The sequence below is a fragment of the Streptomyces sp. NPDC107528 genome, from assembly GCF_055639295.1.
This window is the reverse complement of the sequence record NZ_JBVKAV010000006.1, coordinates 111941-226418: the sequence shown is the minus strand read 5'-3', so window position 1 is coordinate 226418 and position 114478 is coordinate 111941. Positions and strand designations below refer to the sequence as shown.

At 70.8% G+C, this 114478-nt stretch carries 96 protein-coding genes (1 of these 96 only partly in view); 48 read left to right on the top strand and 48 right to left on the bottom strand.

Annotation, left to right across the window (positions count from 1 at the left end):
- Both ACZ7L5_RS20825 and ACZ7L5_RS20820 read right to left on the bottom strand, forming a co-directional pair.
- Positions 1-54, bottom strand: the 5' portion of a protein-coding gene (locus ACZ7L5_RS20825; RefSeq protein WP_471518278.1) for a DNA-3-methyladenine glycosylase I. Its footprint begins 534 nt before the window's first position; only the first 54 of its 588 coding nucleotides appear in the window; its start codon is at positions 52-54; its stop codon lies beyond the left edge, outside the window.
- Positions 51-401: a DivIVA domain-containing protein gene (locus ACZ7L5_RS20820; protein WP_471518473.1), complete on the bottom strand. Its 351-nt coding sequence runs from the start codon at positions 399-401 to the stop codon at positions 51-53. The genes ACZ7L5_RS20825 and ACZ7L5_RS20820 overlap by 4 nt, the downstream gene beginning before the upstream one ends.
- 146 nt (positions 402-547) lie before the next feature.
- Here ACZ7L5_RS20820 and folP point away from each other — a divergent pair, with 146 nt between their 5' ends.
- The gene (gene folP / locus ACZ7L5_RS20815; protein WP_471518277.1) at positions 548-1408 is read left to right on the top strand and encodes a dihydropteroate synthase; all 861 of its coding nucleotides are present in this window, start codon (positions 548-550) and stop codon (positions 1406-1408) included.
- 274 nt (positions 1409-1682) lie between these two features.
- Here folP and ACZ7L5_RS20810 read toward each other — a convergent pair whose 3' ends face one another.
- On the bottom strand, positions 1683-2441 hold the full coding sequence (locus ACZ7L5_RS20810) for an LOG family protein (protein WP_362380688.1): 759 nt from the start codon (positions 2439-2441) through the stop codon (positions 1683-1685).
- Between the two features lie 173 nt (positions 2442-2614).
- Positions 2615-3694, bottom strand: coding sequence for a succinyl-diaminopimelate desuccinylase (gene dapE, locus ACZ7L5_RS20805; protein WP_467479170.1), 1080 nt, complete (start codon positions 3692-3694; stop codon positions 2615-2617).
- Between the two features lie 92 nt (positions 3695-3786).
- Here dapE and ACZ7L5_RS20800 point away from each other — a divergent pair, with 92 nt between their 5' ends.
- Both ACZ7L5_RS20800 and ACZ7L5_RS20795 read left to right on the top strand, forming a co-directional pair.
- Entirely contained in the window at positions 3787-4764 is a 978-nt protein-coding gene (locus ACZ7L5_RS20800; protein ID WP_471518276.1) for a VldE C-terminal domain-containing protein, read from the top strand.
- A 374-nt stretch (positions 4765-5138) separates the two neighbouring features.
- The gene (locus ACZ7L5_RS20795; protein ID WP_328879493.1) at positions 5139-5603 is read left to right on the top strand and encodes an ATP-binding protein; all 465 of its coding nucleotides are present in this window, start codon (positions 5139-5141) and stop codon (positions 5601-5603) included.
- Positions 5604-5712: 109 nt separating this feature from the next.
- Here ACZ7L5_RS20795 and ACZ7L5_RS20790 read toward each other — a convergent pair whose 3' ends face one another.
- Entirely contained in the window at positions 5713-6807 is a 1095-nt protein-coding gene (locus ACZ7L5_RS20790) for a bifunctional succinyldiaminopimelate transaminase/glutamate-prephenate aminotransferase (RefSeq protein WP_471518275.1), read from the bottom strand.
- 118 nt (positions 6808-6925) lie between these two features.
- Complete coding sequence (gene fdxA, locus ACZ7L5_RS20785) at positions 6926-7246, bottom strand: ferredoxin (RefSeq protein ID WP_007495984.1); 321 nt, start codon at positions 7244-7246, stop codon at positions 6926-6928.
- 140 nt (positions 7247-7386) lie between these two features.
- Here fdxA and ACZ7L5_RS20780 point away from each other — a divergent pair, with 140 nt between their 5' ends.
- Positions 7387-8379 carry a GNAT family N-acetyltransferase gene (locus tag ACZ7L5_RS20780; protein ID WP_471518274.1) on the top strand — a complete coding sequence of 331 codons (993 nt, stop codon included), beginning with the start codon at positions 7387-7389 and terminating at the stop codon, positions 8377-8379.
- A gap of 39 nt (positions 8380-8418) precedes the next feature.
- Positions 8419-9270: a transglutaminase family protein gene (locus ACZ7L5_RS20775; RefSeq protein ID WP_471518273.1), complete on the top strand. Its 852-nt coding sequence runs from the start codon at positions 8419-8421 to the stop codon at positions 9268-9270.
- Positions 9271-9393: 123 nt separating this feature from the next.
- Here the strand turns inward: ACZ7L5_RS20775 and ACZ7L5_RS20770 are convergent, their stop codons facing one another.
- The 8 genes from ACZ7L5_RS20770 to ACZ7L5_RS20735 form a co-directional block, all read right to left on the bottom strand.
- Entirely contained in the window at positions 9394-10008 is a 615-nt protein-coding gene (locus ACZ7L5_RS20770; protein WP_471518272.1) for a response regulator, read from the bottom strand.
- On the bottom strand, positions 10005-11174 hold the full coding sequence (locus ACZ7L5_RS20765; protein ID WP_363034879.1) for a sensor histidine kinase: 1170 nt from the start codon (positions 11172-11174) through the stop codon (positions 10005-10007). Before ACZ7L5_RS20765 ends, ACZ7L5_RS20770 begins: the two co-directional genes overlap by 4 nt.
- A complete protein-coding gene (locus ACZ7L5_RS20760; RefSeq protein ID WP_471518271.1) occupies positions 11171-11911 on the bottom strand; it encodes an ABC transporter permease in 741 nt (246 codons plus the stop codon). The genes ACZ7L5_RS20765 and ACZ7L5_RS20760 overlap by 4 nt, the downstream gene beginning before the upstream one ends.
- Complete coding sequence (locus ACZ7L5_RS20755; protein WP_471518270.1) at positions 11908-12861, bottom strand: ABC transporter ATP-binding protein; 954 nt, start codon at positions 12859-12861, stop codon at positions 11908-11910. Before ACZ7L5_RS20755 ends, ACZ7L5_RS20760 begins: the two co-directional genes overlap by 4 nt.
- Positions 12862-12992: 131 nt before the next feature.
- The gene (locus ACZ7L5_RS20750) at positions 12993-15467 is read right to left on the bottom strand and encodes a hypothetical protein (protein ID WP_471518269.1); all 2475 of its coding nucleotides are present in this window, start codon (positions 15465-15467) and stop codon (positions 12993-12995) included.
- Positions 15468-15626: 159 nt separating this feature from the next.
- Entirely contained in the window at positions 15627-16028 is a 402-nt protein-coding gene (locus ACZ7L5_RS20745; RefSeq protein ID WP_471518268.1) for a DUF6113 family protein, read from the bottom strand.
- Entirely contained in the window at positions 16025-16888 is an 864-nt protein-coding gene (gene mshB / locus ACZ7L5_RS20740) for an N-acetyl-1-D-myo-inositol-2-amino-2-deoxy-alpha-D-glucopyranoside deacetylase (RefSeq protein WP_471518267.1), read from the bottom strand. Before mshB ends, ACZ7L5_RS20745 begins: the two co-directional genes overlap by 4 nt.
- 45 nt (positions 16889-16933) lie before the next feature.
- Positions 16934-17128 carry a hypothetical protein gene (locus ACZ7L5_RS20735; protein ID WP_328423806.1) on the bottom strand — a complete coding sequence of 65 codons (195 nt, stop codon included), beginning with the start codon at positions 17126-17128 and terminating at the stop codon, positions 16934-16936.
- A 175-nt stretch (positions 17129-17303) separates the two neighbouring features.
- On the opposite strand from ACZ7L5_RS20735, the gene ACZ7L5_RS20730 reads away from it, so the two are divergent.
- Positions 17304-19418 carry a prolyl oligopeptidase family serine peptidase gene (locus tag ACZ7L5_RS20730; protein WP_471518266.1) on the top strand — a complete coding sequence of 705 codons (2115 nt, stop codon included), beginning with the start codon at positions 17304-17306 and terminating at the stop codon, positions 19416-19418.
- 128 nt (positions 19419-19546) lie between these two features.
- Here ACZ7L5_RS20730 and ACZ7L5_RS20725 read toward each other — a convergent pair whose 3' ends face one another.
- The 5 genes from ACZ7L5_RS20725 to ACZ7L5_RS20705 form a co-directional block, all read right to left on the bottom strand.
- Positions 19547-20587 carry an ABC transporter ATP-binding protein gene (locus tag ACZ7L5_RS20725; RefSeq protein WP_471518265.1) on the bottom strand — a complete coding sequence of 347 codons (1041 nt, stop codon included), beginning with the start codon at positions 20585-20587 and terminating at the stop codon, positions 19547-19549.
- Entirely contained in the window at positions 20580-21554 is a 975-nt protein-coding gene (locus tag ACZ7L5_RS20720; RefSeq protein ID WP_471518264.1) for an ABC transporter ATP-binding protein, read from the bottom strand. Before ACZ7L5_RS20720 ends, ACZ7L5_RS20725 begins: the two co-directional genes overlap by 8 nt.
- Positions 21555-21906: 352 nt before the next feature.
- Positions 21907-22947 (bottom strand): ABC transporter permease, encoded by a 1041-nt coding sequence (locus ACZ7L5_RS20715; protein ID WP_471518263.1) that lies wholly within the window; start codon positions 22945-22947, stop codon positions 21907-21909.
- Complete coding sequence (locus ACZ7L5_RS20710) at positions 22940-23863, bottom strand: ABC transporter permease (RefSeq protein WP_471518262.1); 924 nt, start codon at positions 23861-23863, stop codon at positions 22940-22942. The genes ACZ7L5_RS20715 and ACZ7L5_RS20710 overlap by 8 nt, the downstream gene beginning before the upstream one ends.
- A gap of 7 nt (positions 23864-23870) precedes the next feature.
- Positions 23871-25493, bottom strand: a complete 1623-nt coding sequence (locus ACZ7L5_RS20705; RefSeq protein ID WP_471518261.1) for a peptide ABC transporter substrate-binding protein — start codon at positions 25491-25493, stop codon at positions 23871-23873.
- Between the two features lie 527 nt (positions 25494-26020).
- Here ACZ7L5_RS20705 and ACZ7L5_RS20700 point away from each other — a divergent pair.
- The 7 genes from ACZ7L5_RS20700 (at position 26021) to ACZ7L5_RS20670 (ending at position 34161) form a co-directional block, all read left to right on the top strand.
- Entirely contained in the window at positions 26021-27049 is a 1029-nt protein-coding gene (locus ACZ7L5_RS20700) for an ABC transporter permease (RefSeq protein WP_363034857.1), read from the top strand.
- A 78-nt stretch (positions 27050-27127) separates the two neighbouring features.
- Positions 27128-28885: an ABC transporter substrate-binding protein gene (locus ACZ7L5_RS20695; RefSeq protein ID WP_471518260.1), complete on the top strand. Its 1758-nt coding sequence runs from the start codon at positions 27128-27130 to the stop codon at positions 28883-28885.
- 105 nt (positions 28886-28990) lie between these two features.
- Positions 28991-29971, top strand: a complete 981-nt coding sequence (locus ACZ7L5_RS20690) for an ABC transporter permease (RefSeq protein ID WP_363034853.1) — start codon at positions 28991-28993, stop codon at positions 29969-29971.
- A 52-nt stretch (positions 29972-30023) separates the two neighbouring features.
- Positions 30024-31058 carry an ABC transporter ATP-binding protein gene (locus tag ACZ7L5_RS20685; RefSeq protein WP_363034851.1) on the top strand — a complete coding sequence of 345 codons (1035 nt, stop codon included), beginning with the start codon at positions 30024-30026 and terminating at the stop codon, positions 31056-31058.
- A 30-nt stretch (positions 31059-31088) separates the two neighbouring features.
- On the top strand, positions 31089-32132 hold the full coding sequence (locus tag ACZ7L5_RS20680; protein ID WP_471518259.1) for an ABC transporter ATP-binding protein: 1044 nt from the start codon (positions 31089-31091) through the stop codon (positions 32130-32132).
- A 160-nt stretch (positions 32133-32292) separates the two neighbouring features.
- Positions 32293-33048, top strand: a complete 756-nt coding sequence (locus ACZ7L5_RS20675; protein ID WP_471518258.1) for a metallophosphoesterase family protein — start codon at positions 32293-32295, stop codon at positions 33046-33048.
- Positions 33049-33120: 72 nt separating this feature from the next.
- Positions 33121-34161, top strand: coding sequence for an amidohydrolase family protein (locus tag ACZ7L5_RS20670; protein WP_471518257.1), 1041 nt, complete (start codon positions 33121-33123; stop codon positions 34159-34161).
- Positions 34162-34198: 37 nt separating this feature from the next.
- Here ACZ7L5_RS20670 and ACZ7L5_RS20665 read toward each other — a convergent pair whose 3' ends face one another.
- Positions 34199-34588: a VOC family protein gene (locus ACZ7L5_RS20665; RefSeq protein WP_471518472.1), complete on the bottom strand. Its 390-nt coding sequence runs from the start codon at positions 34586-34588 to the stop codon at positions 34199-34201.
- A gap of 50 nt (positions 34589-34638) precedes the next feature.
- Between ACZ7L5_RS20665 and ACZ7L5_RS20660 the strand changes: the two genes are divergently transcribed.
- Both ACZ7L5_RS20660 and ACZ7L5_RS20655 read left to right on the top strand, forming a co-directional pair.
- Positions 34639-35175, top strand: coding sequence for a class I SAM-dependent methyltransferase (locus ACZ7L5_RS20660; RefSeq protein WP_471518256.1), 537 nt, complete (start codon positions 34639-34641; stop codon positions 35173-35175).
- Positions 35172-35378, top strand: coding sequence for a hypothetical protein (locus ACZ7L5_RS20655; protein ID WP_471518255.1), 207 nt, complete (start codon positions 35172-35174; stop codon positions 35376-35378). The genes ACZ7L5_RS20660 and ACZ7L5_RS20655 overlap by 4 nt, the downstream gene beginning before the upstream one ends.
- 178 nt (positions 35379-35556) lie before the next feature.
- On the opposite strand, the gene ACZ7L5_RS20650 is transcribed toward ACZ7L5_RS20655, so the two are convergent.
- The 7 genes from ACZ7L5_RS20650 to ACZ7L5_RS20620 all read right to left on the bottom strand — a co-directional run bounded on the left by ACZ7L5_RS20650 (position 35557) and on the right by ACZ7L5_RS20620 (position 46650).
- Positions 35557-36675 (bottom strand): ABC transporter ATP-binding protein, encoded by a 1119-nt coding sequence (locus ACZ7L5_RS20650; protein ID WP_471518254.1) that lies wholly within the window; start codon positions 36673-36675, stop codon positions 35557-35559.
- Between the two features lie 36 nt (positions 36676-36711).
- Entirely contained in the window at positions 36712-37773 is a 1062-nt protein-coding gene (locus ACZ7L5_RS20645; RefSeq protein ID WP_365060925.1) for an ABC transporter ATP-binding protein, read from the bottom strand.
- A gap of 14 nt (positions 37774-37787) precedes the next feature.
- The gene (locus ACZ7L5_RS20640; RefSeq protein ID WP_471518253.1) at positions 37788-38768 is read right to left on the bottom strand and encodes an ABC transporter permease; all 981 of its coding nucleotides are present in this window, start codon (positions 38766-38768) and stop codon (positions 37788-37790) included.
- Between the two features lie 98 nt (positions 38769-38866).
- A complete protein-coding gene (locus ACZ7L5_RS20635) occupies positions 38867-40675 on the bottom strand; it encodes an ABC transporter substrate-binding protein (RefSeq protein ID WP_471518252.1) in 1809 nt (602 codons plus the stop codon).
- Positions 40676-40739: 64 nt separating this feature from the next.
- On the bottom strand, positions 40740-41774 hold the full coding sequence (locus ACZ7L5_RS20630; RefSeq protein WP_365060931.1) for an ABC transporter permease: 1035 nt from the start codon (positions 41772-41774) through the stop codon (positions 40740-40742).
- A 436-nt stretch (positions 41775-42210) separates the two neighbouring features.
- On the bottom strand, positions 42211-44118 hold the full coding sequence (typA, locus tag ACZ7L5_RS20625; RefSeq protein ID WP_362380722.1) for a translational GTPase TypA: 1908 nt from the start codon (positions 44116-44118) through the stop codon (positions 42211-42213).
- 225 nt (positions 44119-44343) lie between these two features.
- Positions 44344-46650 (bottom strand): ABC transporter family substrate-binding protein, encoded by a 2307-nt coding sequence (locus ACZ7L5_RS20620; RefSeq protein WP_471518251.1) that lies wholly within the window; start codon positions 46648-46650, stop codon positions 44344-44346.
- Between the two features lie 373 nt (positions 46651-47023).
- Here ACZ7L5_RS20620 and ACZ7L5_RS20615 point away from each other — a divergent pair, with 373 nt between their 5' ends.
- From ACZ7L5_RS20615 to ACZ7L5_RS20595, 5 genes are all read left to right on the top strand, one after another.
- Positions 47024-47317: a hypothetical protein gene (locus ACZ7L5_RS20615; protein WP_328879526.1), complete on the top strand. Its 294-nt coding sequence runs from the start codon at positions 47024-47026 to the stop codon at positions 47315-47317.
- Between the two features lie 31 nt (positions 47318-47348).
- Positions 47349-48170 (top strand): hypothetical protein, encoded by an 822-nt coding sequence (locus tag ACZ7L5_RS20610; protein WP_363034829.1) that lies wholly within the window; start codon positions 47349-47351, stop codon positions 48168-48170.
- A gap of 20 nt (positions 48171-48190) precedes the next feature.
- Positions 48191-50158, top strand: coding sequence for a fumarate reductase/succinate dehydrogenase flavoprotein subunit (locus tag ACZ7L5_RS20605; RefSeq protein WP_471518250.1), 1968 nt, complete (start codon positions 48191-48193; stop codon positions 50156-50158).
- Positions 50155-50925, top strand: coding sequence for a succinate dehydrogenase/fumarate reductase iron-sulfur subunit (locus tag ACZ7L5_RS20600; RefSeq protein ID WP_471518249.1), 771 nt, complete (start codon positions 50155-50157; stop codon positions 50923-50925). Before ACZ7L5_RS20605 ends, ACZ7L5_RS20600 begins: the two co-directional genes overlap by 4 nt.
- A 102-nt stretch (positions 50926-51027) precedes the next feature.
- Positions 51028-52719 (top strand): hypothetical protein, encoded by a 1692-nt coding sequence (locus tag ACZ7L5_RS20595; protein WP_471518248.1) that lies wholly within the window; start codon positions 51028-51030, stop codon positions 52717-52719.
- A gap of 32 nt (positions 52720-52751) precedes the next feature.
- Here ACZ7L5_RS20595 and ACZ7L5_RS20590 read toward each other — a convergent pair whose 3' ends face one another.
- The 6 genes from ACZ7L5_RS20590 to ACZ7L5_RS20565 form a co-directional block, all read right to left on the bottom strand.
- On the bottom strand, positions 52752-55502 hold the full coding sequence (locus ACZ7L5_RS20590; protein ID WP_443052709.1) for a SpoIIE family protein phosphatase: 2751 nt from the start codon (positions 55500-55502) through the stop codon (positions 52752-52754).
- 219 nt (positions 55503-55721) lie between these two features.
- Entirely contained in the window at positions 55722-56153 is a 432-nt protein-coding gene (locus ACZ7L5_RS20585; protein WP_328879532.1) for an ATP-binding protein, read from the bottom strand.
- A 173-nt stretch (positions 56154-56326) separates the two neighbouring features.
- Complete coding sequence (locus ACZ7L5_RS20580) at positions 56327-56746, bottom strand: (deoxy)nucleoside triphosphate pyrophosphohydrolase (protein WP_391393552.1); 420 nt, start codon at positions 56744-56746, stop codon at positions 56327-56329.
- A gap of 31 nt (positions 56747-56777) precedes the next feature.
- Complete coding sequence (locus ACZ7L5_RS20575; protein ID WP_471518247.1) at positions 56778-56969, bottom strand: SPOR domain-containing protein; 192 nt, start codon at positions 56967-56969, stop codon at positions 56778-56780.
- Positions 56970-57359: 390 nt separating this feature from the next.
- Entirely contained in the window at positions 57360-58112 is a 753-nt protein-coding gene (locus ACZ7L5_RS20570; protein ID WP_471518246.1) for a GntR family transcriptional regulator, read from the bottom strand.
- A gap of 147 nt (positions 58113-58259) precedes the next feature.
- Positions 58260-59471, bottom strand: coding sequence for a DUF4190 domain-containing protein (locus tag ACZ7L5_RS20565; RefSeq protein ID WP_471518245.1), 1212 nt, complete (start codon positions 59469-59471; stop codon positions 58260-58262).
- Between the two features lie 87 nt (positions 59472-59558).
- On the opposite strand from ACZ7L5_RS20565, the gene ACZ7L5_RS20560 reads away from it, so the two are divergent.
- Positions 59559-60773: a serpin family protein gene (locus tag ACZ7L5_RS20560; protein WP_471518244.1), complete on the top strand. Its 1215-nt coding sequence runs from the start codon at positions 59559-59561 to the stop codon at positions 60771-60773.
- Positions 60774-60780: 7 nt separating this feature from the next.
- Here the strand turns inward: ACZ7L5_RS20560 and ACZ7L5_RS20555 are convergent, their stop codons facing one another.
- Both ACZ7L5_RS20555 and ACZ7L5_RS20550 read right to left on the bottom strand, forming a co-directional pair.
- Positions 60781-62358: a S8 family peptidase gene (locus ACZ7L5_RS20555; RefSeq protein ID WP_471518243.1), complete on the bottom strand. Its 1578-nt coding sequence runs from the start codon at positions 62356-62358 to the stop codon at positions 60781-60783.
- 206 nt (positions 62359-62564) lie between these two features.
- A complete protein-coding gene (locus tag ACZ7L5_RS20550; RefSeq protein WP_471518242.1) occupies positions 62565-63395 on the bottom strand; it encodes an oxidoreductase in 831 nt (276 codons plus the stop codon).
- Between the two features lie 95 nt (positions 63396-63490).
- Here ACZ7L5_RS20550 and ACZ7L5_RS20545 point away from each other — a divergent pair, with 95 nt between their 5' ends.
- Positions 63491-64402, top strand: a complete 912-nt coding sequence (locus ACZ7L5_RS20545; RefSeq protein ID WP_471518241.1) for a LysR family transcriptional regulator — start codon at positions 63491-63493, stop codon at positions 64400-64402.
- 91 nt (positions 64403-64493) lie between these two features.
- Here ACZ7L5_RS20545 and ACZ7L5_RS20540 read toward each other — a convergent pair whose 3' ends face one another.
- From ACZ7L5_RS20540 to ACZ7L5_RS20525, 4 genes are all read right to left on the bottom strand, one after another.
- A complete protein-coding gene (locus ACZ7L5_RS20540; protein ID WP_471518240.1) occupies positions 64494-66770 on the bottom strand; it encodes a DEAD/DEAH box helicase in 2277 nt (758 codons plus the stop codon).
- Positions 66771-66833: 63 nt separating this feature from the next.
- On the bottom strand, positions 66834-67172 hold the full coding sequence (locus ACZ7L5_RS20535) for a DUF7737 domain-containing protein (protein WP_471518471.1): 339 nt from the start codon (positions 67170-67172) through the stop codon (positions 66834-66836).
- Positions 67169-67615 (bottom strand): hypothetical protein, encoded by a 447-nt coding sequence (locus ACZ7L5_RS20530; RefSeq protein WP_471518239.1) that lies wholly within the window; start codon positions 67613-67615, stop codon positions 67169-67171. Before ACZ7L5_RS20530 ends, ACZ7L5_RS20535 begins: the two co-directional genes overlap by 4 nt.
- 162 nt (positions 67616-67777) lie before the next feature.
- The gene (locus tag ACZ7L5_RS20525) at positions 67778-68215 is read right to left on the bottom strand and encodes a hypothetical protein (protein WP_471518238.1); all 438 of its coding nucleotides are present in this window, start codon (positions 68213-68215) and stop codon (positions 67778-67780) included.
- A gap of 149 nt (positions 68216-68364) precedes the next feature.
- Between ACZ7L5_RS20525 and ACZ7L5_RS20520 the strand changes: the two genes are divergently transcribed.
- The 11 genes from ACZ7L5_RS20520 to ACZ7L5_RS20470 all read left to right on the top strand — a co-directional run bounded on the left by ACZ7L5_RS20520 (position 68365) and on the right by ACZ7L5_RS20470 (position 87031).
- On the top strand, positions 68365-72024 hold the full coding sequence (locus tag ACZ7L5_RS20520; protein WP_471518237.1) for a WGR and DUF4132 domain-containing protein: 3660 nt from the start codon (positions 68365-68367) through the stop codon (positions 72022-72024).
- Entirely contained in the window at positions 72021-73121 is a 1101-nt protein-coding gene (locus ACZ7L5_RS20515) for an ATP-binding protein (RefSeq protein WP_471518236.1), read from the top strand. The genes ACZ7L5_RS20520 and ACZ7L5_RS20515 overlap by 4 nt, the downstream gene beginning before the upstream one ends.
- Complete coding sequence (locus tag ACZ7L5_RS20510; RefSeq protein WP_471518235.1) at positions 73121-75583, top strand: DUF5682 family protein; 2463 nt, start codon at positions 73121-73123, stop codon at positions 75581-75583. The genes ACZ7L5_RS20515 and ACZ7L5_RS20510 overlap by 1 nt, the downstream gene beginning before the upstream one ends.
- The gene (locus tag ACZ7L5_RS20505; RefSeq protein ID WP_471518234.1) at positions 75580-76890 is read left to right on the top strand and encodes a VWA domain-containing protein; all 1311 of its coding nucleotides are present in this window, start codon (positions 75580-75582) and stop codon (positions 76888-76890) included. Before ACZ7L5_RS20510 ends, ACZ7L5_RS20505 begins: the two co-directional genes overlap by 4 nt.
- The gene (locus tag ACZ7L5_RS20500) at positions 76887-79079 is read left to right on the top strand and encodes a hypothetical protein (protein WP_471518233.1); all 2193 of its coding nucleotides are present in this window, start codon (positions 76887-76889) and stop codon (positions 79077-79079) included. The genes ACZ7L5_RS20505 and ACZ7L5_RS20500 overlap by 4 nt, the downstream gene beginning before the upstream one ends.
- Positions 79080-79144: 65 nt before the next feature.
- Positions 79145-80851: a S1 family peptidase gene (locus ACZ7L5_RS20495; RefSeq protein WP_471518232.1), complete on the top strand. Its 1707-nt coding sequence runs from the start codon at positions 79145-79147 to the stop codon at positions 80849-80851.
- 10 nt (positions 80852-80861) lie between these two features.
- Positions 80862-82979, top strand: coding sequence for a tetratricopeptide repeat protein (locus ACZ7L5_RS20490; RefSeq protein WP_471518231.1), 2118 nt, complete (start codon positions 80862-80864; stop codon positions 82977-82979).
- Between the two features lie 66 nt (positions 82980-83045).
- Positions 83046-84521: a vWA domain-containing protein gene (locus tag ACZ7L5_RS20485; protein WP_471518230.1), complete on the top strand. Its 1476-nt coding sequence runs from the start codon at positions 83046-83048 to the stop codon at positions 84519-84521.
- 32 nt (positions 84522-84553) lie between these two features.
- Positions 84554-85417, top strand: a complete 864-nt coding sequence (locus ACZ7L5_RS20480) for a hypothetical protein (RefSeq protein WP_471518229.1) — start codon at positions 84554-84556, stop codon at positions 85415-85417.
- 20 nt (positions 85418-85437) lie between these two features.
- Positions 85438-86637 carry an ABC transporter substrate-binding protein gene (locus ACZ7L5_RS20475; RefSeq protein WP_471518228.1) on the top strand — a complete coding sequence of 400 codons (1200 nt, stop codon included), beginning with the start codon at positions 85438-85440 and terminating at the stop codon, positions 86635-86637.
- Positions 86638-86671: 34 nt separating this feature from the next.
- Entirely contained in the window at positions 86672-87031 is a 360-nt protein-coding gene (locus ACZ7L5_RS20470) for a CU044_2847 family protein (protein WP_471518227.1), read from the top strand.
- Between the two features lie 126 nt (positions 87032-87157).
- Here the strand turns inward: ACZ7L5_RS20470 and ychF are convergent, their stop codons facing one another.
- Positions 87158-88246 (bottom strand): redox-regulated ATPase YchF, encoded by a 1089-nt coding sequence (ychF, locus tag ACZ7L5_RS20465; protein ID WP_362380749.1) that lies wholly within the window; start codon positions 88244-88246, stop codon positions 87158-87160.
- A gap of 1626 nt (positions 88247-89872) precedes the next feature.
- On the opposite strand from ychF, the gene ACZ7L5_RS20460 reads away from it, so the two are divergent.
- Complete coding sequence (locus ACZ7L5_RS20460; RefSeq protein WP_471518226.1) at positions 89873-90211, top strand: DUF6542 domain-containing protein; 339 nt, start codon at positions 89873-89875, stop codon at positions 90209-90211.
- A 15-nt stretch (positions 90212-90226) separates the two neighbouring features.
- On the opposite strand, the gene ppgK is transcribed toward ACZ7L5_RS20460, so the two are convergent.
- Positions 90227-90976 (bottom strand): polyphosphate--glucose phosphotransferase, encoded by a 750-nt coding sequence (gene ppgK / locus ACZ7L5_RS20455; RefSeq protein WP_328879555.1) that lies wholly within the window; start codon positions 90974-90976, stop codon positions 90227-90229.
- A gap of 29 nt (positions 90977-91005) precedes the next feature.
- A complete protein-coding gene (locus ACZ7L5_RS20450; protein WP_471518225.1) occupies positions 91006-92031 on the bottom strand; it encodes a 4-hydroxy-3-methylbut-2-enyl diphosphate reductase in 1026 nt (341 codons plus the stop codon).
- A gap of 117 nt (positions 92032-92148) precedes the next feature.
- On the opposite strand from ACZ7L5_RS20450, the gene ACZ7L5_RS20445 reads away from it, so the two are divergent.
- Positions 92149-93543 carry an APC family permease gene (locus ACZ7L5_RS20445; protein ID WP_471518224.1) on the top strand — a complete coding sequence of 465 codons (1395 nt, stop codon included), beginning with the start codon at positions 92149-92151 and terminating at the stop codon, positions 93541-93543.
- On the opposite strand, the gene ACZ7L5_RS20440 is transcribed toward ACZ7L5_RS20445, so the two are convergent.
- Both ACZ7L5_RS20440 and ACZ7L5_RS20435 read right to left on the bottom strand, forming a co-directional pair.
- Positions 93515-93835, bottom strand: coding sequence for a hypothetical protein (locus ACZ7L5_RS20440; protein ID WP_471518223.1), 321 nt, complete (start codon positions 93833-93835; stop codon positions 93515-93517). The genes ACZ7L5_RS20445 and ACZ7L5_RS20440 overlap by 29 nt on opposite strands.
- Positions 93836-93937: 102 nt before the next feature.
- Complete coding sequence (locus ACZ7L5_RS20435) at positions 93938-94144, bottom strand: hypothetical protein (RefSeq protein WP_471518222.1); 207 nt, start codon at positions 94142-94144, stop codon at positions 93938-93940.
- Positions 94145-94215: 71 nt separating this feature from the next.
- Between ACZ7L5_RS20435 and xseA the strand changes: the two genes are divergently transcribed.
- The 3 genes from xseA (at position 94216) to ACZ7L5_RS20420 (ending at position 96464) form a co-directional block, all read left to right on the top strand.
- Positions 94216-95460, top strand: coding sequence for an exodeoxyribonuclease VII large subunit (gene xseA, locus ACZ7L5_RS20430; RefSeq protein WP_471518221.1), 1245 nt, complete (start codon positions 94216-94218; stop codon positions 95458-95460).
- A 9-nt stretch (positions 95461-95469) separates the two neighbouring features.
- The gene (locus ACZ7L5_RS20425; protein ID WP_471518220.1) at positions 95470-95718 is read left to right on the top strand and encodes an exodeoxyribonuclease VII small subunit; all 249 of its coding nucleotides are present in this window, start codon (positions 95470-95472) and stop codon (positions 95716-95718) included.
- Between the two features lie 155 nt (positions 95719-95873).
- Positions 95874-96464: a malonic semialdehyde reductase gene (locus ACZ7L5_RS20420; protein ID WP_328879561.1), complete on the top strand. Its 591-nt coding sequence runs from the start codon at positions 95874-95876 to the stop codon at positions 96462-96464.
- 95 nt (positions 96465-96559) lie between these two features.
- Here the strand turns inward: ACZ7L5_RS20420 and ACZ7L5_RS20415 are convergent, their stop codons facing one another.
- Positions 96560-97081, bottom strand: a complete 522-nt coding sequence (locus ACZ7L5_RS20415) for a DUF4245 domain-containing protein (RefSeq protein WP_328879562.1) — start codon at positions 97079-97081, stop codon at positions 96560-96562.
- A 127-nt stretch (positions 97082-97208) separates the two neighbouring features.
- Between ACZ7L5_RS20415 and glpX the strand changes: the two genes are divergently transcribed.
- Positions 97209-98246 (top strand): class II fructose-bisphosphatase, encoded by a 1038-nt coding sequence (glpX, locus tag ACZ7L5_RS20410; RefSeq protein ID WP_328879563.1) that lies wholly within the window; start codon positions 97209-97211, stop codon positions 98244-98246.
- Positions 98247-98314: 68 nt separating this feature from the next.
- Here glpX and ACZ7L5_RS20405 read toward each other — a convergent pair whose 3' ends face one another.
- Together ACZ7L5_RS20405 and ACZ7L5_RS20400 are read right to left on the bottom strand one after the other, a co-directional pair.
- Complete coding sequence (locus ACZ7L5_RS20405) at positions 98315-98692, bottom strand: WhiB family transcriptional regulator (protein WP_328879564.1); 378 nt, start codon at positions 98690-98692, stop codon at positions 98315-98317.
- A 175-nt stretch (positions 98693-98867) separates the two neighbouring features.
- A complete protein-coding gene (locus ACZ7L5_RS20400; protein WP_471518219.1) occupies positions 98868-99551 on the bottom strand; it encodes a DUF1707 SHOCT-like domain-containing protein in 684 nt (227 codons plus the stop codon).
- Between the two features lie 187 nt (positions 99552-99738).
- Between ACZ7L5_RS20400 and ACZ7L5_RS20395 the strand changes: the two genes are divergently transcribed.
- The 4 genes from ACZ7L5_RS20395 (at position 99739) to ACZ7L5_RS20380 (ending at position 106278) form a co-directional block, all read left to right on the top strand.
- Complete coding sequence (locus ACZ7L5_RS20395; protein WP_471518218.1) at positions 99739-101430, top strand: fumarate hydratase; 1692 nt, start codon at positions 99739-99741, stop codon at positions 101428-101430.
- A gap of 224 nt (positions 101431-101654) precedes the next feature.
- Positions 101655-103040, top strand: a complete 1386-nt coding sequence (locus tag ACZ7L5_RS20390) for a class II fumarate hydratase (RefSeq protein ID WP_471518217.1) — start codon at positions 101655-101657, stop codon at positions 103038-103040.
- 72 nt (positions 103041-103112) lie between these two features.
- The gene (gene fomD, locus ACZ7L5_RS20385) at positions 103113-103811 is read left to right on the top strand and encodes a cytidylyl-2-hydroxypropylphosphonate hydrolase (protein ID WP_471518216.1); all 699 of its coding nucleotides are present in this window, start codon (positions 103113-103115) and stop codon (positions 103809-103811) included.
- A 310-nt stretch (positions 103812-104121) separates the two neighbouring features.
- The gene (locus ACZ7L5_RS20380; RefSeq protein ID WP_471518215.1) at positions 104122-106278 is read left to right on the top strand and encodes a SpoIIE family protein phosphatase; all 2157 of its coding nucleotides are present in this window, start codon (positions 104122-104124) and stop codon (positions 106276-106278) included.
- A gap of 109 nt (positions 106279-106387) precedes the next feature.
- Here ACZ7L5_RS20380 and ACZ7L5_RS20375 read toward each other — a convergent pair whose 3' ends face one another.
- Positions 106388-108784, bottom strand: a complete 2397-nt coding sequence (locus tag ACZ7L5_RS20375) for a transglycosylase domain-containing protein (protein WP_471518214.1) — start codon at positions 108782-108784, stop codon at positions 106388-106390.
- Positions 108785-109060: 276 nt separating this feature from the next.
- Here ACZ7L5_RS20375 and ACZ7L5_RS20370 point away from each other — a divergent pair, with 276 nt between their 5' ends.
- The 5 genes from ACZ7L5_RS20370 to ACZ7L5_RS20350 all read left to right on the top strand — a co-directional run bounded on the left by ACZ7L5_RS20370 (position 109061) and on the right by ACZ7L5_RS20350 (position 114383).
- A complete protein-coding gene (locus ACZ7L5_RS20370; protein ID WP_471518213.1) occupies positions 109061-109996 on the top strand; it encodes an SPFH domain-containing protein in 936 nt (311 codons plus the stop codon).
- The gene (locus ACZ7L5_RS20365) at positions 109993-110250 is read left to right on the top strand and encodes a type II toxin-antitoxin system antitoxin (RefSeq protein ID WP_328879572.1); all 258 of its coding nucleotides are present in this window, start codon (positions 109993-109995) and stop codon (positions 110248-110250) included. Before ACZ7L5_RS20370 ends, ACZ7L5_RS20365 begins: the two co-directional genes overlap by 4 nt.
- Before the next feature lie 589 nt (positions 110251-110839).
- Complete coding sequence (locus ACZ7L5_RS20360) at positions 110840-111364, top strand: PadR family transcriptional regulator (protein WP_362380760.1); 525 nt, start codon at positions 110840-110842, stop codon at positions 111362-111364.
- Positions 111361-112050: an ABC transporter ATP-binding protein gene (locus ACZ7L5_RS20355; protein WP_328879574.1), complete on the top strand. Its 690-nt coding sequence runs from the start codon at positions 111361-111363 to the stop codon at positions 112048-112050. The genes ACZ7L5_RS20360 and ACZ7L5_RS20355 overlap by 4 nt, the downstream gene beginning before the upstream one ends.
- Positions 112047-114383, top strand: coding sequence for an ABC transporter permease (locus ACZ7L5_RS20350; RefSeq protein ID WP_471518212.1), 2337 nt, complete (start codon positions 112047-112049; stop codon positions 114381-114383). Before ACZ7L5_RS20355 ends, ACZ7L5_RS20350 begins: the two co-directional genes overlap by 4 nt.
- Positions 114384-114478 lie beyond the last annotated feature (95 nt).

Genomic DNA, 114478 nt, shown 5'->3' with positions numbered 1-114478 from the left:
CCAGGGGCAGCGCAGGGCGCCGTCCGGGCCGGCGAGGGCCGTGCCGTCACTCATTGCTGGTCCTCCTGGGCGGGCTTGTCCATCGACACATGACCGGGCGAGGCCTGCGCGCCGGACAGGGCGGACTCCAGGTCGGCGATCCGGGCGTCGCGCTCGGCGAGCTCGGCGCCGAGCCGGCTGAGGGCGTCGTCGACGTCGGCCATGCGGTAGCCGCGGGCGGCGAGCGGGAAGCGGAGCGTCTCGATGTCCGCGCGGTCGACCGGGCGGTCCAGAGGCAGCAGGTCCTGCAGGCGCTCGGGCTCCGCCTCGGCCAGCGGGCCGTCGCTCTCGCCGCCGCCCACCACGGCGAGTGTCACCGCGGCGACCACGACGGCCAGCGCGACGACCAGGAACAAGAACATAACCATCGCTGCGGGCCCCCACGGTCGGTTTATGCGAGCGGACGAGTGTGTCAGTGTCCGATCGTGCCATGCGACTCTGACAGTTAGGGTCGCAGGCGGCCCAAAGGGCGGGACGTACCAGGACACACAAGGAGAGGTCACAGGGGATGCTCAGGCTGGGCAGGCGTGAGTTCGACACGCACGAGCCGGTGATCATGGCGATCGTGAACCGGACCCCGGACTCCTTCTACGACCAGGGGGCGACGTTCCGCGACGAGCCCGCCCTCGCGCGCGTGGAGCAGGCCGTGGCGGAGGGGGCGGCCATCATCGACATCGGAGGGGTCAAGGCCGGGCCCGGCGAAGAGGTGACCGCCGATGAGGAGGCGCGGCGGACGGTCGGGTTCGTGGCCGAGGTGCGGCGGCGCTTTCCGGATGTCGTGATCAGCGTGGACACCTGGCGGGCCGAGGTCGGGGCGGCGGTGTGCGAGGCGGGGGCGGATCTGCTGAACGACGCGTGGGGTGGGGTGGATCCCGGGCTGGCTGAGGTCGCCGCTCGGTACGGGGTGGGGTTGGTGTGCACGCATGCCGGGGGTGCGGAGCCTCGGACCCGGCCGCACCGGGTGACGTACGACGACGTCATGGCCGACATTCTGCGGGTGACTGTGGGGCTGGCCGAGCGGGCGCTGGCACTGGGGGTGCCGCGTGAGTCGATCCTCATCGATCCGGGGCACGACTTCGGGAAGAGCACGCGGCACAGTCTTGAGGCGACTCGGCGGCTCGGGGAGATGGTCGAGACGGGATGGCCTGTGCTGGTGTCGCTGTCCAACAAGGACTTTGTCGGGGAGACGCTGGACCGGCCGGTGAAGGAGCGGGTGGTGGGGACGTTGGCCACTACTGCGGTTTCGGCGTGGTTGGGCGCGCAGGTGTATCGGGTGCATGAGGTGGCGGAGACGCGGCAGGTGTTGGAGATGGTGGCGTCGATCGCGGGGTGGCGGGCGCCGGCGGTGGCACGGCGGGGGTTGGCCTAGCCTTCTTCGCCCCCGCCGCCCCTACCCGTCCCGTCCTGAAGGGGCCACCCCGGACCTGGGGGCTGCCGCCCCCAGACCCCCGCCATCGGCCTGAACGGCCTCGTCCTCAAGCGCCGGACAGGCTGAAATGCCCGGACCGGCGGCGAGAGGGACCGTCCGCGCGCGTGCGCAGCCCCCAGCGGGTGGGTGAGGGTCGGGGACAGCTGCACCGTCCCCAAACGCCGGGCCCGCCGAGTACCTCAAGTCGGCGTCAGACGACGGCCCAAGCCCAGCGCTAGCGCCCCGCCTCCTTCGACACCAGTGCCACCGCCTCGTCCACGTCGTCCGTGACGTGGAACAGGAGCAGGTCCTTTTCCGATGCCTTGCCCTGGGCGATCAGGGTGTTCTTCAGCCAGTCGACCAGCCCGCCCCAGTACTCGCTGCCGAAGAGGACGATGGGGAAGCGGGTGACCTTCTGGGTCTGGACGAGGGTGAGGGCCTCGAAGAGTTCGTCGAGGGTGCCGAGGCCGCCGGGGAGGACCACGAAGCCCTGGGCGTACTTGACGAACATCATCTTGCGGACGAAGAAGTACCGGAAGTTCAGGCCGATGTCGACGTAGGGGTTGAGCCCCTGCTCGAAGGGGAGCTCGATGCCGAGGCCGACCGAGACGCCCTTCGCCTCGCAGGCGCCCTTGTTCGCCGCTTCCATGGCACCCGGACCACCGCCGGTGATCACCGCGAAGCCGGCCTCGACCAGGCCGCGGCCGAGGCGGACTCCGGCGTCGTACTCGGGAGAGTCGGCCGGTGTGCGGGCGGAGCCGAACACGCTGATGGCGGCCGGGAGTTCGGCGAGGGTGCCGAAGCCCTCGATGAACTCCGACTGGATGCGCAGGACTCGCCAGGGGTCCGTGTGGACCCAGTCGGAGGGCCCGCCCGCGTCCAGCAGGCGCTGGTCGGTCGTGCTCGCCGTCACCTGATCCCGCCTGCGGATCACCGGTCCCAGACGCTGCTCCGACGGTGGCTGCTTCTTCCCCTCGGGGTTGCCGGTAGCCATGTACGCTCCCTCCGCTGCGGGGCCTGCGGTCTTGCAGGTCGTGCAGATGTTGCAGGTCTTTCCACTCAGCGTAGATCCACGCGGGTTACGGACGGGGGACGTGTGCATGTCCGCCATGAAGCGCCGTACCGGCGATCCCCGGGCGCACGCTCACCGCTCGTCCACCCCGGGTCCTACGCCGTGAGCCACGCCCTGAGCCGCTCCTCCCCCGCAAGGATCTTCGCCGTCTCCACCCGCTCGTCCCGCTTGTGCGCCAAGTGCGGGTTGCCGGGGCCGTAGTTGACCGCCGGGATGCCGAGGGAGGAGAAACGGGAAACGTCCGTCCAGCCGTACTTGGGGCGCGCGTCGCCGCCGACCGCGGCCATGAACGCCGCTGCCGCGGGGTGGGAGAGGCCGGGGAGCGCGCCGCCGCTGTGGTCGTCCACCACGAACTCCTCGACGCCGCAGTCGGCGAAGACCTCGCGGACGTGCGCGATGGCCTCCTCCTCGGTGCGGTCGGGGGCGTAGCGGAAGTTGACGGTGACGACGCATTCGTCCGGGATGACATTGCCCGCCACGCCGCCCGAGATGCCGACCGCGTTCAGGCCCTCCCGGTACTCCAGGCCGTCGATCACCGGGTAACGGGGCTCGTACGACGCCAGGCGGGCGAGGATCGGGGCCGCCGCGTGGATCGCGTTCGAGCCCATCCAGCTGCGCGCGGAGTGGGCGCGCTCGCCCGTGGTCTTGAGGAGCACCCGGAGCGTGCCCTGGCAGCCGCCCTCGACCTCGCCGTCCGACGGCTCCAGCAGGACCGCGAAGTCGCCCTCCAGCCACTCCGGACGGGCCTCGGACACGTGCTTGAGGCCGTTGAGGTCCGCGGTGACCTCTTCGTTGTCGTAGAAGACGAAGGTCAGGTCCCGGTTCGGGGCCACGACCGTCTCGGCGATGCGGAGCTGGACCGCGACGCCCGACTTCATGTCACAGGTGCCGCAGCCCCACAGGACGCCGTCCGCGTCCAGCCGCGACGGGACGTTGTCCGCGATCGGCACCGTGTCGATGTGGCCGGCGAGGATCACGCGCTCCGGCCGGCCCAGGTTGGTGCGCGCCACGACGTTGTTGCCGTACCGGTCGACCGTCAGATGCGGCAGGGCACGCAGGGCGGCCTCGATCGCGTCCGCGAGAGGCTGTTCCGTGCCGCTGACGGAGGGGAAGTCGACGAGCTGCGCGGTGAGCTTCGCGGCGTCCAGCGTGAGGTCAAGGGAGGTGTCGGCCATGGTGCCGACCCTAACGCGCCCGACCGTCGGGCCGTCGGCCCACTTTCCTCACTCGACCCATACCCCTCGGTAACCTCAGCTACCTTGTAGGCGTGCCAGAGCCGTACCCCTCCTCCACACGTCGTGGCCGCCTCCTGCGTCGCGGGGCGGCCTTCCTTGTCCTGCTCGCCGTCGCGGGGTATCTCGCGGTGCAGTACGTCACCGGCGGCACGGGCGAGCCGGGCTGCGAGGTCGCTTCGGGCGACGGCGCCGGGACGCGGTACGAGTTCACTCCGGAGCAGGCGGTCAACGCGGCGACGATCGTCGCCGTCGGCACCGGCCGCGGGCTGCCCGAGCGGGCCGTGGCGATCGCCCTCGCGACCGCGCTGCAGGAGTCGGGGCTGCGCAACATCGCCCACGGCGACCGCGACTCGCTGGGCCTGTTCCAGCAGCGGCCCTCGATGGGCTGGGGCACCGAGCAGGAGATCATGGACCCGACCTATTCGTCGGGCATGTTCTACGAGCACCTGGTCAAGGTCCGCGGGTACATGGAGATGCCGCTCACCGTGGCCGCGCAGCACGTCCAGCGCAGCGGCTTCCCCGACGCGTACGCCAAGCACGAGCCGGACGCGACGCTGCTCGCGGCCGCCCTCACCGGACGTTCGGCGGCCACGCTGACCTGCGAGGGACGCCCCGCCGCCACCCGGGCCACGGGCCCGGACGCCGTGCGGGCCGCGCTCGTACGGGACTTCGGGCGGGACGCGCTCCAGCCGGCCTCGGCGGAGGTGGGCGCCAAGGACGCGACCCCCACGCCCACCGCGTCCGCGGCCGGGAGCAGCGGGCAGACCGTCGTGCTGCCCGTGACCGCCGACGGGCATTCGGGCGCCGGGCGCGGTGTCCGGGAGCGCGGCTGGCAGTTGGCCCACTGGGCCGTGGCCAACGCCTCCGATCTGCACATCAAGCGGGTGTCGTACGCCGGGCGCGAGTGGACCGCCGGGAACACCGACAGCCAGTGGCGTCCGCTCGCGGGGCAGGGCACCGCGGGGGCGCCGAGCAGTCTGGACTCGGTCCGGATCGCGACCATGCCGTAGCAGCTGCCGAGCAGTACACATCGGCTGTTACGCGCAGGCGTTCGGCGGATCACTCCCGAGAGTTGCCCGAGGTGTCGGTCGACGGTGCCGTGGGAAGGTTTTCGCGCGGACACCCTCACATCCGTCAAAGGCCTTGAGAATCAAGGGCTGTAAGGATTCGGCAGGGTTTCGGGCGGCATGAGCTATGCCCCCATTTATCCGCAGGCGATAATGCGACGCATTGCCAACTCTTTACGTTGCGTCGCCGCAACCTTCGCGGGCTTCGAGCGGTAGTCACTGCGTCCGAGCCCGGAGATCAACAGCCAGTCGGTCAACTGCCGGGCGTGGTCGGACACTTCATCGTTCTCATCCGACATAACCGTCGAAGGAGCATCATGTCCCTCCCCCTGACCCGCCGGATCGCCCGTGCCGCGCTGCTCGTCGCTGCGGGAGCGGCTGCCGGGGTCGGTGCGGCCGGCTCCGCCAGCGCGGCCCCCGAACTGCCCGACGCCTCCAAGGTCGGCGGGCTGACCGCCCTGGACGGCGCGAGCGTCGTTGACGGCGCGGCCACGAACGCCACCGGGCTCGCGGGTGGCGCCGTCGACACCGCGGTCGACAACGCGCTGCCGACCGCGACGAAGGCCAGTGGCAAGGTGACCAAGACCGGCGGCAAGGCCGCGAAGAAGGCGGTGCCGACGGCGACCAAGGCCGGCAGCAAGGTCACGAAGAAGGCGACGCCCGCGGCGCAGGAGACCGCGGGCGGTGTGGCCGGGTCGGTCGGGACCGTTCTCGGTGACGCGGCTGGGTCCGGCGTCCCGGCGACCGGGGCGCTGCCGGTGCAGGGGCTTCCCATCGGCTGACGGTCGGCGTGCGCCTGACTTGAGCCGACGGGGTTCAGGGAGTCTCCCTGGGCCCCGTCGGCTTTTGCGTGCCTGCGACGGTACGTCGGCCGGGGCCGGGACGCGTTGGTTACGTCAGGCGCTGTACCGCTGCCCGCACGCGTTCGTCCGTCGCTGTGAAGGCGACTCGTACGTGGTGGGCGCCCGCCTCGCCGTAGAAGTCGCCCGGGGCCACCAGGATGCCCAGGTCGGCCAGGGCCGAGACCGTCGTCCAGCAGGACTCGTCCTTGGTGGCCCAGAGGTAGAGGCTGGCCTCGCTGTGCTCGATGCGGAAGCCGTGGCGGAGCAGGGCTTCGCGCAGGGCCGTGCGGCGGTCGGCGTAGCGGTCGCGCTGGAGGCGGACGTGTTCGTCGTCGCCGAGGGCCGCGACGACGGCCGCCTGCGTCGGGGCCGACGTCATCATGCCGCCGTGCTTGCGGATCTGCAGGAGGGGCGACAGGACCGCGGGGTCGCCGGCCAGGAACGCCGCGCGGTAGCCGGCCAGGTTCGAGCGCTTGGAGAGGCTGTGGACGGCGACGATGCCGTCGTACGAGCCGCCGTTCACGTCCGGGTGCAGGACCGAGACCGGGTCGGCCTCCCAGCCCAGCTCCAAATAGCACTCGTCGGAGAAGATCAGGATGCCGTGCGAGCGGGCCCACGCCACGATCCGGGTGAGCTCGTCCTTGGACAGGACCTTGCCCGTCGGGTTCGACGGGGAGTTCAGCCAGAGGAGCTTCAGGCCGGCCGGGTCCAGGTCGGTCGGGTCGTCGTAGACCTCGTGGTCGGCGCGGGCGAGGCGGGCGCCGACCTCGTACGTCGGGTAGGCGAGCCGCGGGTAGGCCACCCTGTCGCCGGGGCCGAGGCCCAGCTGGGTGGGGAGCCAGGCGACCAGTTCCTTGGAGCCGACGATCGGCAGGACGTGCCGGTGGGTGACCTCACGGGCGCCCAGGCGGCGCTCCACCCAGCCCGTGATCGCGTCACGCAGCGCCGGGGTGCCCCAGACCGTCGGATAGCCCGGGGAGTCCGCCGCGTCGATCAGGGCCTTCTGGATCAGCTCGGGGACCGGGTCGACGGGCGTGCCGACGGAGAGGTCGACGATGCCGTCGGGGTGCGCGGCGGCCGTCTTCTTGTACGGCTCCAGCTTGTCCCAGGGGAAGGCCGGAAGTCGGTCGGAGACTGCGGACACGGGATCTCGCTCACTTTCTGGTACAGCAGAAACGGCAACGCCTCGGTCCCGTACGACGATCGGGGTGATCAGGCCGTACGGGACCGAGGCGGCACGCTGTGCGGGTCGCCGGTGAGGATTACTCGGCCTGCGGCGGGAGCGCGGCGACGAACGGGTGGTCGCGCTCGATCAGGCCCAGCTTGCTGGCGCCGCCGGGGGAGCCGAGCTCGTCGAAGAACTCGACGTTCGCCTTGTAGTAGTCCTTCCACTCCTCCGGAGTGTCGTCCTCGTAGAAGATCGCCTCGACCGGGCAGACCGGCTCACAGGCACCACAGTCGACGCATTCGTCCGGGTGGATGTACAAGGACCGCTGGCCCTCGTAGATGCAGTCGACCGGGCACTCCTCGATGCACGCCTTGTCCTTGACGTCGACACAAGGCTGCGCGATGACGTAGGTCACGCTGTCGTTCCTCCTCGATAGGGCGCTGGCGGGCCTCCTCAGGCTCCGCCGCCTGGCGCGCGGGAGCGCGGCGTCGTCGATGCCCGCCCCTAGTATCTCCGTTCTTGGGCATGATCCGAACAGGAGGGGTGAACTGACCTGTGGAAATCTCAGCGACGGGACGCCTTGAGGTCCGTATCACCGCTGCTGACGTGGGCAAACGGGTCTCCGTACGCCGCCTGAACGATCCTGCGGCCGAGGGTGAGAAGTTCACCGACACGGTGGGTGTTCTCGCATCATGGGACGACGGTGTGCTGCTGATCACACGGAAGACTGGCGAGACCGTCCGCATCGCGGAATCGTCGCTGGTGGCGGGGAAGGTGGTGCCGGCCGCTCCCGCCCGGCGCCGGGGGCCCGCCGCCTCGTACGAGGAACTCGCGCACGTCGCCGCGCGCGCGTGGCGGCCCGTCGAGAGCGAACGGCTCGGCGAGTGGGAGCTGCGCGCCGCGTCCGGGTTCACCCGGCGGGCCAACTCGGTGTTGCCGCTCGGTGACCCCGGCCTACCGCTGCCGGCCGCGCTGGACGTCGTACGGCGCTGGTACGGCGACCGTGGGCTCCCCGCCTACGTCCAGACCGCGACCGGGGCCGAGGGCACGCAGGAGCTGCTGTGCGCGGAGCTGGATCGGCTCGGGTGGGCGCGGGAGGTGTCTGCCGAGATGTGGATCGGGGCGCTCGCGCCCGTCGCCGACCGGGCCGAGGGCGCCGGAGTGGTGCTGGCCCGGGAGGCGGACGAGGCTTGGCTTGCCCGGTATCAGCGCAAGGGGGTGAGCGAGGTGGCCCTGAAGGTGTTGGAGAGCGGGCCTTCGGTGTGGTTCGCGACGGTTCCGAGTGCGGAGGGTGGTGCGCCTGCCGCGATCGGGCGCTGTGTCGTGGACGGGCGGTGGGCCGGGTTCGCCGCCGTGGAGGTCGATCCGGCGCTGCGGCGGCAGGGGCTGGCCACGCGGGTGATGGCCGCGCTGGCCCGGCAGGCCCTCGACGAGGGGGCGTCGGCGGCGTGGCTGCAGGTCGAGGCGGAGAACGCGGGCGCGCGGGAGATGTACGCCGGGATGGGGTTCGCCGCGCATCATGCCTACCACCACTATCGATCTCCGTGAGCAGTGGTACCGATCGCCGCGAAAGGGCACGAGCCAGCTATGCGTCCCCCCTACCCCCCGCCGCCCGAACGCTCCGCCGAGCTGCGCAGGCGGTTCGCCGAAGAGGCGCGGTCCGAGCGGCCCGATCTGTCCATGCTGTGTCTGCTGGTGGGAGCCGAGGCGGACGGGGCGCTGGACGAGCCGGGGATGGATTCCGTACAGGTGGAGCTGGATGCCCTGGCCGGACAGCTGCCGTTCCGGCCGGGCGGGCCGAGGGCGTGGGCCGTGGCCCTGCGGGAGCTGCTCGGGGAGCGGTACGGGTTTCGCGGCTCGGCCGCTGACTATCAGCGGCTGGAGTCGTCGTTGCTGCACGAGGTGCTTCAGCGGCGGCGTGGGCTGCCGATCCTGTTGTCGGTGGTGTGGATGGAGGTGGCCCGGCGGGCGGGGGCCCCGGTGTACGGGGTCGCGCTGCCCGGGCACTTCGTCGTGGGGTTCGGGCCGACCGACGAGCAGGTGCTCGCCGATCCGTTCGACGGGGGCCGGGTGCTGACGGGCGGCGATGCGGAGCTGCTGGTGGCGGGGGCCACGGGGGCGCCGCTGGACCCGTCGATGCTGTCGCCGGCCGATCCGCTGGATGTGGTGCTGCGGATTCTGAACAACGTCCGGGCCTGGGCGGCGACTCGGCCCGAGCGGTCGGACGTGGCGCTGTGGGCGGTGGAGCTGTCGCTGCTGCTGCCGTCGCATCCGGCTCGACTGCGGTTCGAGCGGGCGCAGTTGCTTGTCCAGCGGGGGGACTTCGTCGAGGGGGCCGTGGAGTTGGAGGAGTACGCCGAGTTGATCTGTGCGGTGGATGAGGGGGCGGCGGAGCAGGTGCGGGGGCAGGCGCGGGCTGCTCGGGCGTTGCTCAACTGAGTTCGCGGGTTCGCCGTGGCGGTTCGGCCGGTGGCGCGACCGCGGGTTCGTTGTGGCTGGTCGCGCAGTTCCCCGCGCCCCTGAAGGGCGTTGCCCCTCAGGGCGCCTTCACCGGGCCGCGACCTACAGCCACCCCTTCTCCCGCGCGATCCTCACCGCCTCCGCCCGGTTCCGCACCGCCAGTTTCTGGATGGCCGTCGAGAGGTAGTTGCGGACCGTGCCCTGGGACAGATGCAGGGACGCCGCCAGTTCGGCGTTCGTGGAGCCGTCCTCCGCTGCTCGGAGGATCTCTCGCTCGCGGTCGGTCAAGGGGTTGGCGCCCTCCGCCAGGGCCGCTGCCGCCAGGGTGGGGTCGATGACCCGTTCGCCTGCCAGGACCTTGCGTATCGCCTCGGCGAGTTGGGCCGCGGGGGCGTCCTTGACCAGGAAGGCGTCGGCGCCGGACTCCATCGCGCTGCGGAGGTAGCCGGGGCGGCCGAAGGTCGTGAGGACGACCAGCTTCACGGCCGGCAGCTCCTTGTGCAGGAGTGCCGCCGCCTCGATGCCCGTCGCGCCCGGCATCTCGATGTCCAGGAGCGCCACGTCCACCTCGTGGTCGCGGGCCGCCGCCAGGACCTCGTCGCCGCGGGCCACCTGGGCGACGACCTCGATGTCCTCCTCCAGGCCGAGCAGGGCGGCCAGGGCCTCGCGGACCATCGACTGGTCCTCGGCGAGGAGGACCTTGATCGTGCGGCTCATGAACCGGATCCTACGTCCGCCGAGATCGCGGCGGCCGGGACGCGGGCGATCAGCCGGAAGCCCTGCCGGGTGCCACCCGCGTCCAGGGTGCCGCCCGCCTTCTCCAGGCGTTCCGTGAGGCCGGTGAGGCCGTGGCCGGGGCCGTTGCCCTGGTCGCCGGAGCCGTCGTCCTCGACGGAGAGTTCGAGGACCGGGCCGTCGAGGGTCTGGCGGCGCAGGACCTCGACCGTGCAGCGCCGGGCCCCGCTGTGCCGTACGACGTTGGTGACCGCCTCGCGCAGGGCCCAGGCGAGGGCCGTCTCGCTGTCCTCGGGGACGCCGGTGAGGTCGGGCTCGGCCGGGAGTTCGGCCGTCACCCCGGCCGCCGTCAGGGCGACCCTGGCACCCGCCAGTTCCGCCGCGAGGCGCGGGCGGCGATAGCCCGAGACCGCCTCGCGCACGTCGACCAGGGCCTGGCGGCTGACCTGCTCGATGTCGGCGACCTGGCGGGCCGCCTTGTCGGGGTGGTCGGGGAGCATACGGCCCGCGAGTTCGCTCTTGATCGTGATCAGGGAGAGGGAGTGGCCCAGCAGGTCGTGCAGGTCCCGGGCCAGGCGCAGTCTCTCCTCGTTGGCGGCCAGTTGGGCGACGGTGGCGCGGGCCTCGCGCAGCGCGACGGTCGTGCGGATCAGTTCGCGCACGCCGGTCATGGCGAAGCCGCCCAGCAGGGCCGGGATCAGCAGCCCGGCCAGGAAGGCCTTGCCGCCCGGTGTCGCGAACGCGATCACGGTCATCAGCGCGGACGCGGCCGGGATCGTCCAGCGCGCCATGCGCAGCGGCAGGGCCGCGCCGGACGCGATGGAGACGTACACGAACAGCACCAGCCACTCCCGGCCCAGGGTCAGTGCGAGGACCGTGGACTGGGCGGCGAGGACGCCGAGCGAAGCAAGCACGACGCTGTTGCGCTCGCCCCGGCCGGTGCGGAAGAGCAGCAGCATGTACCAGGTGACGAACGCGGCGAGGCCGATCCAGCCGAGGATCCGCACGCCCGTGCTGTGACCGCCGTGCAGCAGGTCGTTGGCCGGCGCGCTCAGGTACACCAGCCAGATGCCGGTCCACAGGAGCTTGATGAACCGTTGCCTGCGATTCTCCGGGCGCTGCCCGATCCCGACGCCTGTGCCGCTCACGCCTTCAACGTGTCCTTCCGGTACAGCCAGGCCGCGCCGCCCGTGAACAGGGCGAAGGAGACGACGAGGACGACGAGGTCCCTCGCGTGCGGGGCCTGGCTCTGCTCGATGGCCTGCCCCAGCGCAGCGTACGCGTGCGTGGGTACCCAGGCGGCGATGTCCTGGAGCCAATGAGGGAAGGTCGTCGTGGGCATCCACAGGCCGCCGAGCAGCGACAGGCCGAAGTAGACGATCATCGTGATCGGGCGTACCGCGTCACCGGTCGCGGAGTACCCGATCGCCACCCCGAGCGCGGCGAAGACCAGGCTCCCCGCCCATATCGCACCGGTGAGGGCGAGCCACTGCCAGGCATCCAGTCGTACGTCCTTCACGACGGCGGCGACGACGAAGATGACGACGATCGACGGCAGGCTGACCACGGCGGCACTCGCGGTCTTGGCCAGCACATATCCGCGGCCCGGCAGGGTGGTCAGCCGCAGTTGCCGTACCCAGCCGCTCTCGCGCTCCTTGGCGATGCGCTCGCTGTTGCCCATCAGGACGGCGGTGAGGGCGCCGAAGGAGGCCATGGAGACCATCATGTAGGTCGGCAGCGTCAGGCCCGTGCCGTCGACCTTGGTCGTGCTGTCGGCGGTGCCCGCGATCAGCAGGAACAGCATCGACGGGTAGAGCACCGAGAAGAACAGGAACTTGCGGTTGCGCAGGGCGCGGGTGAGTTCCAGCCGGATCAGGGCCTTCATGACGTACGTGCCTCCTCGGCGGCGGTGATGGCGACGAACGCCTGCTCGAGGCCGAGCCCGGCGACTTCCAGGTTGCGGGGGTAGAGGCCGAGACCGTAGAGGGCGTGGACGGTCGCGTCTGCGTCAGAGGACTGGATGCGCACGGTCCGGCCGGACCCCGCGGCGGAGCCGCTGTGGGACACCGTGAGCGTGGTGAGGAAGGGCAACTGGCGCAGGGCGGCCTCGTCGACGGGGCCGTCGGCCAGGTCGAAGGAGATCCGCCGCGTCCCCGCCTTCGCCTTGATCTCGGCCGCGGTGCCGTCGGCCAGCAGCCGGCCGCGGTGCAGGACCAGCACCCGGTCGGCGATCGCGTCCGCCTCTTCCAGGTAGTGCGTGGCGAACAGGACCGTACGGCCCTGGTCGGCCTGTTCGCGCATGGTGGCCCAGAAGGCCTGGCGGGTGGTGACGTCCATGCCGGTGGTGGGCTCGTCGAGGACGATGAGGTCGCTGTCGCCGGCCGTCGCGAGGGCGAAGCGGACGCGCTGGGACTGGCCGCCGGAGAGCTTGTCGACCTTGCGGTCGGCGATCTGCGTGATGCCCGCGCGGGCGAGCACGTCGGAGACCGGGTACGGCCGCGGATGCAGATCGCAGGCCAGCCGCACCATCTCGGCGACCGTGACCTCGCCCATCAGCCCGCCGCTCTGGAGCATGGCCCCCACCCGGCCGGCGACGATCGCCTCGCGGGGGTCGGTGCCGAAGACGCCGACACTTCCGCTGTCGGGGCGCTTGAGGCCGAGCAGCAGATCGAGCGTGGTGGACTTGCCGGCCCCGTTCGGGCCGAGCAGGGCAACTGTCTCCCCCGGGTGCAGCGCGAGCGTGAGGCCGTCGACGGCCCGTACGTCCCCGTAGCTCTTGCTCACCTGGTCGAATCCGACTACCTCAGTCGTCGTGTTCAACACTGTCGTTGTCATGTGCTCAAGAGTGGCCGCGTGGGCCGGCCGCCCGGCAGTGTCGGCGGTCCTGACTGCCGGATGACAGATGTCATACGACGACGGAAGGGCACCCGGCGAGTGCCGGGTGCCCTTGGGTCCGAGCGGCTGCGCTAGCTCGGGTTGGTGTCGATGGTGACGGTGCGCTCCGCCGCCGTCTTGGCGCGCAGCGCCTTGCGCAGGGCGGAGGCGACATCCTGCGGAAGGACGTCGCGCTTGCCGCTCGCGCCGTTGATCTGCACGCCGTCGAAGGTGGCGCCGTACGCCGCCTTGAGCGCCTTGAGGTCGTAGGTGTCCACGAGCTTGCCGTCGACGGCCTTGGCTCCCAGGATCTTCGGCAGCGACAGGGAGCCGAACTGGATGCTGTGCGCGGCGTCCGTCTGGATCGTGACCTTGTTGGCCATCGCCGGTTCGGCGAACTCCTTCATGAACCGGTCGACCTCGGCGTTCGCGACCGTCGGCTGCTGCGTGGTCGTGGCGACCGGCACCGCGGACGACGCGCCGGTCTCCACCTGGGTGCGGTAGGCCTCCTGGACCGCCGCGGTGGACTTGGCGACGTCGATGCCCTTGCCCGCCTTGCCGTAGACGGCGACGGCCTTCCCGGACTCGAAGTTGATCGTGCCCTCGGTCACCGAGCCGGAACCGCCGGAGACGTCCTGCAGGGCTGCCTGCAGCTTCTCCTCGTCGGTGGGCATGACCGGGTCGACGACCCGGTGGTTGCCGAAGAGCGAGCCGATGACCGAGACCGGGTTGTAGTCACTGGTCGCGGCCGCGCTGACCGTCTGCTGCATGTCGAACTGCAGCCCGGCCTTGTCCGGCTCCAGCGTGACGGTCTTGCCGCCCACCGACAGTTTCAGCGGCTTGTTGACCTGCTTGTCGAAGGCGTCGTTGAGCTTCTTCAGCGCCTCGTCGCGGGTGCCGCCGCCGATGTCGACGCCGAGCACGGAGGTGCCCTTGGGCACGTCGGAGTGGGCCATCAGCAGGCCGGCGCCGTAGACACCGCCGGCGAGGACGATCACGCCGCCGCCGATCAGGGCCAGCTTGTTGCGGCCCTTCTTCTTGGGCGCACGGGACGACTGGGTCTCCGAAGGGGCGGGTTCCGGCAGCTTCGGGGGTGTGTGCGGCCCGGGTGCGTCGGCGCCGCCCGGCCCGAAGGGCCCGCTCTGGGCGCCGGCGGGGACGACGGGGATGCCGCTGGTGACGGTGTGGCCGGAGACGTTGTCGGCGACGCCGTAGTTCGGGTTGCCGGGCTCGGGAGCCGGCTTCTGCGGGGTGAGGATCGCGGTGTCGTCGCTCATCCCACCGCCGGGGCCACGGCCCGGGACGTGGGAGGCGGCGCCGGGACCACCGGGTCCGGCGGAAATGCCGGGACCGGCAGGCCCACCAGGACCACCCGGGCCGGCAGGTCCGGGAGGACCACCGGGACCGGGCGGGCCGCCACGGCCACTGCCGGGACCGCCGGGACCACTCGGCCCGCCGGGCCGACCCGGGCCCGCGGAGATACCGGCACCACCCGGACCGGCGGAAATACCCGGACCGGCCGGACCACCCCGACCGCCGGTGCCGCCGCCCATGACCGGCGGCACCGCGGGGCCGTCGCCGGTGACCGGACCGGTCGTCGGGCCCGCGGGGCCGTGCGGGCCACCCTGGCCGCCGTGGCCGTTCGAGCCGTTGAAGTCGCTCGGGCCGCCGAAGTCGCCGGCGCCGTCGAAGCTGTTCGGGGCGTTGAAGTCGGCGGACGGGTCGAAGCCGCCCGGGCCGCCCTGGGCGCCGTATCCGCCCGGGCCGTTCGGGCCGGCCTGGCTGCCGTAGCTGTTCGGGGCGTCCTGACCGTCCTGGCCGCGGCTGCCGTTCTCCGCGAAGTACGGCAGGTCGTCGCGGCGGGCCTCGCCGCCGGGGCGCGCGCCGTTGCCGCCGCCCAGGGGGCCCGCACCCAGTGCCTCGGTCACGTCGAAGGAACCGGTGCCGCCGCCGTGCCCCGGAGCCACGGGGCCGCCGGTCGCACCGGGGAGCCCGGGGCCGCTCGCACCGCCGGGGCGCGAGCCGCCCGGCACGCTCATCGAGCCGACGACCCCACCGGGCCGCCCGGCACCACCGCCGCCCGGGCCGGCGGGGCCGCCCGCGCCGGGGCCCGAACCGCCGGGCAGACCGGCCCCGTTGGTGGACGCGCCGCCCTGACCGCCCTTGCCCCCCGAGGACTTGCGGGGCGCGAACCAGTCGCTCGTCTTCTCCTCCGCCTGCCCCGCGGGCTGGGCCGGAGGGTCGACGGTGCCCGTGGACATGGCGGTGTCGGCGGACGGCGACGGCGTCTCGGTATCCGTGCTGCCGGCGGAGCCGGCGCTCTCGGTGTCCGTGACGGGCTTGCGCACGACGACCGGCGGAATGGGCCGGGACCCGGGAATGTTGATCCGGATCCGCGTCGTCAGCGTGGTCTCGGTCTTGCGTTCCTCCGGCTGCGCGGCCGAACGGCCCGCATCCGCACCGCTGTCGGAAGCCATGGGGGTCCCGTACGGCGGCGTGCCCGAGGGGTATGCGGCTCCGCCGCGCCCGTTGGGCCCGGAGGACGGAGTGTCAGTTTCACGACTCAAGGCAGGTTCTCCCGGTTGGCTCCACCGCCTGTTCGACCTCATTGCTTCGGACGGCTCGGCGGCGCGCACCACCATACTGGCCACTTCCGGCCCGCATCCCACGACCGCCTGGGAAACCCACACGGGACTCGCACGAGTGCGGCGTGGAGAAGTGGTACGTCACTTGGCAAGTCGGACGCCGTCGCCACCCGGTTGCCGCACGGGCGCGAGGGTGGCGCAGATCACAGCCACGGCCATGCCGCCGAGCAGGAAGAGGTAGGAGGCGGCGCCTGTGCCGAAGACGAAGTCGCCTTCGGGGCGGCTGGCGGTGAGCAGGATGACGGTGATCATCCAGCCGCCGGCAGGGGCGACGGCCGCGGCCCGGCTGCCCAACACCCGGGCGGCGCCCAGGCAGAGCCCGGCCTCGCCCGCGAGGGCGAGCAGCAGACCGCCCGGGAACCACGCGGGCTGCACCAGCGCCCCGGCCACGCCGACGACCGCGCCGAGCACGAAGAGCCCGAGGTGGACGAGGACCCGCACGGCAGAGGGCCGCTTCAGCGGCTGGGCGAGCATCGAGCTCATGACGCCTCCTCGACGGCGACACCGGCGAACAGATCGGACTCCGTCCGCGCCGCCCTCTCCCCGCGCACCAACTCGTAGTACTCGGTGGTGAAGAGGGGTTGCGCAAGTTCATTGGAGAGCGCGAAGTACGGCTCGGCCACGTCGATCTGCGTGGCGTGCGCCCGCATCGCGGCGGCCTTGGCGGGGGCGTGGGCGATGCCGTCGATCACGGTGGTGATCCGCTCGTCGTCCACGACACCCGGCACGTCGCCGACGGTGGCGGCCTTGGCGAAGGGCAATCCGGGCAGGTCCGCCTGAAGTCGGGCGAAGGCTTCCTCGGCGACCGTGCGCGGGACGCGGTTCCAGTAGATCTTGGGGATCCGCCACCCGGCGTCGGTGGCCAGCTCGGCCGCGCGCATGGCTACGCGGTGGGCCTGGATGTGGTCGGGATGGCCGTAGCCGCCGTCGGGGTCGTAGGTGACGAGGACGTGGGGGCGTACCTCCAGGATCACCTCGACGAGCTCCCGGGCCGCCTCGTCGACGTCCGCCTGCCACAGGCTCGCGGGGTCGTCGTTGTCGGCGATGCCCATCATCCCCGAGTCCTCGTAGCGGCCCTTGCCGCCGAGGAGACGGAAGTCCTCGACGCCGAGCTCGCGCATCGCGGCCCTGAGCTCGCCCAGGCGGTGTTCGCCGAGCTCGGCTCCGGTCAGGCGGTGCAGCTCGGGGGGAATGACCTCGCCGTGCTCACCCAGGGTGCAGGTGACCAGGGTCACCCGGGCACCCTCGGCCGCGTACTTGGCCATCGTCGCGCCGTTGTTGATCGACTCGTCGTCCGGGTGCGCGTGCACCAGGAGCAGACGCCGGTCGGGCAGTTCCGTCATGGCCCCAGCCTACGAGGCGGCACCGACAGCACTGCCCGGCACGGCTCAGAACTTGATGCTGCCGATCATGCCCGCGATGTTCGTCGTCAGCTCGCTGATGGTGGGAGCGACGGTCGAGGACGCCAGGTAGAAACCGAGCAGCATGCAGACCACGGCATGGCCCGCCTTCAACCCTGATTTCTTGACCAGCAGGAAGACGACGATCGCCAGCAGCACCACCGCCGAAATCGAGAGTGCCACGGCGGCTCACCTCCAAGAATCCCAGGCGCGGGGGTCGGACTATGGGGGCAGATAAATCCATGCAGCAGCCAGCAGGTTCATACCCACTATGCGCTTGTGATCATAACTATCCGTCCGTGCGCATCGATCGGCGCACAGCCGCACAAGGGGGCGCACTGGCCAATATGGTCGGGGCATGACGACCGAGCCTGTGTCCTTCCCCCGACGGCACGCCCGCACCCAGAGGTTCACCTTCGGCGCTCCGCGCGCATTCACGGTGGCGCCCGACGGTTCCCGAGTCGTGTACCTGCGCTCCACCTCCGGTACGGATCCGGCGAGTTCGCTGTGGGTGCTCGACACCGTGGACGGCGGGGAGCGCGTGGCGGCCGACCCGCGCGCCCTCCTGGGCGGCACCTCGGAGGACCTCTCGCCCGAGGAGCGGGCACGCCGCGAGCGCAGCCGTGAGGGTGGCGCCGGCATCGTCTCCCACGCCACCGACGCGGCCGTCGAGTTGGCCTCTTTTGCCTTGTCAGGGCGGCTTTTCACGGCCGAACTGCGGGCTGGTACGGCACGTGAACTCCCGGTCCCCGGACCGGTGATCGACCCCCGCCCCTCCCCCGACGGACGGCACATCGCGTACGTCGCGCAGGGTGCCCTGCGGGTGGTGGGCGCCGAGGGCGAGGGCGACCGTGCGCTCGCCGAGCCGGAGTCGGAGGGGGTGACCTACGGACTGGCGGAGTTCATCGCGGCCGAGGAGATGGGGCGCTACCGGGGCTTCTGGTGGGGTCCCGAGTCGGACCTGCTGCTGGTGGCGCGGGCGGACGACACGCCGGTGCGCAGGTGGTGGATCTCCGATCCGGCGCATCCGGAGCGCGAGCCGCAGCGGGTGGCATACCCGGCGGCGGGAACGCCGAACGCGGACGTACGGCTGTTCGTGATCGGTCTGGGCGGGGTGCGCACGGAGGTCTCCTGGGACCGGGCGCGGTACCCGTATCTGGCGCGAGTCCACTGGTCAGCGGCGGGTGCACCACTGCTGCTCGTACAGGCGCGCGACCAGCGCAGTCAGCTGTTCCTGGCCGTGGACCCGGCGACGGGGGCGACCCGGATGGTGCATGCGGACGAAGATCCACAATGGCTGGATCTTTTCCCTGGCGTGCCCTGCTGGAGCCCGGCGGGGCATCTCGTGCGCATCGCCGACGAGGGCGGCGCGCGGGTCCTCGCGGTGGGCGAACGCCCGCTGACCGGACCGCAGTTGCACGTCCGCGCGGTGCTGGACGTCACCTCGGACGACGTGCTGATCTCGGCGTCGGCGGGCGAGGCCGCGGCCGTTCCCGAGATCGGCGAGGTGCACGTGTACCGGGTGAACGAACTCGGCATGGAGCGCGTTTCACAGGAGCCCGGCGTGCACTCGGCGGTGCGCGCTGGGGGCGTGACGGTGTTGGCGTCCCATGCGCTTGACCGGCCCGGCGCTCAGATCCAGGTGCTGCGAGACGGGAAGCCGGTGGCGACGGTCCGGTCGTATGCCGAAGATCCCGGTTTGACCCCGCGCGTGACACTCACCGAGGGGGGCGCACGCCGCATCCCGTGCGCCGTGCTTATGCCTCGGGACTACGCCGGTGACACCCCGCTGCCGGTTCTGCTGGACCCCTACGGTGGCCCGCACTCCTCCCGGGTGGTCGCCGCGCACAACGCGTACCTCACCTCACAGTGGTTCGCCGACCAGGGGTTCGCGGTGATCGTCGCGGACGGGCGCGGTACGCCGGGCCGCTCGCCCGGGTGGGAGAAGGCCATCAAGGACGACATCGCGGCCATCGTGGTGCAGGACCAGGTCGACGCGCTGCACGCGCTCGCCGAGCGGTTCCCGCTCGATCTGACCCGCGTGGCCATCCGGGGCTGGTCCTTCGGCGGCTATCTGGCGGGGCTCGCCGCGCTGCGCCGCCCGGACGTCTTCCACGCTGCGGTGGTCGGCGCTCCGGTCACCGATCTGCGCCTGTACGACACCCACTACCAGGAGCGGTACGTCGGACACCCCGACAAGCAGCCGGAGGTCTACCGCCGCAACTCGCTGATCGACGACTCGGGCCTGGTGGACCCGGCCGAACCGCACCGCCCGATGATGATCGTCCACGGCCTCGCGGACGACAACGTGGTCGTCGCCCACTCCCTGCGCCTGTCCTCTGCCCTCCTCGCCGCGGGCCGTCCGCACGAGGTGCTGCCGCTGTCCGGCGTCACGCACATGACCCCGCAGGAAACGGTCGCGGAGAACCTGCTGCTGCTCCAGCTGGACTTCCTGCAGCGGTCCTTGGCATAGCGGCTCAAAAGCGCCCGAACTGCGTTAACACGCAGGCAACTTCACCGAAGTGGCACCGATATACGGACGGTGGAGGCTGAACAGCGTACGGCCGTGCGGGTGCCGTAAGCGGGCCGGGGTGCGCCATGTCACCCCGGCCCGTTGCCTTGCGCCGCCGCGAAATGGCACGCCGAGTCGTGGGCCTCGGGTCCGCTCGGGTCCCGCAGACGGTCCGGCACCGCGAGCACCGGCACCTGCTGGGCGCAGCGTTCCTCCGCCTTCCAGCAGCGGGTGCGGAAGCGGCAGCCGGAGGGGACGTCCGTCGGGGACGGGACGTCGCCCGCGAGGATGATGCGTGCGCGGTGTTCACGGGCCAACGGGTCGGGGACGGGGACCGCGGAGAGCAGCGCCTGGGTGTAGGGGTGCGTGGGGTGGTCGTAGATCTCGGCGTCCCTGCCGATCTCCACGATCCGTCCCAGGTACATCACCCCTACCCGGTCGGAGATGTGCCGGACGATCGACAGGTCGTGGGCGATGAAGACGTAGGAGAGGTCGAACTCGTTCTGCAGGCGGTCCATCAGGTTGATGACCTGGGCCTGGACCGAGACGTCCAGCGCGGAGACGGGCTCGTCGGCGACGATGACCTCCGGGCGCAGCGCCAGCCCCCGTGCGATGCCGATGCGTTGGCGCTGGCCGCCGGAGAACTGGTGCGGGTAGCGGTTGATGTGCTCGGGGTTGAGGCCGACCACGTCCAGCAGCTCCCGCACCCGGCGGCGACGGTCGCCCTTCGGGGCGACCTCGGGGTGGATGTCGTACGGCTCCCCGACGATGTCGCCCACCGTCATGCGGGGGTTGAGGGAGGTGTACGGGTCCTGGAAGACCATCTGGATGTTGCGGCGTACGGCTTTCAGGGCGCGGCCGGACAGTCTGGTGATGTCCTCGCCCTTGTACTTGATCGAACCGGCCGTCGGCCGTTCCAGGTTGACCAGCATCTTGGCGACCGTCGACTTGCCGCAGCCGGACTCGCCGACGATGCCGAGGGTTTCGCCGCGGTGCAGTGAGAAGTCGACGCCGTCCACGGCCCTGACGGCGCCGACCTGTTTCTTGAAGAGGATGCCCCGGGTGAGCGGGTAGTGCTTGACGAGCCCGTTGACCTCCAGAATCGGCTCGGCCGGTGCGGAACTAGCCATCCAGGCACTCCCTCCAGAAGTGGCAGGCGCTGCCCCGTGCTTCGGAGACCTCGTACAGCTCAGGTACGTCGGTGCGGCACACGTCCCGGGCCGTCGGGCAGCGGGGGTTGAAGGCGCAGCCCTGCGGGATGTTCATGAGGTTGGGGGGCAGGCCCTTGATGGCGTAGAGCTCCTGGCCCTTCTGGTCCAGGCGCGGGATCGACTCCAGCAGGCCCTTGGTGTACGGGTGGGCGGGCGCCTTGTAGATGTCGTGCACCGGCGCCGACTCCACGATCCGGCCCGCGTACATCACGGCGATCCGGTCCGCGACGTCCGCGACGACGCCGAGGTCGTGGGTGATCAGGATCAGGCCCATGCGGTACTCGCGTTGCAGCTCCGCCAGCAGGTCCATGACCTGGGCCTGGACGGTGACGTCGAGGGCGGTGGTGGGCTCGTCGGCGATGATGAGCGCGGGTTCGAGGGCGAGGGCCATCGCGATCATGATGCGTTGGCGCATGCCGCCGGAGAACTGGTGCGGGTACTGCTTGACGCGCTCTCGTGCGGCCGGGATGCGCACCCGGTCCATCAGCTCCACGGCCTTCGCCCGCGCGTCCTTCCGCGACATGCCCCGGTGCACCACGAACATCTCGCCGAGCTGGTCGCCGACGGTCAGTACGGGGTTCAGCGACGACAGGGCGTCCTGGAAGATCATCGCCATCTCGGCGCCGCGGACCTTGCGCCGCTCCTCTTCCTTCAGCTTCAGCATGTCCCGCCCCTGGAAGAGGATCTCTCCCCCGGTGATCCGCCCGGGCGGCATGTCGAGAATCCCCATCACCGCCTGCGCGGTCACCGACTTCCCGGACCCGGACTCCCCGAGCACGGCAAGCGTCTCCCCCGCGTCCACGCCGTAACTCACCCCGTTGACCGCCTTGGCAACCCCGTCCCGCGTCCGGAACTCCACCTGCAGATCACGCACTTCGAGCAGCATGCCGGGGCTCACCTCACTTTCGGATGGGGGCCTTGCGAGTGGCTTCGCCGAGCGGGCTGGGGGCCGGGGTGGCGGTCGCCGGACCATGGATCGAGGGCATCGCACACCACGACGCCGAGCATGGCGACAGCGAGCACGACGACCACCGGGCGCCCGAGGGGAGGCGGCGCTCCGGCACGCGTCCTGGGGCCGCGGGCTTCCCGCAGGGCCGGCTCCCACGCCGACACCGGTCGGGCACGGCCGTGTGCGCGGGCCGCAGGTGGGCGGGCGGGCCGTGCCCCGCGCTCCTGCCGCGCCCGCCTGAGTCAGGACCCCGCCCCGGAACCTCCCTCGTCGCCACTGCCACCGCCCCTCACCTCAGCTTCGGGTCGAGGGCGTCGCGGACTGCGTCGCCCAGCATGATGAAGGCCAGGACCGTGACGGCCAGGGCTCCGGAGGGCCACAGGAGTGCGTGGGGGGCGTTGCGGATGTAGGGGGAGGCGGCCGAGATGTCGATGCCCCAGGAGACGCTCGGGGGTTTCAGGCCGACACCCAGGTAGGACAGGGTCGCCTCAAGGGCGATGTACGTCCCCAGTGCGATGGTCGCGACCACGATCACCGGGGCGATGGCGTTGGGCGCGATGTGGCGCAGGAGGATCCGGGAGTTGGAGGCGCCGAGGGCGCGGGCGGCCTGGACGTAGTCGTGCTGTTTGGCGGTGATGACGGCGCCGCGGGCGATGCGGGAGATCTGCGGCCAGCCGAGCAGCACGATGAAGCCGATGACCGGCCAGATGGAGTTGCTGGTGACCACGGACAGCAGGACCAGACCGCCGAGGATCACCGGGATGGCGAAGAAGACGTCGGTGATGCGGGAGAGGAACGAGTCCCACAGGCCGCCGAAGAAGCCGGCGAGCGCCCCCAGCACCGAGCCGAGGACGGCGACCCCGAGCGTGGCGCAGACGCCGACCGCGACGGACGTACGGGCGCCGTACACCGTGCGCGTGTACACGTCGCAGCCCTGGCCGTCGTAGCCGAAGGGATGGCCGGGCGCGGAACCCTGCTGGGCCTTCGCGAGGTCGCACTTGAGCGGGCTGCCGGAGGCGATCGCCGAGGGCCACAGGGAGATGAAGAGCAGAAAGAGGATGATCAGGCCCGAGATGATGAAGACGGGGTTGCGGCACAGGTCCTGCCAAACGTCGGACCAGAGGCTGCGCGGCCGTTCGCCCGCGGAGGCGGCGGCGGACGGCCCCGGCCCCGGCGGTCCCGTGCCCTGCGGACCCGGCGGTGCCGGCCCGACCGGCGGCCTCGGCTCCAGCGTCTGTGCCTCGCCCGCGGCAAGCTCCATCGCACCGCCCGCGCCCCCCGCGCCGCTGCCGGCGATCGCCCCCTCTGACTGGAACGGCTGCTCAGGCATAGCGGATCCTCGGGTCGAGTACGGCGTACAGCAGGTCGACGACCAGATTGCAGAGGAGGAAGACGAGGACGAGGACCGTCACGAAGCCGACGACGGTCTGTGTGTTCTGGCGCAGGATGCCCTGGTAGAGCTGGTAGCCGACGCCGTGGATGTTGAAGATCCGCTCGGTGACGATCGCGCCGCCCATGAGGAATCCGATGTCGGAGCCGATGAAGGTGACGACGGGGATGAGGGAGTTGCGCAGGAGATGCCGGGTGACCACTCGGCGTCTCGGCAGTCCCTTGGCGATCGCCGTACGGACGTAGTCGGAGCGCCGGTTCTCTGCGATGGAGGTGCGGGTCAGCCGGGTGACGTACGCGAGGGAGACCGAGGCGAGGACGAGACCGGGGATCAGCAGCTCGCCGAAGGGGGCCGATGAGGAGACCGACGGGCGGATCCAGCCCCACTCCACGCCGAGCAGCAGCTGGAGCAGCAGGCCGGTGACGAAGGTGGGGACGGAGATGACGACGAGGGTCAGGAGCAGGACGCCGGAGTCGACGGGGCGCCCCCGCTGGAGGCCGGTGACGACGCCGAGCGTGACGCCGATGAGGATCTCGAAGAGGATCGCCACGATCGTGAGGCGGATGGTGACCGGGAAGGCCGTCGACATCAGCTCGGTGACTTCCTGGCCGTTGAACGCCGTACCGAAGTCTCCGGTGAAGACGTTCCCCATATAGGTCAGGTACTGCTGCCACACGGGCTTGTCGAGGCCGAACTCCTTCCTCAACTGGGTCGCCGTCGCCGCGTCGCACTGCCGGTCGCCGCACAGGCCCGCGACGGGGTCGCCCATCACGTTGACCATGAGGAAGATCAGCAGGGTGGCCCCGATGAACACCGGGACCATCTGCACCAGGCGCCGGACGACGTACCGCCCCATGACGGACTCAGCCGACCTTGATCTCGTTGTAGACGGGGACGCTGAACGGGTTGAGGGCCACGTTCGACAGCCGCTGCGACCAGCCGGCACTGCCGTTCTGGTACCAGAGCGGGATGGCCGCCATGTTGTCCCGGACGACCGCCTCGGCCTTCTGGAACCTCTCCACGGCACGCGCGGGGTCGGTCTCGGCGTTCGCCTCGTCGACGAGCTTGTCGAACTCCTCGTTGGACCACTTGCCGTCGTTGGAGGAGGCGTTGGTGTAGTAGAGCGGCTGAAGGAAGTTCTGGGTCAGCGGGTAGTCCATCTGCCAGCCCGCCCGGAAGGGTCCGGAGAGCTTCTGGGTCGTGCTCTTGCTGCGGAAGTCGGCGAAGGTGCCGATCGGGTTGCCGACGCAGGCCCGGTCGTTGTCCAGGGCGTTGTTGATGGAGTTGCAGACGGCGTCCACCCACAGCTTGTGGGAGCCGGTGTCCGCGTTGTAGGTGATCTTCACCTGCCCGCCGGGCAGCCCGCCGCCCTCCTCGATCAGCTTCTTCGCCGCGGCCGCGTCGTACTGGCACCACTCACCGCACAGCCCCTCCTTGTAACCGCCCTCCGCGCCCAGGACGGGTGAGGTCCAGTCGGTCGCGGGCGTACGGGTCCCCTGGAAGATGGTCTTGGTGATCTGCTCGCGGTCGATCGCCCGGGACAGCCCCTGCCGGACCTTGACCGAGCCGGGCTTGTTCCAGGCCTTGTCGTAGTGGGGGAAGGCCAGGGTCTGGATGATGCCGGCCGGGGTGTTGAGGTAGCGGTCGCCGAGGTCGCTGCGGACGTTCTTCAGCTGCTGGGCCGGCACGTCGTCGACGAGGTCGAGGTTGCCGGCCATCAGGTCGGTGTAGGCCGTGTTGTTGTCCGTGTAGACCTTGAGGGTGACGCCGGCGTTCAGGGCCGCGTCCGGACCCGGGTACGCGTCCCACCTCGTCAGGCCCATCTCGGAACCCTTGGTGTACGACTCCACGGTGTACGGGCCGTTGCCGACGGGCTTGGCGAGCCAGCCGGCGTGGTCGTCGTAGAAGGCGCGCGGCAGCGGGACGAAGGCGTTGTAGCCGAGAGTGTCGGGGAAGCTGGAGAACTTCTGGCTGAGCCGGACGGTGAACGTCCTGTCGTCGACCACCTTCAGCCCGGACATGGTGTCGGCGCTCTGCTCGCCCTTGACCGGGTGGACCTTGTCGTAGCCGTCGATGTAGCTGAAGAAGTAGGCGTTCTTCTGGTTGTTCCTCAGGCTCGCCCCGTAGTTCCAGGCGTCCACGAAGGACTTGGCGGTGACCTTCTCGCCGTCGCTGAAGGTCCAGCCGTCCTTGACGGTGATCGTGTAGTTGCGCGAGTCGGTGGTCTCGATCCGCTCGGCGAGCATGTCCTCGGCCTCGCCCGTCTTCGGGTTGTACTGCTTCAGGCCCCGGAAGATCATGGACAGCACCTTGCCGCCCTGCACCTCATTGGTGTTGGCCGGCTCCAGCGGGTTCTGCGGATCGGTCCACGACGAGCTCAGCACCTCGCCGCCGGCTCCGCTGTCACCCCCGCCTCCGCAGGCCGTCGCCACGAGCGCGACCGCCATCGCGCATGCGGCCCGTCCGGCGAACGTGGCTCCATGCATGGAGTGCCTCCTCTGGTACTGATCCGTTACGGGCCAATATCAAGCGAAAAGGCACATATCGCACACGGACTCCGGCCAATGGAGCAACCGACCGTCCGGATGCCGGTGCCCGAAGCGCACCCACCGGACGTCTGTACGAGGTCCACACGACGTCCCCGTGGGCGACGAAACGGACTTCTTTCGTCCGGCCCAATGGATCTTCGATGTATGGCGCAATGGATCTCTGCCATCCGATGCCGAACCGTTGGATTACGACCGCTGGATGTACACATTTCGACACAGGAGCGTCCGCATATCGAACTCGTTGCCCGATTGGTCCAGTTAGTCTGAGTCAAGGCACAACTCAATCACGTTGCGCTACCCGCGTAGCTACGGAATGGTCAAGGCAGGGTAAAGAACGTAAAGAGACAACCAAGTCGGCCGAGAATTTATTGACCTTGAATGAATTGCGTTGAAAAAGTCCGGCGTAGCCCGTAGGGGAGCGTGCCCTGCGGAGTCATCAGACCCTCCCTTGGGCCAGGAGCACCATGACCCCCCCAACTCCATCCGCGGCTGCCCCGCTTGAGGCGACTGACGAAAGCATCGACAAGTCGCCTTCGCCCTCCACCCCTAAGGGCAACGAAAGCCGCTCGCCGGGACGGCTGGCGTGGACCCGCTTCAAGCGGGACCGCACGGGCGTCATATCGGCGTACATCGTGATCTTCTTCTTCGTGATCGCGCTCGCCGCTCCGCTCATTGCGAAGCTGTACGGCAAGGATCCGTACACGACGTACGCGAGCCAGCAGCCTGAGCTGCTGAACGCCTTCGCGTACCCGGCGGGTCCGAACGGCGGCATCAGCTCGGACTTCTGGTTCGGCGTGGAGCCGCAGCTCGGACGTGACGTCTTCACCTTCCTGCTCTACGCGATCCGCACCTCGCTGGGCATCGCCATCGCGGCCACCTTGCTCACCGTCGTCCTCGGCGTGGTCATCGGCGTCACCGCGGGCTACCTCGGCGGCAGGACGGACTACTTCGTGGGCCGGGTCATCGACATCCTGCTGTCGTTCCCGTCGACCCTCTTCTTCATCGCCTTCATGCCGGTCGTCTACGGGCTCTTCGTCGCCCCCGACGAGAACATCCCGACATGGCTGCGCGCCGCCGGCCTGATCATCGTGCTCTCCGCCTTCGGCTGGGCCTCCATCGCCCGACTGCTGCGCGGCCAGGTACTCGGCCTGCGCGAGCGGGAGTTCGTCGAGGCGGCCAAGGTCACGGGCGCGTCACCGCGGCGTATCGTCTTCAAGGAGCTGCTGCCCAACCTGTGGACTCCGATCATCATCCAGTCCACTCTGATGCTCCCGGCGTTCGTCACCGCTGAGGCGGGTCTCGCCTTCCTGGGTGTCGGCATGATCGACCCGACCCCGGACTGGGGCGTCATGATCCAGCGAGGCGCCCAGTTCTACACCGAGGACCTCACCTTCATGCTCTTCCCGGGCCTGTCCATGGTGATCTTCGTGCTCGCGTTCAACCTCCTCGGTGACTCGGTGCGTGACGCACTCGACCCGAAGTCCAAGCGCTGACTCCGGCTTATTTCAGGACCACGGCGAAGTCGTCGGGTGCCGGATTTCTCTCATCAACCCACTTCAAGGCAGGATGCGATGTCCTTCTCGCGTAGAAACTTCCTGATCGCCACCGGCGTGGCCGCGGCGTCGACCTCGGTGCTGAGCGCCTGCAGCAGCGGCAGCGAGGGCGGCTCGCAGGACCAGGCCCCGAAAGTCAGCGGCTCCAAGACCACCGAGATCCCCGTGGGCACCAAGGCCGACTCGACCGGCCCGGCCACCGAGGTCAAGGGCGCGGTGACGGGCGGGACGATCTACTCGCTCCAGCAGTTCGACATGGACCACATGGACCCGGCGCAGATCTACGTCTCGACCGAGGGCGCCATCACCGTCCCGATCATGCGCGGTCTGACCGGCTACAAGCTGGACGACAAGGGCGGGGCCACCCTGGTCGGCGACGCCGCGACCGACGCCGGCACGATGAAGGACGGCGGCAAGACCTGGTCCTTCACCCTCAAGGACGGCATCAAGTGGGAGGACGGCGCCGACCTCTCCATGGACGACGTCCGCCACACCTTCGAGCGCCTCTTCGCGAGCTTCATCACCGAGGGTCCGGTCTACGTCCAGGAGTTCCTGGAGGGCGGCGACAAGTACGAGGGTCCGTACGACGGCAAGAGCCTCGACTCCATCGAGATCGACGGCAAGACCGTCACCTTCCGCCTCAAGGAAGCCCGCGTCGACTTCAACTACACGCTCGCGATGCGTGGTTACTCCCTGGTGCCGAAGAAGCACGACACCAAGGAGAAGTACGACAAGAAGCCGGTCTCCTGCGGCCCCTACAAGGTCGAGAGCCGTAGCATCGGCAAGTCGATGACCTTCGTGCGCAACGAGCACTGGGACGCGAAGACGGACCCGATCCGCAACGCCTACCCGGACAAGTTCGTCTTCCAGATGGGCTACGAGCTCGTCGCCTCGACCGACCGCTGGATCGCGGACCAGGGCAACGACCAGTACGCGGTGCCGATCTTCAACGAGGTCGCGCCCGAGCGCCTCGCCCAGGTCCTCACCAAGCCCGAGCTGAAGAAGCGCGTCCTCACCGCGGTCGACACGGTCACCTACTACTGGCCGATCAACATGACCCGGGTCAAGGACCTCAAGGTCCGTCAGGCCATCAACCACGCCTGGCCGCACCAGCAGCTCCAGACCATCGGCGGCGGTGCCGCGTCCCAGGAGATCGCCACCACGATCTTCGCGCCGGTGACGCCCGGTTACACCAAGTTCGACCTGTACGGCGTCGACAAGAAGCCGGGCGGCGACCCCGCGAAGGCCAAGGCCCTGCTGAAGGAGGCCGGCCAGGAGGGCTACAAGCTGGTCATCGCCTACCAGCAGTCGGACACCGCGGTGAAGACCGCCGTCGCCATCAAGAACGCGCTGGAGGCGGCCGGCTTCAAGGTCGTCAACAAGCAGGTCGACAAGTCGACGTTCTACACCCAGATCGGCAAGATCGACAACAAGTACGACCTGTTCGCCGCCGGCTGGAGCCCGGACTGGCCGGGCGGTTACTCGCAGTTCTACCCGTGCTGGAGCGGCAAGAACATCGGCGACGGCCGCAGCAACTACGCCCAGCTGAACGACCCGAGCGTCAACAAGGCCATCGACGCCGCGGGCAAGATCGCGGACGTGGAGGAGGCCAACAAGGCCTGGGGCAACGTCGACAAGATGATCATGGAGCTGGCCGCGGTCGTCCCGGACTACCACAAGATCCGGAACTACCTGTACGGCTCCAAGGTCGGCAACGTCGTCTGGGACGGCGGCAACACCTGCGTCGCGCTCACCAAGCTCTACGCCAAGAAGTAATCGAGCACGACCCCTTGGGGGCGGCCATTCCACATGGCCGCCCCTGCGGCCCACCCCCCTCTACTTCCCCCCGGCGACGGCGCCCCGTCCGGAAAGTCACGCCTCATGTTCCGCTTCCTTGTCCGCCGAGTCATCGGCGCGCTGGTCATTCTGTTGATCATCAGCGCCATCACCTTCTGGCTCTTCTACGCCGTGCCGCGTGACCCCGCGATGATGTCCTGCGGCAAGAACTGCACGCCCGAGAACCTGGCGCAGATCCGGCAGAACCTGGGCATCGACAAGCCGATCCCGGTGCAGTACTGGCTGTGGCTGGTCGGCGTCTTCGTCGGGCGCGACTACGCCAACTACGACTTCTGCAACGCACCCTGCCTCGGGTACTCCTTCGCCAACCGCGAGCCCGTCTTCGACACGATCATGGACCGTCTGCCGACGACCCTGTCGCTCGCCTTCGGCGCGGCCGTCGTCTTCCTGATCCTCGGTATCGGCGCGGGCATGCTCGCGGCGCTCAAGCAGGGCAAGTTCCTGGACAAGTTCGCCAGCTCCGCCTCGCTGCTCGGCTCCTCGCTCCAGATCTACTTCGTCGGCTACATCGCGATGTTCTTCTTCGTCGCGCAGCTGGGGTGGCTCGACCAGCCGCAGTGGACCCCGCTCTCCGAGAACCCGGCCGCCTGGTTCGGCGGGCTGTTGTTGCCCTGGCTGGTCCTCGCGATCATCTTCACCGCCAACTACACGCGTATGACCCGCTCCCAGCTCGTGGAGCAACTCAGCGAGGACTATGTCCGCACGGCACGGGCCAAGGGTCTGTCCCGGTCGAACGTGTTCTTCCGGTTTGCCTGGCGCGGCGCGATGGGCCCCATCGTCACAGTGTTCGGCATCGACCTGGGCACGCTGATCGGCGGTGCCATCATCACCGAGTCGACCTTCAGCCTCCCGGGCGTCGGCCGGCTCGCGGTGAAGTCCGTGGACCAGAGCGACCTGCCGATGCTGCTGGGTGTGACCCTGCTGGCGGCCGGCGCGATCGTCTTCGCCAACATCATCGTGGACGCCGTCTACGCCCTCATCGACCCGCGGATCCGGCTCGCCTGACCTCCGCCCCCCACTCCCGACCCCTCGCATCACCCCCCTCAGGAGCGTCCCCGTGACGAGCACCGATCAGCAGCCCTTCCTCTCCGTCAAGGACCTTCAGGTCCACTTCTCCACCGAGGACGGCATCGTCAAGGCCGTCGACGGGCTCTCCTTCGACCTTGCCAAGGGCCAGACGCTCGGCATCGTGGGTGAGTCGGGATCCGGCAAGTCCGTCACCAACCTGACGATCCTGGGCCTGCACGACCCGTTCCGCACCAAGATCGATGGCGAGATCCTGCTGGACGGCAAGGAGCTGCTCACCGCCTCCGAGCGGGAGCTGGAGCGGCTGCGCGGCAACAAGATGTCCATGATCTTCCAGGACGCGCTTGCCTCGCTGTCGCCGTACCACACCATCGGGACGCAGATCGGTGAGACGTACCGCAAGCACACCGGTGCCTCCAAGAAGGAGGCCCGGGCGCGGGCGATCGAGATGCTGCGGCGGGTCGGGATCCCGCAGCCGGACATGCGGGTGGACGACTACCCGCACCAGTTCTCCGGCGGTATGCGCCAGCGCGCGATGATCGCGATGGCGCTGGTCTGCGACCCCGAGCTGCTGATCGCGGACGAGCCGACCACCGCGCTCGACGTGACCGTCCAGGCGCAGATCATGGACCTGCTCAAGGACCTGCAGCAGGAGTTCGGCACGGCGATCATCTTCATCACGCACGACCTCGGTGTCATCGCCGACATCGCGGACGACGTGCTGGTGATGTACGGCGGCCGGTGCGTGGAGCGGGGCACAAAGGAAGAGGTGCTGCGCGACCCGCAGCACCCCTACACCGTGGGTCTGCTGAGCTCCATGCCGAGCCTGGACGGGCCGGTCGACGTGCCGCTGTCCCCGATCCCGGGTGCACCTCCGTCGCTGCTGAACCCGCCCTCCGGCTGCCGCTTCCACCCGCGGTGCGCCTTCACCGAGAAGGTCCCGGGCGGGCTGTGCTCCAGCGAGCGGCCGCTCCTCGACGTGGTGGACGGCCGGGGGTCCGCCTGCCACCTGCCGCAGGGGGAGCGCAAGGATCTGTTCGCCGAATTCGCCGGATCCCGGCACTGACTGACGTACACGAGACGGGACTTCACCATCATGAGCAACGCGCAACCGCTCCTGGACGTCAGCGGTCTGACCAAGCACTTCCCGATCAAGGGCGGCTTCCCGATCAAACGCACGGTCGGCGCCGTGCAGGCCGTGGACGGCCTCGACTTCCAGGTGGGTGAGGGCGAGGCCCTCGGTCTGGTCGGCGAGTCGGGCTGCGGCAAGTCGACGACGGGCCGGCTGATCACGCGGCTCCTGGAGCCGTCGGGCGGCAAGATCTCGTACCGCGGCCAGGACATCACGCACGCGGGCCGCAAGCAGCTCGCGCCGGTCCGCTCCGAGATCCAGATGATCTTCCAGGACCCCTACGCGTCCCTGAACCCGCGCCAGACGGTCGGCAAGATCATCTCCGGCCCGATGGAGATCAACGGCATCAACCCGGCGGGCGGCCGCGAGAAGCGTGTCCGCGAACTGCTGGAGATCGTCGGCCTGAACCCCGAGCACTACAACCGCTTCCCGCACGAGTTCTCCGGCGGTCAGCGCCAGCGCATCGGCGTGGCACGGGCGTTGGCCCTCGAACCGAAGCTGATCGTGGCCGACGAGCCGGTCTCGGCGCTGGACGTCTCGATCCAGGCGCAGGTCGTGAACCTGCTGCAGAAGGTCCAGCAGGAGCTGGGCATCGCCTTCGTCTTCATCGCCCACGACCTGGCCGTCGTACGGCACTTCTCGCAGCGCGTCGCGGTCATGTACCTCGGCAAGATCGTCGAGATCGCCGACCGCGACGACCTTTACGGCAACCCGCGCCACCCGTACACCCGGGCGCTGCTGTCCGCCGTGCCCGAGGCGACGGTGGAGGATACCCCCCGCGAGCGCATCCGCCTCCAGGGCGATGTCCCCTCCCCCATCAACCCGCCCTCCGGCTGCCGCTTCCGCACCCGCTGCTGGAAGGCGACGGAGAAGTGCTCGACCGAGGCCCCGCCGCTGGTCCAGGTCGAGGGCAACAAGCCCGGTCACCTGACCGCGTGCCACTACCCGGAGACGGACGACGCGGTCCCCGCGCCGCGCCTCGCCAAGGACCCCCAGCCGGCGGTCTGACACACCCCTTTTCGTCAGGCGCCGTGCCCGGAAGGGACTTTCACCGGCCCATTGACCCGAGCCCATGAGCGTCCCGTTCCAGGGGAAGGAGGGCCCGTGCACACCCCTTGGGTGCGCACGGGCCCTCATCTCTCGGTCACGGGCCCCGGATACTGGGCGCATGGTGAACCGAGTGGCCGTGCTCTCCGACATCCACGCCGTGCTGCCCGCCCTCGAAGCCGTACTCGCGGAACCGGTGGTCACGGCGGCGGACCTGATCGTGCTCACCGGGGACATCGCCTGCGGTCCGCAGCCCGCCCAGGTCATGGACGTCCTGACGGGCCTGGGCGACCGAGTGGTCTGGATCCGGGGCAACGCCGACCGCGAACTCGTCGAGTACCGGCGCGGACTGCGCACGTCGATCCCCGACCCCATCGGACCGTGGGCCGCCGAGAACCTCCGCGAGGACCAGGTCACCTTCCTGGAGCGGCTGCCGACGTCCCTCACCCTTCCGGTGGACGGCCTCGGCGAGGTGCTCTTCTGCCATGCGACGCCGCGTGACGACGAAGAGGTCGTGCTCGTCGACTCCCGCGCCGAGCGGTGGGCGGAGGTCTTCGCGCGGGTCGACTCCGCCGTCACCACCGTCGTGTGCGGCCACACCCATATGCCGTTCACCCGCCTCGCAGCCGGCCGGCTCGTGGTGAACCCGGGCAGCGTCGGGATGCCGTACGGCAGGCTCGGCGCGCACTGGGCGCTGCTCGGGCCGGGGGTCGAGCTGCGACGCACCCTGCTGGACGTGGAGGCCGCAGCCGCCCGTGTCGTCGCGGACTCCGCCTTCGAGCAGGCCGCCGAGTGGGCCGACTACTTCCTCAACGCCCGGGCCACCGAGGCGGAAGCCTTCGCCGCCTTCGCGCGCCGGGACGGTCGCGAGGGCTGAGAAACAGTACGGCGACTGAGAACGGTACGGCGGTCTCGGCAACGCCCCTGCCGATCACCTAGGTTGGGCCAGATGGCCCTCCACCTGCGTGGCACCGTCCTCCCCGACGGCACCGACCGCGACCTCTGGCTCCTCGGCGACCGCATCACCTTCGACCGCCCGTCCGGCGAGGCGCAGACCGTGGCCGACGGCGGCTACCTGCTGCCGGGGCTGGTCGACGTGCACACACATCCCGGGTCCCCGTCCGAGGACGACCCCGTCTTCGACCCCGAGGTGTTCGCCGAGCAGATCACCGCACACCGGGACGCGGGGACGACGGCGTTGCGGTTTCCGGGGCTGCTGGGCGAGATCCCGGCGGGTCTGCGCGAAGCCCCGGACGCCCCACGCATGATCACCGCGGGGCGGTGGCTGGCGTGGGTGGGACTGTCGAAAAGCGCCGACTTCCACACCGTCACCGACGACCTGGTCGCCGCCGCCGTCGCGGAGACCAAGGCCCACGACGGCTGGTGCAAGCTGATGGGCGACTGGGACTTCGAGTCGGATCCGGTGCCGTACGACATCCTGCGCGCCGTCACCGACGCGGTGCACGCCGTCGGCGGGCGGGTCGCCGCGCACTGTCAGTCGGCGCGCGGCGTGCTGAACGCCTCGCGGGCCGGCGTCGACTCGATCGAGCACGGGATGGGCATGCCGGAGGAGTGCGTCGAGCTGATGGCCACGCACGGGACCGTCTACGTCCCCACCCTCACGACGTTCGCGCGCCGCGTGCCGGGCATCAAGGACAACCCCCGCGGGCGCCTCTCGCACGAAGGCCACCGCATCATCATCCGCCGGGTCCGCGAGGCCCACGACGCCGGCGTCCGCATCCTCGCCGGCACCGACTCGGCCCCCTTCGGCAACGTGGCCACCGAGGTCGAACACCTCATCGCCGCGGGCCTGCCGGCCGAGGTGGCGGTGGGTGCGGCGAGCTGGACGGCACGGGACTTCCTGGGGCTGCCGGGACTGGTGGAGGGCGGGCTTGCCGACGTGACGGTGTACGACGCGGATCCGCGGGTGGAGCCGGGAGTGCTGCGGCATCCGCGGCGGATCGTACTGCGGGGGCGGGTGGTCCGCTGAGCGGAGAGGGCGACGGCGTCAGGTCAGGGTTCGGGGGTCAGGGCTCGCGCGCTACCAACTCCACCTCGAAGCCGTCGCCGTTCTCCAGGTAGGCGGCGTAGTGCTCGGGCCCGCCCGCATAGGGATGCCGATCCGGGAAGAGCAGACTCCAGTCGTGCCGCGGCGCCTCCTCGACCAGTGCATCGAGGCCCGCCCGGCTGCACGGGGCATGGAAGGCCAGGTGATTCAGGCCGGGCCGCAGCCGGTCGTGCCGGGTGCCCCGCAGCGCCGGTGACTCCTCGACCACGAGGTACGTCTCCCCCGCACGCCAACTGCGCCCCGCCGGCCAGTCCTGGTGGGGTTCGTAGCCCAGGCGTTCCAGCAGCCACCCCCACGACGTGACGGCGCGCCGCAGATCCGGCACCCACAGCTCCACGTGATGCAGCAACTCCCGCACCCTTCCTCCGTGTTCGAGTTCGTTGTGGCAGACTTCCGCGCGTGGTCGATCGGTCGTTCGCGGATCCTGCGCTCGCCGCGTTGTACGACACCCTGAACCCCTGGGGACCGGGTGACGACTTCTACCTCGGGCTCGTGAGTGCCGCCGGCGCGGTGCTCGATGTCGGCTGCGGTACGGGCCGGTTGCTCCGGCATGCCCGGGCCGGCGGTCACCGTGGGCGGCTCGTAGGGCTCGATCCGGCGGCCGCCATGCTCGTGGAGGCGCGCCGGCACGGCACCGACGTCGAATGGGCGCTCGGGGATCTGCGGACGCGGGACTGGTGCGCGGAGTTCGATCTGGTCGTGATGACCGGGCATGCGTTCCAAGTGCTCGCCCGTGACGAGGAGTTGCGCACCTCACTGCGCGCCGTGCACCGCGCCCTGCGCCCGGCGGGCGGTTCGTGTTCGAGACGCGGAATCCAGCCGCGCGGGCCTGGGAGACGTGGACGCCGGAACGGGCCCGCACGGTCACCGGCGCCGACGGGGCCGCCGTCCGCGTGTGGCACGACGTCGAAGGGCCCGTCGTCGGAGAACTGGTGACCTTCACGGAGACGTACGCCTGCGACACCTGGCCGGCCCCCGCGGTCAGCCGCACCACCCTCCGCTTCCTTGCCCCCGACGCCCTGTCCGCCTTCCTCCACGAGGCCGGCCTCACCGTCGCCGACCAGTACGGCGACTGGGCGCGGACGCCGGTCACAGCAGCCGCACCGGAGATCATCACCGTGGCCCGGCGGACCTCCTAGAGGTCCTCGTCCTCGAAACTCCACCGGAGACCGACCTGTGCGGCGGGAGCATGGGGTACTCGCTCCACGCGGAGACCTGCCCCGCCGACGCGCCCTCACGCAGACCGGAGACATCGAGGGTGAGGCCAACAGCTATCGACATGCGCCCAACGTACCGTCGGCCACTGACAACCAGCGCCTAGTCGTCCGACTGCTCCAGCGCCGCCAGCGCCGGATCCAGCACGATGTCCTCGTCCCGTGCCTCGATCGTCGGCTCCTCCGGGAAGTGGCAGGCCGTCAGGTGGCCGTCGTGGTTGCCCTCGATCCGGATCAGCGGGGGCTCCTCGGCCGCGCACTTGTCCTGTGCCTTCCAGCAGCGGGTGCGGAACCGGCAGCCGGAGGGCGGGGAGATCGGAGACGGCACGTCGCCGGCCAGACGGATCCGCTCACGCGCCGGAGCCTCCTCGTCGGCCACACTCACCTCGGGCACCGCGGACAGCAGGGCGTGGGTGTAGGGGTGCCGGGGCCGGGTGTAGATGGAGTCGCGGTCGCCGACCTCGATGACCTTGCCGAGGTACATGACCGCCACGCGCTGCGAGAAGTGCCGTACGACGGCCAGGTCGTGGGCGATGAACAGGAACGCGATGCCCAGCTCCTGCTGGACCTTCTGCAGCAGGTTCACGACCTGCGCCTGGATCGAGACGTCCAGCGCCGAGACCGGCTCGTCGGCCACGATCAGCTTCGGTTCGAGGGCCAACGCCCGTGCCACGCCGATGCGCTGGCGCTGACCGCCGGAGAACTCGTGCGGGAAGCGGTTGTAGTGCTCGGGGTTCAGACCGACGATCTCCAGCAGCTCCCTGACCCGTTTCTCCCTTCCGCCGTCCGGCTCGATCCCGTTGATCTCCATCGGACCGGAGATGATCTTGCCGACCGTCTGGCGCGGGTTCAGCGAGGAGTACGGGTCCTGGAAGATCATCTGGATCTCGGAGCGGATCGGCATCAGCTGCCTGCGCGTGGCCCGGGTGATGTCCTTGCCCCGGTACGAGATCTTGCCGCTGGTCGGCTCCATGAGCTTGGTGATCAGGCGTCCGGTCGTCGACTTGCCGCAGCCCGACTCCCCCACCAGCCCGAAGCTCTCCCCGACATGCACCGTCAGGTCGATGCCGTCGACGGCCTGCACCTGGCCGACGGTCCGCCGGATTGGGAAGCCGCCCTTGACCGGGAAGTGCTTCACGAGCCCTTCCACTTCCAGCAGCGGTTCGCCGGACGCGTCGGTGGCGGCCCCGCGGGGTGCGGGGAGGACGAGGTCCTCTGTCATAGCCGTAGTCCTCCTCAGACGGGGCTGATCGGGGCGCTAGTGCAGTCGGGGCTTGATCTCTTCGGTGAAAATGGTCCGCTTCTGGTCCGCCGTCAAGTGGCAGGCCGAGGAGCGGTCCGGGCCCAGCAACGGGACCTCGGTGACACAGCGCGTGCCGCCGACCCGGTCCTGGAAGGTACAGCGGGGGTGGAAGCGACAGCCGGAGGGCGGGCGCAGCAGGGACGGCGGAGTACCGGGGATCGGGGCCAGCGGGGTGTGCGGGTCCGAGTCCAGGCGCGGCATCGAGTTCAGCAGGCCCCAGGTGTAAGGGTGTTGCGGCGCCCTCAGTACCTCGTTGACCGTGCCGCGCTCCGCCGCGCGGCCCGCGTACATCACCATGATGTCGTCGGCCATGTCGGCGATCACCCCGAGGTCGTGGGTGATGAAGATGATCGCCGAACCGAACTCCCGCTGCAGGTCCTTCAGCAGATCCAGGATCTGCGCCTGGACCGTGACGTCCAGGGCGGTGGTCGGCTCGTCGGCGATCAGCAGGTCCGGGTCGCAGACCAGCGACATCGCGATCATCGCGCGCTGGCGCATACCGCCGGAGAACTGGTGCGGATAGTCCTTCGCCCGCTGCTTCGGGTTGGGGATGCCGACCTTGCCCAGCATCTCCACCGCCCGCTCCCAGGCGACCTTCTTCGAGACGCGCATGTGCTTCATGTACGGCTCGGCGATCTGCCGGCCCACCGTGTAGTACGGCGACAGCGCGGTGAGCGGGTCCTGGAAGATCATGGCGACCTTGTTGCCGCGCAGCTTCTCCAGCTCGGACTCCCGGGCCGTGGTCAGCTCCCGGCCCTCCAGGAGGATCTCGCCCTCGACGGTGGTGAACATGGGGTTGTGCAGGCCGAGGATGGTCAGGTTCGTCACCGACTTGCCCGAGCCGGACTCGCCGACGATCCCCAGCGTGCTGCCGCGCTCCAGGTCGAAGGAGAGCCCGTCCACGGCCCGTACGACGCCGTCCTCGGTCTTGAAGCTGACGTGCAGGTCCCGCACCGACAGGAACGCGTCCGCGTCGGCCGGGACCGGGGCGCCGGCCTCCTTGGTCAGAGTGGTCACGTCAGTGCTCCTACCTAGGACAACCGCACGCGCGGGTCGATGAAGGCGTACGTCGCGTCGACGACGATGTTGCAGAGCAGGATCATGGTGGCGGAGAACAGCATCACGCCCAGCAGCAGCGGCAGATCGCTGAAGAACACCGACTCCACCGCCAGCCGGCCGAGCCCCGGAAGACCGAAGGTGTACTCCGTGATGATGGCACCGCCGAGCAGCGAGCCGAGGTCGATGCCGAAAATGGTGACGATGGGGATCAGCGAGCCGCGCCAGGCGTAGCGGAAGAAGACGTACCGCCGTGACATGCCCTTGGCCCGGGCGGTGCGGACGTGTTCCTCCTGGAGTTGCTCGATCATCGACGAGCGGGCCATACGGGTGTACTGCGAGGCGAAGATCGTGGAGAGGACGACCCAGGGGATGATCAGGCCCGTGAACCAGGCGGCTGGGTTCTGGGTGAACTCGTTGTAGGCGGGCTTGTCGAAGACCTGGGTCTGATAGACGAGGATCGCCAGGGCCAGCGGGCCGAGGAAGTAGATCTGCATCGAGCTGATCACCATCGCGCCGGCCGTGAAGGTCTTGTCGATGAGCGTGCCGCGCTTCCACGCGGCGATCAGGCCGGTGCCGAGCCCGACGATCAGGAAGCAGACGGCCCCGCCGAGGGTGAGCGAGACGGTGGTGGGCAGCCGGTCCATCAGGGTGCCCCACACCTGCTCGTTGGAGTGGTACGAGTAGCCGAAGCAGGGGGCGGGGCAAGGGCCTTGGGCGAAGTCGTCGCTGCCCGAGACCAGGTTGGTCAGGAAGATCCAGTACTGCTCGGGGATCGGCTTGTCGAGGCCGAGCACCCGGTGCAGGTTCTCCAGGTTGGCCGGGGTGCACGTCTTGCCGCACATCAGGAGCGCCGGGTCGCGCGGCATCCCGAAGAACAGCAGGAACGCGACGATGCTCAGCAGGAAGAGGATGACGACGGCGCCGAGGGACCGGCGGACCAGGAAGCGCAGCATGGCAGGCAGCTCTCAGACGTCGGCGGGCACAGGGCCTCTCCGGCGGCACCCGGCGCGCCCCTGGCGGAGCGGGCGCACCGGGTGCCTGGCGGGCGGGGTTACTTGACGTACAGGCGGCGCGGGTCGACGCCGGCGATGATGTCGTCGTAGACGAGGCCGCCGACCTTGGATCCGGCGATCTGGGTCTGCTTGTAGTACGCGGTCGGGACGACGTTGACGACTTCCTTCACCAGGTACTCGTTGAGCTTGCCCCACTCCTCCGAAGCCTCGGCCGGGTCGGTGATCTTGTTGATCCGGTCGATCTCGCTGTTGGCCTTGGAGTCGTTGACCTGCGAGTAGTTCTGGGCCCCCTCGGCGATCGCGCGTCCGTCGTACAGCGGCGGGATCACGGTCGAGGCGGACGGCCAGTCGGCACCCCACGCGGTGTGGAAGATGTCGTAGTTGTTGTCCAGCTTGCTGACCTGGTCGTAGTACGTCTCGGCCGGGATCTCCTGGCGCTGGACGTCGAAGCCGGCCTTCTCCAGGCCCGCCGCCATGGCGGTGGAGTACTGCTGGCCCTCGGGCGTGTTGATGTAGCCGAAGGTCAGCTTCAGACCGGTCTTGCCGGCCTCCTCCAGGAGCGCCTTGGCCTTGGCCGGGTCACCGGCGGGCTTCTTCTTCTTGCCCCACGGGTCGAAGCCGGGGTCGTAGCCGGTGACGGTCGGGCTGATGATGCCGCCCGCGACCTCCATCGCGTCGGTGCCGCCATAGGCCCGCACGAACGGCGTGACCGGGAGGGCGTAGGCGATGGCCTGGCGGACCTTGATGTCCTTCATCTCCGGGTGGGCCAGGTTGATGTTCATCTGGCCGACGTAGGGCTGGAAGCCGGAGACCGTGCGGGACTTCATCTTCGGGTCGTTCAGGACCTTGGTCAGGTTGCCCGCGTCGACCTGGTTGCTGAAGCTGACGCCCGTCCGGTCACTGCCGCTGTCGGCGAGGAGCGCCTTGGTGGAGTCCTCGTACTGCTGGTTGAACGTGATGTTGAACCGGTCGACGTACTGGTGGCGCAGCGGGTCCGTGGCCGCGTCCCAGTTCTCGTTCTTGACGAGCACCATCGACTTGCCGGACTTGAACTCCTGGATCTTGTACGGCCCGGTCACCACCGGGTCCTTGTCGTACTTCTCCTTGGTGTCGCCCTTCTCGGACACAATGGCGTAACCCGTCATGGCCAGGGCGTACGGCAGGTCGGGGTGCGGGTTCTTGAACTTGAAGACGACCGATTTGTCGTCCGGCGTCTCCAGCACAGTGTCGGGCAGGTGCTTGCCCTTGAACGGGCCGTCGGGCAGCAGCTTGCGGTAGTCGGCACCCGGTGTGTCGGCCAGCCACTGCTGGATGTACGGCGGGCCCTGGTTGATGAAGGACGCGAACTGCCGCTCGAAGGTGTGCCGGACGTCCGCGGAGGTGATCGCGGAGCCGTCCTCGAACTTGATGCCGTCCTTGAGCGTGAACTTCCAGGTCTTGCCGCCGTCCGTAGTGGTACCGGAGTCGGTGGCGAGGTCGCCGACGACCTCGTGCTTGCTGCCGTCGTTGCTGGTCGCCTTGTAGCCGGTCAAGCCTCTGTGCAGCAGCTGGGAGACCGCCATCTCGTCCTGGACGTAGACCTGTCCGGGGTCGAGGTGAGCGTAACTGTCGCGTGCCAGCACCGAGATGGTGCCGCCGGGCTTGGCGCCGGGGATCTCGGCGGCGGGGCCCTTGGACGCCTCGGCGTCCCCGAACTCGATCGCCGCCTGCTGCCGCTCGGCGTTCTCCTTCTGTTCCTTGTCGTTGCCACTGCCCTTGCTGCCGCCCTCGCTGCACCCGGTCAGCACGAGTGCGCCGGCCGCGAGCACCGAGATTGCCGTGTATACGTGGCGTCCGCCCCTACTCATCACTCAGTTTCCACCCATCTGTGTGTCACCAGTGCTTAGGAAGTGCCAAGTGCCAACCAGTGGTTCAGCGCGCCGTCTTGGGGTCGAAGGCGTCCCTGACCGAGTCCCCGAGCAGGTTGAACGCCACGATGAAGATGATCATCGAGATGCCGGGGAAGAACATGTAGGTGATGTCGTTCTGCATCACGAGCTCGGTGGACGCCTTGGAGAACATCTGCCCCCAGTCCGGCGTCGGTTCGACGATGCCCACGCCGAGGAAGGACAGACCGGCCTCGGCGGTCACGAAGTTGGGGAGCATGTACGTGCCCTGCACGAGGATCGGCGTGACCACGTTCGGCAGGATCTCCTTGCGGATGATCCGCCACGGTGGGGCCCCGCTGACCTTGGCCGCTTCGATGAACTCCCGTTCTCGCAGGGCGAGTGTGGTGCCTCTGAGGATCCGTCCGAGGCTCATCCAGCCGAGGAACCACATCACGAGGATGAGGGAGACCACCCGGACGTAGACCGGGGTCTCGTCGCGCGGGCTGACGAACAGTGAGACCACGACCGGCATGCTGGCGATGAAGAACAGCTGCGAGGGGAAGGCCAGCAGGAAGTCGATGACCCGGCTGATCCAGTAGTCCGTCCTGCCGCCGAGGTAGCCGGCCGTGATACCGAGGAGGATGCCGGTGAGCACGGTCGCGATCGTGACCGCGACCGAGATCCCGAGCGAAGTCCGGATGCCGTAGAGCAACTTGGTGAAGACGTCGTACCCGTTGCCGGGTTCGAGGCCGAACCAGAACTCGCCGCTGATCCCGCCGTTGGGCTGCACCGGCACACCCGCGCTGTCGAACAGCTCGGGGCGCTCGTCGGCGTACACGGTGTACGGGTCCTTGCCGTACAGCCAGGAGATCACCGGGGCGAGCAGGCCGATCAGGAAGAAGAAGATGACGACGTACGCCGAGATCACTCCGGTGCGGTCCCGCTTGAAGCGGATCCACATCAGCTGACCGGGAGAACGCCCGACTAGCTCCTCGTCCTCTGCCTTCACGTCCGGCTGTGGTGCGCCGTCCGCGATGACCGAGGTCCCGCCACCCTCAATGCCGATACCACTTGTCACGTTTCGCCCGTTTCGCTGGTATGGGTATGCCAAAGCGAGGCGTGCGGAACACCGCAGCCGGACGCGCGTAGGAGGTATGCGCCTCTTCCACCGACACCCCTGACGGAGGAGCAGGCAACCCCCTGTTGCTCGTGAGTTCGCACCGTCCCCACAGTGCGAGACCCGTTGACCCGAGCGCTGCGGCTAACTATCTGCCATGAGCCAACTACCGACCACTGTCTTTAAATCTCAATTCAGTCACAGCTGACGTGTAGACCTTCCAAAATCCGGACAAAGCGTTGGGTCAAAGAACGTCGCGAAACGGACGTGTTACATGGGTATCGGGCGAGGATCTCCGCATTTCGGACAGGAGCCCGGTTTTCGGCCACCGGAAAACGGCTTGCAAAAAGCCCCGGCTCCCCCATGACGGGGGAGCCGGGGCTCAAGCGTCCGATACTCAGCCGTGCTTGGCGCGGCTCGCGGCGCGGGCGCGCTCGCGGGCGTCCAGGTTCACCTTGCGGATACGGACCGCCTCCGGCGTCACCTCGACGCACTCGTCGTCGCGGCAGAACTCCAGGGACTGCTCCAGGGAGAGCTTGCGGGGCGGCACGATCGCCTCGAACGAGTCGGCCGAGGAGGACCGCATGTTCGTGAGCTTCTTCTCCTTGGTGATGTTCACGTCCATGTCGTCGGAGCGCGAGTTCTCGCCGACGATCATGCCCTCGTACACCTCGGTACCCGGGTCCGTGAACAGCACGCCGCGCTCCTGCAGGTTGGTCATCGCGAACGCGGTGACGGCACCGGAGCGGTCGGCGACCAGCGATCCGTTGTTACGGGTCTGCAGGGTGCCGAACCAGGGCTCGAAGCCCTCGTGGATGGAGTGGCCGATGCCGGTGCCGCGGGTCTGGGTCAGAAACTCGGTCCGGAAACCGATGAGGCCACGCGACGGAACGACGAACTCCATGCGCACCCAGCCCGAGCCGTGGTTGGACATGTTGTCCATACGGCCCTTGCGGACGCCCATGAGCTGCGTGACCGCGCCCATGTGCTCCTCGGGGACGTCGATCGTCATACGCTCGACGGGCTCGTAGACCTTGCCGTCGACGTCCTTGGTCACGACCTGCGGCTTGCCGATGGTCAGCTCGAAGCCCTCGCGGCGCATCTGCTCGACCAGGATGGCCAGCGCCAGTTCACCACGCCCCTGCACCTCCCAGGCGTCCGGGCGCTCGGTGTCGATGACGCGAAGCGAGACGTTACCGATCAGCTCGCGGTCGAGGCGGTCCTTGACCTGGCGGGCGGTGACCTTGCGGTCCTTGACGGCCGCCTTGTTGTCGGCACCCTTGCCGGTGCCGCCGCGGCCGACCAGCGGCGAGGTGTTCGTGCCGATGGTCATGGAGATCGCGGGCTCGTCGACCGTGATCAGCGGCAGCGGGATCGGGTTCTCGGTGTCGGCGAGGGTCTCACCGATCATGATGTCCGGGATACCGGCGACGGCACAGATGTCACCGGGGCCGGCCTTCTCGGCGGGCTTGCGGGTCAGCGCCTCGGTCATCATCAGCTCGCTGATGCGGACGTTGCTGATGGAGCCGTCGCGCTTGATCCAGGCCACCGTCTGGCCCTTGCGCAGCTCGCCCTGCTCGACACGGACCAGCGCGATACGGCCGAGGAAGTTGTCCGCGTCCAGGTTGGTGACGTGCGCCTGGAGCGGGGCCTCCTCGTCGTAGGTCGGCGCCGGGATGTGCTGCAGGATCGTGGAGAAGAACGGCTCCAGGCTGGTCGAGTCGGCCGGGACCGTGCCGTTCTCCGGCTTGGTCAGCGAGGCGATGCCGTCACGCCCGCAGGCGTAGACGATCGGGAACTCGATCTGCTCCTCGTCGGCGTCCAGGTCGAGGAAGAGGTCGTAGGTCTCGTTGACGACCTCGTCGATCCGGGAGTCCGGGCGGTCCGTCTTGTTGATGCACAGGATGACGGGCAGGCGCTGCTGCAGCGCCTTGCGCAGCACGAAGCGGGTCTGCGGCAGCGGGCCCTCGGAGGCGTCGACGAGCAGGACGACACCGTCGACCATGGAAAGCCCGCGCTCGACCTCGCCGCCGAAGTCGGCGTGACCGGGGGTGTCGATGATGTTGATGGTGATGACGTCCCCCCCGTCCTTCGGGTGGTACTTCACCGCCGTGTTCTTGGCCAGGATCGTGATGCCCTTCTCACGCTCCAGGTCGTTCGAGTCCATCATGCGGTCGTCGACGCCTTCGAGCTGGTGCGCGGCGAAGGCGCCGGCCTGCTTCAGCATGCCGTCGACGATGGTGGTCTTGCCGTGGTCGACGTGGGCGACGATGGCGACGTTGCGGATGTCGTGGCGCGTGGCCATATTGCGGCGTACTCCCGGAGTGGTGAGGACGGCTCTCGCGTATGTCTGTGTTACGCGGGCCCTGCCGGGCTTGACACGCCACGGCCTCACCCCATGGTACGTGGCCGCTGCCGCTGGGGCTCGCCGGGATACGTCTGTGCAGGTGGGAGGCTGTTTGGACCCCGCTGAAACGCCAAACGCCGGCCCGGGCACCCAGCCCGACCGGCGCTTGAGGACGAGGCCCGTTCAGCCTCGGTCGGCGGACCCGCTCGGCCCCGGGTGCGCGCCCTTCTTCAGGAAGCCCATGTCCTCGTACACCGGCGTCCCGAAGCCGAAGGCACCCACGTTGACGACACTCGTCCGCGCCGCCGTGAGCTGAGGCCGCTGGAACAGCGGCAGCGACCCGGCCGCGGCCCAGATCCGTGAGTCGGCCTTCCGGATCAGCGCCCGCGCCTCGGACTCGTCGAGCGTGGCGATCGCCTGGTCGAAGAGCTGGTCGACCTGGTCGGTCCCGACCCGCGTGTAGTTCTGCTCGACGTTCAGCGATCCGTCGGCGGCCGGCACCGGCTTGGCGTAGATCGGCCGGGCGTCGGTCGCCGGGTACGCGGAGGCGGGCCAGGAGTAGAGGGCGAGATCGAACTGGCCGGACGCGATGTGGTCCTTGAAGTAGCTCTCGTCCGAGACCTTGACGATGTCGGTGCGGATACCGACCCGCTCCAGCATCACCCCGATCCGGTCCGCCACCGTACGCAGCGTCTGCGACCCCTCGCCCGACGGCACCACGAACCGCAAGGCCAGCGGCTCGCCGTCCTTGGCAAGCGGCCGGGCCGCCGCGCCGGCCGGTGCGGCGGTGCCGCGTGGGGCGTACGCGCCGGGCGCACCGCCCTGTTGCAGCTGCTTGTTGCCGTACTGCTTGCCGTCCTGGGCGAGATGCCGCGAGCCTTCATCGCCGCTGCTCTTCGCGGTGTGCCCCTCGTCCTCGCCGGCCTTGTTGTCCCCGCCGACGATGTAGGTCCCCTCGTCCTCGGACTCCGCATCGGACTTGGACTTGGACTCGTCGCCGGAGTCGGACTTGGCCTTGGGCTTCTCCCCGGAGTCGGACTTGGACTTGGACTTGTCCCCGGAGTCCGCCCCCTTGTCGCCCTTCTCGCCCTTCTCGCCCTTCGCTCCCTTGTCGCCCTTCTCTTCCTTGTCGCCCTTCTTCCCCTCACTCCCCGCGGCGCCGTCCGCCTCCCCCTTCTTCTTCTCCTTGACCGGCCCGCCCGGCACCCACCCCGCGTCCGCGAGCAGCGCCTGTGCCTCCGCCGTGTCCTGGCCTCCGACCGCCCCGCTGTTGTCGGCGTACGCGGCCTGGCCGGACAGGGCGAGGTGGCTGCCGACCGGCTCGGTGGGCAGGCCGAGCGGGGCCAGGACCAGCTTCGCCAGTTCCTCGCGGTCGATCGCGCGCGCCACGGCCCGCCGCACCCGCTCGTCGGCGAGCAGGCTGTCGCCGCCGTTGAGGGCGAGTTGGGTGTACGCCGGCTCCAGGGACTTGCGTACCTCGAAGCCCCGGAACTTCGCCTGGTCCCGTCGCTGCTCGAGGGTCAGCCTGGCGCCCGGCTCCGGGCCCATCAGCGGCGTACCGGAAGCACTGGCGGAGGCACTGGCGGTCGCGGACCGCGGAGGCGCGGCGAGCGCGATGCGCCGGGCCGCGGCGGTGTCGATCTCGGCCAGGTCCAGCTGTCCCGCGGCCAGCGCGGCGGCCCGCTGGTCGCGCGGCACGGCACGCAGCACGATCTCGTTCAGCTTGGCGCGCTCACCCCACCAGCGGGGATTGCGGGTGAGCGCGACCTCGTCGCCCTTGCGGTCGATCTTCTTCACCGTGAACGGCCCCGCGGTGACCTTGAGCTTGCGCCGCGCCCCGTCGTTGAACGAGTCCGGCGTGCCCATGACCTCCTTCGGGTACAGCGGCGAGAACAGCGACTGCCAGTCCGCGTACGGCCGCTCGAAGGTGACCCGCACCTCCAGGTCGTTGGCGCCGCGCTCGATCCTCTCGATGCGGTCGTAGCCGGCGTTGCGGGCGGTCCAGTAGGCGCTGTCCTTGCCGGACAGGGCCCGCCACTGGGCGGCGAAGTCGGCGGCGCCGATCTCCCGGCCGTCGCTCCAGACGGCCTGCTGGTTGAGCTTGTACAGGACGACCTGCTTGGGCTCGGTCTCGACGACCTTGGCGGATTCCAGATAGTCCGGATTGCGCTCCGGCCGCCCGTTCTGGTCGAGCCGGAACATCGACGGCAGGGTGGCCTGCGCGATCCGGGTCGTGGTGGCGTCGGCGTCGGACTGGAAGGTGTTCAGCGTCTCCGGTACGGCGTCCACGGCCCACCGCAGTGTGCCGCCGTCGGCGATCCGGTCCCGGCCGGCCGGGGCGATGTCCTGCCCGGCCAGCGGCTTGCCGGCCGGGTCCGGGTCGCTGCAGCCGGCGAGCGCGGGCACGGCGAGCACGCCCGCGGTCAGGAAGGCCACCGAGCGCATGACCGCGGTGCGGCCAGGCCTGGGTCCGAAGCCGTCGTGGGACATCTGAGGTACCTCCGGGGAGCTGCTCCCGCCGGTGACATTGCGTACGTTCTGATCACGTTTGGCGGTATTTTGGAGCTGATCAGATCTAAGGCACCCACTGAAGAGGAAAGGGTTCGCCAGGCGGAGACGACACGGCGGCGAGGGCGCGCAAGGCCACCCGTGCGGAGCAATGCACTCCCGTACGGCGCAATCACGCTCCTCGTCCCTTTTCGGCTCTCCGGCGTACACAGAGCGCATGCGGGCGTGCAATGGAGGCGCGCAATCCGCCAATCGCTGCACATCCCTTCACAGCGATAGGTGTGACGCGCAACACTCGCAGGCGCATGAACGTCACCACCCAGGGCCGAAGGGCCCACGGAAGTGAGGTCACGTCATGTCCGTGCAAGACGAACTGACAGCGGTCCAGCGCTGCCTCGACGACCTGTCCCGGTCCGTGGGCAGGCTGGAGAAGCAGCTGGGCACCGGCGGGCTGGAGATGCGTCGCGTCCGCGCCGACGCCAACCACCTGCGCGAGAGCGTCGCGCTGCTGCGGGACGCGGCCGCGACGCCCACCACCACCCAGCGCAAACCGGAGCTCGTCACCATCCCCGACACGCCGTACGACGACTCTCTGTGGATCGACACGGATGACGAGGGTCTCGGCGCCCGGGACCGCCGTGCCCCCTGATCCCACCCCCTGACCCGACCGGAGTCATGCATTGGCCACTGGTACGGAACCCCATCTGAACAGCGGCGGCGTACGAACCCCGACGCGCGCCGCGATCACCGCCCCGCACCTGCGGACCGACCGCTGGTGGCTGGCTCCGGCCGCCACCGCGGCCGGTCTGCTGGCGTTCATCGTGTACTCGACCTGGCGGGCCTTCGCGAACGCGGACTACTACGCGGCGCCGTACGTCTCCCCGTTCTACTCGCCCTGTCTGGCGGAGAACTGCGAGCCCATGCGCGCCGGGCCGAACTGGGACCTGTTCGGGAGCTGGTGGGGCATCTCCCCCGCGATCATCATCCTGATCTTCCCGCTCGGCTTCCGCCTGACCTGCTACTACTACCGCAAGGCCTACTACCGCGGCTTCTGGATGTCGCCCCCGGCCTGCGCGGTGGCGGAGCCGCACAAGAAGTACTCCGGTGAGACGCGCTTCCCGCTGATCCTGCAGAACATCCACCGGTACTTCTTCTACGCCGCGCTCCTGGTCGCCGGGATCCTGACGTACGACACGGTGCTCGCCTTCCGCGACGAGAACTACGAGTGGGGCCACATGGGCCTCGGCACCCTCGTCTTCCTCGCCAACATCGCGCTGATCTGGGCGTACACCCTGTCCTGTCACTCCTGCCGGCACATCGTCGGCGGCAAGCTCAAGCACTTCTCCAAACACCCCGTGCGCTACCGCATGTGGCAGTGGATCGGGAAGCTCAACGCCCGCCACATGCAGCTGGCGTGGGCGTCGCTGGTGAGCGTGGCGCTCGCCGACTTCTACGTCTATCTCGTCGCGTCCGGGGTCTTCGACGATCCGCGCTTCTTCTAGATTGAGTGGGGACTGAACAGATGTCCGTGGTCGAACGGCAGGAGTGGGACGTCGTCGTGGTCGGCGCCGGGGGTGCGGGCCTGCGTGCGGCGATCGAGGCACGTGAGCGAGGCGCCCGTACCGCCGTGATCTGCAAGTCGCTGTTCGGCAAGGCGCACACCGTGATGGCCGAGGGCGGCATCGCGGCGGCCATGGCCAACGCCAACGAGCACGACAACTGGCAGGTGCACTTCCGCGACACCATGCGCGGCGGCAAGTTCCTCAACCAGTGGCGGATGGCCGAGCTGCACGCGCAGGAGGCGCCGGAGCGGGTGTGGGAGCTGGAGACCTGGGGGGCGCTCTTCGACCGTACGAAGGACGGCCGTATCTCCCAGCGCAACTTCGGCGGCCACGAGTACCCGCGCCTCGCGCACGTCGGCGACCGCACCGGGCTGGAACTGATCCGCACGCTCCAGCAGAAGATCGTCGCGCTTCAGCAGCAGGACGAGAAGGAGACCGGGGACTACGAGTCCCGGCTCAAGGTCTACCAGGAGTGCACGGTCACGAGGATCCTGAAGACTGAGTCCGATAGCGGCTCCGCCGCGGGCAGCCGGGTCTCCGGGGTCTTCGCCTACGACCGCGAGACGGGCCGGTTCTTCGTCCTGGACGCCCCCGCCGTCGTCATCGCGACGGGCGGGATCGGCAAGTCCTTCAAGGTGACGTCGAACTCGTGGGAGTACACGGGCGACGGCCACGCGCTGGCGCTGCTCGCGGGCGCGCCGCTGCTCAACATGGAGTTCGTGCAGTTCCACCCGACGGGCATGGTCTGGCCGCCGTCGGTGAAGGGCATCCTGGTCACGGAGTCGGTGCGCGGCGACGGAGGGGTGCTGCGCAACTCCGAGGGCAAGCGGTTCATGTTCGACTACATCCCCGACGTCTTCAAGGAGAAGTACGCCCAGTCGGAGGAGGAGGGCGACCGCTGGTACGAGGACCCGGACAACAACCGGCGGCCTCCTGAGCTGCTCCCTCGCGACGAGGTCGCGCGGGCGATCAACTCCGAGGTGAAGGCGGGGCGGGGCTCCCCGCACGGCGGCGTCTTCCTGGACGTGTCCACCCGGATGCCGGCGGAGGTCATCCGGCGTCGCCTTCCCTCCATGTACCACCAGTTCAAGGAACTGGCGGACGTGGACATCACGGCGGAGGCGATGGAGGTCGGGCCGACCTGCCACTACGTCATGGGCGGTATCGCGGTCGAGTCGGAGACGGCGGCGGCGCGCGGGGTGCCGGGGCTGTTCGCGGCGGGTGAGGTGGCCGGCGGTATGCATGGCTCGAACCGCCTCGGCGGCAACTCGCTGTCCGACCTGCTGGTGTTCGGCCGCCGGGCCGGCTGGCACGCCGCCGAGTACGCGGCGGCGCAGGCCTTCGAACGCCCTGAGGTCAGCGACCTCCAGGTCGACACGGCGGCCGCGGAGGCGCTGCGTCCGTTCTCGGCGGAGGGTCCGGCCGGGGGTGTGGACGACGGGCGCCCGCCGGAGAACCCGTACACCCTCCACCAGGAACTCCAGCAGACCATGAACGACCTCGTCGGCATCATCCGCCGCGAGGCCGAGATGGAGCAGGCGCTGGAGAAGCTGGCCGAGCTGCGCGTACGGGCCCGCCGGGCCGGCGTCGAGGGCCACCGCCAGTTCAATCCCGGCTGGCACCTCGCGCTGGACCTGCGCAACATGCTGCTGGTCAGCGAGTGCGTGGCGCGGGCGGCGCTGGAGCGCACGGAGTCGCGCGGCGGGCACACCCGCGAGGACCACCCCGCGATGGACCGCAAGTGGCGCAACGTCAACCTGCTGTGCCAACTGGCCGACCCGACGGGCGGCTTGGCGGCCACGGACCCGGAGCGCGGCCAGATCAACCTGCTGCGTGAGACCACCGACCCCGTCCGCCCGGACCTGCTGGCTCTCTTCGACAAGGAGGAGCTGGTCAAGTACCTCGCCGAGGAGGAGCTCTACCAGTGAGCAGCTACGAGGCCCGCTTCAAGGTGTGGCGCGGCGATGTGCAGGGCGGCGGCCTGGAGGACTTCGAGATCGAGGTGAACGACGGCGAGGTGGTCCTGGACATCATCCACCGCCTCCAGGCCACCCAGGCCCCCGATCTCGCCGTCCGCTGGAACTGCAAGGCCGGCAAGTGCGGTTCGTGTTCCGCGGAGATCAACGGGCGACCGCGTCTGTTGTGCATGACGCGGATGTCGGTGTTCACCCGGGAGGAGACCATCACGGTGACACCGCTGCGGGCGTTCCCGGTGGTGCGGGACCTCGTCACGGACGTCGGTTTCAACTACACCAAGGCGCGCGAGGTTCCGGCGTTCGTGCCGCCGGAGGGTGTGGGCCCCGGTGAGTACCGGATGATGCAGGAGGACGTGGACCGCTCGCAGGAGTTCCGCAAGTGCATCGAGTGCTTCCTGTGCCAGGACACCTGCCATGTCGTCCGCGACCACGAGGAGAACAAGCCGGCGTTCGCGGGGCCGCGCTTCCTGATGCGGGTCGCGGAACTCGACATGCACCCGCTCGACGCGGCCGCGGAGACGGGACTGGACCGCAAGGCGACGGCCCAGGACGAGCACGGCCTCGGCTACTGCAACATCACCAAGTGCTGCACGGAGGTCTGCCCCGAGGGCATCAAGATCACGGACAACGCGCTGATCCCGCTGAAGGAACGGGCCGTCGACCGCAAGTTCGACCCGTTGGTGTGGCTGGGGTCGAAGATCGGGAGGCGGTCCTCGTAGGGTGCCCGCCCTCGGCTCCGCCGGGAAACTCGCACGTCACTCCACCCCACCCCTGACGCACCCCGGTCGCGCCCCTGCATTCCTGCTCATACGCTCCGAAATGTGACGTCATCTTCGATCCGGGGCCGGGCGCGGCGCGGTGGTTCGCACATATCGGTGCGGGTCGCGCATGCGCTGGTGGGCGGGCTGGTCGGGGTGGTGTGGCTGGTGCTGCCCGGGATGACGGTCGGTGCGGGCGGTCCGGTTGCGGGCGGGGCGGACCGGCCGGTCGCCGGTGCGGTGGCTCAAGGGGAGGACGAGGGGACGTCGGCCACGGATCTGGTGGTGCCGATGCTGGCCGTCGTCGCCGCGACGGCGCTCGCGGGATACGGGTTCCTGCGGCGCAGGCGACGGTCGCGGGAGCGGACGACACCCGGTGGGACGGCGGGTCGGGGCGAGACCGAGCAGCCGGTCGGGGAGCTCGACGAGCGGGCTCGGGCGCTGCTCGTGGCGGCCGACGACTGGGTGCGGGTCGGCTGGGAGGAGCTGGGGTTCGTCGAGGGGCGCCGCGAGCTGGAGGATGTCGCGCACGCCGGGCGCGTCGAGGACGCCGACGGGACCGGCCGGGGCGCGCCCTTCGCTCGGGCGCTTGGGGAGGCCGAGGCCGAGCTGGCGGTCGCGTTCCGGATGCGGTGGCAGTACGAGAACGAGGTTCCGGAGGAGGCCGCGGCTCGGCGGCATGCGCTCGCGGGGATCGTCGGGCGGTGTGAGGAGGCGGGGCGGTTGCTGGACGCGCAGGCCGCCGCGTTCGATCAGGAACGGGGGTTGGAGGAGGGCCTGGGCGGGGGGCTGGGGTATGCCCTGGTCGTCGCCGAGGGCCGGTTCCGGGAACTGACCGGGCGTACCGGGGACGCGGACGCGACCCTGCGCGAGCTGGCGGCGCGGTACGCCCCGTCCGCCACGGACGCCGTCGCGGGGCATGTCGAGCAGGCCAAGGACCGGTTGGTGTTCGCGACCACGCGCCTCAACCAGGCCCGCCAGGCCGTCGACTCGGGCGGCAACGATCGGGCCGCGGGCCGGCTGCGGGCCGCCGAGGGCGCCATCGCCCAGGCCGGCGTCTTCATCGACGGCGTGGAACGGCTCGCCGCGAACCTCGCCACGGCCGCGGCGACGGTCCCGGCCGCGCTGACCGGCGGCGAGGTGGAGATCGCCGGGGCGCGGGAGTCGCTGACGGGGATTCGGGACCCGTACCCGGACGTCCCGCCCGGCGAGCTGCGTGCCCGCGTCGCCCATGCCGACGTCGTCCTGGCCCTCGCACGGGAACAGCTGACCTCCGGGCCGTACGACCCCCTCGACGTGCTGCGCCGGATCGTGCAGGGAGTCGTGCCCGTCGCCGCGGGGCGGGCCGGGGTGATCGCGGCCGCCGCCCTGCTCTGCGCCCGCAGTGCCGTCACCGACGCGGACGACGTCGTCGCGACGCATCGGGCAGCGGTGGGCAGCGAGGCCCGCACCCGCCTCGCGGAGGCCCGGCGGCTCCTCACTCCCCCGCTGTCCGCCCGGGCCGATCGGACACCACCGCCGGATCCGGCCGACCTGCTGGCATCCGACACCCTGGCCCAACAGGCCCAGGCCCTCGCCGAACAGGACATCCGCCTGCACGGCAACCCCGTCGAAAGCCCCACCGACGACATCACCGGCCTCGCGGGCGCACTCCTCGGCGGCGTCCTCCTCGGCGGCGACCCGGACACCGCCCCACCCGCAGCCTTCGGCGGCCCACGCACCTGGGGGCGCCGGGGCGACACGGACCGGGCGTGAGCTCGCTCAGCCAGGCCCCTCGCCCCGCACCGTCAGAACAGGCTCAGCAACGCCTCCGCCGGGTCCGTGAGGCCGTTCTCGCCGTCCGGCAGGGGCAGTTCGAACCACACCGTCTTGCCGCGTGGTGTGCGGCGGGAGCCCCAGGCGGCGCTGAGGAGGCCGACCAGTTGGAGGCCTCGGCCGCCCTCGTCGGTGTCGCGGGCGCGGCGGCGGCGGGGTTGGACCAGGCCGGAGTCCCAGACCTCGCAGACCAGGGTGCGGTCGAGGAGGAGACGGAGTCGGATCTCGCCCTCGCCGTAGCGCAGGGCGTTGGTGACCAGTTCGCTGACCAGGAGTTCCGTCGTGTCGACCAGGGGTTCCAGGTCCCACGACAGAAGCCGGCCGCGGGCGTACTCGCGGGCGCGGCCCACGCTGCGCGGCTCGCGTGGCAGGGTCCAGTCGCCGACCGAGTCGGCCGGCAGACCCTGGACACGTGCCATCAGCAACGCGATGTCGTCCTCGCCGTGGTGGGTGTCGAGGGTGTTGAGGACGTGGTCGCAGACGTCCTCCAGGGGGCTGGAGGGGTCGGTGAGTGCGCCGACGAAGGCCTGGAGGCCCTCGTCCAGAGGGTGGTCGCGGGACTCCACCAGTCCATCCGTGTAGAGCGCCAGCAGCGCGCCCTCCGGCAGCTCGACCTCCACCTCCTCGAACGGCTCCCCGCCCACACCGAGCGGCATCCCCGGCGGCACGTCCAGCATCAGCGCGTCCTCACCCGGTTCGACGAGGACCGGCGGCAGATGCCCGGCGTTGGCGAAGGTGCAGCGGCGCGTGACGGAGTCGTAGACCGCGTAGACGCAGGTCGCGAGGTACACCTCGGACAGGTCCGCCTCCCGGGGGCGGCGCGCCGCGCGGGTGGCCTGCTGGACGCCGCCGGGGGCTCCGAGGCCGCGTGCGATCTCGTCCAGCGCCGAGAGCACCTCGGCCGGTTCGAGGTCGAGCAACGCCAGCGTCCGTACGGCGGAGCGCAGTTCGCCCATCGCGACGGCGGCACGCAGCCCGCGGCCCATCACGTCGCCCACCACCAACGCCGTGCGGTGCCCGGGGAGTTCGATGACGTCGAACCAGTCGCCGCCCACCTCGCTGGGCCGGTCGGAGGAGGAGTTGCCCGGCAGGTAGCGGCACGCGATGTCCAGGCCGGAGGCGACCGGGTCGCCCGGCGGGAGCAGGGACCGTTGCAGTATCAGCGCCCGCTCGTGCTCGCGCCGGTAGAGGCGGGCGTTGTCGATGCACACCGCGGCTCGCGCGGCCAGCTCGACCGCCAGATCGCGGTCCCGGTCGCCGAACGGCTCGCTGCCCTTCGTACGGGCGAACTGCGCCAGTCCTACGACCGTGTCGTGGGCGACCATCGGCACCGCGAGCGTGGACTGCACGAGGCCGCCCTCCTCGCCGGGCACGTACTGCGGCCGGGCGGTGCGCAGGGCGTCCGCGCAGGGCGAGTTGAAGGGGTAGTGGTGTACGGCGCCGACCGCGACGGGGGCGCCGCCACCGACGAAGGGCGCGTCGGAGACCGCGCTGGCGAAGGCGACGCGGCGCAGCTCCGCGCTGCCGTCGGCGTGGCCGGGCGGGGTTTCGTCGCCGGCCAGCAGCCCCTGGTAGAGGTCGACCGTGGCCAGGTCGCAGAAGCCGGGGACCACGACGTCGAGGAGTTCGCGGGCGGTGGTCTCCAGGTCGAGGGAGTTGCCGATGCGGGCACCGGCCTCGTTCAGAAGGGCCAGATTCCGCCGGGCGGCGGCGGCCTCGCGGGCGGCGGCGCGGCGGGCGGTGATGTCGGTTCCGAGCCAGGCGATGCCGATGGGGCGCCCGCTGCCGCTGCGCACGCGGTAGAGGTTGACGGACCAGTGGCGGCGCTCGTCGGATCCGGGCAGAAAGCCGGTGACGTGCATGTCCGTGATGGAGTCGCCGCTCTCCAGTACGCGACGCAGGGTCGCCGAGACGCGTTCGGCCTCGGGGCGCGGCAGATAGTCGTGGACGCCGTTGCCGCGATGGTCATCGGGTGTGCCGCCGAACAGGGAGGCGAACCGCTGGTTGGCGCGGCGCACCCGCAGGTCGGGGTCGATCAGCAGGAAGCCGAACGGAGATTGACCGAATATCGCCTGCGAGGCGGCGAGGTCGGTCTCCATCCGGCGGAGGGTGCGGACGTCGACGACGATGCAGACGGCGGCCTTCTCACCGTCCTCGGTCCGCGTCGGCATGACGTACACCTCGGCGAGACCGTCCAGACCGGCCCGCTCCTCGGCGTCCCGCGGCATCCGGAACGGGACCACACCGGTCCACTCCCGTCCGTCCAGTATCTCGGCCATCTTGCGCTGGCCCTGCTCCCGCAGGTCCGGGTCGATGAAGGCCTCGATGGGATCCATGCCGACGGCCCGCTCGGCCGGTATGCCGAAGAGCTGCTCGGCGCGCAGGCTCCACTGGTCGACCAGGCCGTCGGGGCCGATGGAGAAGGACGCGACCTTGATGTAGTCGTAGATCGAGCCGGGCGGGCTGGCCTGCCAGACCGGGTCACCGGGGCGGGCCTCGTCCGAGGCGAACGTGTCGCGGGATGCCTGTGTGCCCTGCGAGGCTTGCGAGCCCTGTGTGTCGCGGGAGACACCTGTTTTGTGGGAGGCCCGTGTGTCTCGGGTCCCCTCTCCCGCGGCCTTCGCCCTCGCGCCGTCCGACGGGTCGTCGGACCCCGAGGCCCTCGCTGGTATCTCGCTCACGCGAACCGTCCCCTCCAGCTCACCGCGCCCGGCACCGGTCACCGGGTGGCGGCTGCCCGCAGTATCCAGCACTACGGCCCCGCACAACACGGTGTTCACGATCACAGCACGGTCCCGATGGTTTTCGGTCCCGGCCGCGGAAACACTTCCAGTCTTCTAACCAGCGGACACGCAGTCGAATCACGCATCGCGACAACTGCCACTGGCCTGAACCATTCGTTCGAGAGGGCAGGGGTGCATGTACCCGAGGGAGCCGGGGGGTCAGTCCGGCACCGCGAGCTCGAACCACACCGTCTTGCCCGTGTTCCGTCCGGGCCGGGTTCCCCATCGGCGCGCGGAGTGCGCCACGAGCTGAAGTCCGCGGCCGCTCTCGTCCTCGAGGTCGGCGACCCGTTCGCGGGGCGGGTCCGGAAGGGGGTCGGAGACCTCGACCCTGAGGACGCCGTCGAGGCCGGCGGGACGTACCAGACGTAGGCCGATGGGGCCGGTGGCGTGCCGCAGGGAGTTGGTGACCAGCTCACTGACCAGCAGCGCAGTGACGTCCGCGAGGCTGTCCAGGTCCCACTGGCGCAGCCGGCCACGTACGGCGGCGCGGGCCGCGCGGACGGCACCCGCCTCCGCGGGGAAGGTCCACTCGGCGCAGTCGCCATCGGAGTCGATCACGCCGATCACATCCCGGGCCAGCGAGCTCACCCATGTCCGGTTTCATAGGTTTGATTGGCACATACCCGATATTCACAGGGCAGTACCGTGCGAGCGGGTAGACCCTCGGGGAGTTATCGACGCCGCCCAACGACGGTCGCCATCCGGCCTGTCAGCCTGTCAGGTCCCTTCCGGGGCCTCAGGTGGGCCGCTCGGCCGGTGACTCAGGCCCGCGGCTCGGGCGCCCCGTCGCCCAGCCGTCCCGCGACCTCCCGGACCGCAGGCACGTCCTGGTCCAGCCAGTCCACGTCCCAGAGTTCCCCGGCGCCCAGCCAGCGCAGTGCGTCGTGGTCCTCAAGGGGCTCGGGGCCGCCGGAGCCGGGAAGCAGGCGGGCGGTCCACACATGCAGGACGTAGGGGGGTTTCAGTGGCCACGCCCCCGGCACCCGCTCGACCACCTCGGCGGCCACGCCGAGTTCCTCCCGCAGTTCGCGCACGAGCGCCGCCTCGGGCGCCTCGCCGGGCTCGACCTTGCCGCCGGGCAACTCCCAGCGCCCGGCCAGTTCCTCGGGCGCACTGCGGCGCGCGGCGAGCAGACGGCCCGCCTCCAACAACGCGGCGCCGACCACGATCCGTTCCGTCATGCGCCGGAGCCTACGGGAGCGGGGAAGCAGGTCAGTGGTCCCCGCTGGCCCCGTTCTGAGCGATTCGCTCGACCCAATACAGCTGTTTGTGCCCCCGGCTGTCGAGGCTGTCCGCGATCTTCTGGGCTTCCGCCCGCGTCGCGTACCGGCCCACGCGGTAGCGATTGCCGTTGTCGTCCTGCCGAACCACGAGCCAAGGAAGAGTGATCGTGCTGTCGTTCATCGCGCTCCACTGCTCCTTCCCGCCCACGACCGCCCGAGTCCCTCCCCCAGCCTTCGGCCGGGGGGACCTCCATCTCGCTTCGCTCGCGGCCTGTGCCGTACCCCGCCCGCTAAGGAAACCGCAATCCGCATATGCCCGAGCCTACGCCTAACCTTTACGCAGCGAATACGCCTTTTCACAAAGAGGTACGCAACCAGCCAAGTCGCAGGGGGCGCACGGCATCGAATGCGCCGTGCGGAGACATGGATGCATCCGGTCGCGGGCATAGCGCGCACGCCTGCGGCGACCTGCGAAAACGGCCAGATTGCAACGGCCGGTGAAGGGGTGGGAGTTGCGGCTTTGCCGGGGGCAACTGCCGTGGAGGTGTGCGCTAGTTCACGAACATGTGCGCTACTTCACCGGAAGGTGATAGGCGACTCGGTAGCGGTCCGCCGGAATGACCACGTCCGCCGTCTCCACCGGACGGCCGGACGCGTAGTAGGTGCGCTGGATGACCACGACCACATGACCGGGGACGCCGCCCAGCGTCATCAGCTCCTCCGCGAGGCCGGGGCGGGCGCCCACCTCCTCCGTCACGTTGTCCACGACGACGTCGATGGCCGCCATGCGCTCGACGACGCCCATGCCGCCGAGCGGGCCCTCCTCGGGCAGCATCACGGGCGTACGGCCGGTGACGGCGAGCGGCTCCCAGGAAGTGGAGAGCATCATCGCCTCGCCGGCGTCCCGGAAGAGGTACCTCGTGCACATCACGCGGTCGCCGGGGCGGATGCCGAGGCGATCGGCGACGGCGACGCTGGCCTCGGCCTGCGCGCTGTTGGACTCCCAGGTGCCGCGCGTCTCGCCGTCGGCCTGCTCCTGACGGAAGGGCGTGGCACCGGCCGGCGGGCGGAAGCCGGAGCGGGAGATCCGGCGGGGCACGGGACGCTCACGGACGTACGTCCCGGAACCGGAGCGGCCCTCGACCAGCCCCTCCGCCATCAGCACCTTCCGCGCCTCCAGGGCGACGGTGTCCGATACGCCGTACTCCTCGCGGATCCTGGCCTGGGACGGGAGCCGGGTGTGCGGTGGCAGCGAACCGTCGACGATCTTCTTGCGGAGATCACCCGCGACGCGCAGGTACGCCGGCTGCTCACCGAAAGTCACTGGCCGCTCCCATCAGGTTGTACAGACAGCAACAGCGTGGCAACCGTGGGTTGTCCCGTGCAAGCAAAGGCCAGAGAATCACTCGATGTGATGACTTATGCCGGGGGAGGGCTTTACCCAGGCACTTTCTTTCCGTATAGGGCGCTCTCACACATCGAGGCCGCCCTCACTTCCGCCCTCGCCGCCACTGTCGGAGTCGTCCTCGTACGTCGGCACGGTCGTGTCCAGGCCCAGAGCCTTGCGCGCGGTGACGGTCGTGGGGCCGTCGACGTAGCCGTACGCCTTGTCGTAGTGCGTGTAGAACGTGTCCGCGTCGTCGGCGGCCGCCGCCTTGGCCCACTCCTTGCGGGCGTCCTCCATGTCCGCGAGGAACTCGGTGACGGCCCCCTTGGCGTCCTCCGGCCAGGGCTGTGTGCGCAGATTCTCGGTCTGCTCGCCGAGGACGCGGTGGACGTCCTTCGCCCAGGCCCGGTTCGCCTTCAGGTCGTCCTCGGGGTAGGCCTCGGGCTCCTCGTAGAGGACGTTGTCGATGTGGTTGGACGCCGACAGGAACCTCACCTGGTACCCGTCGAGGGTCATGTAGTCACGACGCAGCGACTCGGCCAGGGGCTTGCCGTCCGTGCTGCCGAACATGCAGGTGATCGCGCGGTCTCCGAAACGCCAGCTCTGCCGGGTCGGCACGAGGTAGTACACGTCCACGCCGTCCGGGAGGGCCCAGGCGTCCAGGGCGTAGCGGCCCGCCTGCTCGTAGCACTGGTCGTCCGCGACCTCCGCGAGCTCGTCGTCGCCGGGAAAGGAACCGTCCGGCACCTTCACGACGCCGACGACCTCGGCGTCGTGCTCATCGGTGCAGGGCACCTCGTCGACGTCGTAGGTCTCGCCCTCCAGGGTGCCGGTCGAGGAGTTGAAGCAGTCGCCCGTGGCGAGCGCGAAGGCGGTGCCCTCGCCGCTCGCGGCGCCCTTGAAGCCGTCCCAGAAGTCGGAGGCGGCGCCCGTCGACAGCATCAGCGCCCACAGCGCGATCCCGACGGTGGACAGCACGGACCCGGCGACCGCCATGCCCGTGCCGCGCTCGCCCCTCTTCCTGATCTGCACCAGCGCGAGGAGCCCCAGCGCCAGACCCACGGCCGGCAGGAAACAGAGGATGCCGAGGACGAGGGCGCCGATGGCCACACCGTTGACGGGCGCGGAGGGGCCGTAGGGGCCGTACGGGCCGTAGGGGTGGTGCGGGTACGGCCCCTGGGCGGCGGGTGCGCCGTAGGGGTTCGGCAACGGGTACTGGCCCTGCGCGTACGGCCCTTGGGGCTGCCCCGGGGACTCCTGTGGCTGGTGGGGTCCGGGAGGCGGAGGTATGGACACGAGTACCGTGCTCCTGCGTTCGGGCGGCGGTGCCGGGTGGTGGGAACTGGCGTACGACTGGGCGAATCGTAAGCGTGGGGTGGGGCGATGGGGGACGTGGTGCGGGTCACGAATGCGACGGTCCGGGCGGTCAACGGGCTGACGGCGCGGTGGGCGGCTGCTTCCGAGGGCGGCACCGTGTTCTCGGCTGCGGGTGTGTGGCCGCTGCTCGCCTTCCTGGCGGACGGGGCGGGCGGTCCGGCGCGGGCGGAGCTGGCCGACGCGGTGGGGTTGCCGGCGGACGAAGCGGCGGGCGCGGCGCGTGAGTTGCTGGGCGCGATGGGGGCGATGCGGGGGCTGGACTCGGCTCTCGGGCTGTGGACCAAGCGGACGCTGGAGCTGCGGGAGCGGTGGGAGGCGGGGCTGCCCGCGGAGGCGCACGGGGTGCTGACGGGGAATGCGGAGGCCGACAAGGCGGCGCTGGACGCGTGGGCGGTGAAGCGGACGGGTGGGTTGATCGAGGAGATGCCCGTGCGGCTGGGCGACGACACCGAGATGGTGGTGGCGAGTGCGCTGGCGTTGCGGAGTCGGTGGCTGATGCCGTTTCGTGAGGGGTACTGGATGCCGGAGTCCGGGCCCTGGTGCGGGCGGGAACTGCAGGGTCTGTGGCGGGACAGCACGTTGCTGGACCGGGTCGGTGTGGCGGACACGCCCGAGGGGCACGTCACCGAGCTGAAGGTACTGGGCGACAACGCGATCGACGTGCATCTCCTGCTCGGCGAGGAGGGCATGGCGCCCCGCCAGGTGCTGAGGGCAGGGGTGGAGATCCTGGCCCGCAGGCATCCGATCGTCCCCGGCCCCCAACTCTCCTACGGCGACGTGGGCCCCGGCCTGCGCGTCGTGAGGGAGCGCCGCGCGACGCCCGAGCCGCCGACCCTGGAGGTCCGGACCGTGGCGTACGAGACACGGACCGTCCATGACCTCCTCGACCACCACGACGTGTTCGGGCTCACGACCGCGAGAGTGACGCGGCCGCCCGGTCACTTCCCGGGAATCAGCGGCTTTCCTCTGCACGTCGAAGCGGCCCGGCAGTCCGCGATGGCCCGGTTCGGCGCCCGCGGCTTCGAGGCGGCCGCGGTGACCGCCTTGGGCGCGGTCGGCGGCGGCGGTATCCCAGAGCTGCGCTGGGTGACCACCACCGTCCGGGCCACCTACGACCGCCCCTTCGGCTTCCTCGCCCTGCACCGTCACTCACGGCTCGTCCTCGCGGCCGGCTGGGTCACGGACCCGGAGCCGTACCGCGAGGACGAGGAGGACTACTGATCCGGAATCAGAACTGCAGCGCCCAGGCGTCGATCCGCCCGGTGTCGTAGTTCGCGTTGTCGCTCACGCGCAGCTTCCACGTGCCGGCCGCCGCTTCCGAGGAGGCGTTGACCGAGTACGTGGTGTTGATGTTGTCCGAACTGCCCCCCGTGCCATACGACTTCAGCGTGTACGCCGTGCCGTCGGGGGCGATCAGCTGGACCTGGAGGTCGCCGATGTACGTGTGGACGATGTGCACCTCGACGGGCAGGGCCGCGGGCGCGTTGCCCGAGACGCCGGAGACGGTCACCGGGGACTCGACCGTGGCGTTGTCGGCGATGGCGTAGTCACCGGCGTTCTCGAAGCGCGGGCCGGGCGGGGTGGTCGTACCGCCGCCGACGTACAGGAGCCGGTTGGGCGAGCCCGTGCCGGGGCTGGTGACGACGCCGGTCGTGGCGGCGGACGTCAGTGCCGAGGCGACCTGGGCCGGGGTGGCCGAGGGGTTGTCGGCGAGGTGGAGCGCGACCGCGCCCGCCACGTGCGGGCTCGCCATCGACGTACCGGAGATGGTGTTGGTCGCCGAGTCGCTGGAGTTCCAGGCCGAGGTGATGGACGAGCCGGGCGCGAACAGATCCAGGACCGAACCGTAGTTGGAGTAGCTCGCCCTGGCGTCCGTCGAGGTCGTCGCGCCGACCGTGATGGCCTCGGTGACGCGTGCGGGCGACCTGGTGGAGGCATCGGTCGACTCGTTGCCGGCCGCGACGGCGAAGGTGATGCCGGAGGCGATGGCGTTGCGTACGGCTGTGTCGAGGGCGGTGTCGGCGCCGCCGCCGAGGGACATGTTGGCGACGGCCGGCTTGACGGCGTTCTGGGCGACCCAGTCGATGCCGGCGACGACCTGAGCGGTCGTTCCGGAACCGGAGTTGTTCAGCACGCGGACGCCGACGACCTTGGCCTTCTTGGCGACACCGTAGGCGTTGCCCGCGACCGTGCCCGCGACATGCGTGCCGTGGCCGTGGCCGTCCTGGGCGGTGTTGTCGTTGTCGATGGCGTCGTAGCCGTAGGAGGCACGGCCGCCGAAGTCGCTGTGGGTGATGCGGACGCCGGTGTCGATGACGTACGCGGTCACGCCCTGCCCGGCCGAGTCCGGGTAGGTGTACGAACTGTTCAGCGGCAGGTTCTTCTGGTCGATGCGGTCCAGGCCCCAGGAGGGCGGGTTGGTCTGGGTGGCGTCGATGCTGAACGTGCGGTTCTGGACGACCGACGCGACCGCCGGATCGGCGGCGAGCGCCTTGGCCTCCGCCTCCGACGCCTCGATGGCGTAGCCGTTGAGAGCCTTCTTGTACGTCCGCTCGATACCGGCGCCGTACCCCTCGACGAGGGTCCGCCCCGCCTTGGAGCTTGAGCGGGCGTGGTCCGCCTTGAGGGTCACGAGGTAGCTGTCGGCGACGGCGTTGGCCGCGCCCGCGTACTGGATACGGCCCTCGGGAGCGGCCGCGGCGGGGAGTGCGGAGACGAGGCTTGCGGTGAGCGCCGCGGTGGCCGCTGCGCTGAGCAGAGCCATTCTTCGGCGGGCCGTGCTGTGGGGAGTACGCATCACTGCCATCTGAGGGATCCTCCTCAATCGGTGGTGCGCTGGTGGGGGTTGCACGGGTGCACGCCCGAGGTAGACAGGGACATGTCAAATGTCAGGTCGAATGTCCGTGTCGCACCTGTGCGTCAGCCGAAAGATTGAGGACTCCACAGGAATTACACAAGGGGCCTGCACGGCGAACTCGGCCCGTCGGGCTCTGCCGAGTTCGCCGGATCAGGTCAGTCGTCGAAGGACGTAGCCCGGGTCCGCTTCTCCCAGGCCGCGATGTCGCCGCGCACCTGGTCGAGATGACCGAGTACGGCGTCGACGCCGTCTTCGCCGAGAGGCAGGCGCAGCGGGGTGCGGTCGGACCCCAGCGCGGCGAGGATCAGAGCCGCCGCCTTGGCCGGGTCGCCGGGCTGGGTGCCGTCGCCGCCCGACACGAGGCCGCGGGTCCGGCTCACCTTGGGGTAGAGGCCGCTGTCCGCGCTGGTCCCCCTGCGCCCCGTCTCGAACAGGGACGTACGGAAGGAACCCGGCTCCACGATCAACACCTTGATGCCGAACTCGGCGACCTCGTCCGCCAGCCCCTCCGACAGCCCCTCCAGCGCGAACTTCGTTCCGCTGTACGCCGAGAAGCCCGCGAAGGACATCTGCCCGCCCATGCTGCTCATCTGCACGATCGCCCCGGAGCGCCGCTCGCGCATATGCGGAAGCACGGCGCGCGTGAGGGCGACCGGCCCGAAGACGTGCACGTCGAAGAGCTCACGCAGCTCCTGCTCGGTCGTCTCCTCGAAGGCGCCGACGTGGGTGCGGCCCGCGTTGTTGACCAGGACGTCGATCCGGCCGTGCCGCGCGATCACGTCCTGTACGGCGGCTTGTGCGGCACCCGTCTCCATGACGTCCAGGCGCAGCGCCTCGGCCTGGTCGGGGTGCGCGGCCACCAGGTCGTCCAGGGCCTCGGGCCGCCGTGCCGCGCCGACCACCACGTCGCCCCCGGCGAGCGCCGCCTCCGCGATCGCCCTTCCGAAGCCGCTGGTGGCGCCGGTGATCAGCCACACCTGGTTCATGACAGCTCCTCGTGTCGTCGTGTCCCGTATCGCCGTGATGTGGACCAGCCTGCTGCGCCATGGGGTTGCCCGTCCAAGACCCACGCTGATAACCGATGGTCATGGCGATGGATGTTCATGTACGGGACCTGCGCTACTTCGTGACGGTGGCCGAGGAACTGCACTTCACGCGCGCGGCCGAGCGGCTGTACGTTTCCCAGCCGGCGCTCAGCAAGCAGGTCCGCGCCCTGGAGCGGCAGCTGGGCATGGAGCTGTTCCGCCGCGAGCCGCAGGGCGTGAGCCTCACCGAGGCCGGCACGGCACTGCTGCCGCACGCCCGACGGGTGCTGGACGCCTGGTCGGAGGGGACGGCGGCGCTTCAGGCCGCGCGGGCGGCAACACGCGGCACGCTGGTCGTGGGCATGAGCACCAGTCCGGGGTGCGGTGGACTGTTGCCCGCGATCCGCTCCCGTTTCAGCGCGGCGCACCCGGAGACGGCCCTGCGGCTGCGGCAAGTGAGCTGGGACGACCCGACGGCGGGCCTCGCGGACGGCGAAGCCGACGTGGCCTTCGTGTGGCTGCCGCTGCCGGACGCCGGACGTTACGGCTGGACCGTGGTCGTGGAGGAGCCCCGACTGGTCGCGCTCCCCGAGGCCCATCCGCTGGCCGCCCGCGCGGAGGTCGACTTCACGGACCTGTTCGAGGAGCCGTTCCTCGCCCTGCCGGCGAGCGCGGGGCCGTTGCGTGACCACTGGCTGGCGCTGGAGGAGCGCGGCGGGCGCCCGCCGCGCATCGGAGCGGAGATCGCGAGCACCGAGGAGACGTACGAGGCGCTGGTCGCGGGGCTCGGGGTCTGCCTGGTGGCCGCGGGCAACGCCCCGCTGGTCTCTCTGGGCTCGGTGGTGACGCGTCCGGTGCGGGGGCTGTCGGCGAGCCGGTATGCGCTGGCCTGGCGGCGCGAGGATGCCGGGCGGCCGCTCGTACGGGCGTATGCGGAGGCTTGTCGCCGGGCGGCGGGGCGGGCCTGACCGCGCCGGGCGGCGGGGCGGCCTTGACCGCGCAGGGCGGCGGGCGGGAGCGGGCCCTGGTACGTCGTCATGGCCCCTCGTCGCCCGGGACTCACGCCCCTTCCGTAGCGGGCTCCGTTGCCGGGGTCGTGCCCAGCCGGGCCTGCTCCTCCTCGACGATGCGGCGGGCGATGGCGATGTCCGAGATGTCGACGGCGTCCGGTGTCGCCTCGGCGACCGCGCTGCGGCGGGCGTACGCGTCGAACAGCCGGGTCTTGTTCTCCAGCATGCGCACGAGCCGTTCGTCGACCCCGCCCGTGCACAGCAGGCGGTGCACGCGCACCGAGCGGACCTGGCCCATGCGGTGGGCGCGGGCGACCGCCTGATGCTCGACGGTCGGCTTGAGCTGCGGCTCGCAGAGGATGACGACGGACGCGGCCTGCATGTTGAGGCCCACTCCGCCCGCCTCGATCTGCGACAGCAGCACGGCATGGCCGGGCGCGGCGGCGAAGTCGTCGACGAGCTGCTGTCTGCGGGCGGGCGGCACGCTCCCCGAAATCGGCCCGAAGACCCGCCCGTTGACCGGCCCGTTGACCCGTCCGTTGAGCCGCCCGTTGAGCCCTTCGGCGCCCCGTCCGTCTTCCGGCGGATCCGACGGCTGCGTCGCTCCCGGTACGTCCGCGAGCACCAACGCCTCCCGCACGACCGCGAGTACGTCCCGGAACGCGGAGAACACGACGACCTTCAGCCCGTTCTCGGCGGCCTCCTCGGCGATCTCGCTCAGCCGGTCCAGCTTCGCCGACCGCTTCGGGCGGGCATACGCGGCTCTGCGCATCGCCATGAAGTTGCCGGCCCGCACGGCCTCGCGGTAGGCCTCCTCGTCCGCCGCGCTGGGCTCCTCCCACTCGTCCGTGTGCTGGAGCGCGGGGAGTTCGGTGAGGACGTCCTGCTGGTTACGGCGCAGATAGACCGGCGCGACCGCCTTCCGGAACGCCTTGGAACCGGCAACGCCGTCGTGCTCGTCGACGGACTCGGCCAGGCCCGGCTGCAGGATCCGCACCAGGCTCCGGAACTCCTCGACGCGGTTCTCCATGGGCGTACCGGTCATGAACAGCACGCGGTCGCAGTGCTCCGCCCACTCGGAGACGGTCCTGGAGCGGCGGGTCGCGGGGTTCTTGACGTAGTGCGCCTCGTCGACGACGAGCATGCCCAGCTCGCCGCCGCCCGGCACCGGAAAGCCGCGCAGGGCGTCGAAGGTGGTGACCGCGACGCCGCCCCGGCCCTTCCAGTGGGCGAACGCCTCCTGCCGTTCGGGGCCGTGTAGCGGAGTCACGCGCAGCGCGCTGCGCTTCTCGATCTCCCGGGTCCAGTTGATCAGCACGCTGGCCGGGCAGACCACCATGAAGTGACTCTGCCCCTCGGCGGCGAGGTGGGCCAGCGCGGCGATGGCCTGGATCGTCTTGCCGAGCCCCATCTCGTCGCCGAGGATCGTCCGGCGCTGGGCCAGGGCGAAGCGGGTGCCGAAGGCCTGGTAGCCGCGCAGGGAGACCCGGCGGTGCGTGTCGTCGAGCGTTTGGTTCCTGACCCGCTCCGCCACCTCGTCCGGCAGGAACCCCTCGGCCGCCGCGGGATCGGGAGCGCGGCCGGAGAGCTCGGCGAGCAGGCCGTAGTACTCGGCGGAGCGCAGCTCGAAATCGACGAGGGCGGCGACCTCGGACTCCGGGCGGCGCAGCAGGTCGACCGAGGCCTGGGCGAGCAGCTCGGGCACCCCGTCCTGTTCGGCCTGTTCGGTCAGGGTGCGGATCTCGGCGACGGCCGCCAGCGCCCGTTCCCGCTTGGCCTGCCCGGCGAACAGCATGCGCAGCCGCCCGGCCGCCGGCCCGGCCTCGGCCAGCAGCGGGCCGAGCCGCTCGGTCAGCGCCCCGGCCGCGTCGACGGCCCGGCGTGCCTCGTCGCCCGCCTCCACCAGCACGCCGAGCGCCATCACCAGGGCGGTGGTCCGGGGCTCCGGGCTGTCCACGTCGATGTGTACGGCGATGGTGTCCCGTACGGCGTCGGCGATCCGCCGGGCGGCAGCCACGGTCTGGTCGGCGGTCTGCTGTCCGACCCCGGGCAGCTGGCGCAAACGGTACGGCCCGGCGTCGAGGACCTGCCCGACCGTCCGGAACCCGCCCTTCTCCACCTCGCCCAGCCGCAGCCTGCCCTCGGTGACGTCCTTGAGCCGGGCCACCGGAATGACGTCCAGCTCGCGCCGGGCCAGGTCGTCATGGATCGGCTCCAGGGCCTGCCGTACGGCCGCGACGGCTCGCGCATGGTCACCGGCCACCGCCTGCGCCGCCTCGTACAGCCGCCCGCCCCGGGCCACCGTCTCCCGCTCATTCCGCCCCATCGCGCCCCCGGCCCCTTCCCGCCCCTCTCGTCGCGTCCTTCGCATCCTGCCATCCAGGGCGCGCTAGCTTCCCGTGATCTGCGCCAGGATCGATCCGTCCGTGATCCGGGCGTCGGCGGCCAGCAGGAACGCCTTGCTGAGGATCAGCGAGAGCCGGTCGTCCTCGAACGGCAGGAACACCCGCCCCTCGTCCTTGTCCCGCTTGTCCCTTACCGGGACGACGCACAGATAGCTGCCGTTCGGTTCCATCAGGATGTTGGCCGAGCCGAGGTGGATTCTGTACGTGCTCAGGTCGCCGCGGACGACCAGGAAGCGGCCGTCGAGCGAGCACCGGTCGGCGATCTCCAGGCGGGGCACGATCCGCTCCAGGGCGTCGCGCCGGGATGCCGCGCTCTCGGTCAGTTCGGCGAAGCCGGCCGCTCCCAGTAGGTGCGCCCGGGGCCGACGTCGGTCCAGTCGGGGTCGGCGGCGATGGAGGTCACGCCGACGAAGAGGTCGATGTCCCGCATCGCCTCGCTGAACACCAGCGGGGGCACGTCCGCGAGCGGCGCCTCACGCCAGGCGCCGTCGGCCCGGCGGGCGAAGCGGACCTGGTCGGTGGAGGCCAGTTCGTCGCCGTCGGCCCAGTCGTACCAGGTGTGGAAGAAGCGCACCTGCCACTCCCCCGCCGCCAGGGTGCGCTCGGCCGCGTCGCCGTCCCCCTCGACCGTGAAACCGCCCTCCAGCGCCCGGGCGAGGGTGACGAGTTGGGCGTTCACCCGCTTCACCAGCTCGCGCAGCTCCTTGACGAGGGCGGCGTGGTCGCGGGTGGACCGGCGCGGGGAGGCCGCGCAGTGGCAGGGCACGGCGGGTGAACGCCACGTAGGGGGCCGTCTCGGCCGCACCGCGCCAGGCGTCCGTGAGCGACGGCGGCGGCGGCGAGCTGAACCTGTCGCTCCGGTCGATCTCGGCCAGCCGCGCCCGCTCGGCCCGGCCGAGGGCGGCGATGACGGCGATCTCGTCGGCGATCACTGGGCCGACGTCCTGGGAGAGGCGCTCCACGGCCGCCCGCAGTGTCGCCTCGTCCGCGAGGCCGCGACCGCGAGCAACGCATACGGCTGTCGCACGGTGTCCTTCTCCAGCAGCAACCCAACCAGTCGGCGGGCCGGTTCGGACACGTCGGGCAGCGGGCCGGTGCAGCACTCCAGCGTGGCCAGGCCGAAGGTGAGGTCCGCCCAGCCGCGCTGCTCGGCCGTCTCGGCGAGCATCTCGAACAGCCGGCGGCACACGTCCGGCGTGCAGCGCGGCTGCCGTTCCCCGGCCGCCTCCTCGATCGCGGCGCGGAACCTCGTCGTCGCGTGCCGTTCCGAGACGTCCACCTGGTACGTCTCCACGAGCATGCCGCCGAGCTCCTCGGCGCAGACCTGCGACAAGTCGGGGTGCGCCGCGTCCCTTTCGTAGTCCATGCGGGGATCATGGCAGCCGGCACTGACATCGCCTCCGGGCCGATCCGCCCCGCGCTCACACCGCCATCCCGTTGTCAGTGGCCCCCATTACTGTGGCGGCCAATTGATCGAACGATCACCGACCGGGGGGTCGGCGAAGGGGAGGGGCCGTGCGGCGCTGGGAGTTTGTCGGGGACGGTTCGGCGAAGTTCTGGGAGGCGGAGGCCGAGGGCGCCGCTGTCACCGTGCGCTACGGGCGAGTTGGCGCCGAGGGCCGTACGCAGGTGAAGGAGCTGGACTCGACCGAGGCCGCCGAAGTCCATCTGGCGAAGGTGATCGCGGAGAAGGAGCGCAAGGGGTATCGGGAGGTTTCGGCCGAGGTCGCTGCCGAGGATTCGGCGCGGGCTGTGGAGTCGGCGCCGGCGGTGGATTCGCCGCCGGCGTCGCCGGACGGGGTCGTCCCGCCCGATGAAGTCGTCCAGCCCGATGAGGTCGTCCTGCCCGATGAGGTCGTCCTGCCCGATGAGGAGACCTTCGAAGTACCGGTTGCCTGGCGGCGGTTGGTCCATCCGAGGCGAGGCGGGATCAGGCGGGCCTCCGTCGCGCCGCGCAAGGACGCCGAGAAGCTGGTGGCCGGCCGGCTGAAGGAGGAGGCGGAGTGGATCGAGCAGATGCTCTCCTCTCCGAAGAGCGAAGCCCGGATCGTCGAGGCGGCCCGCGCGCATCTGAGCGGGAGCCCCAGTCCGCTCGGCGCGGCCGCCCTGGCCGCGCTGACCGTGCACTACCAACTCCCCAGCGGTGTCTTCGTCGACACCTGGGTCCAGGACCACGGCCTGGCCTTCGCCGCTCGTGCGGTCGTGGAGTACTTCGACATCGAGGCCTACTGGCAGCAGTACGGCATGAACCGGCAGGACCCCCGGCTGCGCTTCCGGCCCGCCGGCGGCTATGTCGAGGGCCAGTGGGCGCGCCCCCACTTCGCGGACCGGATGAGGGCCCTGCTCGCCGCGGCCGACGAACCCTCCTACGGGGCCGCCGTCGCCGCGCTCGCGCAGTGCCGGGACGCGGAGCGTCGTCGCATCGTCGTGTCCTATCTGGTGCCCGGCGAGCGGGAGTGGGTCGCCGAGTGCTGCACGGGCGAGGTCGTGGACGACCCGCTGCTCCGGGAGATGCTGCTCTGCTCGATCGGCTCCCCCGATCAGCTCGGTCACTTCGGCAGCAGGCTGCGTCTGCACTGGGGCGGCTGGTCGATGGCGTTCGTCGCCACGCTCGCCGAGGGGACCGGCACCGCGGTCGCGCCACGGCTGGAGGAGGGCCTGGACGTCGCGTACGGCTCCGACCGGACCAAGATCCTCGCCGGCGCCCTGGTCGAGCTGCCGTCGGACGACGCCTTCGGCATCCTTCTCGCCCGTGTCGAGGACAAGCACGTACGCCCGCATCTGCTGGAGGCGATGCGGCGTTACCCGGTCCGCGCGCTGCGCCTACTCGGCAAGGCGGCGCTCGGCTCCGCCAAGTACGCGTCGATGGCCCGGCAGTTGCTGGCCGCGCACGTCCATACGCACCGGAAGCTGACGGCCGCCGTGCTGCCCGACCTGCCCGCCGCCGTCGCCGAACTCGTCGAACCGATGCTCACCAGCAGTGACCGAGTGGCCGACGCCCCGCCGGAGGCGCTGCCCGCGCTGCTGGTCAGCCCGCCGTGGGCGAAGAGGCGTACGGCCCGCAAGGCGCGCGTGGCGGACGAGACGCCGGTCGTCCCGGAGCCCCGGGCCGCCTGGCTGCCGGGTGAGCGGGAGGAGTGGGCCGGCACCAAGTCCTGGTACGCCGAGTGGCGCAAGAAGTACACCTGGTCCAAGGAGATCGAAATCCTCCAGCGGGGCGAGCAGTTGAAGGACGTCCGGGACGTCCGGCTGTTCGTCGACGGGCCCGAGGACGTCGTCCGGCCGCTGCTGGCCGTCTGCGCCCCCAAGGACTACTGGGACGGCGAGTCCTCCCTCAAGCCGGTCGCCGCCAAGCACGAAGTGCACGCCCTGCCGTTGCTGCTGCACGCGGCCGCCCGGCATCCCTCCACTCTGGGGGCGCCGGTCCTGCCGTATCTGAGTGTCGAGGTCGCCGCGCTGGTGTGCGACTGGCTGGCCCGTCTGAAGTCGGCCGACGCGACGGCCCGCGAGTGGCTGGCGCGGCACGGTCTGGCCGCCGTCCCGTACCTCGTGCCCCACGCGGTGGGCAAGCCCGGCGTCGTGCGGCGGGGCGCCGAGCAGGCGCTGCGGCTGGTGGCGGACGCCCAGGGCGGCGAGGCGGTGCTGAAGGCCGTCGCCGAGTGCGGGCAGGAGGCCGCGGACATCGTTGGGGAGCTGCTGTCCGCCGATCCGCTGGAGAGTGCACTTCCGGCACGGATGCCCGCCGTGGGCGCCTGGGCCGACCCGGCGCTGTTGCCGCAGATCCTGCTGAAGGAGGGCGGCGCGCTGCCCGCCGACGCGGTACGGCACGCCCTGACCGTCCTGGCGGTGTCCAAGCCCGGCGAGGTCTACCCCGGCCTCGACGTGCTGACCGAGCGCTGTGCCGCCGACTCCCTCGCCACTTTCGCCTGGGGCCTGTTCGAGCAGTGGCGGCTCGCCGGGATGCCTCCGAAGGAGAGCTGGGCGCTGCATGCCCTGGGCTGGCTCGGGGACGACGAGACCGTCCGGCGCCTGACTCCCGTGCTGCGCGCGTGGCCCGGTGAGGGGGCGCACCACCGTGCCGTGGAGGGGCTGAACGTCCTCGCGACGATCGGCACCGACGTGGCGCTGCTGCATCTGCACGGCATCGCCCAGCGGGTGCCGTTCAAGGCCCTGAAGGTCCGCGCCCAGGAGAAGATCGCCGAGGTCGCCGAGGGACTGGGCCTCACGCCGGAGCAGCTGGGCGACCGGCTCGTCCCCGACTTCGGTCTCGACGCCGACGGCAGCACCGTCATCGACTACGGCACCCGGCAGTTCACCGTCGGCTTCGACGAGCAGCTGCGGCCGTACGTCCGCGACGCCGACGGCAAGCCCCGCAAGGCTCTGCCCGCGCCCGCCGCCAAGGACGACCCGGAGCTCGCGCCGGCCGAGCGCAAGCGGTTCGCGGCACTGAAGAAGGACGTCCGTACCGTCGCCGGCGACCAGGTGCGGCGGCTGGAGGCGGCCATGGTCGCCCAGCGCTCCTGGCCGGCCGCGGAGTTCCGGGATTTGTTCGTGGCGCATCCCCTGCTGTGGCATCTGGTGCGGCGCCTGGTCTGGCTCAGCGAGGTGGACGGTGAGATGACGGCGTTCCGGGTGGCGGAGGACCGTTCGTTCGCCGACGTCGAGGACGACGAGCTGACGCTGCGCGACGAGGCAAGCGTCCGGCTGGCGCATCCGCTGCACCTGGGTGAGGATCTCGGCGCCTGGTCGGAGCTGTTCGCCGACTACGAGATCCTCCAGCCCTTCCCGCAGTTGGGCCGGGCCGTGCACGCGCTCACCGAGGAGGAGTCAGCGGGTCACCGGCTGGCCCGCTTCGAGGGGGCCACCGCACCGGTCGGCAAGCTGCTCGGCCTGACCAAGCGGGGCTGGGAGCGGGGCACACCGCAGGACGCGGGCGTGGAGCGCTGGTTCTCCCGTCGGATGGCCACGGACCGCTACCTGGTGATCGAACTCGACCCGGGGATCGCCGTCGGCATGGTCGAGGAGTTCGGCGACCAGAAGTTCGAGACGGTGTTTCTCGACACCAGGCCGGACGACTATTGGCGCAGGCGCGAGTACAAGCTGCGCTTCGGCGGCCTCGACCCCGTCATCGCCTCCGAAATCCTGGCCGATCTCACCGAGGTGACCGCGAAGTGACCGCGACCGTGACCGTCGAAGGCGCCGACGAGCAGCTCCAGCGCCCACCGGCCGAGGTCCGCCACGCCGAGGAAATCGCCGCCCTGCGTGCCGGCGACGGCGACCCGCGCCCGCCGGGCTGGCAGCTCAGCCTGCGTGCCGCCCGCCGTTTCATCGTCGGCGACGAACGGGCGGGCATCAGCCGGAAGTTCGTCGGCAACGTCTCCCTGGTGGAGCGCGCCCTCGTCACCCTGGCGACCAACCGCGGCCTGATGCTCGTGGGCGAGCCGGGCACGGCGAAGTCGCTGCTGTCCGAGCTGATCGCGGCGGCCGTCAGCGGCAGCTCCGCGCTCACCGTGCAGGGCGGCGCGGCCACCACCGAGGACCAGATCAAGTACTCCTGGAACTACGCCCTGTTGGTCTCCGAGGGCCCCTCGCCCCGCTCCCTCGTCCCCGCGCCCATGCTGAGCGGCATGGCCGAGGGCCGGATCGTGCGCTTCGAGGAGATCACCCGCTGCCCGCTGGAGGTGCAGGACTGCCTGCTGTCGCTGCTGTCCGACCGGGTGATCGCCATCCCCGAGCTGGACGGGCCGCAGGGCATGGTCTTCGCCCGGCAGGGCTTCAACGTCATCGCCACCGCCAACACCCGCGACCGGGGCGTCAACGAGATGAGCGCCGCGCTCAAGCGTCGCTTCAACTTCGAGACGGTCTTCCCGATTCCCGACTTCGACACCGAGCTGGCGCTGGTCGAGGCCGAGGCCACGGCGTTGCTGCGGCAGTCGGGCGTGGAGGCGGCGCCGCGCCGGGACGTGCTGGAGGTCCTGGTGGGCACGTTCCGGGAGCTGCGCGGCCCGGCGGAGCGGGGCGAGCGGATGTCCACGGTGATGAGCACCGCCGAGGCCGTGTCCGTCGCGCACGCGGTGGGGGTGCGTGCGTGGTTCCTGCGCGGCGAGCCGGGCAGCGCGGCCGACGTGGTGACGAGCCTGGCGGGCACGGCCGCCAAGGACAGCCCCGAGGACCTCGCCCGGCTCCGGCGGTTCCTGGAGCAGGACGTGCCTCGGCGCAAGGGGGCGCAGTGGCAGGCACTGCACGACGCACGGCATTTGCTGGCGGACTGATGACCTGCACCGTCGACTCCGGCTCGGTCGTGTTCCTCGGCGTACGGCACCACTCGCCGGCGTGCGCCCGCCTGGTCAGCCACGCAATCGAGACGCTGCGGCCGGCGTACGTCCTGGTGGAGGGCCCGGCGGACATGAACGACCGGCTGGACGAGTTGCTGCTCGGCCACCGGCTGCCCGTCGCCGTCTTCAGCCACTACCGCGACGAGAATCGCGTCGCGACCTCGTGGGCCCCGCTGTGCGACTACTCCCCGGAGTGGATCGCACTGCGGGACGGTCGCGCCGCCGGTGCGGACGTGCGGTTCATCGACCTGCCGGCCTGGCATCCGGCCTTCGCGGAAGGCGCCGACCGGCAGACCAACCGCTACGCCGACGCCGAGGCGAGGTACACGGAGGCGACCCGACGGCTGTGCGCGCACTTCGCCGTGGACTCGGTGGACGCACTGTGGGACGGGCTCTTCGAGGTCGCCGAACCGGGTGACGGGGCCGAGCCGGGAGACGGAGCCGAGCCGCCTGACCCGGACGCCCTCCGGGCCCGCCTCGACGCCTACTTCGAGCTGGTCCGCGGCGACGCGGAGGCCGACCCCGGCGACCGGGCGCGCGAGGAGTACATGGCGTCCTGGGTACGGACCGCGGTGGCCCGCGCCGGGGAGCGGCCCGTGCTGGTGGTGACTGGCGGCTTCCACCAGCCGGCGCTGCGCGCGCTGTCGTTCCGGGGCGGCGGCCCTGGCGACAGCGGGTCCGACGGGGCCGCCGACTGGCCGGAGGTCCCCGCCCCGCCGGACGGCGCTCTCGGCGGCAGCTTCCTGGTGCCGTACTCCTTCCGGCAGTTGGACGCCTTCGCCGGCTACCAGTCCGGCATGCCCTCGCCCGGCTACTACCAACAGCTGTGGGAAGGCGGTGCGGGCGCCGCGGCGCAGGGCCTGTTGCGCTCCGTCGCCGAGCGGCTGCGCGCCCGCAGGATCCCGGTGTCCACGGCCGATCTGATCGCCGCGCGCGGTCTGGCCCAGGGGCTGGCCCTGATGCGGGGGCATCCGTACGAGACCCGGGTGGATGTCCTCGACGGTCTGGCCGGTGCGCTGATCAGCGACGATCTGGAGCAGCCGCTGCCGTGGACCGGTAGGGGCACGCTCGGCGCCGGCAGCCATCCGGTCGTGGTGGAGATGGTCGCCGCCTGCGCCGGCGAGACCGAGGGCCTGCTGCACCCCGAGACACCCCTGCCCCCGCTCGTGCACGACGTCGCAGAACAGCTCGCCCGCCTGGGCCTGGCCGACGCGGACGCCCCGGTCACCTTCGACCTCACCGACCCGAACGGGCTGACGCGCAGCCGGGTCCTGCACCGCCTGCGCGTACTGGACGTCCCCGGCTTCACCCGGGTCTCGGGCCCGTCCGACGGCGCCGATCCGGTGTTCACCGAGCGCTGGGAACCCGGTCCGGTGAGCGGGCGGGAGGCCGCGCTCATCGAGGCGGGTGCGTACGGGGCGCGGCTGGACGAGGCGGCCTCGGTGCTGCTCGGTGAGCGGGCGCGTGCGCTCGGCGCGGACGCCGGACCGCTGGCCGGGCTGCTGTTCGACGCGGTGCTGTGCGGCGTCGGCCCGCTCTGCGACGAACTGCTGGACTTGCTGGCCAAGCAGGTCGGCCAGGTCCGGGAACTGGGGTCGCTGGGCGAGGTGCTGACCGCGGCGCTTGGGCTGTGGCGGCACGACCGGGTGTTCGGCGTGGCCCGCGGCCGGCTGCTGGGCAGTGTTGTCGCGGGCGCCGCCGACCGCGTGTTCTGGCTGGCGGAGGGGCTGCACGGCGGCCCCGGCGTGGACTTCGCGCGGCTGCGCGCACTGGCCGCCGCGCGCGACGCGCTGCTGCACGCCCCGGAGTTGCTGTCGGTCACCCGTGAAGCCGCCGCCGAGGCCGCCTCCCGGATCGGCCGCGACCGGCGTGCCCCGGCCGATCTTCGGGGCGCCGCGTTCGGTCTGCGCTGGGCGCTGGGCGTCCCCGACGACCCGGCGACGGCCGTACAGGCACTTGCGGCCGGTGCCGCCGACACTCTCGGCGACTGGCTGGCCGGCCTGTTCGCGCTGGCCCGTGAGGAGGTGGCCGCAGGTGCGACGGCCGGCGGCGCCGGAGACGCGACGGCTGCCGGGAAGGTCAGCGCGGAGGTCGACAGGGTCGGCGGCGCGGATGCCGGCGGCGCGCCCCTGATCGACGTCCTGGACGGCATCGTCGCCGCGATGGCCGAGGACGACTTCCTCACCGGCCTGCCCGCCCTCCGCCAGGCCTTCGCCTTCTTCCCGCCCCGCGAACGCGAGCGCATCGCGGAACGCCTGCTTCAGCGGCGCGGCAGGCACGGCTCGGCCCGCTCGCTGCTGCGGACGACCGCCGACCCGCTGCAACTCGCCCGCGCCCGAGCCCTGGAGGAGAACGTGGCCCGACTGCTGGACCGGCACGGGTTGGGGGCGTTGCGATGAACTCCCCGACACCGAAGCAGCCGCCGGCCTCGCCGGACCCCACGTCCTCGATTCCCACGTCCCCGAATCCCGTCTCGCCGGACCCCACATCCCCGGCCCCCACCTCGCCGGACACCACGTCCCCGGACCCCGCCCTCGAACGCTGGCGCCTGATCCTCGGCTCCCCCGCCGAGCGCTGCACCGGGCCGCTGCGCGGTTCCGCCGTCGCCCGGGACGCCGCGCTCGACTGGCTCTACGGCCGTGACGAGGACCTGCGTCGTCGTGGGGTGCGCAGAGGCGGGTCGAAGTCCGACTCCCGCGAGGGCGGCGACGGGCCGTCCCAACTCACCGCCGTCGACTGGCTCGACGACATCCACCGGCTGTTCCCGAAGGAGACGGTGGAGCGGTTGGAGCGGGACGCCGTGGAGCAGTACGGGATCCACGAGATCGTCACCGACCCGGACGTCCTCGCCCGCGTCGAGCCCAGCCAGACCCTGCTGCGCGCCGTCCTGCGCACCAAGCACCTGATGAACCCCCAAGTGCTGGCCGCGGCACGCCGGATCGTCGAGACCGTCGTACGGCAGCTGATGGAGCGCCTGCGCCCGGAGGTCCGCCGGGCGTTCACCGGCTCCCGCTCCCGCCGCCCCAGCCGGCTGCCCCTGGCCCGCGACTTCGACTTCCGGACCACGATCCGCGCCAATCTCGCCCACTACCAGCCCGAGGAACGCCGCATCCTCATCCAGCGCCCGCACTTCCACTCGCGCACCCGTCGCCACCTGGAACAGTGGCAACTGGTGCTGCTGGTGGACCAGTCGGGCTCCATGGCCGGCTCGGTGATCCACTCCGCCGTGACCGCCGCCTGCCTGTGGAGCCTGCCGGGCCTGAAGACCCACCTGGTCGCCTTCGACACCGAGGTGGTCGACCTGACGTCCGAGGTGACCGACCCCGTGGAGCTGCTGATGGGAGTGCAGCTGGGCGGCGGCACGGACATCGCCCGAGCCGTCGACTACGGCGCCTCCCTGGTCGAGAACCCACGGCGCACCATCGTCGCCCTGGTCTCCGACTTCTACGAGGGCGGCGACCCGTATCGCCTGGTCCGTACCGTGCGCCGACTGGTCGAGCAGGGCACCACGGTGCTGTGTCTGGCCGCCCTCGACGAGGCCGCCGACCCCGTCTACGACCGCGGTCTGGCCGGGCGGCTGGCGCAGGCCGGCGCCCCGGTGGGCGCGATGACGCCGGGCCGGCTGGCCGAATTCGTGGCGGAGAAGGTCGGCCGGGGAGGACAGGGCGGACCCGGCGGACACGGCGGACCGGGAGGTCTCGGATGACTCAGACGACTCAGACGACTCAGACCACTCGGACGACACAGCCAACGACGCTGCCAACGACGCTCCGCACCGATCTGCTGGCCCTCACTCCCAGGACGCTCGCCTCCCTCGCCAACCGCGGCCTCGTCAAGCGTGCCGAGAAGGAGGTGGCGGCGGGCTCCGGTCCTGAAGTGACCGTCTCCGACGACGGCACCGTACGCGGACGCTTCCCGGACGGGACGGATACGGCTCTCCCACCGGGCCTCGGTCTGGACGCGGCGGACTGCGGCTGTGCGGCGACGGGCGTGTGCCGCCACCACATCGGACTGGTGCTCGCGTACCAGCGCGCGTATCAGCACACGGCCGAGTCCGCCCCGGAAGATGACTCGCCCGCCGCCAAGGCCGAGTTCGTCGACTGGACGCCGGCCGAGTTCGACGACGACGCGCTGACCGCCGCGCTGGGCCGGGCCGCCCTGCTTGCCGCTCAGCGCGTCAAGGACCGCGGCTACGTCGCCCGACTGCACCGCCCCACGGCCGCCGACCCGGAACCCCGCGTCGAACTGCCCACCTGCACCGTCCGTTTCCCCGTCCCCCACGAACTGGGCTACGCCCTCACCGACGCGTCCGCCGCCCTGCGCGGCGAGGTGGTGGTCCTGGCGGCCTGGGCGTTCCGGGCCGCGGACGGCACGGACGGGGCGATGACGGCAGACGGCGCAACCACCCCAGCTGCCACAGCACCCACGCCCGCACCAGCACCGGCACCGGCACCGGCACCAGCACCCGCGGCCACCCCCAACACCCCCCGCATCACCGAGGTGAGCGTCGGCGGCCGTACCCCCAGCGCCACCGCACACCTCACCGACGGTCCCCTCCGCACCGCGCTGGCCCTCGCCGACGACCTCCTCCTGGACGGCGTCCAGCAGACGGGCCCGGTCTTCGCCGGCTCCCTCGCCCGCGCCCAAGAAGCGCTGACCTGCGCCTCGCTGCACTGGCCCGCCGGCGCGGTGGCCGAACTGCGGGAGCAGATCGACGCGTACGCCACACGCGGCACGCACTACGAGGCGGAGCGCTTCGCCCTGCTGCTGGCCGAGCTGCACGCCCGGCACCGGGCCGCCGGCCACGACCCGGTCGGGGTGCTGGGCACCAAGGAGGCACCGGAGACCGCGCTGCGCCGGGTGCGGCTGGTGGCGCTCGGCTGCCGGATCGGCGGCACGGCGCGCGACCGGACCGCCGAGACGTACTTCGCCCACGCCGAAGCCGGAATCGCGCTGGTGCTGCGCAAGCGCTGGGAGCTGACGGAGGACCAGTCCCTCACCGGGCACGAGTTGGCCGGCCGCCGCCTGCTCGGCTCGCCCCTGCGCACCCTCGCCACCGCTAACGTGGTCAGCGAGCACACCTCACGGGCCGCCGACCGGACCGTCTCCATCTCCCGGGGCCGCATCGCCGCCACGAGCGTCACCCCGCTCGGCTCGGCCTGGCGGGAACTGCCCGGCAGTCTGCTGCTGCGGGACACCGCCGCGCATCTGCGGGCCGCCGGCGAACGGCCGCCCCGGCTGATCCGCCCGCGGGTCGAGGCGGAGTCGGTGCGGGTGGTCGAAGTGACCGCGGTGGAGTCCGTCGGCTACGACCCCGCCGCGCAACGGCTGGAAGCGGTCGTACGCGATCCGGCCGGCAACGAGATCCTGGTCCGCGCCGCCTACAACCCCCTCTGCCCCGGCGGACTGGACGCGCTGGCCGCCGCGCTCGGCGACGAGGAGGTCCACGGCGTCAGCGGCATGCTGAACCGCGCCCACGGCAGGATCGTCCTGGACCCGCTGGCCGTGCTGACCTCCAAGGGCGTGATCATCCCCGACCTCGCTCCGGGCGAAGGCGACACCACCCTCGCCATGGCCCGGGCCCGTTCCACGGACCCGATCACCACGGCACTGGAATCTGCCATCGCCGCCCTGGCCCAGGCAGCCCACCACGGCCTGCGCCGAGTGACGGCGCCCGGCCGCACCCGCCTGACCGACAGTGCGGCGGCACTCCAACGCGCCGGTCTGCACACCGCCGCCCGCCTGATACGCGACCTGGACACGACCCTCCACCGGGACGGCGCGACGGCGGCCGTCCCAGCCTGGGTGGACGCCCAGATCCAGCTGGCGGTGAGCCTGGAAGTGCACGTGGAAGGAGCCGAAGGGCTCGACACCGCCGGGAACCCGGATGGCTGAGGGACGGGGCGCACCCGGCCTGACAACTCGGGTCGATGTGGCGCCCGTTGCCATACCGTGAGCATATGGCGCTGCATCACCACAGTGACGGTCCATGGCGCGTGAGGGTGGACGACGAGGACGGCACGCCGTGCGGAGCCGGAGTACTGCTGGACGACCGGCATGTGCTGACCTGCGCGCATGTCGTCCGGGACGCCGGAGCGGGTCCCGGGGGCACCACGGCTCACGTGCGGATCAGCAGCGTCGCGTGCCGCCCGGAGTGGAGCCGCGTCGCACATGTCGCGCCGGGCACCTGGGTGCACAGGAACGACACGCAGCGCGGCGACGTGGCCCTGCTCGAACTCGACGAACCGGCCGGGTGCGGCACCCGCACCACCCTGTGGAAGGCCCCCATTTCCGGCGGCTCGGTGCGCGTGTACGGCTTTCCCCATGCCGACCCGATCGGCATGGGGACGGACGCGCGGCTCGCGGGGTCCGGTGGCCGGCAGGGCGAGTGGGGGCTGCTGAAGCGGATGCGCGAGGGCGATCCGTGGATCGAGCCGGGGTATTCGGGCGCGGGAGTGATGGCGCTGGGCGGGGAGTTCGACGGGCGCGTCATCGGCATCGTGGTGGCCGACTACGTCGACGCAGACGCGAAGGCGGCCTGGATGCTGCCCACCGAGACGGTGCTGTCGTATCTGCCCCGCATCGGCGAGCTCGGGTTCTTCGACGGTGACCCCGCCGACGAACTCGGCCGCACTCGCGGTGAGTTGACGGACGACGTGCTGGGCGACCCGCTGCGACTCGCCCTGACGCAGGAGCTCACCCGGCTGCTCGACAGCGGCTGGTCGGGCACCGTCACCGTCGGCACCGGCGGCACGACCGCGGTCGGCGACTCCTGGCTGGTGCGTCTCGTGCGCACGGCCGACCCGGCGGCCCGGGCGACCGTCTCCGACGACGAACTCACGGGCGCGCCCGGCGACACGGTTCTCGGGCTGGGCGTCATCGACGCGGCCTACGACGCCCGCGGAAGGTCGGTCGCCGATGTGTGCGGCTACCTCACGCGCCGGTTCGGGCTCCCCGGCGGGGACGCCCGCGCGGTCACGCGGCAGCTGCTGCGCCGCCGGCCGCCCGCCTGTCTGGTGGTGGGCGGCGTGGACCGGGCGCAGGACCCGGATGCGCTGGTACGGGATCTGCTGGGGCAGTTGGCCGGACGTGCCCGGTCGCGGGGCATCCGTCTCGTCCTCGGGTTCGAGGGCACGCCGCCGGAGGGCCTCGCCCACGACGTGTCCCTTGACCCGGAACCGATGCGCGGACCCGCCCTCGGTGCCGTGACCGCCGCGAACGCCCAGCGGGTCGTCGGCCTGCTCGCCGCCGAGGAGGACGCCGCGGCCGCGCTGGAACAGGAGTGGGGCGTGCGGTTCTTCGCCCCGCCCCGGCTGCCGCCCCGCGCCGCGCCCCGGCTGCGGGTCCGGCTGGCCGTCGCCCGGGGGACGGAGCCCGGCCCCGAACTCACCGCCGTCCACGACCGGGCCGTCGCCGCGCGGGCCGCCGTGGCCCGGTACGACCGCGAGGTGCGCCGGCTGGCCGGGGCCCACCAGGACCTCTCCTCGACCCTGGAACTGCACCGGCTCCGAGCGGCGCGGTACTTCGGCGACGAGGACCGCCGGCTCGCCGAACTGCACGCCCCGGCCGCCCGCGCGCTGCAGACCGTGCCGATCGACCTCGCGGCCACCCGCCGGTCGGTCGGCCGGTACGTGGACGAGGTCAACCGCCGTATCGAGGAAGGGTGACGCCGTGCCGATGTGCAATCGCCCCGACTGCGGGCGTGGCGAGATCGACGAGCAGGGCTTCTGCGACGCGTGCGACCGGCGCCCGCTGCCGCGGGACCCGGCCGCTCCGGCGGCCCGTGTCCCCGAGCCGGTGCGGGGAGCGGGCGTCGGCGTGGCGCAGGTGCGTCCGGACCCCTGGTACGGGCTCGGCCTGGTCGGCTCCGACCGGGGTCCCGAGGTCCCGGACGTACCGCTGCGGTCGGCGGAGCCCGTCGCCGAGGAGCATCGTTTCTGCGCGAACCCTTCCTGCCGGGAGCCGGTCGGCCGGGGTGCTGCCGGCGAACCGGGCCGGACGAAGGGCTTCTGCCCCCGCTGCGGCACCCACTTCGACTTCGCCCAGCCCAGCGGCCTCACCATCGCCGGCCGCTACGACGTCGAACGCGTCCTCGGCTCGGGCGCGTACGGCGCGGCCTACCTCGTCCATGACCGCAACCTCGCCACCCACGTCGTCCTCAAGGCCCTGAACAAGTCGGTCGCCAGGACCGCCCTGCACGAACGGGACGTCCTGGTCGGGCTCCGGCACGACAGCATCGTCCGCATCCTGGGCTACGAGCACGAGGGCCCGCACCTCGTCCTGGAGTACGTCCCGGGCGTACCGCTCTCGGCGGGTGACGGCGACCGTCTTGAGACCCTCCTCTCACACGGGATCCGCATCCTCCAGGCGCTCGACTATCTCCATGCCCGGGGCCTGCTGCACTGCGACGTCAAACCGCTGAACATCATCCGGTTCCGGGAGCAGAGCCCCGCGGGCACGCTGGACCGGGTGCGGCTCATCGACTTCGGCGCGGTGCGCAGTCAGAAGGACACTGGGCCGGTGGTGGCGTACACGCCGCCGTACGCACCACCTGAGGGCGATCCGGAGCATCGGCGGCCGACGCCGGGCTTCGATCTGTACTCCCTCGGCATGACCCTGCGCGAGATGTGCCACTCCCGCTGGACCGACCGCTCGGTGCCCGGCGTCGACTCGCTCCGGCTGCTGCTGGACCGCGCCACCGACACCGAGCAGCCCTGGCGGCGGTTCGTGTCGGCGCGGCAGTTCGCGGAACAGCTCAGCGGCGTCATCCGGCAGGTCGTCGCGGCGGCGCCGGCCCATCGTCAAGTGGCCCGCCCGTCGGCCCTGTTCGGCTCGATGCCCGAGCCCCTGCACGGTGGCCTCGGGGCGGCCCGGCCGCTGGCCCACTGGGTCGAGGCGCGGCCCGGCGAGGACGCGACGCTGACGATGCACGCGCCGTTCGCCTCCCCCGAGCCCGGCGACATCGCGGCCGCGCTCCCGGCCCCGCTGTCCGACCCGGACGCCCCGGACATGGCGGGCTCGGCAGGACGTGCCCTGGCGGAGAGCCGGCTCGCCCTGCGCAGAAAGGACCCGGAGCTGGCGGAGCGCACGCTCGCGGCGGCGGGCCTGCCCGACTGGCACTGGCTGCACGCCTGGTACTCCGGCCTGATCGGGCTGGCCCGCGAGGACGCACAGTCGGCCGCCCGGGCGTTCGGCACCGTACGGGAGGCGGTTCCCGGCGAGTTGATACCGCAGCTCGCCCTCGGCCTGTGCGCCGAGCTGCGGGGCGACCTCGCCGCCGCCAGGTCGCACTACAGCGCGGTCTTCGACACCACCCCCGCACTCGGCGCGGCCGGCTTCGGCCTGGCCCGCGTCCATCTGCTGTCCGGCGAGCGGACCGAGGCGGTGGGCACGGCCGTACGGCTGGCGCAGGAGTTCCGCTACGAACGCGAGGCGCGCGTGGCGGCCGTACGCCTGAGTGTCGTGATCCTCGACGAGCCCGCCCACCGGGAGCCGACCGGGGACGACCTGGAACGGGCCGGGGCGGGCCTCGACGGCCTCGACGTGGACGCGGCGGCGGCCGCGGGACTGCGCGCGGAGATCCGGTACGCGCACTTCCTGCACCATCGTGACCGCGAGCAACTGTCCGACGCGATCCGCGAACTCGGCCCGCACGCGCCCACCGAGCGCGAGTACGTCGCACTGGTGGACCTGGCGAACCGGCTGCGTCCCCCGCTGCGGTGGCGAAGGGCCGGACGACGTGGCAGAAGCGGTCATTCCCGTTTCGGAGGAACACCCAGAACGCTAAGCTCCTGATACGCCGGGTAAGGGACGGTTACACGCTCCGTAAGGGACACGCAGCGACGCGATCGGGTGGTGCCGGTGGGGGACAGATCGCCCTTGGGGCTCAGCTTCGCCCTGGAAGTGGACGCACCCTCGGATCTGGCCCACGACGAGCAGCGCGCGGACGCCCTCGTCACCGTCACGGCACGCGCCGGCGCGGACGGACAGGCGAACGCGGTCCTGGACCGGCCGGGTGCCGAAATCCTCATCATGGACCGGTCGTTGTCCATGTCCGGCCGCAAGCTGGACGAGGCGAAGCGCGCGATGTGCGCCGCCATCGACACCCTGCGGGACGGCACCTACCTGGGGATCGTCGCGGGCCACCACAAGGCCGAGGTGATCTTCCCGGCCACCGGCGGCCTGGCCCGCGTCGACGCCGTGACGCGGGAGGACGCCAAGCTGCGGGTCGTCGGCCAGTTCGCCGAGGGCGGTACGGCGATCGGGCAGTGGCTGAAGTGCGCCCAGCACCTGTTCACGTCGGTGGCCGCCCCCGGCACCGTGCGCCACGCCGTGCTCTACACGGACGGCAAGGACGAGCACGAGACACCGGAGCAGCTGGGGGACGTACTCACCGCCTGCACCGACCAGTTCGTGTGCGACGCCCGGGGCGTGGGCGGCGACTGGCACTACGCCGAGCTGCTGCGCGTCACCGAGGCCCTGCACGGCACCGCCGCGGCCGTCGTCAGCGTCTCGGACCTCACCGAGGACTTCACCCGGCTCGTGCGCCAGGCGCAACGCATCGTCGTGCCCCGCGTCTACCTGGGCCTGCGTCTCAACGACCGGTTCCAGCTCGCCTTCGTACGCCAGACCCGCCCTGTCGAGGCCGAACTGACGGCCCGCCAGTCGCAGGACGGCGAGACCCACGTCCCGCTGGGCTCCTGGCCTCCGGAATCACGCCAGTACCACGTCTCTCTCCGCTTCGACCCCGACGCCCTCACCGTCGACGAGGACCTGCGCGCCGCGCGCATCACCCTGCACGCCGAGCGGCCCGACGGCACGCGCGGGCCGTGCTCCGACACGGCGGCCATGGTCGTACGCCGCCGTTCGACCCCCGGTTTCGGGATCCCCAGGTCGGCCCAGCTCACCCGGGTCGAGAACGAACGCGAACTCGGCATGGCGATGCGCGCCTGCGCCGACGCCCACCTGCGCGGCGACCTCGAACGCGCCGACCACGAACTGCGCCTGGCGACCGGCCTCGCGCAGGACCTTCGGGACACCGCGCGGCTACGGCTGCTGCGGGCGCTGGCGACCACCGGCCCCGACGGGCGGCTGCGGGTGCGGCGCGATGTCTCCCGGGCGGAGATCCAGCGGATCGGGGTCGACTCGACGAAGACGGTGGCGCCCCGGGTGGACCCGGTCGAACTGCCGCTGCTCGACGTCCCGTTGTCACCGCATGTGTGCCCGCGGTGCGGTACGGCGTCGACGTCGGCCTCGGCCTCGGCCAAGTTCTGCGAGGAGTGCGGGCATCGCTTCGGGGACGGCGCGGTGGGCGGGGAGCCGGTGGACGCGTCGTGAAGGCGGTGCGGGGGCGTGGCCCCTTGGCGCGCATGCCTCGGGGACGGAATCGTTCGGGGCGGCGGGCCCATCCCGTCGTCGCGCTGCGCCGGCTCCGGGTGGGCGTGCTGAGCATGGTGGCGCTGACCGCGCTGCTGTATCTGCTGGTGGCCAACCGGGCCGGGGAGCAGATGGCCGCCGCCGACCGCACACGCCAGGCCATCGACAACCTCACGGCGGCGCGCGAGGCGGCCGTACAGGCGAAGGACGAGCTCACGAAGGCGGAGGCGGCCACCGGCGAGGTCGACCTGATCGGCGCCGGCACCGGCTTCGCGAATGCCACCACCAGCGTGAGCACACTCCTCACGTCGGCGACCAAGGGCAACGCGGCCGGGGAGCAGGGCCTGCACCACATCCAGTTCGTCCAGGGCCAGTTGACGACGTGCCTACAGCTGGCCAACGGCCCGCAGGGTGCGTCGGCGGCCATCGCGGCCGTGGAGGACGGACCCGAGCGGGACGACGCGGGCCGTGACGTCCGGTTCACCGGCGGGCTCATCGAATCGCTCGAGGATCTCCGGGAGATCGAGACCCTGGCCCTGGACGAGCAGCTCCGGTCGCTCTGGCTGAACCCCTACCTGCTGTGGCCCCTGTTCCTCACGCCCGTGGCCGTCATGCTGCTGCTGGCCTGTGCGACCGGCCATGTCGTCGCCCGGCACTTCCGGCAGTACCCCAGCCCGGCGCTCGGCCTGGCCCTGCTGGCGACCGCGTGCGTCGCCGTCGCCGCGTGCAGCGATCCGCTGCTCCCCGGCAAGGGATGGGTCATGGCGATCGCGCTGCCCCTGCTCCTCGCCGCCGCCGGGCTCGGATACCTGGCCTACCGCCCCCGTATCGACGAGTACCGGTTCCCGCACCCATGAGGCGGCCGACGGCATCACTCGTGCGCTGCGCCCTAGCCCTCGGTCTGCTTCTGGCCGCGGTCGGCTGCGGCGGGCCCGAGAAGGAGCGGGTGACGATCATGGTTCCCTGGTCCGGCACCGAGTTCAAGGCGTTCTACTCGGTCATCGAGGCGTTCGAGGACCGCAACCCCGGCATCGACGTCGAGCCACAGGTCACCCGCGCCCTCACCCAGCAACTCGACGCCGCGGTGGCCGCGGAGGCGGCGCCCGACCTGGCGGTGCTGCCGAGCGTGGGCGCGATCTCCGAGTACCGCAAGGACAGAGCCCTGCGGCCGCTCGCCGTCGACACGGCCGCGTACGCCGAGCCGTTCCGCGAGCTGGCCATGGAGGACGGCGACGTCTACGCGGTCCCCGTCAAGGCCGACGTCAAGAGCCTCGTCTGGTACGACGCGACGACGGTCGCCCCACCTCCTCCCCGCACCTGGACCGCCCTGCGCGCCCGGCCCGAGAGCTGGTGCCTGGGGCTGGAGTCGGGCCCGACGTCCGGCTGGCCGGGCGCCGACTGGATCGCGGACCTGCTGCTCTCCGAGGCCGGCGCGGACACGTACGAGTCCTGGGTGTCGGGCGATCTGAAGTGGGACTCGACGCCGGTCGAGGAGGCGTGGCGGGCGTGGGGGGATCTGATCGAGACTGCCCCCGCCGGCGCGGCCACCCGCCGGTTCAGCGAGGCCACCGACGGCATGACCGACAGCTCCTGCTCCCTGGGCCACGGCGCACTGTCCGCGATGGGCTTCGAGCCGGACCGCGTGGAGCCCGGCAGGTACACATACGTGACGCCGTCCCCGGATCGCGTGCTGGAGGTCTCGGCGGACTTCGTCGGCAAGTTCACCGGGAACAACGACAGCGCCGACAAGCTCATCTCCTACCTGGCGAGCGAACAGGCCCAGCACGCCTGGGTGGACGCACCCGGGTTCGCGCTCTCCGCCAACAGGAAGGTGACGGCGTACGGCAACGACACCCAGGAGCGGATCGCCGGGATGCTCCGCTCCGGATACACGCTCTGCTTCAGCGCCGCCGACGCGATGGATCCCGATGTGTCCGCCGCCTTCTACCGAGCGGTCCTGGAGTACGCGAACGGCAAGGAACTGCCCGCACTGCTGGAGGCGCTCAACAAGGTCCAGCGGGCGATGCGGGACTCCCCGCCGCCCACTCCCCTCTGCGGCACCCCGAACCACGCCTGACGCGCCCCAACTCCCCCCTCCCTCAGGAGCCCCCATGCCGGACGCAGTCCAGTTCACCCTCTCCGACGGCACCGTCGTCCTTGTCGCCCCGCCCGCTCGCGCGGGCACCGGCGCGGTGGGCCTCGGGACCCGTCTGGAGAGCGCGGCGACTTCCCTGCGGGAGGCCCTGGCACCGGTCACCGCCGCCGCGTCCGAGGTGATCGGCGGCTTCCGGTCCCTCGCCGAGCGACCCGACGAGGTGGAGGTCACCTTCGGCGTCGTCCTGGACGCCAAGCTGGGCGCGGTCCTGTCGAGCGCCACGGCCGGCGCCCACCTCGACGTCACGCTCCGCTGGAACGGCAGCAGAGACGGAAACGGCACGGGCGCGGCGCCGGACTCCTCCGGTACCCCCTGAGGTTGATTCACTTCAGCCGTGCGGCCTGGCAGGACAAAGGCCAGGGGCCCGACTCCGAAGAGCCGGGCCCCATCTGAACCGGAGATTTGTCAGGGCGGCGACTTGGGGGTGCTTCGCCGGCTGCGCTCACACGTTGAAGCGGAACTCCACGACGTCCCCGTCCTGCATCACATAGTCCTTGCCCTCCATGCGCGCCTTGCCCTTGGCGCGGGCCTCGGCGACCGAGCCGGTTTCCACCAGGTCGGCGAAGGAGATGACCTCGGCCTTGATGAAGCCCTTCTGGAAGTCGGTGTGGATGACGCCGGCGGCCTCGGGGGCGGTGGCGCCCTTCTTGATCGTCCAGGCGCGGGATTCCTTGGGGCCGGCCGTCAGGTAGGTCTGCAGGCCGAGGGTGTTGAAGCCGACGTGGGCGAGGGTGGCGAGGCCGGGCTCCTCCTGGCCGACGGACTGGAGGAGTTCCAGGGCCTCGTCCTCGTCGAGCTCGGCGAGGTCCGCCTCCAGCTTGGCGTTGAGGAAGATCGCCTCGGCGGGGGCGACGAGGGCGCGCTGCTCGTTCTTGAAGTCCTCGTCGGTCAGTTCGTCCTCGTCGACGTTGAAGACGTACAGGAAGGGCTTCGTGGTCAGCAGGTGCAGGTCGTGCAGGAGCTCGTTGCGCTCGGTGCCCTGGACGATGCCGTGCGCGAAGAGCGTGTCGCCCTTCTCCAGGATCTCCTGGGCCTCCTCGACGGCCTTCACCTTCGGCGCGATGTCCTTCTTGATCCGCGACTCCTTCTGGAGCCGGGGCAGGACCTTCTCGATGGTCTGGAGGTCGGCGAGGATCAGCTCGGTGTTGATCGTCTCGATGTCGTCCTTGGGCGAGACCTTGCCGTCGACGTGTACGACGTTCTCGTCCTTGAAGGCCCGGATGACCTGGCAGATCGCGTCGGACTCACGGATGTTCGCGAGGAACTTGTTGCCGAGGCCCTCACCCTCGGAGGCGCCCCGCACGATGCCCGCGATGTCGACGAAGTCGACGGTGGCCGGCAGGACGCGCTGGGAGGAGAAGATCTCGGCCAGCTTGGTGAGGCGCGGGTCCGGGACGCCGACCACGCCGACGTTCGGCTCGATCGTGGCGAACGGGTAGTTGGCCGCCAGCACGTCGTTCTTGGTCAGGGCGTTGAACAGGGTCGACTTGCCGACATTCGGCAGACCGACGATTCCGATCGTGAGCGACACGTTGCGACTTCCCGTACGTGAGAGGACTTCAGGGGCTTGGCTGGGGCCCGGTCCTTCTTCGATCTTCGATGCAGATCGATCTTCGATGCAGATGCACGGGCCGATCCACCAGTCTACGGCGTACCGGCCCGGGCCCTTGCGCCCTGTCGAACACCTGGCCAAGGTCCGCCCCCGGGCGTGTCCGATCCCCGATTCGCCACATAACCCGACCTAGGTTGGACCAGTGGAGCAATACAGGGCGCGACCTGCCGGGCACGGACCGCCACGCGGCACGCCACCACCGCTGCCGCAGCGGGCGGCGCGGGGTGGAGGGACGGCGGGACGGGGCGGGGGACGCGTCACGAGGGCCCGCGCCGGGATGGCGCGGGGAGGGGCCGGGCTGGGGCGAGGCGGGGGCGGGTCGGCACGGGGGCAGGGTCAATCGGCACAGGGTGAGAGCGGTGTGGTGCGGGGCGAGGGCGGTGTGGTCCGGGGACGGGACGGGCCGACGCCAGGTGAGGGCGGTGCTGTGCGGGGCTTCGCCGGGCCGGCTCGGGGCGCGAGCGAACTGGGTCGACGCGCGGACAGCGCAGAGCGCGGCACGAACGGACCCTCCCAGGGCGCGAGCGAAATGGATCTGGGCGCCGACAGTGCAGAGCGGGGCGTGAACGGACCGACTCGCGGCGGCGACGCGGCAGCGCGGGGCGGCGACGCAGGGAAAACCGGCGCCGGCGGACGGATGCGGGGCACGAGCGGAATGTGCGGGGAAGGGGCGAGCCAACGCGGGCCTCGGGCGGGCCCAATGCGGCGCGCAGCCCGACGAGCGAGGGAAGAGGTCCGGCTGGTGCCCGGCACGACCGGACCGGCTCGGGGGGCGTGCGGACCAGTGCGGGGCGTGAACTGCGCGGTGCGCGGCGCGGACGGACTGGCGCGAGGTGTGAGCGGAGCAGTGCGGGGAGAGGACAGCTTGGAGCGCGGCGCGAACGGCGCAGTGCGGGGCGCGGACGAAAAGGCGCGGGGCCGCAACGCGGTGAAGACGGGCGCGGGCGGACTGACGCGGGGCACGGACAGCGAGAGGCGCCGCACGAGCGGACCGGCTCGGGGCGCGGACGGAATGGTGCGGGGCGGCGGCGAAGTGAAGACAGCGCAAGTGGACTGGCGCGGGGTGAAGACCGAGTGGTGCGGGGTGAGGGTGGTATGACGCGGGGCGAGGGCGGATTCTCGCGAGGTGTGAGCGGTACGGCTCGGTCGGCCCGGCCCACACGGCCCGCCTGGCCTGCCCGGTCCGCAGGATCTGCGCGGTCCGCAGAGGCCGCAGGGTCTGCCCGGCCCGCACGGTCAGCGGGGGCCGCAGAGTCCGCAGGGTCCCCCCGGTCCGCGGGGGCCGTAGATGCCCCGGGCGCCGCAGGGAACCCGGAGGCGGCCCCACGGTCCGCCGCGGCAGCCCGGGTCGGCCGGCCCGCGCGGGCCGCGCAACCCGCCGCACCCCCGCGCGCCACCCGGCCCGTCGCCCAGCGCCGCCCGAGTTCGGGCCCGGCGGCAGCGGCCGTACGGCACCCCGGGCCACCACCGGCGCCGCAGGCTCTGCGCCGGTTTCCCAACCCCCGGCTCACCGGCCTGGGCAGCGGTCTGTTCTGCGGTGCCGTGATGGTCGTGCTCGGCTACCTCGACTCGCTGCTGTTCGCGTCGTCGCTCGCGCTGTACGGCGTGCTGTTCGTGCCGGTGTGTGTGCTGACGGCCGTCTGGGTGCGCAGGGGCGACCTGATGACCGCGCCGGTGGTCCTGCCGATCGCGTTCGCCGTGGGGCTGCTTCCGATGTCCGACCACGGTGACGGGATCAGCGGGCACCTGATGGGCCTCTTCACCGGCCTCGCCACGCAGGCCGGGTGGCTGTACGGGGGGACGCTGATCGCCGGTCTCATCGTGCTCGTACGGAGAGTGCGCCTGGTGGCGCGCAGGGCGGCGGCCCGGCACCACCAGACATGAGCGCCTGCCGGTCGGCTAGCGGTCCTGCTCCGCCGCGTGCATCGCCGCGCCCACGATCCCCGCGTTGTTCTGCAACTGCGCCGGGACGATGTCCGCCTTGATGCCCTCGATGTGGGGCAGGAACTTGTGGGCCTTCCTGCTCACCCCGCCGCCGATGATGAACAGCTCAGGGGAGAACAGCATCTCGACATGGGCGAGGTACTTCTGGACGCGGTGGGCCCAGTGCTCCCAGGACAGGTCCTCGTCCTCCTTGGCCTTGCTGGAGGCGCGCTTCTCCGCGTCGTGGCCGTGGAGTTCGAGGTGGCCCAGCTCGGTGTTGGGCACCAGGGCGCCGTCGGTGAACAGCGCGCTGCCGATGCCCGTGCCGAAGGTGAGGAGGATCACGGTGCCGCGGCGGTCGCGGCCCGCGCCGAAACGCATCTCGGCGACGCCGGCCGCGTCCGCGTCGTTGACCACCGTCACCGGGTGGCCGCCGAGGCGCTCGCTGAACAATGCGCGCGCGTCGGTGTCGATCCAGCTCTTGTCGACGTTCGCCGCCGTGCGGATCGTGGAGCCGCCGGTGACCACTCCGGGGAAGGTGAGCCCGACCGGCCCCGTCCAGCCGTAGTGCTCGACGACCTGTTTCACGCCGTCCGCCACCCCGTCCGGCGTGGCCGGGTGCGGAGTGAGCACCTTGAAGCGCTCCTCCGCCAGGTCGCCCTTGTCCAGGTCCACCGGGGCACCCTTGATCCCGGATCCGCCGATGTCCAAGCCGAAGATCTGCATGGCCCTACGTTACGACGAAGGACTGACAGTCACTCCCCGGAGTCGCCTGAACCGGCGGACCCCGTGCGCTCGGCGATCAGCGTCGCCGCCTCCTCGCGCAGGTCGCGGCGGAGTTCCTTCGGCAGCGAGAAGGTGATGGACTCCTCGGCCGCCTTGACCAGCTCGACGTCGCCGTAGCCACGCTGGGCCAGCCACTCCAGGACCTCCTCGACCAGCACCTCGGGGACGGACGCGCCGGAGGTGACACCCACCGTGGTGACACCCTCCAGCCAGGCCTCTTCGATCTCGCTGGCGAAGTCCACGAGGTAGGCCTCGCGGGAGCCGGCCAGCTTGGCGACCTCGACCAGCCGCTTGGAGTTGGAGGAGTTGCGGGAGCCGACCACGATGACCAGCTCGGCCTCGGCGCCCATCTGCTTCACCGCGAGCTGACGGTTCTGCGTGGCGTAGCAGATGTCGTCGCTGGGCGGGGAGATGAGCTGCGGGAACTTCTCCTTCAGCGCGTCGACGGTCTCCATGGTCTCGTCGACGGAGAGGGTGGTCTGGGACAGCCACACGATCTTCGACGGATCGCGGACCTCGACCTTGGCGACATCGGCCGGGCCGTCGACGAGCTGGATGTGGTCGGGGGCCTCACCGGACGTACCGATGACCTCTTCGTGGCCCTCGTGTCCGATCAGGAGGATGTCGTAGTCCTCGTTCGCGAAGCGGACGGCTTCCTTGTGGACCTTGGTGACCAGGGGGCAGGTGGCGTCGATGGTGGCGAGTTGGCCGCGCTTGGCCTCTTCGTGGACGACGGGGGCGACGCCGTGCGCGGAGAACATCACGATGTTCCCCGGCGGCACCTCCTCGGTCCGCTCGACGAAGATGGCGCCCTTCTTCTCCAGGGTCTGCACGACGTACTTGTTGTGGACGATCTCGTGCCGGACGTACACCGGAGCGCCGTACTGCTCCAGGGCTTTCTCGACGGCGATCACGGCGCGGTCCACACCCGCGCAGTAGCCACGGGGGGCGGCGAGCAGGACACGGCGGCCAGGCGAAGCAGTCATGCGTCCCATCGTAAGGGTGCGTCCGGCGGGTCGAAGATCGCATGGGTGACAGGTTGGTGGGGACACTGACCGTGGGCTGTGAGGGGTGGGAAACGGAGCGACGGACGAGGCACTGGCGGAGGCGTGATGTCCGGGACCGGCACAGCGGAACGTACGTCCGACGAAGGACACGAGCTACGCCGGAGCCTCGGCTTCCGTGACCTGGTCGTCTACGGGCTGCTGTTCATCGCGCCCATGGCGCCCGTCGGCGTGTTCGGCACGCTGGACGCGCGATCGCACGGGGCGGTCGCGCTGGTGTACCTCGTCGCGACGGCCGCCATGGCGTTCACCGCATTCAGCTACGCGCAGATGGTGCGGGTGGTCCCCCAGGCGGGGTCGGTGTTCGCGTACGCGCGTGCGGGGCTCGGTGAGCGGGCCGGATTCATCGCGGGCTGGATGGCGATGCTGGACTACCTCCTGATTCCCGCCGTCGCCTATCTCTTCTCCGGTATCGCGATGAACGCGCTGGTTCCGGAGGTCTCGCGATGGGTGTGGACCGCGCTGGCGGTGGTGATCACGACGCTGTTGAACCTGTGGGGCGTGCGGGTGGCGGCTCGGGTGGGTTTCCTGGTGCTCGCGATGGAGATCGTGGTCCTGCTGGTCTTCGTGGTGGCGGCGGTCGTCGTGCTCGCGCGGGACGGGGCCGAGCGTGGGTGGCTGTCGCCGCTGTCGGGGGACGGTACGCAGGGTTCGTTCGAGGTGGCGGCGGTGATCGGCGCGGTGTCGATCGCGGTGCTGTCGTATCTGGGCTTCGACGCGATCGTCTCCTTCGCGGAGGAGGTGACCGGGGGGTCGGAGAAGGTGGCTCGGGCGGTGCTCTTCTGCCTTGCGCTGGCCGGGGTGCTGTTCATCGCGCAGACCTATCTGGTGGCGCTGCTGGAGCCGGTGTCGTCCGCGCAGCTGGCAGCCGAGCCGGGGCGGCAGGGGGCTGCGTTCTACGACGCCGTGGACGCGTCGGTGGGGTCGTGGCTGCACGATCTGGTGGCCGTGAGCAAGGCGATCGGCGCGGCGTTCGCCGCTCTGGCGGGGCAGGCCGCGGCGGGGCGGCTGCTGTTCGCGATGGGGCGGGCGCGGGGGCTGCCGCGGGTGCTGGCCAGGACCGACTCCGGCGTCCCGCGGGTCGCCCTGCTGTGCGCGGGCGTCGTCACACTGGTCGCTGCCGTGTGGGCGGCTCGGCGGGATGACGGGCTGGATCACTTGGCGTCGGTGGTCAACGTCGGGGCGCTGACGGCGTTCACGTTGCTGCACGCGAGCGTGGTGGGGTGGTTCGTGGTGCGGCGTGGGGGTCGGGGTGAGAGCGGGGGGTCGGTGAGCTGGTGGCGGCACGCGCTGGTGCCGGTGCTGGGGGCGGCGATCACGATCGCGGTGATCGTGGAGGCCTCGGGGGTCGCGCAGGTGGTGGGGGCGGTGTGGTTCCTTACCGGGGTGGCCGTACTCGTGGCGCGGTCGCGGTTCACCGGGCCCGCACCGGACCGCCGATGACCGTCACCCCCGCCTGCTCGGCCACCCAGGAAGCGCGGCGGAGCATGGACGCCTCGTTGCTCGTGTCCCGCACATGGACGAGGACGGTGTGGACCCCGACGCGCTCCTCCAGTGCGGGCGTCGGGGTGTTGAACAGCACGGTGACCTCGGCGTGCTTGCGTTCCGGGTGCAGCCGGAGTTCGGGCACCTCGGGCCAGCCCAAGTTCCACCAGTGGAGCTGGGCCACGTGCGGTGCGGCCAGGGCGACGAAGTCGTCCTCGACACTGCCGAGGGGTTGCTCCCAAAGTTCCATCCGCAGCGGAAGATGCTCCGACAGACTCCCGTGGTCGGAGGGCAGGTCGGCGCCTCGGACACCGCCGATCAGTCCGGTCGGGTCGACGAGATCGCCCCGCTCTCACACGATGGGCCCGCCCTCCCAGGTGAACCACGCCTGGGGCCACAGGGACCGGGCGCGCAGCACGTCCTCGACGTCGGGCAGATCGATGTCGGCCAGCACCTCCGCGTGCCGCGTGTCACCCACGGCCACCAGACGTCGGGCCAGGCGCAGCGCACATGCCGGGTCGCCGGTGCGCAGCACGGGAAAGCCAACGTCGTCGGACATGGGCGCACCATGGCACGGCTGTTGTCGGCCGGGGAAACCGTTTTGTCGGTACCGGCCGATACGCTCGCCGCATGGCTGCGAACACATCCGCCGAGTCCCCCCTGCCCGTCGGCGAGGTGTCCCGGCTCATCGGGGGCTGGATCGACCGGCTCGGGGCGATCTGGGTCGAGGGCCAGATCACCCAGCTGTCGCGGCGCCCCGGCGCCGGCGTCGTGTTCCTGACGTTGCGGGACCCGTCGTACGACATCTCCGTGAGCGTGACGGCGTATCGGCAAGTGTTCGACAACGTCGCCGACGTGGTGAGCGAGGGCGCCCGCGTCGTCGTCCTCGCCAAGCCGGAGTGGTACGCGCCCCGCGGCCAGCTCTCCCTGCGTGCCTCGGAGATAAGGCCCGTCGGCGTCGGCGAACTCCTCGCCCGGCTGGAGATGCTGAAGAAGTCCCTCGCCGCCGAGGGACTCTTCGCGCCGGAGCGCAAGAAGCCGCTGCCTTTCCTCCCCCAGCTGATCGGCCTGGTCTGCGGCCGGGCCTCCGCGGCCGAGCGGGACGTCCTGGAGAACGCCCGCCACCGCTGGCCCGCGGTCCGCTTCGAGGTGCGCAATGTCCCGGTGCAGGGCGTGCATGCCGTGCCGCAGGTCGTGCAGGCGGTCAAGGAGCTCGACGCGATCGACGGCGTGGATGTGATCGTCGTCGCCCGGGGCGGTGGCAGCGTCGAGGATCTGCTGCCCTTCTCCGACGAGCAGCTGGTGCGGGCGGTCGCCGCGTGCCGGACCCCGGTCGTGTCCGCCATCGGGCACGAGCCCGACAACCCCCTCCTCGACTACGTCGCCGACCTGCGTGCCTCCACCCCCACCGACGCGGCCAAGAAGGTCGTACCGGACGTGGGTGAGGAGTACGAGCGGGTGCGGATGCTGCGCGACCGGGCCCGGCGTTGTGTCGAGGCGCTCGTGGAGCGCGAGGAACGCGGGCTCGCCCATGCCCTCGCGCGGCCCTCGATAGAGGATCCGCACCGGATGATCGACGAGCGCGCCGATCACGTCGCCTCGCTCCTCGACCGCGGCCGCCGCTGTCTCGGCCACCTCCTCGACCGCGCAGCCTCCGAGCTGACGCACACGCACGCGCGCGTGGTGGCCCTCTCCCCCGCGGCGACCCTGCAGCGCGGCTATGCGGTGCTGCAGAGGGCCGACGGGCATGTGGTCCGGGACCCGGCCGAGGTGACGGCCGACGAGGCGCTGCGGGCGCGGGTCGCCGAGGGCGAGTTCTCCGTACGAGTCGACGCAGGAAGCGACGCGCGAAGCGACGCACGGACCGATGCATAGGGTGGGCGAATGACCAGCAAGGTGGAAGAGGCACTCGGGTACGAGCAGGCCCGGGACGAGCTGATCGAGGTCGTACGGCGGCTGGAGGCGGGCGGTACGACGCTGGAGGAGTCCCTCGCGCTCTGGGAGCGGGGCGAGGAGCTGGCCAAGGTGTGCCGGCGCTGGCTGGACGGGGCGCGGGCGCGGCTGGACGCGGCTCTCGCCGAGGAGGCCGAGGCCGAGCAGAAAAGCGGCGCGGACGGCTCGGACGACCGGTAACGCATGAGCGGGGCTGTGAAGCGGATCACCACGCCCCGCTTTTTGTTGAAGCTTGAACTTATCTCGCGTACCGTCGAAGCATCAAACGGTCCCCGGTCCGTTTACCCGCACGACGCATGACGCTCGACGCACGCCCTACCCGAGAAGGTTCACGCATGTCTCTCGTTCTTGACCCCGCCGCCCAGGACCTGCTGTTCCGCGAGGCCCGCACCGCGAACACCTTCACCGACGAGCCGGTGACCGAGGAGCAGGTCCAGGCCATCTACGACCTGGTCAAGTACGGCCCCACCGCCTTCAACCAGACCCCGCTGCGCATCACCCTGGTCCGCTCCGCCGAGGCCCGTGAGCGCCTGGTGCAGCACATGGCCGAGGGCAACCAGGCCAAGACGGCCGCCGCCCCGCTGGTCGCGATCCTGTCCGCGGACAACGAGTTCCACGAGGAGCTGCCGGCCCTGTTCCCGGCCTTCCCGCAGGCCAAGGACGTCTTCTTCAGCGAGCGTCCGGCGCGCGAGAACGCCGCCGGGCTGAACGCCGCCCTGCAGGCCGCGTACTTCATCGTCGGCGTCCGCGCCGCCGGGCTGGCCGCCGGCCCGATGACCGGCTTCGACTTCGAGGGCGTCCGCAAGGAGTTCCTGGACGACGACCACACCCCGCTGATGGTCGTGAACATCGGCAGGCCCGGCCCCGACGCCTGGTACCCGCGCTCCCCGCGTCTGGCGTACGACGAGGTCATCACGACGGTCTGAGTCCGGCCTGTCACTGCTTGGACCAAGCGCACATCAAGCGCACACGACGAAGGCCCCCGGCGCTGCCGCCGGGGGCCTTCGTCACGTTCAGGTGCTCACTCCGCCTTCAGGGCCTTCGCCATCTGCGTCAGCTGCTCGAACGAGCCCGTGCCGGCCACCACGGTCGTCGCGCCCTTGTCCTGGTGGACCAGTGCGTCATAGCGGCCGCCCGTGTAGCGCGTCCACGTCCGGTCGCCGATCTGCTCGGTGTCCTTGGTCGCCTGCCCGCCCTGGGTGGCCTCCTCCAGGAACGTCGCCGGCTTCTCGGTCGACTGCTCGACCTGCACGTACGCCCCGGCCGAGGTGTGGAAGCCGAGATGCCAGGCGTCGAAGTCGTCGCCCTTGAAGCGGACGGACGTCGCCTTCCAGGTGTCGGGCAGACCCTGGGGTGCGACCACCGGGTACGACGCCGCGCGACGGGCGGTGAGCAGCTCCACGCGGTAGTCGACCCGCGGGAGGTCGGGTTCGCCGTCATCATGGGGGACGAAGAGATAGATGACTCCCGCCGCGAGCACGGTCACTCCGAGCGAGAGGACCATGTTGCGGACCGACTTCTGCTTGCCGTTCGAACCTGCCACGCCCCCTATCGTCGCAGGTGCCCCGGCTGCTCATCCGTGGGGCCCCCTGCTCATTCTGTGCGCCCGAGGATAGAGTCAGGGCGGTCACCCTCATCCGGCCGTCGTCGTATCAGAAAGGTGCGCCTCGATGACCGAGAATCATCATCATCTGCCGTCCGAGCTCGAAGTACCCAGCGAAGCCCCCGATCGCAACCTCGCCCTGGAACTGGTCCGTGTGACCGAGGCAGCGGCGATGGCCGCGGGCCGTTGGGTCGGGCGGGGCGACAAGAACGGCGCCGACGGCGCCGCGGTGCGCGCCATGCGGACCCTCGTCCACACCGTGTCGATGAACGGCGTCGTCGTCATCGGCGAGGGTGAGAAGGACGAGGCACCGATGCTCTTCAACGGGGAGCGGGTCGGCGACGGAACCGGGGCCGAGGTCGACATCGCCGTCGACCCGATCGACGGGACCACGCTGACCGCGAAGGGCATGCCCAACGCGATCTCCGTGCTCGCCGCGGCGGACCGGGGGTCCATGTTCGACCCGTCCGCCGTCTTCTACATGGACAAGCTGGTCACCGGCCCCGAGGCCGCCGACTTCGTCGACATAGACGCGCCCGTGTCCGTGAACATCCGCCGGGTCGCGAAGGCCAAGCGGTCCACGCCCGAGGACGTCACCGTCGTCATCCTCGACCGGCCCCGGCACGAGGGCATCATCAAGGAGATCCGGGATGCCGGTGCGCGCATCAAGCTGATCTCCGACGGCGATGTCGCGGGGTCGATCTACGCGCTGCGCGAGGGCACCGGCGTCGACATGCTGCTCGGCATCGGCGGCACGCCGGAGGGGATCATCTCGGCCTGCGCGGTGAAGTGCCTGGGCGGCACGATCCAGGGCAAGCTGTGGCCGAAGGACGACGAGGAGCGGCAGCGGGCGATCGACGCCGGGCACGACCTGGACCGGGTGCTGATGACCGATGACCTGGTCGCCGGGGACAACGTGTTCTTCGTCGCCACCGGGATCACCGACGGTGAGCTGCTGCGCGGTGTGCGGTACCGGTCGGAGAACGCGACGACCGACTCGATCGTGATGCGGTCCAAGTCGGGGACGGTTCGGCGGATCGATTCCGAGCACCGGCTGAGCAAGCTGCGGGCGTACAGCGCGATTGATTTCGACCGCGCGAAGTAGGGCGTAACTACAACGCACAGCCGAACAGGGCGCCCCCGGTGCGGAGGGGGCGCCCTGTTTCTTGTTTCTCAGCCTGCCTGCGCTATGCGGTCGGTCGTCCTCGCCGTCTTCTTCAGTTCCATCTCGCGGCGGCGGCGCCTCGCCAGGACCACACGGCGTTCGGCTGCGGTGAGGCCGCCCCATACGCCGTACGGCTCGGGCTGGAGCAGAGCGTGCTCGCGGCACTCGACCATGACGGGGCAACGGGCACAGACCCGCTTTGCGGCCTCTTCACGGGAGAGGCGGGCCGCGGTGGGCTCCTTGGAGGGGGCGAAGAAGAGGCCGGCCTCGTCACGCCGGCACACGGCCTCGGTATGCCATGGGGCGTCTTGATCCCTGTCTCGCGCTGGCACCCGCTGGGCCGGAACGGCAGCTACCTGCAGGGACGAATGCGGCGGTTGCAGCACGGTCTACTCCTGACGACGGCTTCGCGAGCGAGAGACGATGCAGCAAGGTCTACCCGCTGTACGCGCGCCTATGCAGTCAGTTCCGAACCGCTGGATTTCGGGGGGTCCTGCGCGCCGCTGTGCGGCCCCCGGAAGGGCCCGGGAGCCAGGAAGGAGCCGGTCCGCTTCACAACCGTCAACGATCCAGATGCTTGCGCAAACCCTTGTCGACCTTGCGCTGGACGCGGTCGAGTATGTCCGCGACGAGCTTGCCCCGCTTCGGCCTGCCCTCGATGTTGCCGAGCACGGCCCAGCCGTCGACATGGACCACCGGCGCATACGGGTCCTCCGCGTCGAGGTGGTCCACCTCGAAGTTGCCGAGGACGCCGCCGCCTGTGCCGCGCAGCGAGACGTTCTCCGGGACGCGGACCTCGACGTTGCCGAAGATCGAGACCGCCCGGATCATGACCTGCTGGTACTCGAAGAGCGCCTCGCTGAGGTCTATCTCGACGCTGCCGAAGACCGCGTACGCGTGGATACGGCGGCCCGCGCGCCAGCGGCCCTTGCGGACGGCGCTGCTGAAGACCGCGACCACGTTGTCGTCGGGCTCCGCCGGGATCGCGCCCGGGGCGGGGCGGCCGGGGGCGGGCACATGGGGTGAGCGGCGCTGGTGGGCGGCGGGCAGGTCCCGTATGAAGACGTCCAGTTCGCCGACCGTCTTGGCGGCCAGCACGCCCTCGACGCGCTCCGCGTGCTCGTCGGCGGTGAGGCGGCCCTCGGCCAGGGCGTCGCGCAGGATGTCGGCGATCCGGTCGCGGTCCGCGTCGGAGGCACGGAGCTCGGTCGCGGCAGCGGGTGCGGTCTGCTTCTGAAGGTCCACGGCAGCAGCGTACCCAAACACGATAGATCGCGATAGACCCCGTCCGGGCCGATCGCCGGATGCCGAGTGGATCACCGGATATCGAACTGAGCCTTACCTCACAAGCTCACTGTCGGAGGCAGGTTCTACGCTGGTGGACGCTGCCAATGGAGGCCAGCCGCTGTCTGTCGAGTGAGGAATGGGCGAGATGCCTGAGTTCGCGTACACCGATCTGCTCCCCATGGGAGAGGACACCACCCCCTACCGGCTGGTGACCGCCGAGGGTGTCTCCACCTTCGAGGCCGACGGGCGGACGTTCCTCAAGGTGGAGCCCGAGGCGCTGCGCAAGCTGGCCGAGGAGGCCATCCACGACATCCAGCACTATCTGCGGCCCGCGCACCTCGCGCAGCTGCGGCGGATCATCGACGATCCCGAGGCGTCGAGCAACGACAAGTTCGTGGCGCTGGACCTGCTGAAGAACGCCAACATCGCGGCCGCCGGCGTGCTGCCCATGTGCCAGGACACAGGCACGGCGATCGTGATGGGCAAGCGCGGACAGAACGTGCTCACCGAGGGCGGCGACGAGTCGGCCCTCAGCCGGGGCATCTACGACGCGTACCTGAACCTCAACCTGCGTTACTCGCAGATGGCTCCGCTCACCATGTGGGAGGAGAAGAACACCGGCTCGAACCTGCCCGCGCAGATCGAGCTGTACGCCACCGACGGGGGCGCGTACAAGTTCCTCTTCATGGCGAAGGGCGGCGGCTCCGCCAACAAGTCCTTCCTCTACCAGGAGACGAAGGCCGTCCTGAACGAGGCCTCCATGATGAAGTTCCTGGAGGAGAAGATCCGCTCGCTCGGTACGGCCGCCTGCCCGCCGTACCACCTGGCGATCGTCGTCGGCGGTACGTCCGCCGAGTACGCGCTGAAGACCGCCAAGTACGCCTCCGCGCACTACCTGGACGAGATTCCGGCCGAGGGCTCGCCGCTCGGGCACGGGTTCCGGGACAAGGAGCTGGAGGAGAAGGTCTTCGAGCTGACGCAGCAGATCGGGATCGGCGCGCAGTTCGGCGGCAAGTACTTCTGCCATGACGTGCGGGTGGTCCGGCTGCCGCGGCACGGTGCCTCGTGCCCCGTCGCCATCGCCGTGTCCTGCTCGGCCGACCGCCAGGCCGTCGCGAAGATCACCGCCGAGGGTGTCTTCCTGGAGCAGCTGGAGACCGACCCGGCGCGGTTCCTGCCGGAGACCACGGACGCCGAGCTCAACAGCGGCTCCGCCGCGGGCCTCGACGAGTCCTCGGACGTGGTGAAGATCGACCTGAACCAGCCGATGGACGAGATCCTCGCCGAGCTGACCAAGTACCCGGTCAAGACCCGGCTCTCGCTCACCGGTCCGCTGGTCGTGGCCCGTGACATCGCGCACGCCAAGATCAAGGAGCGGCTGGACGCGGGCGAGGAGATGCCGCAGTACCTCAAGGACCACCCGGTGTACTACGCCGGCCCGGCCAAGACGCCGGAGGGCTACGCGTCGGGTTCCTTCGGCCCCACGACCGCGGGGCGCATGGACTCCTACGTCGAGCAGTTCCAGGCGGCCGGCGGCTCCAAGGTGATGCTCGCGAAGGGCAACCGGAGCAAGCAGGTCACGGACGCGTGCGGCACGCACGGCGGCTTCTACCTCGGTTCCATCGGCGGCCCCGCCGCCCGCCTCGCCCAGGACTGCATCAAGAAGGTCGAGGTCGTCGAGTACGAGGAGCTCGGCATGGAGGCCGTCTGGAAGATCGAGGTCGAGGACTTCCCGGCGTTCATCGTCGTCGACGACAAGGGCAACGACTTCTTCCAGGACCCGGCGCCCGCGCCGACGTTCACGTCGATTCCGGTGCGGGGGCCGGGGCTGGCGTAGTCCCTGCGGGGGGGGGCGGCACGCAATCGGTTTTCGCCCCCGCCGCCCCTACCCGTCCCGTACCTGGGGGCTGCCGCCCCCAGACCCCCGCTGTCGGCCTGAACGGCCTCGTCCTCAAACGCCGGACGGGCTGAAAAACCGTTTGAGGGGGGCGAAACCCTTCGGTGGAACCCGGATGGGCCAAGGACAGGAACAACCCCGCCGCCCCGCACGCTTACTCAAGCATGAGCGACTACCGCATCGAGCACGACTCCATGGGCGAGATCCGGGTGCCCGCCGACGCCAAGTGGCGGGCCCAGACCCAGCGCGCCGTCGAGAACTTTCCCGTCTCCGGGCAGCGCATCGAGCGGGCCCATATCGAGGCCCTGGCCAGGATCAAGGGCGCCGCCGCGAAGGTGAACGCCGACCTGGGAGTGCTCGACAAGGACATCGCCGAGGCCATCCAGGACGCGGCCGCGGAAGTCGCCGAGGGGCGGTGGGACGAGCACTTCCCGGTCGACGTGTTCCAGACCGGGTCCGGGACCTCGTCCAACATGAACACCAACGAGGTCGTCGCCACCCTCGCGACCGAGCGGCTCGGGCGGGACGTGCACCCCAACGACCACGTCAACGCCTCGCAGTCCTCCAACGACGTCTTCCCCTCCTCCATCCACATCGCCGCCACCGCCGCAGTCACCCGCGACCTGATCCCGGCGCTGGAGCACCTCGCCGGGTCGCTGGAGCGCAAGGCCGAGGAGTTCGCCGACGTCGTGAAGTCGGGGCGGACCCACCTCATGGACGCCACGCCCGTCACGCTGGGGCAGGAGTTCGGCGGTTACGCCGCCCAGGTGCGGTACGGCGTCGAGCGACTTGAGGCCTCCCTCCCCCGGCTAGCCGAACTCCCCCTCGGCGGCACGGCCGTGGGCACCGGCATCAACACACCCTCCGGGTTCTCCGCCGCCGTCATCGAGGAAGTGGCCCGCGCCACCGGGCTGCCGCTCACCGAGGCGCGCGACCACTTCGAGGCGCAGGGGGCCCGGGACGGGATCGTCGAGACCAGCGGGCAGCTTCGGACCATCGCCGTCGGGCTGACCAAGATCGCCAATGATCTGCGGTGGATGTCCTCCGGGCCCCGTACCGGCCTCGCGGAGATCAGCCTTCCCGACCTCCAGCCGGGCTCCTCGATCATGCCCGGCAAGGTCAACCCGGTCATTCCGGAGGCCGTCCTGATGGTCGCCGCGCAGGTCGTCGGCAACGACGCCACCGTGGCCACCGCCGGCGCCGCGGGCAACTTCGAGCTGAACGTGATGCTTCCGGTCATCGCGAAGAACGTCCTGGAATCCATCCGCCTGCTCGCCAACGCGTCCCGGCTGCTGGCCGACCGCACCGTCGACGGCATCGTCGCCCACCGCGAACGGGCCCTGGAGTACGCCGAGTCGTCCCCCTCCGTCGTCACGCCGCTCAACAAGTACATCGGGTACGAGGAGGCCGCCAAGGTCGCCAAGAAGTCCCTCGCGGAGCGGAAGACGATCCGCCAAGTCGTCCTGGAGAGCGGGTACGTGGAGCGCGGCGACCTCACCGTCGAGCAGTTGGACGAGGCCCTCGATGTCCTGCGGATGACACGGCCGTAACCGTCCGGCACGACGGTGTGAACCGTGACGGACACCGCAGCGTCGTATGCCTACGGCACCTAATATCTGTCCATGGAAGACGGTGGAGCGGTGACGACGACGGACGTGGAAGCAGGTGGGTCGACCCGCTTCTGGGCGCCCGGGACACAGATCCTGTGGCGGTACCGGGAGAACGCGGGCCGGCGCTTCCACATCGCGCGTCCCGTCACCGTCGTACGGGACGACGACGAGATCCTCGCCGTATGGCTGGCTCCGGGCACGGAGTGTGTGAAGCCCGTGCTCGCCGACGGGACGTCCGTGCACTTGGAACCCCTGGAGACGCGGTACACCAAGCCGCGCGCCGTCCAGCGCGACCGGTGGTTCGGGACCGGGGTGCTGAAGCTCGCGCGGCCCGGTGAGCCGTGGTCGGTGTGGCTGTTCTGGGAGCCCGGGTGGCTGTTCAAGAACTGGTACGTGAATCTTGAGGAGCCGCTGGCCCGTTGGGCGGGCGGAGTGGACTCCGAGGACCACTTCCTCGACATCTCCGTGCACCCGGACCGCAGTTGGCACTGGCGGGACGAGGACGAGTTCGCGCAGGCCCAGCGGGACGGGCTGGTGGACGACCGGCTCGCCGCGCGGGTGCGGGAAGCGGGGCGCGACGCGGTCGAGGTGATCCGCGCCTGGGGGCCGCCGTTCTCGGACGACTGGCAGCACTGGCGCCCGGATCCCGCCTGGGCTGTACCTTCTTTGCCTGAGGACTGGGATCGCACGCCCGCGCACATGTCCTCATGAGACCCTTGATGCGCCCCCGGGCAACAAACGTAGGATCGTCCTCCGCAAGGGCGCACTTGGGCGGCAACTACCGGAGTGCGCGCCGGGCTTGACCGATCGTCACCGAGGGGCGGCAGGACGTGAGCGAGGGTTACCAGGGCAACGCCGCCAGGGCCGGCGGGGCTTTCTACGCCGGCCCTGGGAGCAGACGCCCCACCGGCGGCACAGGAACCGCCCCTGGCCACGCGGGAATTCCGTTCCTGGGGCACGTATTGCGGGTATCGGAGTTTCGGCGGGACGAACTGCACGCGCGGCGCGCAGCCCCGGACGGATGGATTCGAAAGGCGTGACGGAGCAGCCGACCTCCTTCGAACGCCCCGAGACGGGCGTCGACCCCGCGGAGACCCGCGGGGCGCTCGTGCGTACCTCGACACAGTCGACGCCGCACTCCACGCCTGCGCATTCCACGCCGTCGCACCCCCCTTGCGGCGGCGCCGGCACAGGCACCCCCTTACCCGCGCAGGCGCGCACCGGAGAGACCCCCTCCACGCCGGGCACCACCGCACCGTCCGGCCCGAGCAAGGAGCCCTCAGACATCGCCGGCAACGGCCCCGAGCACTCGCAGCCCTCCGTCGCCGCCGAGCCCGACACGCACCGGCCGCGGCCCGTTCCGGAGGCCATCCCGCCGCAGCCCGGCGCCGAGCCGCCGCAGTCGTCCGCCGAGCGGCGCACCGGACAGGGCCTGGTGCCCGGCCGCCCGACGCCCATGCGGCGGGACGGTGACCGGCTGCGCTTCGTGGGCGCCGCCACCCGGCGGATCGCCCGCGGCATCGACCTGGACGAGATCGTGATGGGGCTGTGCCGGGCGACCGTGCCGACCTTCTCCGACGCGATCCTGGTCTATCTGCGCGACCCGCTGCCGGTCGGCGACGAACGGCCCACGGGGCCCGTCGTGCTGCGGTTGCGCCGTACCGACCGGATCCCGGAGGAGCGGGACACCGAAGGCAGCTTCCTGCCCTCGGGCGCACAGCAGCCGGAGCCGACCGAGCTGTCCGAACTGTCCGCTCTCACCTCCGAACTGTGCGAGGTGCGGCCCGGCGGCGCGCTCGCCGAGGTGCTGCGCGGCGTACGTCCCGTCTTCGCCGACGCGCCCGCCGCGCGCGCCGCCCTGCCCGAACTCCTCGGCGACGACGGCGAGTTGATCATCCCCGACGGGCAGCGTGCGATCCTCGCCCCGCTGCGCGGCCGGCGCCGCGTCATCGGCGCCGCGGTGTTCCTGCGCCGCCCGGAACGCCTCGCCTTCGAGCCCGACGACCTCCTCGTCGCCGCCCAGCTCGCCACGCACAGCGCGCTCGGCATCGACAAGGCGGTGCTGTACGGCCGTGAGGCGTACATCGCCGACGAGCTCCAGCGCACCATGCTGCCCGAGACGCTCCCCCGCCCGACCGGTGTACGGCTGGCGTCGCGCTACCTCCCCGCGGCCGAGACCGCCCGGGTCGGCGGCGACTGGTACGACGCGATCCCACTGCCCGGCAGCCGTGTCGCCCTCGTGGTCGGTGACGTCATGGGCCACTCCATGACGTCGGCCGCGATCATGGGCCAGCTGCGGACCACGGCCCAGACCCTCGCCGGCCTCGACCTGCCTCCGCAGGAGGTCCTGCACCACCTCGACGAGCAGGCCCAGCGCCTGGGCACCGACCGCATGGCGACCTGCCTGTACGCCGTCTACGACCCGGTATCGCACCGCATCACCATCGCCAACGCCGGCCATCCGCCGCCCGTCCTGCTGCACCTGGGCGGCCGCGCGGAGGTGCTGCGGGTACCGGCGGGCGCCCCGATCGGCGTCGGCGGTGTCGACTTCGAGGCCGTGGAACTGGACGCACCGGCCGGAGCGACCCTGCTCCTCTACACCGACGGCCTCGTCGAGTCCCGCCTGCGTGACGTGTGGACCGGCATAGAGCAGCTGCGCGAGAAGCTCGCCGCGACCGCGCAGCTCACCGGGCCCGACCATCCGCCGCCGCTGGAAGCCCTCTGCGACGAGGTCCTCGACATGCTCGGCCCCGGCGACCGCGACGACGACATCGCGCTGCTCGCCGCGCGCTTCGACGGGATCGCGCCCAGCGACGTGGCGTACTGGTTCCTGGAGCCGGAGGACGCCGCCCCGGGTCGCGCCCGGCGCCTGGCCCGCCGTGCCCTCGCCCGCTGGGGCATGGAGGAACTCACCGACTCGGTCGAGCTGTTGGTGAGTGAGGTCGTGACCAACGCGGTGCGGTATGCCTCGCGGCCGGTGACGTTGCGCCTGCTGCGGACCGACGTGCTGCGCTGCGAGGTCGGCGACGACGTGCCGCAGCTGCCGCGGCTGCGGCAGGCTCGGGCCACGGATGAAGGCGGCCGGGGCCTGTACCTGGTCAATCGGCTGGCCCGGCGGTGGGGGGCCACGCGGTTGAGCACCGGCAAGGTCGTGTGGTTCGAGTTGAATCGCGGCTGAGCGCCGTAGGGCGAACTGCGGACCGCCGAGTCCGGGTGCATCGCGCTGAGCGCCCGCCCGGCGGAGCCGCATGTCGAACACAGCCCCGCGCCCCATCCGGGGCGCTTTCCTACTCCTCGTTGTTGGGTCTGACCGGGTCCAGGGTGATGTCGTCCGTCGGCTCGTCGGTCGGCTCGTCCGTGGGCTCGTCCGTCGTAGGCGTGTCCGTCGGCTCCTCGGTCGTCGGGTCGTCCGTCGGCTCCTGAGTCGTCGGGTCGTCCGTCGGCTCCTCGGTCGTCGGCTCGTCCGTCGGCTCCTCGGTCGTCGGCTCCTCGGTCGGAGTCGGGGTCCAGGTCGGCTGGACGGCCGCGCCCTGGTCGGTGTCGAGGTCGAACCTGGCGTCCGTGTCGGTCACGCCGAACATGTACGCCGCCCAGATCTTCGCCGGGAAACCACCGCCGTTGACGCGATCCTCGCCGCCCGCGCCGTACATCTTGGTCTGGGCGTGGGTCTTGGCGTCCTCGCCGAACAGGCCCACCGAGGTGACCAGGTCGGGCGTGTAACCGGTGAACCAGGCCGACTTGTTGTCGTCGGACGTACCCGTCTTGCCTGCGACCTTCTGGCCGTCGCGCTTGGGGTTGTTCGCCACGGACGTGCGGGCCGTACCGTCGTCGACCACGCCCGTCAGCACCGAGGTCACCGTGTCGGCGGCCTGCGGGCTGATGACCTGCTCGCCGATCGGGTCCGGGAGCTCGACCGCGCGGCTGTTGTGCTCGGCCGACTTGAGGACGGTCGGCGTGACCTTCTTGCCGTGGTTGTCGAGCGTGGCGTAGACCCCGGCCATCTGGAGCGGGCTCGCGCCCATGGTGCCCAGGGTCTGGGCGGGCACGGCCTGCTCGTTGGTGGTGTCCATGCCGAGCTTGCCGGCCACGTCCATGACGTTCTTCATGCCGACGTCGACGCCCATCTGCGCGAAGACGGAGTTGACGGACTTGTTCATCGCCGTCTGGACGGTGATGTCCCCGTAGTCCTGGTCGTCCTCGTTCTCGGGCGCGAAGCCGACCTTGCTGCCGTCCTCTTCGACCGGGCGCTTACTGGTGCCGTCGTAGATCGTGTTCGCGGTGATCGGGTTGCCGTCCTGGGTCTCGGCGCTCTCTTCCAGGGCGGCCGCCAGGATCACCGGCTTGAACGTGGAGGCGGGCTGGTAGTCGGTGCGGGTCGCGTTGCTGGTGTAGTGCTTGAAGTAGTCGACGCCGCCATACAGGGCGACGACCTTCCCCGTCTTGGGGTCGACTGAGACCGCGCCGGCCTGGACGTTCCCGTCGACCTTGCGCTTCTTCGCGTCCAGCTTGCTCGTCAACTGCGCCTTGGCGGCCTTCTCCAGCTCGGCCTGCTTCGTCTTGTCGATGTTCAGGGTGATGGTCCAGCCCTGGTTCACGACTTCGGCCTCGGCCTGGGAGCGGGTGATGCCCTCCTGCTTCATCAGCTGGTTGATCAGCTGCTGGTTGGCGAGCTCGACCAGGTAACCCTTCTGCCCCTCCAGGCCCGCGGTGGGCTTCGGCTCCTTCGGCTTGTCGAACGTCATGCCCTGCCGCTCGGACCGGTCCAGCCAGCCCTCCTCGACCATGTTGTCCAGGACGTAGTTCCAGCGGGCCGTGACCAGCTTCTTGCCGGTCTCGGACGCGGCCGACCAGTCGTACTGACTCGGCGCCTGGAGCAACGCGGCGAGGTACGCGCCCTGTTCGGGGCTGAGCTTCTCGGCGTCTACGCGGTAGTAGGCCTGGGCGGCGGCCTGGATGCCGTAGGCGCCGCGGCCGTAGTAGCTGGTGTTGATGTAGCCGGCGAGGATCTCGTCCTTGGTCAGCTCGCGGTCGACCTTCAGGGAGATGACCATCTCCTTGAGCTTGCGGCTGACGGTCTGTTCCTGGCTGAGGTAGTAGTTCTTGACATACTGCTGGGTGATCGTCGAACCACCCTGCGCGCCCTTGCCCATCACGGTGTTCAGCAGACCGCGGGCCGTGCCCTTGAGGTCGATGCCGTTGTCCTTGTAGAAGGACTTGTTCTCCGCCGCGACGAACGCGTACCGAACCTTCTTCGGCACCTTTTCCAGTCCCACGATCTCGCGGTTGACCTCGCCGTCGCGGGCCAGCGTGCTGCCGTCGCTGTACTTGTAGACGTTGCTCTGGCGCTGGGCTGCCTGCGCGGCCGCGTTGTCCTCCGGGATGTCGACGTACAGATAGAGCGCGATGAAGGCGCCGATGCCGAGCAGGCACGCGCCGAGGAAGGTGCCGAGGATCTTCTTCCAGGTGAAGAGCCGGCGTATTCGGCCCTTGCCGCCGCCCTTGCCGCCCTTGCCGGCGCTCTTGGCCGCCCGGCGGGCCGCGGCCCGGCCACCCTGGACGGCCGGCGGGCCCACCACGGTGGCCGACTCGCCTCCCACGGGGGCCGAGGGCATCCCGGACGTGCGCCGGGGCGCGGCGCGGCGCCCGCTTTGCTGACGCGCTCGTCTGTCTTCCGCTCGTCCCATGGGGTGTTCCGCTCCGCTTCGCTCTTGTGTGCACTCCTGCCACACAGGTTCGCCGCTCAGGTCAGCTCAGAAAGCTAACACCGGAAGTTGTGACAAAGAGCTGTCGATCCGGCCTTTTGCGGACGTGACAATCAGCACCCGTCCCACCGGAACCGACGGCTCAGGGATGCATAGGGTTGCCCGGGCGGGGTAAAGTGATATCACTTAGCTAGTTCGACGCTAGACGAAGTCGCCGCGGCTTCGTGAATGAATGCGAACGAAACGGGGGAATCACCCATGTCTACCGACACCACATCCGTCACCGCCGACGTACCCGAGATGCCCGCCCCACGCGTGCGCGAGTTCACGGCGCACAGCATCGGCGGCGGGCTCGCCCTGCTGCTGGGCCTCGTCGGGCTGCTGGCCGGCGCGGGGTTGATCGTCAGCACCGCGGCGGTCTCCGGAGGCGGCGCCAAGGCGGTGCTGATCATCGCCGGGGTTCTGGTCGCGGTCGCCGCGGTCCTCGCGATGTGCGGGCTCAACATGGTCGCGCCGGGCGAGGCTCGGGTCGTCCAGCTCTTCGGGCGGTACCGCGGGACGATCCGGGAGGACGGGCTGCGCTGGGTGAACCCCTTCACGTCCCGTACGAAGATTTCGACCCGGGTCCGCAACCACGAGACGGCCGTCCTCAAGGTCAACGACGCCTACGGCAACCCGATCGAGCTCGCCGCGGTCGTGGTGTGGAAGGTCGAGGACACCGCGCAGGCCACCTTCGAGGTCGACGACTTCCTGGAGTTCGTCTCCACCCAGACCGAGGCGGCCGTGCGGCACATCGCCATCGAGTACCCGTACGACGCCCATGACGAGGGCGGCCTCTCCCTGCGCGGCAACGCCGAGGAGATCACCGAGAAGCTCGCCGTCGAACTGCACGCACGCGTGGAGGCGGCCGGGGTACAGATCATCGAGTCGCGCTTCACGCATCTCGCGTACGCTCCCGAGATCGCCTCCGCGATGCTCCAGCGGCAGCAGGCCGGCGCGGTCGTCGCGGCACGGCGGCAGATCGTCGACGGGGCGGTCGGCATGGTCGAGGCGGCGCTCGCACGGATCTCCGAGCGGGACATCGTGGAGCTGGACGACGAGCGGAAGGCGGCGATGGTGTCGAACCTGATGGTGGTGCTGTGCGGCGACAGGTCCCCGCAGCCGGTCCTCAACACCGGGACGCTCTACCAGTGACGGTTCCGTCCGAGGGGTCGGCCCCTCAGCGTCGACCGCAGCAGCGCAAGCAGGTGCTGTTGCGGCTGGACCCGTCCGTGTACGAGGCGCTGGCGCGGTGGGCGGGGGATGAGCTGCGCTCGGCCAACGCCCAGATCGAGTTCCTGCTGCGGAAGGCTTTGGCTGACGCCGGTCGGCTGCCGCGGGACACGGGGCCTCTTCCTCGTCGTGGTCGGCCACCCGGGGGCTCCGCCCCCAGACCCCCGTCGGCCTGAACGGCCTCGTCCTCAAACGCCGGACGGGCTGGAATTGGCCAAGCCGGCCTCGCCCTCGCACGCCGGACCGACGGAATTGGCCAAGCCGGCCTCGCCCGCCCTCGCACGCCGGGCCGGCGGAATCGACCGAGCCGGACCCGTCCGCACACTCCGGACCGACGGACTGGCCAAGCCGACCTCGCCCTCGCACGCCGGACCGACGGAATTGGCCAAGCCGGCCTCGCCCGCCCTCGCACGCCGGACCGAGGGAGTTGACTGAGCCGGGCCCGTCCGCGCACGCCGGAACCGACGGAATTGACCGAGCCAGCCTCGCCCTCGCACGCCGGACCGGCGGAATTGGCCAAGCCGGCCTCGCCCGCCCTCGCACGCCGGACCGACGGAATCGACCGAGCCGGGCCCGTCCGCGCACGCCGGACGGGCCCGGAACCATGGGGCTCCCCGCCCCTTCCATGGCTCTGCCATAGCGCATGCCATGTCCATGCAGCAAAACCGTGACAATCACCTTCCACCAGGGCCTTCACACCGCCCGCCATGATCTACACACTCCGCGTATACATGCCGCGTATACACCCCGTGTAGTGTCCTCGGCATGTCCATCGGTCACACCCTCCTAGGGCTCCTGGAGTCCGGCCCGCGTCACGGCTACGACCTGAAGCGGGCCTTCGACGAGAAGTTCGGTCACGACCGGCCGCTGCACTACGGCCAGGTCTACTCGACGATGTCCCGGCTGCTGAAGAACGGGCTCGTCGAGGTCGACGGGATCGAGCCCGGCGGCGGGCCCGAGCGCAAGCGGTACGCCATCACCGACGCCGGAATCACCGACGTGCAGCAGTGGCTCGCGACGCCCGAGAAGCCGGAGCCGTACCTCCAGTCGACCCTCTACACGAAGGTCGTCCTCGCCCTGCTCACCCGGCGCAACGCGGCCGACATCCTCGACACCCAGCGCTCCGAGCACCTGCGGATGATGCGCATCCTCACCGACCGGAAGCGGAAGGGGGACCTCGCCGATCAGCTGATCTGCGACCACGCCCTGTTCCACCTCGAGGCCGACCTGCGATGGCTGGAACTCACCGCCGCGCGTCTCGACAAGCTGGCCGAGGTGGTGACCAAGTGACTCCTCCTCCCGGTTCCCTGCTCGCGGCCCAGGAGCTGCGCAAGGCCTACGGCCCGACCCTCGCGCTCGACGGCGCCGAGTTCTCCATCCACCCCGGCGAGGTCGTCGCCGTCATGGGCCCGTCCGGCTCGGGCAAGTCGACGTTGCTGCACTGTCTCGCCGGCATCGTGCCGCCCGACTCGGGGTCCATCACCTACAACGGCCGCGAGCTGGCCACCATGGGCGACGCCCAGCGCAGCGCCCTGCGGCGCTCGGAGTTCGGGTTCGTCTTCCAGTTCGGGCAGTTGGTGCCGGAGCTGACCTGCGTCGAGAACGTCGCCCTTCCGCTGCGGCTGAACGGAACCTCCCGCAAGGAGGCCGAGAAGGCGGCCCTGACCTGGATGGAGCGGCTGGAGGTCGACGACCTGCGCAAGAAGCGGCCCGGCGAGGTCTCCGGCGGTCAGGGACAGCGCGTCGCCGTCGCCCGAGCCCTGGTCACCAACCCGCGCGTGCTGTTCGCCGACGAGCCGACCGGCGCGCTCGACTCCCTCAACGGTGAGCGTGTGATGGAGCTGCTGACGGAGGCCGCCCGCTCGACCAACGCCGCCGTCGTCCTCGTCACGCACGAGGCGCGGGTCGCCGCCTACTCCGACCGCGAGATCGTCGTACGGGACGGCAAGTCCCGGGACATGGAGCGCGTCGTATGAGTGCCGCGTCCCAGTGGGCCAAGGATCTGGGCATGGGCGTGCGGTTCGCCTTCGCCGGCGGACGTGAGGGGTGGGTCCGGGCCCTGCTGACGGCCGTCGGGGTGGGGCTCGGGGTGGCGTTGCTGCTGCTGACGACCGCGATCCCGAGCGCGCTGTCCGAGCGTGACCGACGCGGTAGTGCCCGGGACGACTTCACGTACAGCGGGACGGTGATGCCGAAGGCGGTCGACACGCTGATCGTCGCCAGCGCCGACACCGCGTACCGCGGTGACGACGTACGGGGCCGGCTCCTGGAGCCCGAGGGGCCGCTGGCGCCGCTGCCGCCGGGCGTGGACGAGTTCCCCGCGAAGGGCGAGATGATCGCCTCGCCCGCGCTGCAGAAGCTGCTGAAGTCCGACTCCGGCAAGCTGCTGCGTGAACGCATCCCCTACCGGGTCACCGGCACCATCGAACAGCCCGGGCTGATCGGGCCCACCGAACTCGCCTACTACGCGGGCGGGACGGGGCTCAAGGACCAGCTGGCCGGAGGCACCGTCGAGCGGATCGACTACTTCGGCCCCTCCGCCACGGTGCAGGACGACGAGCTGGACCCGATCCTGATCCTGCTGATCATGATCATCTTCGTGGTCCTGCTGCTGCCGGTCGGTGTGTTCATCGCGGCGGCCGTGCGCTTCGGCGGCGAGCGCCGGGACCGTCGGCTCGCGGCGCTCAGGCTGGTCGGCGCGGACGGGCGGATGGCGCGCCGGGTCGCGGGCGGCGAGGCGCTCGCCGGGGCGCTGCTCGGGCTCGTTCTCGGCACCGGGTTCTTCCTGGCGGGGCGTCACCTGGCGACTCTGCTGAGGGTGCGGGACATCAGCGTGTTCCCGAGCGACCTCAACCCGTCGATCGTGCTCGCCCTGCTGGTCGCCGTCGCCGTACCGGCCGCGGCGGTCCTGGTGACGCTGTTCGCGCTGCGCGGGGTCGTCATCGAGCCGCTCGGTGTGGTCCGTACGACGAAGCCCCCGCGTCGTCGGCTGTGGTGGCGGCTGCTGCTGCCGGTGGGCGGTCTCGCGCTGCTGTACCCGATGGTGGGACAGGGCAACGACAACGGGAACTTCAACGAGTGGATGGTCATCAGCGGCACCGTGCTGCTGCTGTTCGGCGTCACCACCCTGCTGCCCTGGCTGGTCGAGGCCGTGGTGGCCCGGCTGAACTCCGGGTCGGTCTCCTGGCAGCTGGCCGTCCGCAGGCTGCAGTTGAGCAGCGGCTCGGCCGCCCGCATGGTCAACGGCATCGCGGTCGCGGTGGCCGGGGCGATCGCGCTGCAGATGCTGTTCTCCGGGGTCGAGGGCGATTACACCAAGCAGACCGACAACGACCTGAACCGCGCCCAGATGACGGTCCACGTGCACGGCGACGTCCCGCTGAACGACGTCTCCCGGCAGTTGGGCGAGACCGAGGGCGTACGCCAGGCGTCGGCCCTGTCGCTCGGCACGCTCGGCGAGAAGGCGAAGGAGCCCGAGAACTCGCTGGAGGTGGCCGTCGGCAGCTGCGCAGAGCTGCGCGAGGTGGCGCGTCTGAAGTCCTGCCGGGACGGGGACACCTTCCGGATCGTCGGCGGCGAGTACGACGACGGTTCGGGCAAGCTCGTCAAGGCGGGCGGCACCTTGTACTTCGACCCGCTCTACAGCGGGTCGACGAGCCACACAGTGCCGTGGAACGTGCCCAGCGGCGTCAAGACGGCGGCAACCCGCGAGGACCCGACCGGCTACGAGCGCGGCGGCCTGCTGTTCACCCCGGGCGCGCTGCCCGAGGGGGCCGAGGCCGGCCTCGTCCAGCGGGTGTTCCTGTCACTGGACCCGTCCGTGCCGGACGCCGGCGACTACGCGCGCAACACCGCCGCGCGGCTGGACCCGCTGGCGGACGTGTTCACGCTGGCTTCCACTCGGGAGTCCCTGGAGTTCCGCTCCATCCGCAACGGGCTGTTCGTCGGCGCCACCTGCGTCCTGCTGCTGATCGGCGCGAGCCTGCTGGTCTCCCAGCTGGAGCAGCTGCGCGAGCGCAAGAAGCTGCTGTCGTCCCTGGTGGCCTTCGGCACCCGGCGCCGCACGCTGAGCCTGTCGGTGCTCTGGCAGACGGCGATCCCGATCGCGCTGGGCCTGCTGCTGGCGTCGACCGTGGGGCTGACACTGGGCGCCGTCCTGCTGAAGATGGCCGGCGCCGCGGTCACCGTGGACTGGGCGAGCGTGCTGGCAATGGCGGGCATCGGCGCAGGGGTCGTCCTCACGGTGACCCTCTTCAGCCTGCCGCCGCTGCTGCGCCTGATGCGCGCGGACGGCCTGCGCACGGAGTGATCGCCGGGGTGATCACCGGGGTGATCAAGGGGGCCGGGTCTCTGACCCGGCCCCCGACCCACATGGGCCGGGAGATCAGGGCCGGAAGGACTCGC

Excerpts from the sequence above, each read along its gene's own strand:
- ACZ7L5_RS20820 (WP_471518473.1), bottom strand. The coding sequence starts at position 401 with ATGTTCTTGTTCCTGGTCGTCGCGCTGGCCGTCGTGGTCGCCGCGGTG.
- folP (WP_471518277.1), top strand. The coding sequence starts at position 548 with ATGCTCAGGCTGGGCAGGCGTGAGTTCGACACGCACGAGCCGGTGATC.
- ACZ7L5_RS20810 (WP_362380688.1), bottom strand. The coding sequence starts at position 2,441 with ATGGCTACCGGCAACCCCGAGGGGAAGAAGCAGCCACCGTCGGAGCAG.
- dapE (WP_467479170.1), bottom strand. The coding sequence starts at position 3,694 with ATGGCCGACACCTCCCTTGACCTCACGCTGGACGCCGCGAAGCTCACC.
- ACZ7L5_RS20795 (WP_328879493.1), top strand. The coding sequence starts at position 5,139 with ATGTCCCTCCCCCTGACCCGCCGGATCGCCCGTGCCGCGCTGCTCGTC.
- ACZ7L5_RS20775 (WP_471518273.1), top strand. The coding sequence starts at position 8,419 with ATGCGTCCCCCCTACCCCCCGCCGCCCGAACGCTCCGCCGAGCTGCGC.
- ACZ7L5_RS20770 (WP_471518272.1), bottom strand. The coding sequence starts at position 10,008 with ATGAGCCGCACGATCAAGGTCCTCCTCGCCGAGGACCAGTCGATGGTC.
- ACZ7L5_RS20760 (WP_471518271.1), bottom strand. The coding sequence starts at position 11,911 with ATGAAGGCCCTGATCCGGCTGGAACTCACCCGCGCCCTGCGCAACCGC.
- ACZ7L5_RS20755 (WP_471518270.1), bottom strand. The coding sequence starts at position 12,861 with ATGACAACGACAGTGTTGAACACGACGACTGAGGTAGTCGGATTCGAC.
- ACZ7L5_RS20745 (WP_471518268.1), bottom strand. The coding sequence starts at position 16,028 with ATGAGCTCGATGCTCGCCCAGCCGCTGAAGCGGCCCTCTGCCGTGCGG.
- mshB (WP_471518267.1), bottom strand. The coding sequence starts at position 16,888 with ATGACGGAACTGCCCGACCGGCGTCTGCTCCTGGTGCACGCGCACCCG.
- ACZ7L5_RS20730 (WP_471518266.1), top strand. The coding sequence starts at position 17,304 with ATGACGACCGAGCCTGTGTCCTTCCCCCGACGGCACGCCCGCACCCAG.
- ACZ7L5_RS20725 (WP_471518265.1), bottom strand. The coding sequence starts at position 20,587 with ATGGCTAGTTCCGCACCGGCCGAGCCGATTCTGGAGGTCAACGGGCTC.
- ACZ7L5_RS20720 (WP_471518264.1), bottom strand. The coding sequence starts at position 21,554 with ATGCTGCTCGAAGTGCGTGATCTGCAGGTGGAGTTCCGGACGCGGGAC.
- ACZ7L5_RS20715 (WP_471518263.1), bottom strand. The coding sequence starts at position 22,947 with ATGCCTGAGCAGCCGTTCCAGTCAGAGGGGGCGATCGCCGGCAGCGGC.
- ACZ7L5_RS20710 (WP_471518262.1), bottom strand. The coding sequence starts at position 23,863 with ATGGGGCGGTACGTCGTCCGGCGCCTGGTGCAGATGGTCCCGGTGTTC.
- ACZ7L5_RS20705 (WP_471518261.1), bottom strand. The coding sequence starts at position 25,493 with ATGCATGGAGCCACGTTCGCCGGACGGGCCGCATGCGCGATGGCGGTC.
- ACZ7L5_RS20700 (WP_363034857.1), top strand. The coding sequence starts at position 26,021 with ATGACCCCCCCAACTCCATCCGCGGCTGCCCCGCTTGAGGCGACTGAC.
- ACZ7L5_RS20695 (WP_471518260.1), top strand. The coding sequence starts at position 27,128 with ATGTCCTTCTCGCGTAGAAACTTCCTGATCGCCACCGGCGTGGCCGCG.
- ACZ7L5_RS20690 (WP_363034853.1), top strand. The coding sequence starts at position 28,991 with ATGTTCCGCTTCCTTGTCCGCCGAGTCATCGGCGCGCTGGTCATTCTG.
- ACZ7L5_RS20680 (WP_471518259.1), top strand. The coding sequence starts at position 31,089 with ATGAGCAACGCGCAACCGCTCCTGGACGTCAGCGGTCTGACCAAGCAC.
- ACZ7L5_RS20675 (WP_471518258.1), top strand. The coding sequence starts at position 32,293 with ATGGTGAACCGAGTGGCCGTGCTCTCCGACATCCACGCCGTGCTGCCC.
- ACZ7L5_RS20670 (WP_471518257.1), top strand. The coding sequence starts at position 33,121 with ATGGCCCTCCACCTGCGTGGCACCGTCCTCCCCGACGGCACCGACCGC.
- ACZ7L5_RS20650 (WP_471518254.1), bottom strand. The coding sequence starts at position 36,675 with ATGACAGAGGACCTCGTCCTCCCCGCACCCCGCGGGGCCGCCACCGAC.
- ACZ7L5_RS20640 (WP_471518253.1), bottom strand. The coding sequence starts at position 38,768 with ATGCTGCGCTTCCTGGTCCGCCGGTCCCTCGGCGCCGTCGTCATCCTC.
- ACZ7L5_RS20635 (WP_471518252.1), bottom strand. The coding sequence starts at position 40,675 with ATGAGTAGGGGCGGACGCCACGTATACACGGCAATCTCGGTGCTCGCG.
- typA (WP_362380722.1), bottom strand. The coding sequence starts at position 44,118 with ATGGCCACGCGCCACGACATCCGCAACGTCGCCATCGTCGCCCACGTC.
- ACZ7L5_RS20620 (WP_471518251.1), bottom strand. The coding sequence starts at position 46,650 with ATGTCCCACGACGGCTTCGGACCCAGGCCTGGCCGCACCGCGGTCATG.
- ACZ7L5_RS20615 (WP_328879526.1), top strand. The coding sequence starts at position 47,024 with ATGTCCGTGCAAGACGAACTGACAGCGGTCCAGCGCTGCCTCGACGAC.
- ACZ7L5_RS20605 (WP_471518250.1), top strand. The coding sequence starts at position 48,191 with ATGTCCGTGGTCGAACGGCAGGAGTGGGACGTCGTCGTGGTCGGCGCC.
- ACZ7L5_RS20580 (WP_391393552.1), bottom strand. The coding sequence starts at position 56,746 with ATGACGGAACGGATCGTGGTCGGCGCCGCGTTGTTGGAGGCGGGCCGT.
- ACZ7L5_RS20575 (WP_471518247.1), bottom strand. The coding sequence starts at position 56,969 with ATGAACGACAGCACGATCACTCTTCCTTGGCTCGTGGTTCGGCAGGAC.
- ACZ7L5_RS20560 (WP_471518244.1), top strand. The coding sequence starts at position 59,559 with ATGGGGGACGTGGTGCGGGTCACGAATGCGACGGTCCGGGCGGTCAAC.
- ACZ7L5_RS20555 (WP_471518243.1), bottom strand. The coding sequence starts at position 62,358 with ATGGCAGTGATGCGTACTCCCCACAGCACGGCCCGCCGAAGAATGGCT.
- ACZ7L5_RS20550 (WP_471518242.1), bottom strand. The coding sequence starts at position 63,395 with ATGAACCAGGTGTGGCTGATCACCGGCGCCACCAGCGGCTTCGGAAGG.
- ACZ7L5_RS20545 (WP_471518241.1), top strand. The coding sequence starts at position 63,491 with ATGGTCATGGCGATGGATGTTCATGTACGGGACCTGCGCTACTTCGTG.
- ACZ7L5_RS20540 (WP_471518240.1), bottom strand. The coding sequence starts at position 66,770 with ATGGGGCGGAATGAGCGGGAGACGGTGGCCCGGGGCGGGCGGCTGTAC.
- ACZ7L5_RS20525 (WP_471518238.1), bottom strand. The coding sequence starts at position 68,215 with ATGGACTACGAAAGGGACGCGGCGCACCCCGACTTGTCGCAGGTCTGC.
- ACZ7L5_RS20510 (WP_471518235.1), top strand. The coding sequence starts at position 73,121 with ATGACCTGCACCGTCGACTCCGGCTCGGTCGTGTTCCTCGGCGTACGG.
- ACZ7L5_RS20505 (WP_471518234.1), top strand. The coding sequence starts at position 75,580 with ATGAACTCCCCGACACCGAAGCAGCCGCCGGCCTCGCCGGACCCCACG.
- ACZ7L5_RS20500 (WP_471518233.1), top strand. The coding sequence starts at position 76,887 with ATGACTCAGACGACTCAGACGACTCAGACCACTCGGACGACACAGCCA.
- ACZ7L5_RS20495 (WP_471518232.1), top strand. The coding sequence starts at position 79,145 with ATGGCGCTGCATCACCACAGTGACGGTCCATGGCGCGTGAGGGTGGAC.
- ACZ7L5_RS20490 (WP_471518231.1), top strand. The coding sequence starts at position 80,862 with ATGTGCAATCGCCCCGACTGCGGGCGTGGCGAGATCGACGAGCAGGGC.
- ACZ7L5_RS20480 (WP_471518229.1), top strand. The coding sequence starts at position 84,554 with ATGCCTCGGGGACGGAATCGTTCGGGGCGGCGGGCCCATCCCGTCGTC.
- ACZ7L5_RS20470 (WP_471518227.1), top strand. The coding sequence starts at position 86,672 with ATGCCGGACGCAGTCCAGTTCACCCTCTCCGACGGCACCGTCGTCCTT.
- ACZ7L5_RS20460 (WP_471518226.1), top strand. The coding sequence starts at position 89,873 with ATGGTCGTGCTCGGCTACCTCGACTCGCTGCTGTTCGCGTCGTCGCTC.
- ppgK (WP_328879555.1), bottom strand. The coding sequence starts at position 90,976 with ATGCAGATCTTCGGCTTGGACATCGGCGGATCCGGGATCAAGGGTGCC.
- ACZ7L5_RS20450 (WP_471518225.1), bottom strand. The coding sequence starts at position 92,031 with ATGGGACGCATGACTGCTTCGCCTGGCCGCCGTGTCCTGCTCGCCGCC.
- ACZ7L5_RS20445 (WP_471518224.1), top strand. The coding sequence starts at position 92,149 with ATGTCCGGGACCGGCACAGCGGAACGTACGTCCGACGAAGGACACGAG.
- ACZ7L5_RS20440 (WP_471518223.1), bottom strand. The coding sequence starts at position 93,835 with ATGGAACTTTGGGAGCAACCCCTCGGCAGTGTCGAGGACGACTTCGTC.
- ACZ7L5_RS20435 (WP_471518222.1), bottom strand. The coding sequence starts at position 94,144 with ATGTCCGACGACGTTGGCTTTCCCGTGCTGCGCACCGGCGACCCGGCA.
- xseA (WP_471518221.1), top strand. The coding sequence starts at position 94,216 with ATGGCTGCGAACACATCCGCCGAGTCCCCCCTGCCCGTCGGCGAGGTG.
- ACZ7L5_RS20425 (WP_471518220.1), top strand. The coding sequence starts at position 95,470 with ATGACCAGCAAGGTGGAAGAGGCACTCGGGTACGAGCAGGCCCGGGAC.
- ACZ7L5_RS20420 (WP_328879561.1), top strand. The coding sequence starts at position 95,874 with ATGTCTCTCGTTCTTGACCCCGCCGCCCAGGACCTGCTGTTCCGCGAG.
- glpX (WP_328879563.1), top strand. The coding sequence starts at position 97,209 with ATGACCGAGAATCATCATCATCTGCCGTCCGAGCTCGAAGTACCCAGC.
- ACZ7L5_RS20395 (WP_471518218.1), top strand. The coding sequence starts at position 99,739 with ATGCCTGAGTTCGCGTACACCGATCTGCTCCCCATGGGAGAGGACACC.
- ACZ7L5_RS20390 (WP_471518217.1), top strand. The coding sequence starts at position 101,655 with ATGAGCGACTACCGCATCGAGCACGACTCCATGGGCGAGATCCGGGTG.
- fomD (WP_471518216.1), top strand. The coding sequence starts at position 103,113 with ATGGAAGACGGTGGAGCGGTGACGACGACGGACGTGGAAGCAGGTGGG.
- ACZ7L5_RS20380 (WP_471518215.1), top strand. The coding sequence starts at position 104,122 with ATGGATTCGAAAGGCGTGACGGAGCAGCCGACCTCCTTCGAACGCCCC.
- ACZ7L5_RS20375 (WP_471518214.1), bottom strand. The coding sequence starts at position 108,784 with ATGGGACGAGCGGAAGACAGACGAGCGCGTCAGCAAAGCGGGCGCCGC.
- ACZ7L5_RS20370 (WP_471518213.1), top strand. The coding sequence starts at position 109,061 with ATGTCTACCGACACCACATCCGTCACCGCCGACGTACCCGAGATGCCC.
- ACZ7L5_RS20360 (WP_362380760.1), top strand. The coding sequence starts at position 110,840 with ATGTCCATCGGTCACACCCTCCTAGGGCTCCTGGAGTCCGGCCCGCGT.
- ACZ7L5_RS20350 (WP_471518212.1), top strand. The coding sequence starts at position 112,047 with ATGAGTGCCGCGTCCCAGTGGGCCAAGGATCTGGGCATGGGCGTGCGG.